Annotated in this window: 103 protein-coding genes, 1 tRNA gene and 1 pseudogene; 59 read left to right on the top strand and 46 right to left on the bottom strand. The window is 62.5% G+C overall.

Translation table 11 applies throughout. The features are described 5' to 3' along the window. Positions 1-190: 190 nt before the first annotated feature. From NKJ01_RS20530 to petA, 3 genes are all read right to left on the bottom strand, one after another. A complete protein-coding gene (locus NKJ01_RS20530; RefSeq protein WP_023760722.1) occupies positions 191-1,063 on the bottom strand; it encodes a cytochrome c1 in 873 nt (290 codons plus the stop codon). Between the two features lie 89 nt (positions 1,064-1,152). Then, positions 1,153-2,454: a cytochrome b gene (locus tag NKJ01_RS20525; protein WP_352603480.1), complete on the bottom strand. Its 1,302-nt coding sequence runs from the start codon at positions 2,452-2,454 to the stop codon at positions 1,153-1,155. Positions 2,455-2,470: 16 nt separating this feature from the next. Further along, the gene (petA, locus tag NKJ01_RS20520) at positions 2,471-3,031 is read right to left on the bottom strand and encodes a ubiquinol-cytochrome c reductase iron-sulfur subunit (RefSeq protein WP_013529984.1); all 561 of its coding nucleotides are present in this window, start codon (positions 3,029-3,031) and stop codon (positions 2,471-2,473) included. 314 nt (positions 3,032-3,345) lie between these two features. Between petA and NKJ01_RS20515 the strand changes: the two genes are divergently transcribed. Continuing rightward, positions 3,346-3,690, top strand: a complete 345-nt coding sequence (locus NKJ01_RS20515) for a cupin domain-containing protein (protein ID WP_352730492.1) — start codon at positions 3,346-3,348, stop codon at positions 3,688-3,690. 57 nt (positions 3,691-3,747) lie between these two features. On the opposite strand, the gene NKJ01_RS20510 is transcribed toward NKJ01_RS20515, so the two are convergent. From NKJ01_RS20510 to NKJ01_RS20490, 5 genes are read right to left on the bottom strand one after another with little or no spacing between them, the layout of a single operon-like run. Beyond that, positions 3,748-4,059 carry a DUF6665 family protein gene (locus NKJ01_RS20510; RefSeq protein ID WP_352730491.1) on the bottom strand — a complete coding sequence of 104 codons (312 nt, stop codon included), beginning with the start codon at positions 4,057-4,059 and terminating at the stop codon, positions 3,748-3,750. 1 nt (position 4,060) lies between these two features. Next, positions 4,061-4,546, bottom strand: coding sequence for a GNAT family N-acetyltransferase (locus NKJ01_RS20505; protein ID WP_352730489.1), 486 nt, complete (start codon positions 4,544-4,546; stop codon positions 4,061-4,063). Positions 4,547-4,550: 4 nt separating this feature from the next. After that, positions 4,551-6,434 carry an ABC transporter ATP-binding protein gene (locus tag NKJ01_RS20500; protein WP_352730487.1) on the bottom strand — a complete coding sequence of 628 codons (1,884 nt, stop codon included), beginning with the start codon at positions 6,432-6,434 and terminating at the stop codon, positions 4,551-4,553. Further along, positions 6,431-8,332, bottom strand: coding sequence for an ABC transporter ATP-binding protein (locus NKJ01_RS20495; RefSeq protein ID WP_352730485.1), 1,902 nt, complete (start codon positions 8,330-8,332; stop codon positions 6,431-6,433). The genes NKJ01_RS20500 and NKJ01_RS20495 overlap by 4 nt, the downstream gene beginning before the upstream one ends. Before the next feature lie 29 nt (positions 8,333-8,361). Then, positions 8,362-8,757, bottom strand: coding sequence for a hypothetical protein (locus NKJ01_RS20490; protein WP_352730483.1), 396 nt, complete (start codon positions 8,755-8,757; stop codon positions 8,362-8,364). 488 nt (positions 8,758-9,245) lie between these two features. On the opposite strand from NKJ01_RS20490, the gene NKJ01_RS20485 reads away from it, so the two are divergent. After that, positions 9,246-9,704: a tRNA (cytidine(34)-2'-O)-methyltransferase gene (locus tag NKJ01_RS20485; RefSeq protein ID WP_352730481.1), complete on the top strand. Its 459-nt coding sequence runs from the start codon at positions 9,246-9,248 to the stop codon at positions 9,702-9,704. Between the two features lie 131 nt (positions 9,705-9,835). Then, positions 9,836-10,309: a redox-sensitive transcriptional activator SoxR gene (gene soxR / locus NKJ01_RS20480; protein ID WP_352730479.1), complete on the top strand. Its 474-nt coding sequence runs from the start codon at positions 9,836-9,838 to the stop codon at positions 10,307-10,309. A 153-nt stretch (positions 10,310-10,462) separates the two neighbouring features. Here soxR and NKJ01_RS20475 read toward each other — a convergent pair whose 3' ends face one another. After that, positions 10,463-10,720: a hypothetical protein gene (locus NKJ01_RS20475; protein ID WP_023760711.1), complete on the bottom strand. Its 258-nt coding sequence runs from the start codon at positions 10,718-10,720 to the stop codon at positions 10,463-10,465. A gap of 168 nt (positions 10,721-10,888) precedes the next feature. Between NKJ01_RS20475 and hemF the strand changes: the two genes are divergently transcribed. From hemF to NKJ01_RS20450, 5 genes are all read left to right on the top strand, one after another. After that, on the top strand, positions 10,889-11,803 hold the full coding sequence (gene hemF, locus NKJ01_RS20470; RefSeq protein WP_352730477.1) for an oxygen-dependent coproporphyrinogen oxidase: 915 nt from the start codon (positions 10,889-10,891) through the stop codon (positions 11,801-11,803). A gap of 308 nt (positions 11,804-12,111) precedes the next feature. Next, positions 12,112-12,372: a DUF1344 domain-containing protein gene (locus NKJ01_RS20465; RefSeq protein ID WP_023760709.1), complete on the top strand. Its 261-nt coding sequence runs from the start codon at positions 12,112-12,114 to the stop codon at positions 12,370-12,372. Positions 12,373-12,602: 230 nt separating this feature from the next. Next, the gene (locus NKJ01_RS20460) at positions 12,603-12,788 is read left to right on the top strand and encodes a DUF1059 domain-containing protein (protein WP_352730475.1); all 186 of its coding nucleotides are present in this window, start codon (positions 12,603-12,605) and stop codon (positions 12,786-12,788) included. Between the two features lie 257 nt (positions 12,789-13,045). Next, a complete protein-coding gene (locus tag NKJ01_RS20455) occupies positions 13,046-13,624 on the top strand; it encodes a hypothetical protein (protein WP_352730473.1) in 579 nt (192 codons plus the stop codon). A 12-nt stretch (positions 13,625-13,636) separates the two neighbouring features. Then, positions 13,637-14,692: a S8 family serine peptidase gene (locus NKJ01_RS20450; protein WP_352730471.1), complete on the top strand. Its 1,056-nt coding sequence runs from the start codon at positions 13,637-13,639 to the stop codon at positions 14,690-14,692. Positions 14,693-14,747: 55 nt separating this feature from the next. Here NKJ01_RS20450 and NKJ01_RS20445 read toward each other — a convergent pair whose 3' ends face one another. From NKJ01_RS20445 to NKJ01_RS20435, 3 genes are read right to left on the bottom strand one after another with little or no spacing between them, the layout of a single operon-like run. After that, the gene (locus tag NKJ01_RS20445; protein WP_352730469.1) at positions 14,748-16,010 is read right to left on the bottom strand and encodes a CCA tRNA nucleotidyltransferase; all 1,263 of its coding nucleotides are present in this window, start codon (positions 16,008-16,010) and stop codon (positions 14,748-14,750) included. Beyond that, positions 16,007-16,639, bottom strand: coding sequence for a CoA pyrophosphatase (locus NKJ01_RS20440; RefSeq protein WP_352730467.1), 633 nt, complete (start codon positions 16,637-16,639; stop codon positions 16,007-16,009). The genes NKJ01_RS20445 and NKJ01_RS20440 overlap by 4 nt, the downstream gene beginning before the upstream one ends. Continuing rightward, on the bottom strand, positions 16,639-17,268 hold the full coding sequence (locus NKJ01_RS20435) for a DUF1285 domain-containing protein (RefSeq protein WP_352730504.1): 630 nt from the start codon (positions 17,266-17,268) through the stop codon (positions 16,639-16,641). Before NKJ01_RS20435 ends, NKJ01_RS20440 begins: the two co-directional genes overlap by 1 nt. A 141-nt stretch (positions 17,269-17,409) precedes the next feature. On the opposite strand from NKJ01_RS20435, the gene NKJ01_RS20430 reads away from it, so the two are divergent. Genes NKJ01_RS20430 through NKJ01_RS20415 form a run of 4 tightly spaced genes read left to right on the top strand, consistent with a single transcriptional unit; the run spans position 17,410 to position 24,283 of the window. After that, positions 17,410-18,414, top strand: coding sequence for an AAA family ATPase (locus tag NKJ01_RS20430; RefSeq protein ID WP_352730466.1), 1,005 nt, complete (start codon positions 17,410-17,412; stop codon positions 18,412-18,414). After that, a complete protein-coding gene (locus NKJ01_RS20425; RefSeq protein ID WP_352730464.1) occupies positions 18,414-19,328 on the top strand; it encodes a DUF58 domain-containing protein in 915 nt (304 codons plus the stop codon). Before NKJ01_RS20430 ends, NKJ01_RS20425 begins: the two co-directional genes overlap by 1 nt. Then, a complete protein-coding gene (locus NKJ01_RS20420; RefSeq protein ID WP_352730462.1) occupies positions 19,325-22,147 on the top strand; it encodes a DUF4159 domain-containing protein in 2,823 nt (940 codons plus the stop codon). Before NKJ01_RS20425 ends, NKJ01_RS20420 begins: the two co-directional genes overlap by 4 nt. A 57-nt stretch (positions 22,148-22,204) precedes the next feature. Beyond that, complete coding sequence (locus NKJ01_RS20415; protein ID WP_352730460.1) at positions 22,205-24,283, top strand: hypothetical protein; 2,079 nt, start codon at positions 22,205-22,207, stop codon at positions 24,281-24,283. Between the two features lie 41 nt (positions 24,284-24,324). Here NKJ01_RS20415 and clpS read toward each other — a convergent pair whose 3' ends face one another. The 4 genes from clpS to NKJ01_RS20395 all read right to left on the bottom strand — a co-directional run bounded on the left by clpS (position 24,325) and on the right by NKJ01_RS20395 (position 25,832). Next, entirely contained in the window at positions 24,325-24,630 is a 306-nt protein-coding gene (gene clpS / locus NKJ01_RS20410; RefSeq protein ID WP_023760698.1) for an ATP-dependent Clp protease adapter ClpS, read from the bottom strand. Between the two features lie 134 nt (positions 24,631-24,764). Then, positions 24,765-25,070, bottom strand: a complete 306-nt coding sequence (locus tag NKJ01_RS20405) for a hypothetical protein (protein ID WP_352730459.1) — start codon at positions 25,068-25,070, stop codon at positions 24,765-24,767. 145 nt (positions 25,071-25,215) lie between these two features. After that, a complete protein-coding gene (locus tag NKJ01_RS20400; protein ID WP_023760696.1) occupies positions 25,216-25,494 on the bottom strand; it encodes a hypothetical protein in 279 nt (92 codons plus the stop codon). A gap of 38 nt (positions 25,495-25,532) precedes the next feature. After that, the gene (locus NKJ01_RS20395; protein WP_023760695.1) at positions 25,533-25,832 is read right to left on the bottom strand and encodes a hypothetical protein; all 300 of its coding nucleotides are present in this window, start codon (positions 25,830-25,832) and stop codon (positions 25,533-25,535) included. 233 nt (positions 25,833-26,065) lie between these two features. On the opposite strand from NKJ01_RS20395, the gene NKJ01_RS20390 reads away from it, so the two are divergent. Next, positions 26,066-26,782 carry a response regulator gene (locus NKJ01_RS20390; protein ID WP_352730502.1) on the top strand — a complete coding sequence of 239 codons (717 nt, stop codon included), beginning with the start codon at positions 26,066-26,068 and terminating at the stop codon, positions 26,780-26,782. Further along, entirely contained in the window at positions 26,779-28,185 is a 1,407-nt protein-coding gene (locus tag NKJ01_RS20385; protein ID WP_352730457.1) for an ATP-binding protein, read from the top strand. The genes NKJ01_RS20390 and NKJ01_RS20385 overlap by 4 nt, the downstream gene beginning before the upstream one ends. 52 nt (positions 28,186-28,237) lie before the next feature. Here NKJ01_RS20385 and choV read toward each other — a convergent pair whose 3' ends face one another. From choV to NKJ01_RS20365, 4 genes are all read right to left on the bottom strand, one after another. Beyond that, positions 28,238-29,419: a choline ABC transporter ATP-binding protein gene (gene choV, locus NKJ01_RS20380; protein ID WP_352730455.1), complete on the bottom strand. Its 1,182-nt coding sequence runs from the start codon at positions 29,417-29,419 to the stop codon at positions 28,238-28,240. Then, entirely contained in the window at positions 29,416-30,270 is an 855-nt protein-coding gene (choW, locus tag NKJ01_RS20375; RefSeq protein WP_352730453.1) for a choline ABC transporter permease subunit, read from the bottom strand. Before choW ends, choV begins: the two co-directional genes overlap by 4 nt. Before the next feature lie 120 nt (positions 30,271-30,390). Beyond that, complete coding sequence (locus NKJ01_RS20370; RefSeq protein WP_352730451.1) at positions 30,391-31,326, bottom strand: choline ABC transporter substrate-binding protein; 936 nt, start codon at positions 31,324-31,326, stop codon at positions 30,391-30,393. Between the two features lie 37 nt (positions 31,327-31,363). After that, a complete protein-coding gene (locus tag NKJ01_RS20365; RefSeq protein WP_352730449.1) occupies positions 31,364-31,561 on the bottom strand; it encodes a hypothetical protein in 198 nt (65 codons plus the stop codon). A gap of 185 nt (positions 31,562-31,746) precedes the next feature. On the opposite strand from NKJ01_RS20365, the gene NKJ01_RS20360 reads away from it, so the two are divergent. The 8 genes from NKJ01_RS20360 (at position 31,747) to NKJ01_RS20325 (ending at position 42,129) form a co-directional block, all read left to right on the top strand. Beyond that, a complete protein-coding gene (locus NKJ01_RS20360) occupies positions 31,747-32,358 on the top strand; it encodes a thymidine kinase (protein ID WP_352603515.1) in 612 nt (203 codons plus the stop codon). Positions 32,359-32,484: 126 nt separating this feature from the next. Then, positions 32,485-32,874, top strand: coding sequence for a c-type cytochrome (locus NKJ01_RS20355; protein WP_352730447.1), 390 nt, complete (start codon positions 32,485-32,487; stop codon positions 32,872-32,874). Positions 32,875-33,187: 313 nt separating this feature from the next. Next, positions 33,188-34,276: a hypothetical protein gene (locus NKJ01_RS20350; protein ID WP_352730445.1), complete on the top strand. Its 1,089-nt coding sequence runs from the start codon at positions 33,188-33,190 to the stop codon at positions 34,274-34,276. Positions 34,277-34,307: 31 nt separating this feature from the next. Next, a complete protein-coding gene (locus NKJ01_RS20345; RefSeq protein WP_352603517.1) occupies positions 34,308-35,453 on the top strand; it encodes a hypothetical protein in 1,146 nt (381 codons plus the stop codon). 24 nt (positions 35,454-35,477) lie between these two features. Further along, a complete protein-coding gene (locus NKJ01_RS20340; RefSeq protein WP_352730443.1) occupies positions 35,478-37,388 on the top strand; it encodes an AAA family ATPase in 1,911 nt (636 codons plus the stop codon). Between the two features lie 219 nt (positions 37,389-37,607). After that, the gene (locus tag NKJ01_RS20335; protein WP_352730441.1) at positions 37,608-38,906 is read left to right on the top strand and encodes a DUF6638 family protein; all 1,299 of its coding nucleotides are present in this window, start codon (positions 37,608-37,610) and stop codon (positions 38,904-38,906) included. 105 nt (positions 38,907-39,011) lie between these two features. Then, the gene (locus NKJ01_RS20330) at positions 39,012-40,136 is read left to right on the top strand and encodes a DUF2333 family protein (protein WP_023760683.1); all 1,125 of its coding nucleotides are present in this window, start codon (positions 39,012-39,014) and stop codon (positions 40,134-40,136) included. Positions 40,137-40,449: 313 nt separating this feature from the next. Further along, positions 40,450-42,129, top strand: coding sequence for a formate--tetrahydrofolate ligase (locus tag NKJ01_RS20325; protein WP_023760682.1), 1,680 nt, complete (start codon positions 40,450-40,452; stop codon positions 42,127-42,129). 68 nt (positions 42,130-42,197) lie between these two features. Here NKJ01_RS20325 and NKJ01_RS20320 read toward each other — a convergent pair whose 3' ends face one another. Beyond that, complete coding sequence (locus NKJ01_RS20320) at positions 42,198-42,842, bottom strand: cysteine hydrolase family protein (RefSeq protein ID WP_352730439.1); 645 nt, start codon at positions 42,840-42,842, stop codon at positions 42,198-42,200. Positions 42,843-42,969: 127 nt separating this feature from the next. Between NKJ01_RS20320 and NKJ01_RS20315 the strand changes: the two genes are divergently transcribed. Continuing rightward, complete coding sequence (locus NKJ01_RS20315) at positions 42,970-43,962, top strand: GlxA family transcriptional regulator (RefSeq protein WP_352730437.1); 993 nt, start codon at positions 42,970-42,972, stop codon at positions 43,960-43,962. Positions 43,963-44,021: 59 nt separating this feature from the next. On the opposite strand, the gene NKJ01_RS20310 is transcribed toward NKJ01_RS20315, so the two are convergent. Both NKJ01_RS20310 and NKJ01_RS20305 read right to left on the bottom strand, forming a co-directional pair. Continuing rightward, positions 44,022-44,630: a cytochrome b/b6 domain-containing protein gene (locus NKJ01_RS20310; RefSeq protein WP_084025525.1), complete on the bottom strand. Its 609-nt coding sequence runs from the start codon at positions 44,628-44,630 to the stop codon at positions 44,022-44,024. Positions 44,631-44,635: 5 nt separating this feature from the next. Beyond that, complete coding sequence (locus NKJ01_RS20305) at positions 44,636-44,902, bottom strand: PepSY domain-containing protein (RefSeq protein ID WP_023760678.1); 267 nt, start codon at positions 44,900-44,902, stop codon at positions 44,636-44,638. A gap of 166 nt (positions 44,903-45,068) precedes the next feature. Between NKJ01_RS20305 and NKJ01_RS20300 the strand changes: the two genes are divergently transcribed. Then, the gene (locus NKJ01_RS20300; RefSeq protein ID WP_352730434.1) at positions 45,069-45,728 is read left to right on the top strand and encodes a response regulator; all 660 of its coding nucleotides are present in this window, start codon (positions 45,069-45,071) and stop codon (positions 45,726-45,728) included. Next, a complete protein-coding gene (locus NKJ01_RS20295; RefSeq protein ID WP_023760676.1) occupies positions 45,725-47,059 on the top strand; it encodes an ATP-binding protein in 1,335 nt (444 codons plus the stop codon). Before NKJ01_RS20300 ends, NKJ01_RS20295 begins: the two co-directional genes overlap by 4 nt. 2 nt (positions 47,060-47,061) lie before the next feature. Here NKJ01_RS20295 and NKJ01_RS20290 read toward each other — a convergent pair whose 3' ends face one another. Then, positions 47,062-47,619 (bottom strand): sugar O-acetyltransferase, encoded by a 558-nt coding sequence (locus NKJ01_RS20290; protein ID WP_352486792.1) that lies wholly within the window; start codon positions 47,617-47,619, stop codon positions 47,062-47,064. Positions 47,620-47,791: 172 nt separating this feature from the next. Between NKJ01_RS20290 and NKJ01_RS20285 the strand changes: the two genes are divergently transcribed. The 3 genes from NKJ01_RS20285 (at position 47,792) to NKJ01_RS20275 (ending at position 50,905) form a co-directional block, all read left to right on the top strand. Further along, the gene (locus tag NKJ01_RS20285) at positions 47,792-48,253 is read left to right on the top strand and encodes a DUF4126 domain-containing protein (RefSeq protein ID WP_352730432.1); all 462 of its coding nucleotides are present in this window, start codon (positions 47,792-47,794) and stop codon (positions 48,251-48,253) included. Further along, positions 48,250-49,626, top strand: a complete 1,377-nt coding sequence (locus tag NKJ01_RS20280) for an FAD-containing oxidoreductase (RefSeq protein WP_352730430.1) — start codon at positions 48,250-48,252, stop codon at positions 49,624-49,626. Before NKJ01_RS20285 ends, NKJ01_RS20280 begins: the two co-directional genes overlap by 4 nt. A 223-nt stretch (positions 49,627-49,849) precedes the next feature. Then, positions 49,850-50,905: a M14 family metallopeptidase gene (locus NKJ01_RS20275; protein ID WP_352730428.1), complete on the top strand. Its 1,056-nt coding sequence runs from the start codon at positions 49,850-49,852 to the stop codon at positions 50,903-50,905. Positions 50,906-51,146: 241 nt separating this feature from the next. Here the strand turns inward: NKJ01_RS20275 and NKJ01_RS20270 are convergent, their stop codons facing one another. Next, positions 51,147-51,917: an isocitrate lyase/PEP mutase family protein gene (locus NKJ01_RS20270; protein WP_352730426.1), complete on the bottom strand. Its 771-nt coding sequence runs from the start codon at positions 51,915-51,917 to the stop codon at positions 51,147-51,149. Between the two features lie 320 nt (positions 51,918-52,237). On the opposite strand from NKJ01_RS20270, the gene NKJ01_RS20265 reads away from it, so the two are divergent. Both NKJ01_RS20265 and NKJ01_RS20260 read left to right on the top strand, forming a co-directional pair. Continuing rightward, entirely contained in the window at positions 52,238-54,427 is a 2,190-nt protein-coding gene (locus NKJ01_RS20265) for an anthranilate synthase (RefSeq protein ID WP_352730424.1), read from the top strand. A gap of 5 nt (positions 54,428-54,432) precedes the next feature. Next, entirely contained in the window at positions 54,433-55,380 is a 948-nt protein-coding gene (locus NKJ01_RS20260; protein WP_352730422.1) for a cation diffusion facilitator family transporter, read from the top strand. A 6-nt stretch (positions 55,381-55,386) separates the two neighbouring features. On the opposite strand, the gene NKJ01_RS20255 is transcribed toward NKJ01_RS20260, so the two are convergent. The 3 genes from NKJ01_RS20255 to NKJ01_RS20245 form a co-directional block, all read right to left on the bottom strand. Then, positions 55,387-55,773 carry a type II toxin-antitoxin system VapC family toxin gene (locus NKJ01_RS20255; protein WP_352730420.1) on the bottom strand — a complete coding sequence of 129 codons (387 nt, stop codon included), beginning with the start codon at positions 55,771-55,773 and terminating at the stop codon, positions 55,387-55,389. Next, the gene (locus NKJ01_RS20250; RefSeq protein ID WP_023760667.1) at positions 55,770-56,015 is read right to left on the bottom strand and encodes an antitoxin; all 246 of its coding nucleotides are present in this window, start codon (positions 56,013-56,015) and stop codon (positions 55,770-55,772) included. The genes NKJ01_RS20255 and NKJ01_RS20250 overlap by 4 nt, the downstream gene beginning before the upstream one ends. Positions 56,016-56,081: 66 nt before the next feature. Continuing rightward, on the bottom strand, positions 56,082-57,185 hold the full coding sequence (locus tag NKJ01_RS20245) for a hypothetical protein (protein WP_352730418.1): 1,104 nt from the start codon (positions 57,183-57,185) through the stop codon (positions 56,082-56,084). Positions 57,186-57,287: 102 nt separating this feature from the next. Here NKJ01_RS20245 and NKJ01_RS20240 point away from each other — a divergent pair, with 102 nt between their 5' ends. From NKJ01_RS20240 to NKJ01_RS20225, 4 genes are all read left to right on the top strand, one after another. Continuing rightward, complete coding sequence (locus NKJ01_RS20240; RefSeq protein ID WP_352730416.1) at positions 57,288-57,728, top strand: DsrE family protein; 441 nt, start codon at positions 57,288-57,290, stop codon at positions 57,726-57,728. A 62-nt stretch (positions 57,729-57,790) separates the two neighbouring features. Beyond that, on the top strand, positions 57,791-58,570 hold the full coding sequence (locus NKJ01_RS20235; protein WP_352730414.1) for an SDR family NAD(P)-dependent oxidoreductase: 780 nt from the start codon (positions 57,791-57,793) through the stop codon (positions 58,568-58,570). Positions 58,571-58,633: 63 nt separating this feature from the next. Then, a complete protein-coding gene (locus tag NKJ01_RS20230; RefSeq protein WP_023760663.1) occupies positions 58,634-58,942 on the top strand; it encodes a putative quinol monooxygenase in 309 nt (102 codons plus the stop codon). Between the two features lie 183 nt (positions 58,943-59,125). Then, positions 59,126-61,231 (top strand): TonB-dependent siderophore receptor, encoded by a 2,106-nt coding sequence (locus NKJ01_RS20225; protein ID WP_352730412.1) that lies wholly within the window; start codon positions 59,126-59,128, stop codon positions 61,229-61,231. 7 nt (positions 61,232-61,238) lie between these two features. On the opposite strand, the gene NKJ01_RS20220 is transcribed toward NKJ01_RS20225, so the two are convergent. From NKJ01_RS20220 to NKJ01_RS20200, 5 genes are all read right to left on the bottom strand, one after another. Then, positions 61,239-62,222 (bottom strand): ABC transporter ATP-binding protein, encoded by a 984-nt coding sequence (locus NKJ01_RS20220; protein ID WP_352730410.1) that lies wholly within the window; start codon positions 62,220-62,222, stop codon positions 61,239-61,241. Next, on the bottom strand, positions 62,219-63,238 hold the full coding sequence (locus tag NKJ01_RS20215) for an ABC transporter ATP-binding protein (RefSeq protein ID WP_352730500.1): 1,020 nt from the start codon (positions 63,236-63,238) through the stop codon (positions 62,219-62,221). Before NKJ01_RS20215 ends, NKJ01_RS20220 begins: the two co-directional genes overlap by 4 nt. Positions 63,239-63,242: 4 nt before the next feature. Continuing rightward, positions 63,243-64,217 carry an ABC transporter permease gene (locus NKJ01_RS20210; RefSeq protein WP_352730408.1) on the bottom strand — a complete coding sequence of 325 codons (975 nt, stop codon included), beginning with the start codon at positions 64,215-64,217 and terminating at the stop codon, positions 63,243-63,245. Beyond that, positions 64,217-65,245, bottom strand: a complete 1,029-nt coding sequence (locus tag NKJ01_RS20205) for an ABC transporter permease (RefSeq protein WP_352730406.1) — start codon at positions 65,243-65,245, stop codon at positions 64,217-64,219. The genes NKJ01_RS20210 and NKJ01_RS20205 overlap by 1 nt, the downstream gene beginning before the upstream one ends. A gap of 100 nt (positions 65,246-65,345) precedes the next feature. Next, a complete protein-coding gene (locus NKJ01_RS20200; protein WP_352730404.1) occupies positions 65,346-67,019 on the bottom strand; it encodes an ABC transporter substrate-binding protein in 1,674 nt (557 codons plus the stop codon). 248 nt (positions 67,020-67,267) lie between these two features. On the opposite strand from NKJ01_RS20200, the gene NKJ01_RS20195 reads away from it, so the two are divergent. Beyond that, the gene (locus NKJ01_RS20195) at positions 67,268-68,074 is read left to right on the top strand and encodes a helix-turn-helix transcriptional regulator (RefSeq protein ID WP_023760656.1); all 807 of its coding nucleotides are present in this window, start codon (positions 67,268-67,270) and stop codon (positions 68,072-68,074) included. Positions 68,075-68,184: 110 nt separating this feature from the next. Beyond that, positions 68,185-69,084 (top strand): proline iminopeptidase-family hydrolase, encoded by a 900-nt coding sequence (locus NKJ01_RS20190; protein WP_352730498.1) that lies wholly within the window; start codon positions 68,185-68,187, stop codon positions 69,082-69,084. A 44-nt stretch (positions 69,085-69,128) separates the two neighbouring features. Here the strand turns inward: NKJ01_RS20190 and NKJ01_RS20185 are convergent, their stop codons facing one another. The 3 genes from NKJ01_RS20185 to NKJ01_RS20175 all read right to left on the bottom strand — a co-directional run bounded on the left by NKJ01_RS20185 (position 69,129) and on the right by NKJ01_RS20175 (position 72,396). Further along, positions 69,129-70,202, bottom strand: a complete 1,074-nt coding sequence (locus NKJ01_RS20185) for an SIP domain-containing protein (protein WP_352730402.1) — start codon at positions 70,200-70,202, stop codon at positions 69,129-69,131. Between the two features lie 246 nt (positions 70,203-70,448). Beyond that, positions 70,449-71,225 (bottom strand): esterase family protein, encoded by a 777-nt coding sequence (locus NKJ01_RS20180; protein WP_352730401.1) that lies wholly within the window; start codon positions 71,223-71,225, stop codon positions 70,449-70,451. Between the two features lie 4 nt (positions 71,226-71,229). Further along, complete coding sequence (locus tag NKJ01_RS20175) at positions 71,230-72,396, bottom strand: ATP-grasp domain-containing protein (RefSeq protein ID WP_352730399.1); 1,167 nt, start codon at positions 72,394-72,396, stop codon at positions 71,230-71,232. A gap of 659 nt (positions 72,397-73,055) precedes the next feature. On the opposite strand from NKJ01_RS20175, the gene leuA reads away from it, so the two are divergent. From leuA to NKJ01_RS20155, 4 genes are all read left to right on the top strand, one after another. Continuing rightward, a complete protein-coding gene (gene leuA, locus NKJ01_RS20170; RefSeq protein ID WP_502905890.1) occupies positions 73,056-74,810 on the top strand; it encodes a 2-isopropylmalate synthase in 1,755 nt (584 codons plus the stop codon). A 182-nt stretch (positions 74,811-74,992) separates the two neighbouring features. Next, entirely contained in the window at positions 74,993-76,741 is a 1,749-nt protein-coding gene (locus tag NKJ01_RS20165) for a tetratricopeptide repeat protein (RefSeq protein ID WP_352730397.1), read from the top strand. Positions 76,742-76,934: 193 nt separating this feature from the next. Continuing rightward, a complete protein-coding gene (locus NKJ01_RS20160) occupies positions 76,935-77,738 on the top strand; it encodes an alpha/beta fold hydrolase (RefSeq protein WP_352730395.1) in 804 nt (267 codons plus the stop codon). A gap of 113 nt (positions 77,739-77,851) precedes the next feature. Next, a complete protein-coding gene (locus NKJ01_RS20155; RefSeq protein ID WP_352730393.1) occupies positions 77,852-78,469 on the top strand; it encodes a hypothetical protein in 618 nt (205 codons plus the stop codon). On the opposite strand, the gene NKJ01_RS20150 is transcribed toward NKJ01_RS20155, so the two are convergent. Further along, complete coding sequence (locus NKJ01_RS20150; RefSeq protein WP_023760646.1) at positions 78,453-79,382, bottom strand: metallophosphoesterase family protein; 930 nt, start codon at positions 79,380-79,382, stop codon at positions 78,453-78,455. The two genes, NKJ01_RS20155 and NKJ01_RS20150, sit on opposite strands and share 17 nt — an antisense overlap. 53 nt (positions 79,383-79,435) lie before the next feature. On the opposite strand from NKJ01_RS20150, the gene NKJ01_RS20145 reads away from it, so the two are divergent. Continuing rightward, on the top strand, positions 79,436-79,933 hold the full coding sequence (locus tag NKJ01_RS20145; RefSeq protein ID WP_352730391.1) for an NUDIX domain-containing protein: 498 nt from the start codon (positions 79,436-79,438) through the stop codon (positions 79,931-79,933). Position 79,934: 1 nt separating this feature from the next. Here NKJ01_RS20145 and NKJ01_RS20140 read toward each other — a convergent pair whose 3' ends face one another. Further along, the gene (locus NKJ01_RS20140) at positions 79,935-80,924 is read right to left on the bottom strand and encodes a glutathione S-transferase family protein (RefSeq protein ID WP_352730389.1); all 990 of its coding nucleotides are present in this window, start codon (positions 80,922-80,924) and stop codon (positions 79,935-79,937) included. Between the two features lie 275 nt (positions 80,925-81,199). Between NKJ01_RS20140 and NKJ01_RS20135 the strand changes: the two genes are divergently transcribed. The 6 genes from NKJ01_RS20135 to NKJ01_RS20110 all read left to right on the top strand — a co-directional run bounded on the left by NKJ01_RS20135 (position 81,200) and on the right by NKJ01_RS20110 (position 86,021). Continuing rightward, positions 81,200-81,733 (top strand): GNAT family N-acetyltransferase, encoded by a 534-nt coding sequence (locus NKJ01_RS20135; protein WP_352603584.1) that lies wholly within the window; start codon positions 81,200-81,202, stop codon positions 81,731-81,733. Between the two features lie 62 nt (positions 81,734-81,795). Beyond that, the gene (locus tag NKJ01_RS20130; RefSeq protein WP_023760642.1) at positions 81,796-82,557 is read left to right on the top strand and encodes a 3-hydroxyacyl-CoA dehydrogenase; all 762 of its coding nucleotides are present in this window, start codon (positions 81,796-81,798) and stop codon (positions 82,555-82,557) included. A 6-nt stretch (positions 82,558-82,563) separates the two neighbouring features. After that, complete coding sequence (locus NKJ01_RS20125) at positions 82,564-83,739, top strand: CaiB/BaiF CoA transferase family protein (protein ID WP_352730387.1); 1,176 nt, start codon at positions 82,564-82,566, stop codon at positions 83,737-83,739. A gap of 35 nt (positions 83,740-83,774) precedes the next feature. Further along, complete coding sequence (locus tag NKJ01_RS20120; protein ID WP_352730383.1) at positions 83,775-84,563, top strand: HugZ family pyridoxamine 5'-phosphate oxidase; 789 nt, start codon at positions 83,775-83,777, stop codon at positions 84,561-84,563. Positions 84,564-84,708: 145 nt separating this feature from the next. Continuing rightward, complete coding sequence (locus NKJ01_RS20115; protein WP_023760638.1) at positions 84,709-85,053, top strand: ArsR/SmtB family transcription factor; 345 nt, start codon at positions 84,709-84,711, stop codon at positions 85,051-85,053. Positions 85,054-85,217: 164 nt separating this feature from the next. Beyond that, complete coding sequence (locus tag NKJ01_RS20110) at positions 85,218-86,021, top strand: TrmH family RNA methyltransferase (RefSeq protein ID WP_352730381.1); 804 nt, start codon at positions 85,218-85,220, stop codon at positions 86,019-86,021. Positions 86,022-86,023: 2 nt separating this feature from the next. Here NKJ01_RS20110 and NKJ01_RS20105 read toward each other — a convergent pair whose 3' ends face one another. After that, positions 86,024-87,154, bottom strand: coding sequence for a coiled-coil domain-containing protein (locus tag NKJ01_RS20105; RefSeq protein WP_352730380.1), 1,131 nt, complete (start codon positions 87,152-87,154; stop codon positions 86,024-86,026). A 247-nt stretch (positions 87,155-87,401) separates the two neighbouring features. Next, positions 87,402-87,938, bottom strand: a complete 537-nt coding sequence (locus tag NKJ01_RS20100; RefSeq protein ID WP_352603636.1) for a DUF1134 domain-containing protein — start codon at positions 87,936-87,938, stop codon at positions 87,402-87,404. Between the two features lie 412 nt (positions 87,939-88,350). Between NKJ01_RS20100 and chpT the strand changes: the two genes are divergently transcribed. Together chpT and NKJ01_RS20090 are read left to right on the top strand one after the other, a co-directional pair. Continuing rightward, positions 88,351-88,980, top strand: a complete 630-nt coding sequence (chpT, locus tag NKJ01_RS20095) for a histidine phosphotransferase ChpT (RefSeq protein ID WP_352603601.1) — start codon at positions 88,351-88,353, stop codon at positions 88,978-88,980. A gap of 238 nt (positions 88,981-89,218) precedes the next feature. Next, complete coding sequence (locus NKJ01_RS20090; RefSeq protein ID WP_023760633.1) at positions 89,219-89,623, top strand: response regulator; 405 nt, start codon at positions 89,219-89,221, stop codon at positions 89,621-89,623. A gap of 106 nt (positions 89,624-89,729) precedes the next feature. Here NKJ01_RS20090 and ctrA read toward each other — a convergent pair whose 3' ends face one another. Beyond that, complete coding sequence (gene ctrA / locus NKJ01_RS20085; RefSeq protein ID WP_006203583.1) at positions 89,730-90,425, bottom strand: response regulator transcription factor CtrA; 696 nt, start codon at positions 90,423-90,425, stop codon at positions 89,730-89,732. Positions 90,426-90,876: 451 nt separating this feature from the next. Here ctrA and NKJ01_RS20080 point away from each other — a divergent pair, with 451 nt between their 5' ends. Beyond that, positions 90,877-91,254 (top strand): flagellar export protein FliJ, encoded by a 378-nt coding sequence (locus NKJ01_RS20080; protein ID WP_023760632.1) that lies wholly within the window; start codon positions 90,877-90,879, stop codon positions 91,252-91,254. Between the two features lie 104 nt (positions 91,255-91,358). Here NKJ01_RS20080 and NKJ01_RS20075 read toward each other — a convergent pair whose 3' ends face one another. Further along, entirely contained in the window at positions 91,359-91,757 is a 399-nt protein-coding gene (locus tag NKJ01_RS20075; RefSeq protein ID WP_352730377.1) for a winged helix-turn-helix transcriptional regulator, read from the bottom strand. Positions 91,758-91,847: 90 nt separating this feature from the next. Between NKJ01_RS20075 and NKJ01_RS20070 the strand changes: the two genes are divergently transcribed. Then, a complete protein-coding gene (locus NKJ01_RS20070; protein ID WP_352730375.1) occupies positions 91,848-92,774 on the top strand; it encodes an NADP-dependent oxidoreductase in 927 nt (308 codons plus the stop codon). Positions 92,775-92,998: 224 nt separating this feature from the next. Continuing rightward, complete coding sequence (locus NKJ01_RS20065; protein WP_352730373.1) at positions 92,999-93,430, top strand: hypothetical protein; 432 nt, start codon at positions 92,999-93,001, stop codon at positions 93,428-93,430. A gap of 197 nt (positions 93,431-93,627) precedes the next feature. Here the strand turns inward: NKJ01_RS20065 and sciP are convergent, their stop codons facing one another. Further along, on the bottom strand, positions 93,628-93,903 hold the full coding sequence (sciP, locus tag NKJ01_RS20060; protein ID WP_013529904.1) for a CtrA inhibitor SciP: 276 nt from the start codon (positions 93,901-93,903) through the stop codon (positions 93,628-93,630). Positions 93,904-94,212: 309 nt separating this feature from the next. Here sciP and mnmA point away from each other — a divergent pair, with 309 nt between their 5' ends. Continuing rightward, on the top strand, positions 94,213-95,403 hold the full coding sequence (mnmA, locus tag NKJ01_RS20055; protein ID WP_023760628.1) for a tRNA 2-thiouridine(34) synthase MnmA: 1,191 nt from the start codon (positions 94,213-94,215) through the stop codon (positions 95,401-95,403). A gap of 81 nt (positions 95,404-95,484) precedes the next feature. On the opposite strand, the gene NKJ01_RS20050 is transcribed toward mnmA, so the two are convergent. Then, positions 95,485-96,444, bottom strand: a complete 960-nt coding sequence (locus tag NKJ01_RS20050; RefSeq protein WP_352730371.1) for a Gfo/Idh/MocA family protein — start codon at positions 96,442-96,444, stop codon at positions 95,485-95,487. A 239-nt stretch (positions 96,445-96,683) separates the two neighbouring features. On the opposite strand from NKJ01_RS20050, the gene NKJ01_RS20045 reads away from it, so the two are divergent. Further along, positions 96,684-96,760, top strand: a tRNA-Met gene (locus NKJ01_RS20045). 174 nt (positions 96,761-96,934) lie between these two features. Then, entirely contained in the window at positions 96,935-97,189 is a 255-nt protein-coding gene (locus tag NKJ01_RS20040; protein ID WP_352730369.1) for a GDCCVxC domain-containing (seleno)protein, read from the top strand. Here NKJ01_RS20040 and NKJ01_RS20035 read toward each other — a convergent pair. Together NKJ01_RS20035 and NKJ01_RS20030 are read right to left on the bottom strand one after the other, a co-directional pair. Continuing rightward, positions 97,166-98,442 (bottom strand): annotated as a pseudogene (locus NKJ01_RS20035) (MFS transporter). The gene NKJ01_RS20040 and the pseudogene NKJ01_RS20035 sit on opposite strands and share 24 nt — an antisense overlap. Positions 98,443-98,445: 3 nt before the next feature. Next, positions 98,446-99,186 carry an MBL fold metallo-hydrolase gene (locus NKJ01_RS20030; RefSeq protein WP_352730367.1) on the bottom strand — a complete coding sequence of 247 codons (741 nt, stop codon included), beginning with the start codon at positions 99,184-99,186 and terminating at the stop codon, positions 98,446-98,448. Between the two features lie 70 nt (positions 99,187-99,256). On the opposite strand from NKJ01_RS20030, the gene NKJ01_RS20025 reads away from it, so the two are divergent. The 4 genes from NKJ01_RS20025 to NKJ01_RS20010 form a co-directional block, all read left to right on the top strand. Beyond that, entirely contained in the window at positions 99,257-99,925 is a 669-nt protein-coding gene (locus tag NKJ01_RS20025) for an ArsR/SmtB family transcription factor (RefSeq protein WP_352730365.1), read from the top strand. A gap of 36 nt (positions 99,926-99,961) precedes the next feature. Next, the gene (locus tag NKJ01_RS20020) at positions 99,962-100,111 is read left to right on the top strand and encodes a hypothetical protein (protein WP_352730364.1); all 150 of its coding nucleotides are present in this window, start codon (positions 99,962-99,964) and stop codon (positions 100,109-100,111) included. Positions 100,112-100,250: 139 nt separating this feature from the next. Then, positions 100,251-100,892: a response regulator transcription factor gene (locus NKJ01_RS20015; protein WP_352730362.1), complete on the top strand. Its 642-nt coding sequence runs from the start codon at positions 100,251-100,253 to the stop codon at positions 100,890-100,892. Between the two features lie 568 nt (positions 100,893-101,460). Next, the coding region (locus NKJ01_RS20010) for a hypothetical protein (protein WP_352730360.1) at positions 101,461-103,071 on the top strand (1,611 nt) is incomplete at its 3' end.

Below are 103,071 nucleotides of genomic sequence, written 5' to 3'. Positions count from 1 at the left end.
TCATAGGGCTACTCCTAGTGCTTGCACTAGGACTTGCAGCCCTTCAGCCTACCTCAGCAAGGCGGCCGTCACCGGACGGGTACCCAACGGACCTGTGCGACAAGAACGCACCTGACCACCAGATCGCCAACCCCCGTTCAGCAAAAAGGGCGCCCCTCGGCGCCCTTTTGTGATCAATTGGCTGTGTCGCTTAATGCGCCACGCCTTCCCACACCTTGCGCTTGGTGAGATAGACCAGCGCACCGAACAGCAACAGGAACACCAGAACGCGGAAGCCGGTCTTCTTACGGTCTTCCATGTGCGGCTCGGCCGCCCACATCAGGAAGGCCGCAACGTCGCGGGAATACTGGTCGACGGTCTGTGGCGAGCCGTCGTCATAAGTCACCTGACCATCGGACAACGGCTTTGGCATTTTCAGCGACACGCTGGACATGAAGTACGGATTGTAGTGGGTGCCTTCCGGGATCACCATGCCGGCCGGCGGCGTCTGGTCGTAGCCGGTCAGCAGCGAATGGATATAGTCGGGACCGCCCGCGTCGTACTGCGTGAAGATGTCGAAGACGAATTGCGGAAAGCCGCGCTCGACGCCGCGTGCCTTGGCCAGCAGCGACATGTCGGGCGGTGCAGCACCGCCATTGGAGGCAGCGGCGGCCTCGTCATTGGCGAAGGGCGCCGGGAAATGATCGGACGGCTTGCCGGGACGGTCGAACATGTCGCCGGCATCGTTGGGGCCGTCATGAATCGTGTACTCCGCCGACAGCGTCTTGATCTGGGCATCGGAATAGCCGAGGTCCGACAGCGTGCGGAAGGCCACCAGGTTCATCGAATGGCAGGCCGAGCAGACTTCCTTGTAGACCTTGAGGCCGCGCTGCAGCTGCGCCTTGTCATAGGTGCCGAACGGGCCGGTGAAGCTCCAGCTCATTTCCTTCGGCTCGTTGATCGGGAAATGCGTCGGATTGGCCGCGTTGTGTGCCTCTTCGGCGGCGACCGCCCAAGTGCTTGCTGCCCCGGTGCCGGCGGCCACAAGGCCGATCAGCGCCATCGAGGTGAGAATCTTTTTCATGCCAAATCCCCTTAGATTCTCTACCCGTCTGTCTTCCTGCTTGAGCATGGCCTTGTCCGGAAACCGGTTCCCACTTTTCGGGATCATGCTCAGCCCTTGGTCTCTGGTGCGGCCGTGGCGCCAGCCGGATGTCCGCCACCGCCCTTGTTCTTCTCGAGAACTGCTTCGGTGATCGAGTTCGGCAGCCTTCGCGGCGTCTCGATCAGACCGAGCACAGGCAGGGCGACCAGGAAGAAGGCGAAGTAGACCAGCGTCGCCATCTGCGCCATGAACACATAGCTGCCTTCCGCCGGCTGCGAGCCCAACCAGCCCAGCAGGACGGCATCGGCCACGAACACCCAGAAGAACAGCTTGTACCAGGGCCGATAGACGGCCGACCGCACCTTCGAGGTGTCGAGCCACGGCACCAGGAACAACATGACGATCGCGCCGAACAGGCACAGAACGCCGCCGAGCTTGGAGTTGATCGGCCCGACATTGAAGGTGATGGCGCGCAGGATGGCGTAGAACGGCAGGAAGTACCATTCCGGCACGATATGGGCCGGGGTCTTCAGCGGGTTGGCGACCGTGTAGTTGTCGGGATGGCCGAGATAGTTCGGCAGGTAGAAGACGAAATAGGCGAAGAAGAACAAGAACACGAGCATGCCGAACGCGTCCTTGATGGTCGCATAAGGGGTGAACGCAACGGTGTCGGTCTTCGACTTGACCTCGATGCCGGTCGGGTTCGACTGGCCGACAACATGCAGCGCCCAGACGTGCAGCACGACGACGCCGGCAATCATGAACGGCAGCAGGTAATGCAGCGCAAAGAAGCGGTTCAGCGTCGGGTTATCGACGGCAAAGCCGCCGAGCAGCAGCTGCTGAATCCAGTCGCCGACCAGCGGAATGGCCGTGAAGAAGCCGGTGATGACCGTCGCGCCCCAGAAGCTCATCTGGCCCCAGGGCAGCACGTAGCCCATGAAGCCGGTCGCCATCATCAGGAGATAGATGATGCAGCCGAGGATCCACAGCAGCTCCCGCGGCGCCTTGTAGGAGCCGTAATAAAGGCCACGGAAGATGTGGATATAGACGGCGATGAAGAAGAACGACGCGCCGTTCGAATGCAAGTAGCGCAGCAGCCAGCCCGAATTCACGTCGCGCATGATCTTTTCGACCGAGCCGAAGGCAAGATTGCTATCGGCCGTGTAGTGCATGGCCAGCACGATGCCGGTCAGCATCTGTGCTACCAGCATGATCGCCAGGATGCCGCCGAAGGTCCACGCATAGTTGAGGTTGCGCGGCACCGGATAGGCGATGAAGCTGTCATAGACCAGCCGCGGCAGCGGCATGCGGGCGTCGAACCAGCGTCCGAGACCGGTTTTGGGCGTATAGGTCGAGTGTCCCTCGCTCATCGAAATATCCCCTGCCTCAACCGATAAGGATCTTGGTATCGGAAATGAACTTGAATACCGGCACCGCCATGTTCTCCGGGGCCGGGCCTTTGCGGATGCGTCCGGCGGTATCATATTGCGATCCGTGGCACGGGCAGAACCAGCCGCCGAAATCGCCTTCCTGGCCGAGCGGAATGCAGCCCAGATGCGTGCAGACCTGAACCATCACCATCCAGGCTTCCTTGCCGGGCGTGGTGCGGTTGGCATCGGTCGCCGGTGCGTCGGCCGGCAGATTGGCGTTGCGCGCGATCGGATCCTTGAGATCGGCCAGCTTGACCGCCTCGCCGTCCTTCATTTCCTGTTCGGTGCGGTTGCGCACCACGACGGGCTTGCCGCGCCACTTGACGATCAGCGACATGCCCGGCGTCAGCGAGGCGACGTCGACCTCAACCGAGGCGAGCGCCAGTGTCGAGGCATCGGGGCGCATCTGGTCGATGAACGGCCACGCGAATGCACCCGCGCCGACCACTGCGGCCATGCCGGTGGCGACGTAGAGAAAATCACGACGGTTGGGATCCTGGGTGTCGGTTGCGCTCACGGGTGCCTGATCCTTTCGCCTCTTCCGTGCCGGTGGCTGAGCCTTTTTCCCCGCTCAATTACGCCAACCCGACAGCGCATGGCGAACAGGCTTGCGAATTCCTCCGGCATTTGGACCTCGGTTTATGCGTGAAGCCCGTTTTTGTCCAGACGGATCAAGGCACAAGGGCAGATTGTCGCGGGGACAAAATCCGCCGCCGGGCAATGCGACGCCGGATAGCCGTCAAACATCGCTAAGCAGCAGGGAAACAACCGCAAATCCGATGCCCTTGTGCGCCTCGACACAAGGCGCCAGCCGGGTCTATCCTTACCATCATGGCACACGTGATAGACCGCGACACCTGGGCCGTTCGCTCCGACCGCTGGAAGGGCGAACTGCAATGCGGCGCCTACGGCTCCAACTCCTGCCTGATCTTCAACTACCTGCCCGATGTCGGCGGCGGTCCTCGGCTGCACACGCATCCCTACGCAGAGATATTCATCATCCGTCAGGGCACCGGACTGTTCACGGTCGGCGACAAGGAGATCGAAGCCTCCTCCGGCCAGATCCTGATGGTGCCGCCCAACACGCCGCACAAATTCACCAAGCTCGGCCCAGGCCCGCTGGAGACGACCGACATCCACGAGAACGGCACGTTCATCACCGAATGGCTTGAGTAGACCATGATCCCGAAAAGTGGGAACCGGTTTTCGGAAAGATCATGGTCAAAGACAGAGTTATTTGACGCCGAGCCTCGCAAGCACGGCCCTCGGGATGTTGTATTCGCGGATGACGGCGTCGTGCCTACGCAACCCGCACAGTTCGCGCTGGATGAAATAGCCGTGCACCGCCTCGGCGGCCTCCTTGAGCAGCCGGGGGCGCAGTTGCTCGTCGGCATTGTCGCGCAGCCTGGCCAGTGTTTCCTCGACCCGCTGGCCGGCGCGGCCGAGTGCGGCCGCCTTCTCCGCCAATATCTCATGGCCGAGCGCGTCGAAGGCGACCTCGGCAGCCGAGGCGCCGGCAAGATGAGATGGCGGACGCAAGGACATTTCAGCCTCCTTTCCCGAAAATCATGCGGGGGGTGACGAATTCTTCGCCTTCCACGCGCAGAAAGCCAAGCCGTTCATAGAAACCGAAGGCTTCGTGCGGCGCGCGTGTGTTCAGCACGGCGAAATGGCAACGCGCCCTGTCGATGACGGTCTCGACCAGCATCCGGCCGAGGCCGGTGCGACGGTGGCGCACACTGACGAACAGGTGCCGGACTCGGCCATAGTCCCTGCCCTCGAAATAAGGATCGATGTTAAGCCCGCACACACCGACGAGTTCCCGGCCATTCCAGGCGCCGTACAGCGCCTCGCCGCGCCTCAGGAACTTGTTGCGGCCGCTTGCCCAGCCATCTCCCAGGCGCACCAGCATCCAGTAACCTTCCAGCCGGCTTTCCTGCTTCAGCGTCTCGAAGGCCGGGGTGGTTGGCCGGAGCCGCTTGAGCACATAGCACACCCCGGGGCCGATCTCTGGGTCCGCAGATCCAACCATGGAGCTACTCCGCCGGGCGTGTCTCTTCGAGCACGCTGTCCTCGTGATAGAGAAAACCGCCGGACTGGCGTTTCCACAGCCGCGCATAGAGCCCATCGAACGCCACCAGCTGGTCATGCGTGCCTTGTTCGACGATGCGGCCACCGTCGAGCACAACCAACCGGTCGAGCGCGGCGATCGTCGACAGCCGGTGGGCGATAGCGATAACCGTCTTGTTCTCCATCAGCCGCGTGAGATTCTCCTGGATCGCCGCCTCGATGTCGGAATCGAGCGCCGAGGTTGCTTCATCGAGAATCAGGATCGGGGCGTCCTTGAGGAAGACGCGGGTGATCGCCACGCGTTGGCGCTGGCCGCCCGACAGTTTGACACCGCGCTCGCCGACAAAGGCCTCGTAGCCGACACGATCCCTATTGTCGCGCAGGCCCAGGATGAACTCGTGCGCCTCGGCCTTCTTTGCCGCCGCGATCACTTGCGTCTCGGTCGCGCCAGGCATGCCGAGCTTGATGTTGTCGCGCAGCGAACGGTGGAACAGGGTCGTGTCCTGGCTGACGACGCCGATATTGGCGCGCAGCGAATTCTGGGTGACATCGGAGACGTTCTGACCATCGATGGTGATTAGCCCGCGTTCCAGGTCATAGAGCCGCAGGATCAAATTGGCGAGAGTCGTCTTGCCGGCGCCCGACGGCCCGACCAGCCCGACCTTTTCGCCCGGCCGCACCGTAAGGTCGATGCCGTTAAGCACGCCGGATCCTTTGCCGTAATGGAACTCGACGTTCTTCACCTCGATGCGACCGCCGGCCACCACGAGTTCCTTCGCGTCGGGTGCATCGATCAGGCCGAGCGGCTGCGAGATCAATGCCTTGGAATTTTCCAGCACGCCGAGGTTTCGCAATATGCTGTTAAGCTGCATCATCAGCCGCCCGAGCAGCATGTTGAGCCGCAGCACCAGCGACAGCGTGAAAGCGACCGCGCCGACGGTGATCGAGCCTTCGACCCAGAGATAGACGGCAAAGCAGCCGATTGCCGTGATCATAGTGCCCGACAGCGTCGTCAGCGCCATTCGCACGCCGGTCAGCCGGCGGGTGAAGGGGCGCAGCGCGTCGAGATAGATGTCGAAGCCGTTTTTGATGTAGCGGTCGTCGCCGTCGGCCGAGAACAGTTTCAGCGTCTGCACGTTGGAATAGGAATCGACGATGCGGCCAGTGATCATCGAGCCGGCTTCGGCGGTTTCCTCCGCGTGCTTGCGGATCGCCGGCAGATAGAGCTTGGCCAGCCAGCCGAAGGCGGAAATCCAGATCACCACCAGCACCGCCAGCCTGAGATCGAGGCCAGCGACCAGCGCCAGCGTCGTCACCGTGTAGACGATCATGAACCAGACGACCTCGATGAAGCTTTCCATCAGGTCGCCGGTCGCCTGGCCCGCCTGCCAGACCTTGGTGGCAATGCGGCCGGCAAAATCGTTCTGGAAGAAGGCGTAGGACTGGCGCGACACATGCCTGTGCGCCTGCCAGCGCACCAGATTGTAGAAGCCGGGCGTGATCGTCTGTTCGTCGACCAGCGCCGACAGGCCAACGACGATGGTCCGGATGACCAGCACCACCGCGATCATGAACACCAGTTCAGGGCCGGCGGCATTCCACAAGGCATGCCAGCTGCGCTCGGCGGGAAGCTGGTCGAGAATATCGACCAGCCGCCCGACGAAGTAGAACAGGCCGGCCTCCACCAGCGGCGCGATGCCGCCAATGACCAGCATGGCGAAGAAGGCGAACTTCGCCTGGCCGACATAGTGCCAGAGAAAGCCGCCGACGCTGGTCGGTGGCCGAAGATTCGCTGGCTCCCTGAACGGATAGACCCAGTTCTCGAACCAGCGATAGACGGCAGTCATCATTCGGCAGCTTGGCCCTTTGCAAGTGCGTCATTTGCGGCGTCAGCTGGGGCGGCGTCGGCCGGACCGTCCTCGAGCAGGAACCCGCCCGACTGGCGCTGCCAGAGCTGCGCGTAGAGCCCGCCCTTGGCGACGAGTTCGTCGTGCGAACCTTCCTCGATGACGCGGCCCTTGTCCATCACCACCAGCCTGTCCATCGCCGCGATGGTCGACAGCCGGTGCGCGATGGCGATGACGGTCTTGCCTTGCATAAGCTTGTAGAGATTCTCCTGGATTGCCGCCTCGGCTTCGGAATCAAGCGCCGAGGTGGCCTCGTCAAGGATAAGTATGGGTGCGTCTTTCAACATAACGCGAGCAATTGCGATGCGTTGCCGCTGGCCGCCGGACAATTTGACACCGCGATCGCCGACATGGGCATCGAAGCCCTTGCGGTCGCTGGCGTCCGAAAGCCCTGATATGAAATCCAGCGCCTCGGCGCGCCGCGCTGCCTCGACAAGCATTTCTTCCGCGGCGTCGGGCCGGCCATAGAGGATGTTCTCGCGCACGGAACGATGCAGCAGCGAGGTGTCCTGCGTGACCATGCCGATCTGGGCGCGCAGCGAATCCTGCGTCACACCGGCGATCTCTTGGCCGTCGATCAGGATCTTTCCGCTCTCCAGGTCGTAGAAACGCAGCAGGAGATTGACCAGCGTCGACTTGCCGGCGCCCGAGCGGCCGACAATGCCGACCTTTTCTCCCGGCTTCACCGCCAGCGACAGATCCTCGATCACCCCTTTCCGCTTGCCATAATGGAAGCGGATATTCTCGAAGCGGATCTCGCCCTTGGAGACGGCGATGTCCTTGGCGCCCGGCCTGTCCTCGACCAGACGCGGCAACGAGATCGAGGCGATGCCGTCCTGCACCGTGCCGATATTCTCGAACAGGCCCGACATTTCCCACATGATCCATTGCGACATGCCCCACAGCCTGAGCACGAGTCCGATGACCACGGCGACAGCGCCGATCGTCACCGATTGCCCGAGCCACAGCCACAACGCCATCGCCGTGACCGAAAACAAGAGCAGCGAATTCATGATGTAGAGCAGGCCGAAAAGCACCGTCACCAGCCGCATCGACCGATAGACGGTCTGGAGGAAGCCGGCCATGCCTTCCCGCGCAAACGAAGCCTCGCGGCGTGCATGGCTGAACAGCTTGACCGTCTGGATGTTGGAGTAGCTGTCGACGACACGCCCGGTCATGGTCGAGCGCGCATTGGCCTGCTCCTCGCCGACCTTGCCCAGCTTCGGAATGAAATAGCGCAGCAACAGGATGTAGCCGACCAGCCAGACGCCCAGAGGCGACGCCAGCCGCCAGTCGGCCGAACCGACGATGAACAGCATGCCAAGAAAATAGACGATGACGTAGTTCAGGACGTCGATCAACTTGATGACGCATTCGCGCACGGCGAGCGCGGTCTGCATCAGCTTGGTCGCTATGCGGCCGGCGAACTCGTCCTGGTAGAAGCTCATCGACTGCTTGAGCAGGTAGCGATGCACCTGCCAGCGGATGCGCATGGGATAGTTGCCCATCAATGTCTGCTGGTTGAGAAGCGAATGCAGCCATACCGTGCCCGGCAACGCGAACAGCACGATAAAGGCCATGCCGGCGAGCTTCCAGGCTTCCGTCTGCAGGAAGGTTTCGCGATTCTGCCCCGACAGCCAGTCGACGATGCGGCCGAGGAAGCCGAACATCCACACTTCCGCGATCGCAATGGCCGTCACCAGCACCGCGTCGAGAAGGATGTAGGGCCAGGCACCGCGCGTATAATGCACGCAGAAGGCCACCAGCGTCCTGGGCGGCTCGACCGGTTCCGCCGCAGGGAACGGATCGAGCCGTCTTTCAAACCAGCTAAACAACAACATAGGTCATGCTCATGAACTCTGTTTTCCGCTTATGCGGCGCGCGAACGTACAAGGTCCGCAGAACGAATGGCGCCGCGGGCCGACGGTCCGGAATCATCCGGACCGTCCGCCTTGCTTCGCGCAATATAGGGGCTCGCGGGCTTTTCGCCGACAGGTGCGCCTGACGATCCTGACGGCGCACTGTTCAAGATCCGGACTTTCGCGCCAGGCCTGATCAGCCGGATGATCCGGCGCACCAGCGACGGCCGGCTGTGGTCGGGAACCGCGCGCGAGAAATCGACATCCGGCAACATGCCGCGATGCGGCCGGCGGCGGACTTCGGCGTGAACCGCCGACGAATAGGTCTCGCCGATGAGCAGCGCCCAGGTCGGCAGTCGGTGGATATGCAGGCTTCTTGAGCCCGGTATTCTGTAGGGATCGAACATCGGTCCATCCTCCGTGTGAAAATCGAGATAAAAAGGCGAAGCAACATCGTCCGCCGGCATTCGGCCGGAGGCACGCATTGCGTCAGTCCGGACACGATGAGCATCGGTCTGGACACGATAAGCATCGGTCTGGACACGACGGACAGCATCGGTCCGGACAGGTCCAAGTGGGGCGTTCAGCCCTTTTGACTTTTTGAAAAACATCGCAGGATTCCTTCGAGAGCCGAAAAATCGTTTCGGCGGGAATCGGTGCGATCAAGTCTTAGAGAGTCAGGAGAATTGTCGTACCGAAGCCGCCAGCAGGCAGGTAAGCCCACGAGAGGGGCGCTGAGTGTGCATGGTCATCATGAATTACCCCTCCATCGGTTCGGGTTGACAATGGAGCTGACATACCCGACTTCGCAGAAAATGGCCACCCGCAGGTCCAGCATTTTCCAAAACCGCGAGCCCTCTGTGGCCGATCTGCCACTTATTAGAAGGACGCGGAAATGAACGGTCGTCTCCGCATCGCGCTCTACCAGCCGGATATCGCCGGCAACACCGGGACAATCCTGCGTTTCGCCGCTTGCCTCGGGCTCGGCGTCGACATCATCGAACCGGCCGGTTTTCCGCTCTCCGACAAAGCGCTCAAGCGAGCCGGCATGGATTACCTCGAAATGGCTGCTCTGACCCGGCATGTCGACTGGCACGCCTTCGAGGGCTGGCGCAAAGCCAGCGAGCGCCGGCTGGTGCTGCTGTCGACCAAAGCCACGACCCCTTACACCAGCTTTGCCTTCGCCGATGGCGACATCCTTCTGTTCGGCCGCGAATCCGCAGGCGTTCCGGATCCTGTCCATCAGGTAGCGGATGCGCGGCTGACCATACCCATGCAGGGCGCGGCGCGCAGCATCAACGTCGCGCTTTCCGTCGCCATGGTGGCGGGCGAAGCCATCCGGCAACTCGGATAACAGCATTCCGTCTCCCGCCATCTTGACCCAGGAGCACATCGCCTCCTCCTTCGTTTGCAGATCCTTGGTTTCTTCGCTACAAGCTCAACTTAACTTGAGGTCAAGCGGAAAAATCGGGACGAAAAACAGAGATGGCACCGGTAACGGAATTGACTGTCGGCCAAGTGGCCATGCGCAGCGGTGTGGCGGTGTCGGCGCTGCATTTCTATGAGGCCCGTGGGCTGATCCGCAGCCACCGCACGTCAGGCAACCAGCGCCGCTACGGCCGCGACGTGCTGCGGCGCGTGGCGATCATCAAGGTGGCGCAGGAAGTCGGCATCTCGCTGGCCGAGATCGGCACGGCCCTGGCATCGCTGCCCGAGGGCCGCACGCCGACGCGCGATGACTGGAACCTGCTGTCGACCGCCTGGCGCGACGGGCTCGACCACAAGATCGCCCAGTTGAAGAAACTGCGCGACGGGCTGACCGACTGCATCGGCTGCGGCTGCATGTCGATCGACAAATGCCCGCTGAGGAACAAGGGCGACCGGCTGGCAAGGGAGGGGACGGGCGCGAGAAGGCTGGTTGCTCTTCCGTCTACCCGTTCACGGCGAGAAGGTGCCTGAACGAACTGAAGGCGGATGAGAGGCAGCGCCAGCATTCAGAGCTTCGCGCCACCCTCACCCGCTTGCCGGCGTTCGTCGTACGAAAAAAAAGCAGTTGGATTTCGCCGCTGTGCGGACCACTCCTCAAATCGCCGTAAACGGGGCGAGGAGAACCTAATCGGCCGCCGGCAACCGCCTTATGGTGAACTCGATCACGTCGCCCGGCCGCTCGAACCAGCTTTCGATCTCGGTCCAGTAGGCCTGCTTGGGAAAGCGATCGAACCATTCCTTGGCTTTTAGGCGCGCGTCGGAGCGCGGCAGGACGAAGGTCTCGCGCAGGAAACCGTCGCGCGGCATGCGTGCGCGTTCGGCCCGGCTTTGGTCCAGCCTTTTCTTCAGGCCATCCAGCGGCGGTCTTGCCGGGGTGCGCACGAAACGACTCCTTGCACCTGGCGCATGACTCCGAAATCGGAATCGAGTTTCGGAAAGGATCATGCGCAAAACCAAAGTGACTTGACCCTTGCCCTTAAGAGATTAGGGATCGCGCCGGCAAAAGACGAGTCATTTGTAGGACTCATCGCCCGCAACCGGAGACGGCACTTGGAACGACCTGAAATACCGGCTGGCCTGCCCGCCGACATCGAGCAGAAGAAGATGAAGGCGCGCCTGTGGTTCGAGGCATTGCGCGAACGCATCTGCGCCGGGCTTGAACAGATCGAACAGGATCTTGGCGGCCCACTGGCCTCGTGGTCGCCAGGCCGTTTCGAAAAGACGCCCTGGGAACGAGACGAGGGCCGCGGCGGTGGCGGCACCATGTCGATGATGTACGGCCGCGTCTTCGAGAAGGTCGGCGTTCATACCTCGACGGTTTATGGCGAGTTCTCGCCCGAATTCAGGAAGCTGATGCCCGGCGCCGAGGAAGATCCGCGCTTTTGGGCATCCGGCATTTCGCTGATTGCTCACCCGTGGAATCCCAACGTTCCCGCCGTGCACATGAACACGCGCATGGTGGTTACATCCAGCCAATGGTTCGGCGGCGGCGCCGATCTGACGCCGGTTCTCGACCGCCGCCGCACACAGGACGATCCCGATACCGTCGCCTTCCATCGCGCCATGCAGTTCGCTTGCGAGAAGAATGCCGGCGTTGCCGACTACCCGAAATTCAAGGCCTGGTGCGACGAGTACTTCTATCTTCCGCACCGCAACGAACCGCGCGGCACCGGCGGCATCTTCTTCGACTGGCTGCATTCGGGCGAGGACAGAGGCGGCTGGAATGCCGACTTCAACTTCGTCCAGGATGTCGGCCGCTCTTTTCTCGTCGTCTATGGTCACCTCGTGCGCGCCAACTTCAACGAGAACTGGACCGACGGTGATCGCGACGAGCAGCTCATCCGCCGCGGCCGTTACGTCGAATTCAACCTGCTTCACGATCGCGGCACCATCTTCGGCCTGAAGACCGGCGGCAATGTCGAAGCGATCCTCTCCAGCCTCCCACCTGAGGTCCGCTGGCCGTAACAAAATGGTGAGCGCGGCGTGAGCCGCATTGATGTCCCATTCGCTCGAAATGCGGCGTCGAATGTGGCATGAGGTGCGGCGAAAATTTATTTTTCGTCTAATAGGCTCTTGAAAAGGCTGGTCTATTTGTTGCGCCGGGTCGGGAAGCGCCGGCGGTTCGCCTGAGCGCAATTCCAGGAAAGCTTTAAACGATTTTCCGTTCGGAATTGCCTCAAAACAAGCGAGCCGCGACCCGACGCGACCGGACGGCCCAGACGATGCGGGACACATTCGTCAAAAGGATACCCGCCCTTCAGGAGTACTTCACAATGCGCAAGATCATTGTTTCGGCTGCCGCCGCTGCCCTTCTCGCTTCCGGTTCGGTGGCGTTCGCCGCCATCAAGCACACCACCGGCACGATCAAGACCTTTGACGCAACGGCCATGAGCCTTGTCCTCGATGACGGATCGTCCTTTACGCTTCCCAAGACCTTCAAGGATCCAGGCCTGCAGGTCGGTGAAAAGGTCCGCGTCTCATGGGAGATGAGCGGCAAGAAAAAAGTCGCCGAGGCTGTCAAGATCGCGAAGTGATGGCCTGCCAAAGCAGGGCAAGATGATGTCTGGTCCTGCTTCGGGCTAGCGCGAAAGGGCGGAGCAGAGCTGTTTCGCCCTTTTTGCCGTTGACGGCAACCGATACCACCCCATCTGTGTTATGCTTTCCACCCGCTCGCGGCTCCACGGATTCAACCCTGAAATCGGACCATGAGCCAGGAAAGCGCCGGAGCCTCGATCGGGCTCCACGGAGGAAAAGGAGAAATCGCATGAAGGAATTTCACTGCGGGTCGCTCGTACCCGGCTGTGACTGGCACACGCGTGCTGATGAGGAGGCCGAGGTCATGCGTCGTGTCGTCGAGCACATGCGCGAAACGCATGGCGAGACGGTCATCCGTGAGACGATGATCGAGGCGATCCGCTCGCGCATCGAAAAGGCCCGCGACGCGGCCTAGTCTTTGCCGCTCGGATTCATCCACAACACCAAACGAGCCGCGTTGGCGCCTCGAGATTGGTTGAAAAGCGCCATCGCGGACGTCCTGCCGGCAAGACCCGCAGGTCAAAGAATTATATTTTCCTCGGCTAAAATAAACCCTGCGGTAACCGACCCCGTGCCACTGTCGGGCAGATAATCCGGCTACAGTGGGGCTGCAAGAGAAGCCCGTCGCCACCAGGCACTGGTCCGGGATCGGTGGGGCGAGGTGTTTCGCGCATGCGCGAAAAGTCCGGCAATCGAGTGAGTCTTCGCACGACGGCGCTCCTGCTGTACGGGCTCCTTTCAGCGTATCCGGCGATAGCCCAGGAAGTGACCACATCGCTGGTCGACCTCCATCAAGGCTCGCCGCTCAGCGATCGCGCGCACGACCTTGGCGGCGGCGGTTATGAACTGCAGGACGGAAGCCGGATATCGTTCAACCAATGGTACCACGCAAGCTGGGTCGACATGCATGTCGAACTTTTGACCCAGATCACGGAAGATACCGGCATCCTCTGGGGATTTGGCACCGGAGAAGAAGGTGAGAAATATCGCATCGAGCCCAGCCTGAAGCTGGGCTTCCTCACGCAGATGCATCCGGGTCCGAACAGTACTCTTTCCTTGTCGCTCACCACCACCCTCGGCGGCAAGCTCACCGAAAAGCCATGCGAAGCGAACTACGGCGATTTCGGTACCTACAGCGTCAATTGCCGGCTCGCGGCCAGCGAGATGGCGCCAGAGGAAACTTTGAAATATCTGGTTAACGCTAAACCGGAGAGCCAGCACCTCTGGCTGAATTACCGTGTTACTTTCTGATCGCCGGGGAGGATGCAAATGAGAAAATCATCCCATCCCGAAATTCGCGTTCGCCCGTCCTGGTTCCTGTTTGAACGGAGTAAGAGCATGTCCGGTAGTTGCTTGAAATTCGTTTTCGTTGCGGCTCTCACCACCCTGTCGGCGCCGATGGCTTCGGCACAGGAGGCGGTCAATGCGGATGAGATGGCCGCGCTGTGTCACGGCGGCGGCCGGTCCACATGCGCGAGTGCAACGATACCGGCTGCGACCACACAAGCGGTGCAGGGGTGGATGAGCCCCGACGTCGGCGCGGCATGGGCCGCGGGGTACAAGGGCAAGGGCGTCACGATTACCATTGTCGACGATTTCTCCAGTACATCGCGCTTCTCGGGCAATTTCGGTGTCGGGGTTCAAACCCAGCGCCACGGTGAATGGACGCGCGAGGAAGCTGGCATGATCGCGCCCTTGGCGACCATCAGGTCGAAGGACTTTTCAACCAGCTCGGCCGTCAGCCTGACGCCTGGCCTGAACGTGCTCAATCTGAGCTATGGCATGTACGCCAAAGCGGGCTACAGCCCGAACCAGATCGGATGGAGCCCCGAGGAAGCCTCCATCATCTCCTATGCCACCAAAGGGTCGGCTGTTGTTTCGAAGGCGGCGGGCAACGATTCGGTTGCCGTGGGCGGAGAAACAGGCGGTCAGCAGGACTATCTCGATATCGCCCTGGTTGGCAAAGCCTCTGCGATCTTCGTCGGCGCCCTGTCGACGAACGGCACAACAACCAACAAGGCCCAGCTTGCCTGGTACTCCAACTATGCCGGCTCCGACCCGCTCGTGCAAAGCCACTTTCTTGTGGTTGGCGTCGATGGGAGCAAGACAGGCCTATATGGCACCTCCTTCGCAGCACCGATCATTTCAGGATATGCGGCGATACTAGGCAGCAAATTCACCAAGGCCACGCCGACCCAGATCACCAACGATCTGCTCAATACGGCTCGCACCGACACCCTGGTCAACTATAGTGCTTCCACGTACGGCAAGGGCGAAGCGAGCCTTTCACGCGCCCTGGCTCCCGTGGCAATCAGGTAGTTTCGCTCGTTCGACGACGTTTGACCGTCATGGAGCACGGGCTTCGAGCCAAGGCCTAGGTTTCCAGTGCCTTCGCGGCGCGATCAAGCAGTGCGCCGCGATCAGGCGCAAATCCCGTTTCGATCCATTCCGCCTCGAGGTTCTTGAGGATCTCGCCCAGCTTCGGTCCTGGCGTTGCACCGAGCGCCGTCAGATCGGCGCCTTTCAGCGGGAACACCGGTTTTTTCCATTTGAGCGCGAAAGCCAGCAAGCGCGAGAAGCCGCCGGCTTCAAGCAGCGCGTCATTGTCGTCGACAGCACGAACGCGGGCCGCAGCCAGCGACAGGCGCAAGCGGTCGACAAATCCCTGCCGATCGCCGCGATAGAGCCTTTTCGCCAGTTCGCCCTCGGTCGTCTTCGGCTCGACAGCGGTGGCAAGCGCCCAGTGGCGCAGGCGATCCGCTTCGGCAGTCGAAAATCTGAGCCGCTCGGCGAGCATCTTCATGCGTGCGGCATCCGGCGGCACGATCGCTTCCAGCCGCAGCAGCGGGTCGGGCGCCCAGCCCAGATCTTTCTCGGCCTTGGCCAGCCCATGGATCGCATCGATGCCCCATTTCTCGCTTTCCGGCAGCGCGGCGGTCAAGACGCCAGCCTGCCGCATCCAGAGCAGCGCCCGTGAGGGATCAGGCGCCGACAAAAGCTTCTTCAATTCGGACCAGATGCGCTCGGCCGAAAGCTGGGCCAGACCTTCCTTCAGCCGGGCACAGGCTTTCAGCCCATTGGCATCCGGCCGGCCATCGCCATACCAGGCGAAGAAGCGGAAGAAACGCAGGATGCGCAGATAGTCCTCACGGATGCGCGCTTCCGCATCGCCGATGAAGCGCAGCCGGCGTGCCTCGATGTCGGCAATGCCGCCCACCAGGTCGACAACCCGGCCATCGGCCTGCGCATAGAGCGCATTGATGGTGAAATCGCGCCGCTCGGCGTCAAGCTTCCAGTCGCGCCCGAACGACACTTTGGCCCGCCGCCCGTCAGTCTCGATGTCGGCTCGCAACGTGGTGACCTCATAGGGCTTGCCGCCGGCGACCACCGTGATCGTGCCATGCTCGAAGCCGGTCGGCACCGCCTTGAAACCTCCCGCCTCGGCGCGGCGGATGGTTTCCCCCGGCAAGCAGGTGGTGGCGATGTCGATGTCGGCGACCAGTTGGCCCATCAGCGTGTTGCGTACGGCGCCGCCCGCAACACGCGCCTCTTCACCGCCCTCGCTCAGTGCGGCCAACAGGCGCTGCAGATGCTTGTCGCCGAGCCAATCGGCCCTGCCCGCGATCGTGACGCTCACGCATAGAGCCTTTCATAGAGGGTGCGGATGATGCCGGCGGTGACGCCCCAGATGCGCCGCTCGCCATAGGGCATGTCGTAGAAGAACCATTCGAGATCGTTCCACATGCGGCTGTCGCGCTTGTGGTTGGCCGGGTCCATCAGGAAGCGCAGCGGGACTTCGAAGGCGGCATCGACTTCGTCCGCATTCAAGCTCAAGTGGAAACCCGGCTGCACGATGCCCAGCACCGGCGCGATGCGGTAGCCGCTGCCGGCGACATAGTCGGGCATGCGGCCGATGATCTCGATGCGATCGCGGTCAAGGCCGATCTCCTCGAAGGTCTCGCGCAGCGCCGCCGCCTCGGGGCTTGGATCGGTCTGATCGATGGTGCCGCCGGGAAAGGCCACCTGCCCCGAATGATTGCGCAGCTTTTCGGCCCGTTTTGTCAGTAGAACCGTCGCATCGCCTTCGTGGTCGACCACCGGGATCAGCACGGCGGCATTGCGCAGCGCCTTGCCGTGGTTGAGGCGTGGGTGACCTGGGTTGAAGCGATGATCGCCATAGTCATCGCTGGCATGCGCATCCGGCTGCGCGGCAAAGCGCGCGCGAAAATCCGCTGATGAAAAAGGCGCCGGAGACACCTGGTCCATCACGCGCTCAGCCGCTTCAACTGGTCCGCCGGCATGATCGGGAACACAGCCTTTTTCGAGCGCACCGCGAACATGGTCTTGCCGCCGATCTCGACCTCCTCGCCATGGCCGACCAGCTCATACATCACCGGCCGCGCCACCAAGGCCTCCAGCCGGCCCCGCACCAGCACATAGGGTTTCAAGCCGCCGGTCTCGCTCTCGTCGACGAAGCGCAACGGTCGCTCCGGCCCGGCCTCGACGACGTCGCCGACATTGGTGCGGAAGGTGATGACCTGCGCGTCGCCGTCGCCCGAAACATCCATTTCGACGGCGATGAACGGCGCATCGGCGACGCGGATGCCGACCTTTTCCACCGGTGTCACCAGATAGGTCCTGCCGTCGGCATCCTTACGCAGCACCGAGGAGAAAAGCTGAACCAGCGGTATGCGCCCGATCGGCGTGCCCAGATAAAACCAAGTGCCATCGGCCTTGATCTCCATGTCGAGATCGCCGCAGAAGTCGGGATTCCAGCGTTCGACCGGCGCCGCACCCTTGCCGGCGCGGGTGGCGCGCGAGATCAACGCCTCGAGACCGCGCGCCTCGGTGGCACTCGTAAGGCCCTGTTCGAGATCTTCGGAGTGTTCCGTCATGGTCACGAAATAGTCACTGTTGTTCCGCTTGTCAGCCTAAGTCTGTGATTTAAATTCTAATGCAGACGCTAGGCGAGGCCGAATCGCGGCAGTCATGGTATGCTGCAGGCAGGTATTTCCAATCACAAGGATCGATGCGGCATGAGCGTAATGGTCAAGGAAAGCCCGATCAGCGAAACGGACATGATCGCCGAGGCCGAGAAAGCGCTGGCCGACATCTCCAGGATCCGCGACGGGGTCGGCCGGGTCATCTTCGGCCAGGAGAGCGTCGTCGAGCGCACGCTGGTGGCGCTGCTCGCCGGCGGCCATGCGCTGCTGGTCGGCGTGCCGGGCCTCGCCAAGACCAAGCTGGTCGAAACACTGGGCATTGTGCTCGGCCTCAATTCGCGCCGCATCCAGTTCACCCCCGACCTGATGCCGTCCGATATCCTTGGCTCCGAGGTGATGGAGCAGGACGAGACCGGCAAGCGCTCCTTCCGCTTCATTTCCGGCCCGATCTTCGCCCAGCTGCTGATGGCCGACGAGATCAACCGCGCTTCGCCGCGCACCCAGTCTGCGCTGCTGCAGGCGATGCAGGAGTACCACGTCACCATTGCCGGCGCCCGCTACGACCTGCCGGCGCCCTTCCACGTGCTGGCGACGCAGAACCCGCTGGAGCAGGAAGGCACCTATCCGCTGCCCGAGGCCCAACTCGACCGCTTCCTGATGCAGGTCGACATCCTCTATCCCGAAATCGAGGCCGAGCGCCGCATTCTGCTGGAAACGACCGGCGTCGAGGACGCGAAAGCCCAGAACGTTCTGCAGCCGGCGCGGCTGAAGGAAATCCAGACACTCATCCGCCGCATGCCGGTACCCGAAAGCGTCGTCGAGGCGATTCTCACGCTAGTGCGCTCGGCGCGTCCGGGCCAGGGCAATGCCGAGACCGACAAGCACGTCGCCTGGGGCCCCGGCCCACGCGCCAGCCAGGCGCTGATGCTGTGCACCAGGGCGCGCGCGCTCTACGATGGACGGCTGGCGCCGTCGACTGACGATGTCCGCGCGCTCGCCGAGCCGGTGCTGCAGCATCGCATGGCGCTGACCTTCGCCGCTCGCGCCGAAGGCACCAGCGTGCGCGACGTTGTGGCGAAACTGGCCAAAGGTATCTGATGGCGCATATCGGCGAGGTCCAGGCTCCGGCAGCGACGCGCGACGCGCTCGCCCGTGGCCGGTTGCGGGCCTCTCTTGTGCCCGACCTGCTGGTCGAGGCGCGGCGCATCGTCAACACCGTGATCGCCGGCTGGCACGGCCGCCGCAAGCGCGGCATCGGCGAGAATTTCTGGCAGTTCCGGCCCTATGTCGAAGGCGATTCCTCGCGGATCGACTGGCGCCGCTCTGCGCGCGACGACCACACCTATGTGCGCGACCGCGAATGGGAAGCCGCCCACACGGTCTGGCTATGGGCAGACCCCTCGCCGTCGATGCTCTACAAGTCCACCGGCGCCAGCGTTTCCAAGCAATCGCGTGCGCTGGTGCTGGCGCTGGCCATGGCCGAGCTATTGTCGCGCAGCGGCGAGCGCATCGCCTGGCCCGGCCTCACCGATCCGTTCACCGCCCGCAACGGCGCCGAGCGCATCGCCGCCCAACTCATGCATGCCGGCGATTTGCCGGCAAAACCCGATCTTTCCGACATCCGCCGCTTCTGCGACATCGTCATTGTCAGCGATTTCCTCGATCCCGTCGAGGAGACGATGGCCTGGCTCGACGTTCTAGCCCGCCACGGCGTGCGCGCCCATCTGATCGAGGTTGCCGACCCGGCCGAGGAAACCTTCCCCTATGCCGGCCGCACCGAATTCACGGATCCCGAGACCGGCGACAAGCTGACCGCCGGGCGCGCCGAAATGCTGGGCGATGAGTATCGCCTGCTCTACACCGCCCGCCGCCACGAATTGGCTGTCTGGTGCAAGCGCCTCGGCTGGAGCTTTACCGTCAACCACACCGATCGGCTGGCTTCCGACGCGCTGGTGCGCCTGCACATGGCGATGACCGCCGATGGCGCCGCTGCCGGAAGGGTCAGCGCATGAGCTGGCTGCCGCTCTCCTTTGGCGCCCCCATGGTGCTGTGGGGTCTGCTGGCGCTGCCGGTGATCTGGTGGCTGTTGCGGCTGACACCGCCCAAGCCGCAGACCGAGATCTTCCCGCCGCTGAAGATCCTGGCGCGCGTCCTGAAGCGCGAGGAGACGCCGCAACAGAGCCCGTGGTGGCTGACGCTGCTGAGGCTGCTGATGGCGGCGCTCATCGTCGCCGCATTGGCCGACCCGGTCTTCAACCCGCGCGAGAAACTGCCGGCCGAGGGTGCAGCCCTGGCTCTGGTCATCGACAATGACTGGGCAAGCGCCGCCGACTGGGGCAAGCGCGTCGCCACCGCCGAGCGGCTGATCGCCGATGCTGGCTCGAACGGCGTGCCTGTCATCATCGCCTTCACCGCCGAAAAAGCCAATGCCGAGATCGGCCCGTTCGATGCCGCCGCCGCGCTCGACCGGCTGCGCGCCGCCAAGCCGCGGCCGATTCCGACCGACCGGCCCGCCGTCTATGCTCGAGTCGCCGGCGTGCTGGAAAGCTTGCCCGGCGCCAGTGTTGCCGTGCTTGCCGATGGACTTGCGGCAAAAGGCGACGAAGCCGCTTTCAACACGCTGTTGTCCAGGAATGCCGCCCGTGTTGTTTGGGCAACCGCCGACAGGCTGTCGCTGACCGGCCTGACCGCCGCCGACAATCAGGTTGACGGCTTTGCGCTTACCGCCATTCGCGCGCCGGGCGATCCTGCTCCGGCGCAGGTCACCGCCGGTGCCTTCGACGACAAGGGCCGGCGCATCGCCGATGCGACGCTGACCTTTTCACCTGGCGAAACCACCGCCACTGGCATTATGGCGGTGCCGTTCGAACTGCGCAACGACTTCGCCTCGGTCGCGCTCGACGGCGAGCGCCAGGCCGGCGCGGTGCGCGTCCTCGACGAAAGCTCCAAGCGGCGGCGCGTCGGGCTGTTGTCGCAGGCCGAGGCCGACCAGGCGCAGCCGCTTTTGTCGCCGCTCTATTACATCAGGCGCGCGCTGCAGCCCTTCGCCGATCTGGTCGAGCCCTCAAGTGCCGATCTCGCCGATGCCATCCCGCAGATCCTCGACCAGAAGCCGGCGATGATCGTCATGGCCGACATCGGCACCATTCCCGCGCAAGTCCGGCAGAGGTTGGTCGACTGGGTCGACAATGGCGGCACGCTGGTGCGTTTCGCCGGATCGCGGCTGGCCGCCGCCGGCAATGACGACGACCTGCTGCCGGTCCGTCTGCGCACCGGCGAACGTTCGCTCGGCGGCGCGCTGTCGTGGACGTCGCCGCAGCCGGTCACCGAATTCCCCAAGGCCGGCCCGTTCGCCGATCTTGCGCCGCCGACGGAGGTCACCGTCAGCAGGCAGGTGCTGGCAGAACCAACCCCCGACATCGTCGAGCGCACCTGGGCGGCTCTTGCCGACGGCACGCCGTTGGTCACCGGGCTGAAGAAGGGGAAGGGCACGCTGGCGCTGTTCCATGTCACGCCCGAGGCGACCTGGTCGAACCTGCCGATCTCGGGCAGCTTCGTCGAGATGCTGCGCCGCATCGTGCAACTGTCGCGCAACCAGGGCGCGGCGATCGCCAATGCCGAAGCCGCCGCCACCTCGCTGGCGCCCTATCGAATGATTGCAGCCGACGGCTCGCTGGTGCCGCCGACGCCTGACGCACGGCCGCTGGTGCCGGGCGCAGGCGCGTTGCCAGTGACGTTCGAGAACCCGCCCGGGCTCTATGGTTCCGAGACGGGTGTGTTTGCCCACAATCTGCTTCAAGCCGACAGCACGTTTGCGCCCCTGGCGCGGCCGCAGATCACGGTTCCCGTCACATCGATCCAGTATGCCTTCGACGAATCGCGCAACTTGAAGGGCCCGCTGGTCGCGGCCGCCCTGGTGCTGATGCTGCTCGACACGCTGGCGGTGTTCTGGATAGGCGGCCTGTTTACCCGCCGACCGCGCCGCTCCGGCGCCGTGGCAACCACTTCTGCAATCCTGATTGCGCTTGGTGTGCTGTTCGGCCATGCCGACCTCGCTCGCGCCGATGACGCCAAGGCGGGCGACGAGGTTGCAATAGAGGCGATTTCGAAGACCCGCATTGCCTATGTGCTGACCGGGGTGCCGGGCGACGATTCGATCAGCCGCGCCGGGCTCGAGGGCCTGACCCGCTTCCTGATCGAGAAGACGGCACTCGAACCGGGCGCGCCGACCGGCGTCGACATCTCCAAGGACGAGCTGTCGTTCTATCCGCTGATCTACTGGCCGATCGATCCGGCTGCACCGATGCCGAGCCAGGCCGCGATCGCCCGCATCGACGCCTATATGCAACAGGGCGGCACGGTACTGTTCGATACGCGCGACCAGTTCGCCAACGGCATCGGCGCCGATTCGACCAGCCCGGCGACGGAGCGGCTGCGCGACATCCTCGGCAATCTCAACGTGCCGCCGCTGGAGCCGGTGCCATCCGATCATGTGCTGACCAAATCCTTCTTCATCCTGCCCGAATTTCCCGGCCGCTTCAGTGGCAGCCCGCTCTGGGTCGAGGCTTCGCTCGACGCCAGCAATGCCGAGAACCGGCCGGTGCGCACGGGCGACGGCGTCTCCCCGATCATGATCACCGCCAATGACTTCGCGGGCGCCTGGGCGGTCGACGAGAATGGCGACCCGCTGCTGCCGACCGTACCGGCGGATCCGATGCAGCGCATCTACGCGCTACGCGCCGGCGTCAACATCATGATGTACATGCTGACCGGCAACTACAAATCCGATCAGGTCCACGTGCCGATACTGCTCGAACGGCTGGGGCAGTAAGATGATGTCTTTTATTGCACCTCCGCGGATCGACCCTCCCAAATGGGAGGGTAAGGAATGAACTGGTCGATCTCCTTCGAACCGCTGATCTCCTGGCCTTGGCTGACCTTGGCGCTGGTGCCGCTGGCGCTGCTTGCGCTGGTCGGCCTGTGGTTTCGCCAGCGCGGCTCGGTCTTTCGCTTCATCGCTCTGATGGCGCTCGCCGCCGCCCTGTTCAACCCGGTGTTCCTCAACGAGGAGCGCGAGCCCCTGAAAAGCATTGTCGCCCTCGTTGTCGACCGCAGCCAGAGCCAGGATATCGGCGACCGCACGAAACAGACCGACGAGGCGCTGGCCGGGCTGCAGGAGCGTCTTGGCCGCTTCAAGCAGTTCGACGTGCGCGTCGTCGAGGCCGGCAAGTCCGAGGCCGCCGAGGAGCGCACCGAGACACGGCTGTTCAGCGCGCTCGATGGCGCCTTCCGCGATGTGCCGCCGTCACGCATCGGCGGTGCCATCATGATCACCGATGGCGAGGTGCATGATGCGCCTCCGGGCGCCCCCGATTTCAACGCCCCGCTGCATGCGCTGATCACTGGCAACGACCACGAAAAGGATCGCCGCATCCGCTTCGAGAATGCGCCGCGCTTCGGCCTTGTCGGCAAGCCGCTCGACATGACCTACCGCGTCATCTCGACCGAAAACGAGACCGGTCCGGTTGACGTGCGGGTCTCTGTCAACGGCGAGCAGGTCGCGGTCGAGCATGCCACCGTCGGCCAGGCCATGCCGCTGCAGGTGACCATTCCCGCTGCCGGCCGCAACATCGTCGAACTCGCCATCGACCGCGAACCGGGCGAACTGACCGACACCAACAACCGCGCCATCGCGCTCATCGATGGCATCCGCGAGAACCTGCGTGTGCTGCTGGTCTCCGGCGAGCCGCATGCCGGCGAGCGCACCTGGCGCAATCTGTTGAAATCCGACGCCTCTGTCGACCTTGTGCATTTCACCATTCTGCGGCCACCGGAAAAGCAGGACGGCACGCCGATCAATGAATTGTCGCTGATCGCCTTCCCGACACGCGAGCTGTTCGTCGAGAAGATCAAGGATTTCGACCTCATCATCTTCGACCGCTACCAGCACCGCGACGTGCTGCCGATCCTCTATTACGACTACATCTCCGAATATGTCGAAAAGGGCGGCGCGCTGCTGATCGCGGCCGGCCCCGAATACGCCGGTGAAAGCTCCATCGCGCGCACGCCGCTGATGTCGGCCCTGCCGGCGATGCCGACGGGCGAGGTTGTCGACAAGGCCTTCTATCCCCGCCTCACCGATCTTGGTCAGCGCCATCCGGTGACGCGCGGCCTGGATGGCTCGGCCGCCGAGCCGCCACACTGGAGCCGCTGGTTCCGCACCATCGGCGTGCAGAACCCGGAAGGCGAGGTGGTGATGAAGGGCGCAGACAACCGGCCCCTGCTGTTGCTCGACCGCAAGGGCGAAGGCCGCGTCGGCATGCTTCTGTCCGACCAGGGCTGGCTGTGGGCGCGCGGCTTCGAAGGCGGCGGCCCGCATGTCCAGCTCTATCGGCGCATCGCGCACTGGCTGATGAAGGAGCCAGAACTCGAGGAGGAGCGGCTGACCGCCGACGGTCGCGGCATGGTGCTGGAAATCCGTCGCCAGACGATGGCCGACGATCCCGGCCCCGCCCAGATCATCACCCCTTCCGGCAAGACCTTGACCGTCAAGCTCGAGAAATCCGAGCCCGGCGTTTTCCTTGGCAGTGTCGAGACAAACGAGATCGGCCTTTATCAGGTTGCCAATGGCGACCTGACCGCGCTCGCCCATGTCGGACCGGTCAACGCACCGGAATTCGCAGATGTCATCTCCACCGAAAACCGGCTGAAGGCGCCGGCGGAAGCCACCGGCGGCAGCGTGCGCCGGCTGGCGTCGTCCTCGACCCTTGGCAGCGACGTGACGCTGCCCTCCATCGTGCCGGTGCGCTCGGCCGGCGCCGCGTCCGGCAGCGACTGGATCGGCCTGCGCACCACGGACGACAGCGTGCTCAAGGCCGTCTCGCGCGTGCCGCTTTTCGGTGGCTTCCTCGGCCTCGGCCTGTTGCTTCTGGCGATGGGTTCGATGTGGTACCGCGAGGGACGGTAGCGCCACCTCCCTTTGTGGGAGAAGGGGGAGAGCGAGCAGCCCTACTCCTCCGGCTCGGTCGTGAACATCAGCGGATAGCCCTTTGCCTTGCCGGCGTCGGTAGCCCGCATCGCCTTGGTCTCGGCGACATCCTTGGTGAAGACGGCGACGACGCAGACGCCGCGCCGATGCGCGGTGATCATCACCCGGTGCGCCTGGTCTTCGCTGAGCTTGAACTCCCCCTTCAGCACCGTCACGACGAATTCGCGCGGGGTGAAATCGTCATTGATGAGGATGACCTTGTAGAGCTTCGGCCGTTCGATCTGCGGCTTGACCTGCACGCGCGGTTTTGTGGTGATTTCAGGCATTGGAACCGACAATTTGCGTGAGCGACGTGACCGCCATTCTGGCACCGGGGAAAGCGGCGGTCCATTTTGATCGACGCGCCAGCCGGTGTCCGGCGGGCGCGGCACTCACTATGTGGGAAACTGTCGGTTGCCGTTCAACGGCCGGGCCGGAAGCGTTTTCCCCCGGCATCCGCCCGGCGTTCCAGGAAGGCTGCGATCGGCCAGGCAATGACGCAGATCAGGGTCGCGCCGCTCAGCACGATCAGCGACCAGGTCTGTGCCGGCGTGATGTAGTCCCAATTGGTGGAAATGACCGGCGCGAAAAGCGAAGGCTCGGTGCGCCCGCTCGCCGGATCCGGCACCGGGCTGGCAGTGAACAGGATAAGTACCCTGGAGATACCGGTGGCAACCAGGCCACCAAGCACCAACGAGCGCAGAATGGACGAAAGCCGCTTCTTCATGCGGATTGTCCTACACAACTGGCGTTGCAAACGGGTTAAGCGCGATCGAGATACGTGTTCAGTTTATCGACCATGCACTTGGCAAAAGACCGTCCCAGCCGATTTACGGCTGGAACGGCCTTGCTGGAACTGACCTCGAAGCTGATCAGGGCTTCTTCGGAGCAGCCTTCGGGGCCGCCTTCGAGGGCGCCTTCTTGACCGGGCACTTGTGCGTCTTGGTCACCTTGCAGACAGTCTTCTTGGCGACCTTTTTCGGAGCAGCCTTGGCGGCAGGAGCGGTGGTCGTCGCGGCAGCGGCCGGAGCGGTGGTCGTGGTGGCAGCAGCCGGCGCAGCGGTCGTGGTGGCGGCTGCGTTGCCGAGAACCGGCATCGAGAAGGCGAGAGCGACGGAGAGGCCGAGGGCGGACAGGAGGGACTTTTTCATGGCTTCGTTTCCTTTTTATGCGGGTCGAATTTCTGATGTCACTGAACCGGGTCGTTCGGTGTCACTCCAAGCAACTTCAAAGCGTTGGCAAGCATCCGGATGCCCTGTGCCTGTTTCTTGGCGGCGCAGTACCGGTTACCCTTTCTCTGAAGTGCCTTTGCCGCGGTGACCTGCGTTGCCGTGGCATGGGTTTCGAGGGCTTCATCAAATTGGTGGCTGAGATTGGCGCACCGTTCGCTCCGAGTGAGCGGCGCCTTTGCGTCCGATTGTCCGGCAGCGGCGGTGACCAGGCCAAGGCCCAGCAACGCACCCAACAAACTGATCGACAACCTTGGCATTGGTTTATCCGTAAACCCGGAGACTAGCGTCGCAGCCGATGACCTGACCGCCACGAGATCAGTTATGCCTTTGAAATTTTTCAGGAGTTTTTCTGAACTGTAGAATTTTGTTTCTGGATTGTGTCTGAGAAAGCCGGTGTGAACCCATCATCACCACTGGCCAACATATGGCCTGAATTCTATCGTGTGGGTGGCGACAGAACGGCTTGGCAATCAACAACGACAGGGCTCAAGTGAAATCCGACGCGCACATACTGATCGTCGACGACGACAAGGGCATTCGCGACCTGCTGCAGGAATTCTTCCAGAAGCGGGGCCTGCACACCTCGGTTGCCGCCGACGGTGTCGAGATGGAGGCCATCCTGCGCCGCGCGCAAGTCGATCTCATCGTCCTCGACGTGATGCTGCCCGGCAAGAGCGGGCTGGAGCTGTGCCGCGACCTGCGCGCCAAGTATTCGACGCCGATCATCATGCTGACCGCCGTCACCGAGACCACCGATCGCGTCGTCGGCCTGGAAATGGGCGCCGACGACTATGTGCCCAAACCGTTCGATCCGCGCGAGCTTTTGGCGCGCATCCGCGCCGTGCTGCGCCGCAATGGCGGCGCCGAGCCCAAGCGCGCCACCACCAGGCAGATCTACCGCTTCGCCGGCTGGACGATGGATTGCTCGCGGCGCCGGCTGATCGCGCCCGACGATGTCAGGGTCGAACTGACCATGGCCGAATTCAACCTGCTGCAGACCTTCGTCAAGAGCGCGCAGCGCGTGCTGACCCGTGACCAGCTCATCGAACTGTCCGGCGGCGATAGCGACTACTCCTTCGACCGCAGCATCGACATCCTGGTCAGCCGGTTGCGACGTAAGATGGAAGACGACCCGAAAACGCCCCAGTTCATCCTGACGGTGCGCAGCGGTGGCTACCAGTTTCTGCCGGAGACGACCTCCGAATGAAACGTTTCCTGCCGCAGACCTTGCCTGTCTGGGTGCTGCTGATCGTCATTGCCGGCCTGCTGATCAGTCAGGTCGCAACCCTCTATATCGTGTCGCGCGACCGCGCCGTCGCCAACGGCATCGTCGACCTCTACCGTCTCAACGACCGCGCCTTTTCCCTGGTGCAGCTGATGCATGACGCCACGCCGGAGCAACGCAAGGCGACGGCGACAGGCCTCTTCAATTCCACTTACGCGCTCACTATCTCGGACACGCCGGCGGTCACCTCGTCGATCGCAAGCGACGACGAACTGGCGGAACTCGAAGACATCCTTGTCGGCCGGCTGTCGAAGTTCGGCATCACCGATGCGCGCGTGCGGCGCGACCCGGCGACGCGCGAGGCCGACGACGCCGACGGCATGGCGCCGGGGCCCGATATCGGCCAGGTCGAACGCGACCTTCTGGTGCTGGCCGCCAACTTTGCCCAGAGCGAGAAGCTGACGGCGTCGCTGCGTTTCGCCGACGGCCAATGGCTGAACTTCACCGAGCCGATCACGCCTGTCGGCCCGATCCTGAGCTTCGACAGTCTGCCGCTCTATTCGCTGATCGCCGGACTGGTGGTGATCATGTCGATCTGGTCGTTGCGCCGGCTGACGGCGCCCTACCGGATGATGGAAACCGCCGTGAACCGGATCGGCAAGGATCTGAAGAGCCCGCCGATCGCTGAAGGGGGCAGCCGCGAAGTCCGTGCCGCCGCCAAGGCGATCAACGCCATGCAGGCCCGGCTGCGCGAATATGTCGAGGATCGCGAACATCTGGCGGCTGCACTTGCGCATGATCTACGCACGCCGATGACCAGAATGCGCCTGCGCCTGGAGCTATTGCGCAAATCGGCGGTTCGCGAGGCGCTGGCGCACGATCTCGCCGATGTCGAGAGCATTGCCAGCTCGGTGATCGACTTCGCCACCTTCGAGGTGACCGAGGAGAAGAACGAGCGCATCGACTTCTGGTCGCTCGTGGAGTCGATCGCCGACGCCTATCCGGACGTGTCGTTCGAAGATGATACCCGCTCACGCGGGCTCATCTGCATGGCCCGGCCGGTCGCGCTCAAGCGCTGCGTCACCAATCTGCTGCAGAACGCGGTCACCTACGGCAAGAAGGCGCATCTCAGCCTCGGCCGGTCGGACAACACGATCCTGCTCACCATCCGCGATGAGGGACCGGGCATACCTCAGGCGCAGATCGACGCCGTGTTCGGCTCCTTCGTGCGCCTCGAACAATCCCGCAACCGCCAGACCGGCGGTCTCGGGCTCGGCCTGACCATTGCCCGCAACATCGCGCGCGCCGCCGGCGGTGAGGTCAGCCTGTCCAACACCCCGGGCGGTGGCCTGCTGACGCAACTGCGCCTGCCGCTGGCGACATAGAACGAGGCGCGCTCAATCGCAGCGCCTTGTCGACTTTGGTATCCGACGAACTTTACCGCCGCAGCACCGCGCTCAACACGTCGCGAATGCCGATGGCGCCGACAAAGCGCGACTGGTCGTCGAACAGCGCCACGGGAGCGGTCTGCGAACGGTGCATGGCCAGCATGACGGTTTTCAGCGACGTGCCGGGATTGGCCCAGAACACCTGCGCTACTTCCTCGGGCTGGGTCTCGACATCGGCGCACGAAACCCACACCGCCGGCTTGCCGTCGCGTTCGGCCGCCGCCACCAGCCCGTGATCGTCGATCTTGAAGCGCGTCGTCTTGCGCCGATCGAGCCAGACCCAGCCATTGTCGCCGTGTTCCAGATCGCGGCGGTCGCGCATCACGTTCCAGGCGGTCAGCACCGACAGCGGGTTCACATTGGCGATGAAGTCGCGGACATAGTCGTTGGCGGGCCGCAGCACGATGTCTTCCGGCGCGCCGGTCTGCACGATGCGTCCGCCTTCCATGATGGTGATGTGGCTGCCGATCTTCAGCGCTTCCTCGAGGTCGTGGCTGACGAAGATGATGGTCTTCTTCAACTCGGCCTGCAATTGCAGCAACTCGTCCTGCAGCTTGGTGCGGATCAGCGGGTCGAGCGCCGAAAACGGCTCGTCCATCAGAAGGATCGGCGCCTCGGTGGCGAATGCACGGGCCAGGCCGACGCGCTGTTGCATGCCGCCCGAAAGCTCATGCGCGTATTTCTTCGACCACTGGTCGAGATTGACCAGCTTGAGCTGGCGTTGCACGCGTTCCTTGCGCTCTAGCTCAGGCACGCCAGCGAGTTCGAGGCCCAGGCCGACATTCTCCTCCACCGTGCGCCACGGCAGCAGGCCGAACTGCTGGAACACCATCGCCACCTGTTTCTGGCGCAGGCGCCGCAAGGTCGCCTCATCGCAAGTGACGACATCGACGGTCTTGTCGCCATCCTTGACCAGGACCTGGCCGCGCGACACCACGTTGAGTCGATTGACCGCCCGCAGCAATGTCGACTTGCCCGAACCGGACAGGCCCATCAGCACCGAGATCTCGCCCTCGTTCACGGTCAGGCTGGCGCCGGCGCAGCCAAGCACATTACCGGTCTTTTCGAGGATATCGGCTCGGCTGGCGCCGGCGTCGATCATCGCCAAAGATCCGGCCTGGTCGGCGCCGAAGACGATATCGACGTTCCTGAAATCAACGGCGACGGTCATTTCTTGCCTCCAACACCGATGCGCGTCATGCGGTCGAGCACGATGGCCAGCACGACGATGGCCAGGCCGGCTTCAAGGCCGAGGTCGATCTTGCGCGAGCCGAGCGCCCGGTTGATCTCGGTGCCGAGGCCGCCGGCACCGATGAGAGCCGCGAACACCACCATCGACAGCGACAGCATGATCGACTGGGTGAGACCGGCCATGATGGTCGGCAGGGCCGAGGGCAGTTCCACCTTCCAGAGCAACTGGCTCTTGGTGGCGCCGAATGCCTCGCCTGCCTCGATGATCGACTTCGGCACGGAGACGACGCCCAGATGCGTGAGACGAACCGATGTCGGGATGACGAAGATGATGGTGACGATGAGGCCGGGCGCGTTGCCAAGGCCGAACAGGGTCAGCACTGGGATCAGGTAGACGAAGGTCGGCAGCGTCTGCATCAGGTCGAGCACCGGCAGCATGATGCGGTAGACCTTCGGCTTGTGAGCCGCCCAGATACCGAGTGGCACACCGATGGCCATCGAGGCGGCGGCAGCGGCAACCACCAGCACCAGCGTCTCCACAGTCTGCTTCCAGAGGTTCTGGTTGAGGATGAACAGCAATCCGAGAAAGACGGCCACTGCCAGGCCTCTCGATCGCTGCAGATAATAGGCAAGCAGCGCAATCAGGGCGATGAGAAGGACGGGCGGTATATGCAGCAGCATATCGACCACGCCGTCGAGCAGGAAATTCAGGCCGCCCGAGAGGCCGCGGAAGAAAGTGTTGAAATTGTCGGTGAGGAAGGTGAAGAACGCTTTGCCCCATTCGCCGATGGGAATCTTGTAACCGACAAAGAATTTTGAAATCGGATCCATCTAGCCCCTCTTTGGCAGTCGCCGTCCTTGCCGGACAGTCATCTTGTCACAGGATATGAAAAAGGGCAGCCCTTTCTATATGGCTGCCCTCGCTCGGGTCATGTCGGATTCAAAATCGGCTCAGCTCCCGAGTGCGGTCTTTACCGCCGCGGCCGCGTCGCCGCCATCGAAGGTGGTCACGCCGGCGATCCACGGAGCGACCGCGTCCGGATGCTTCTTCAACCAGTCGGTCGCGGCCGTGTTGGCGTCGCCGCCTTTGAGGATCGCGTCCATCATCTCGCCTTCCATATCGAGGTTGAACTTCAGGTTGGCGATGAACTTGCCGGCATTCGGGCACTCGGTGGTATAGCCCTTGCGCACATTGGTATGCACGGTGGCGGCGCCGAAGCCGCTGTCGCCCATGCCATCGAGATAGGTGATCTTCATGGCGCCCATCACCGGATGCGGCGTCCAGCCGAGGAACGCGATCCACTCATTGCTCTTCATCGACTGCTCGGCCTGCGTCAGCATGCCGGCTTCCGAGGATTCGACCAGTTCGAAGCCTTCGAGATTGTCCTTCGGGTTCTTGATCATGTCGAGGATGATGCGGTTGCCATCATTGCCGGCCTCGATGCCGTAGATCTTGCCGTTGAACTTGTCCTTGAACTTGCCGAGGTCAGTCAGCGTCTTGACGCCGGCGTCCGCCACATAGGTCGGCACGACGATGCCATAGCCGGCGCCGCTGAGGTTTTCGCTGATGGTCTCGACGGAGCCGTCGGCGGTGTAGTCCTTGATGTCGTTGGTCATCGACGGCATCCAGTTACCTAGGAAGACGTCGAGGTCCTTGTTTTTCAGCGACGCATAGGTCACCGGAACCGATAGCTGGATCACCTGCGGCTCGTAGCCGAGTGCGGTCAGCAGTACGGAAGCGATGCCGGTCGTCGCCTGGATGTCGGTCCACCCGACATCGGAAAGACGCACCGCCTTGCAGCTCGCCGGATCACCGGCGAAGGCAGCGCTCGTGGACAAAAAAGCCGCCAGGCCGAGGCCGGCGACGAAAGAGTTTATACGCGACATAGGTAGTCTCCCATTGTGATTCTTTGGCGAAGCATAGCTACGGTTTCTCTGCCCGCCTTGTTTCGTCAGCCAAACACCATTCTGGTGCGGTTTCAAGCACTAAGGCAATCACGATCAACGGCGCAGACTGGCCAATCAGCGACACGGCTGACGCTTTTGTCTTGCCAGACAGTTTTTCAGGGGCCAGACAGTTTTTTTCAGGAGCGAGGCGGCTTTTTCGGGGAAAGGCTGCCATGGCCCCTCCCCGCACGACACCAAGTCGGCATAAGGTCTGTTTAGATTCAGGTCAGGCCGAGACGAAAATGGTGGGCTCCGAGAACCGGAGCGGAGCGTACTTTGGTACGTGAGCACCGGAAGCGCAGGAACCGCCATTTGCATGCCGGCATCACCTGAATATCAACAGACCGTAAAAAGGGCGGCATGGCTAAGCTCTACTTCCACTATGCAACGATGAACGCCGGCAAGACCACGATGCTGTTGCAGGCGTCGTACAATTATCGCGAGCGCGGCATGGGCACGATGCTGTTCGTCGCCGGCCACTACCGCAAGGGCGATACCGGCCTGATCTCGTCGCGCATCGGCCTGGAGACGGAAGCCGAGATGTTCCGCGACGGCGACGATCTGTTCGCCCGCGTCGCCGATCACCACGCGCATACATCGGTGCATTGCGTCTTTGTCGATGAGGCGCAGTTTCTCGAAGAGGAGCAGGTCTGGCAGCTCGCCCGCATCGCCGACCGGCTGAACATCCCGGTCATGTGTTACGGCTTGCGCACCGATTTCCAGGGCAATCTGTTCTCCGGTTCTCGCGCGCTGCTGGCCATCGCCGACGATTTGCGCGAAGTGCGCACCATCTGCCGCTGCGGCCGCAAGGCGACGATGGTGGTGCGCCTTGGACCTGACGGCAAGGTGGCGCGTCAGGGCGAGCAGGTGGCGATCGGCAAGGACGTTTATGTCTCGCTCTGCCGTCGCCACTGGGAGGAAGAGATGGGCCGCGCCGCACCCGACGACTTCATCGGCTTTATCAAGGGCTGATCGCCCGGCGACCTTGCCCAGGCCCCGATGCAACCCGATCGGCATCTTCCGCAATGCCGCCACGATGCAGCGTTTGTTAAGGCCTCGGTCCTATAAGGCCGCCAGCCAGAACTCTCCGGGTCAGCCATGTTTCGCGCCGCTTCGTCCGCCAGCATTCTTCTCCTTGCCACCGCGCTTGCCGCCCATGCCGGCGGTGACCCGGCCCTGGGCAAGAAGGTCTTCAACCGGTGCATCGCCTGCCATGAAGCTGCCACCGACCGCGACAAGGTCGGCCCGCATTTGATGGGCGTCGTCGGCCGCACCGCCGGTAGCGCCGAGAGTTTTCTTGGTCACTACTCCGAAGCGATGAAGGGTGCAGGCGCCGCCGGCCTGGTCTGGGATGAAGCCAATCTCGCCGAGTACCTCAAGGCCCCCAAGCTGAAAGTGCCCGGTAACAAGATGGCGTTTGCCGGCCTGGCCAACGACGACGACATCGCCAACGTCATCGCCTATCTGAAAGCCGATCCCAAGCCCTGACCCGCTGCACACACGTCTCTGTGACGCCGGCGTTCGCTTCGCATGTCGCCGCCGCTATTGCTGTATTGATTTGCCAACTACAAAGGCATCCCGTGCGCCGTCGTTTTGCGGCATAGAAGTTCAATGGCAGTTGAACTATGACTGACCGGCAGGCTAGTCACGCCATGACCTCGCTTCCATTGCCTTTCAAGACCGTGACCGAATATTTTGTTTTCGGGGCGGGTCTTGTCTTGCGTCTTTCAATCCCAGGATGCCCCACATATATTCGCCGCTGTTCGCGACCAGCGACGTGATGCCGAAGCGGGAGGCCCCAATGGCGACATTGCAGAATTTCGATGCCGAAATTGCCAAGACCAAGCAGGTCGTGCAGGACATGCGCAGCAAGATCGAGCAGTCCGGCACCGTGCTTGATACGCTCGCCACCGCCGACAAGAAGATCGGCGACGCGAATTTCGACATCGAGAACGCCCGCATCGAGGATGTGCTGAAGCAACAGAAGGTCATGGAAGGCAACATCGCCGACCTGATCATCGGGCTGGAGGACGCCACCAACGTCTTCGGCGCCGAGTTCGAGAACATGAAGAACTACACCGGCTGGGAAAAATTCATCGGCGTCTTTTCCAGCCAGAGCAAGCAGCGCATGCGTACCGACCGCGTCCGCAATATGTCGCTGGCCGGCAATCTGCAGGAACTGCTAGTCAAGTCCGACACCATCGTCGGCATCCTGAAGGCCCAGAAAGGGGTCCTCGACCAGCGCTACAAGACTTCCGAGACCAGCCTGTCGCAGGTCATCGAGCGGCGCAAGACCACCATGACCAACCTCGAAGCCGTGCAAAAGCGCATCGAGGAACTCAACCCGATGCTGCTCGACATCGAAAACAAGATCGCCGCCTCGACCAGCCAGAAGGAGCGCACGCAGCTCGAAGGCGAGCGCTCCAAGCTGGCGACGGAATACAACGAAAAGCAAGCCAAGGAACAGGAACTGCTGGCCGAGAGCCAGACGCTCGAGCGCTACACCTCGATGTTCCAGACCTTTGTCGATTCGCTCAACAACCAGATCGCCGCGCAGTCGACGCTGATCAACAAACTGACCATCGATACCGAGCAACGTATCGTCCTCTACAAGGCGCTCGAAGATTCGCTGAAGACCGCCGCCCAGCAGGACGTCGCCCACAAGATCAACACGCTGGGCAGCCAGGTCGACAACACCGCCGAGGAAACCATGGCCGGCATCGGTGCTGCTTCGCAAAAGCACATCGGCGATCTGCTTGAGATGCACGAGAAGAACATGGTCGCCACCGCCGATATTCAGCGCCGCAAGAAGCTGGCCGACGATGCCTTTGCCCGCCGCTTCGACGAGGTGTTGAAGAAGCACAATTCGGCAAATTACGTGCAGTCCTAGGAGTGGCAGAACGGCCCGCGAGCGTACAGGCATGACCCCCGAAAACGAAGCGGCGGCACGGTATTTCTCTGCCATCACGGCCGCGCTCAGCGGCCTTGAAGTGTTCATGCGCGACGATCGCTCGCCGCTCTACCGGCATGGCATCGTCGCCAAGATTGTCGCCGAATACATCGCCCGGCTCGACAAGTCTTTTTCCTGCTGGCGCAATCGGCTGGGCTTCATGGACACTTTCCGCATTTCGCGCGCCGAGAGCGGATTTCCGGTGTTCCAGAACCTGCTCGAACTGGAAAATGACCGCCGCCAGGCGGACGCACGGCTCGCCAACATTCCGCTGGCCGGCGAGTTGCGCGAGGAGATGGCCGACTTCATCCTGCGCCACAAGGAGTTCCCCGAGGCGTTGCAGAAGTCGATGGCCGAACGGCTTTACCTTGAGGACGTGAAGAGCGAAAACACGTTCGGCTCGTTCACACTGGCGCAAACGGCCAAGGTCTCGGTCAACCCGAAGACGGGGCGTCCCTACTATCTCGTCCACTGGGCGACGTTCGACGGCAGTGCCAACCTGCCGCTGGTCTACATGGTGACGGTCGAGGATTCTTCCGAAGACATGGTCCGACAGCTTGTCGACAGAAACGGCAAGCTGAACGAGACGATCGACATCCCGCTGCCGGTGGACGGCCTGCTCAATCCCGAGCTCGCCCATCGTTTCGACGATTTCACCGAGAAGAATTCGGCCTATACGCTGTCGCCGGCGACCATCGCGGTCAACCTCGACAAGGATTTCGAGCCGCTGCATCCCAAGCAGCTGCGCCGCGTCGTGCTCGGTCCATTCTATTCGGCTGGCATCACCGACAACAATTCAACGGTGACCGAAGTGCTCGCCAAGGTGCGCAAGCCGGAAAACGCCTGGCTGCTGACCTGGACCATCCAGGAGGTCTATTCCAAAGCCGAGAAGCCCGGTCGCAAGGGGCTGTTTTCAAGCGAGAAGACGACGCAGGAATTCTTCATCAACACCGACGACCTGGAAGCCGCGCGCCAGGGCGTGTCGAGCTACGAAAACCACGCGCTGATCCCGCACGAAGCCTATCAGGCGCTGTATGCCGTCGGCGAGGCGCAGAAGATTTTTGCCGGCTACAAGGTTCACATCCTGTCCAACGGGCAGGTCATCTCAGACGTCTGACCGTCACACCACGGAGCACCCTTCATGGATACCGGCCTGACCACCATCCCGGAAGCTGCTATCGAGAAGCACCGCGCCACCGCGCAGAGCTTCATCACCCGCATTGTCGTGCTGGAGGATCCGTCACGTGAGTCCGGCACGGCACTTGCCGGCACCAATCGCCGCTTCGTCTCGACCGTCTCGGTCGGCTCGGTGCGCCGCACACGCGAGGTCGAGCTGTCGAAGACCGTCGGCGCCGTCCATCCCGACGATCAGTTGCTGACCATCCCGCAGCACACGCTTCTGTTTCGCGCCCGGCGCGGCACGGCGATCGCGCTCGCAATATCGGACGTTTTTGCTGAAGGCTCGGACCTCGAAAGCCTGCAGGCCAAGAACACCCGCGCCCCGCTCGAGGGCGACGAGGCGTCCATCTTCAAGAAGCTTCTGTCGGCCTCGGCCTACGTCTCCGCCTTCAGCCTCGCCTCCTATCTGTTGCAGTTGATCGACAGCGACGGCGAGGCACCCAACGATATCCCCGAGCCGGATTTCCTGTTCGACACGCCGCAAGATGCGGTGAAGTCGATCCTGGCCGGCCTCGACAAGGCGATCTCAGGCTCGTCCGATGATGCCGATTTGATGACCAGGGCGCGGGCCTTTTCCCACGTCGCCATCGACGGGCTTTTGGCCCGCAAGGGTCGCTTCGACGGCATCGGCCCGTTCGAGAACGCCCATATCCGCATCGATGTCGATGACTTCACCCTCGATGGCTTTGACGTTGCACCGGGCAAGCGCTCCAAGCCACTGGTGATGACCTTCAAGAAGCCGGAGGAGGTCGTCGGCAATCACATCGCCAAATACCAGTCGGTCAAGCTCGCCAAGATGCTGATGGCCTACGACTTCGAGCGCGAGATGAACCCGTTCGTCGAACTCGGCGGCTTCCTGTTCACCTTCATCGGCGACGGCGCGCCCGGCACCGGCAAGACGACGCTGATCCAGATGATCGCCGGCCTCGTCAACGGCTACTGCCAGGTCGCCGGCTATCCGTTCTCCTATGAGAATTTCGGCGTCGACCAGATTTCGTCCTACCAGGGCAAGTCGGGCCAGAACTGCCGTCAGTTCATCAACAATGTCTTGAACCCGCGCGTCATCGGCTTCGGCACCATCGACGACATTGACCAGGTGGCAGCGCGCCGCTCCGACGACCGCGCCTCGGCCGGCCAGCAGGAGATCACCGGCGTCTTGATGGATGCCTTCGCGGGCGCCGCCACCGTGGTGCGCGGCAATTGCTCGTTCGGCATGTTTTCCAACTATCCCGAGAACGTCGACGATGCGTTGCGACAGCGCGCCGGCGCGCGCTGGCTGGTCGACGGGCCGCAGAGCCGCGACGACTACATCGACATCTTCGTGCTGCTTGCCGGCAAGAACCACAAGATACCGCTCGGCGACCACAAGCTCTACGCCGCGCAGGAGGTCCAGCGCGCCGTGACCGAAGCCTATGAGGAGCATGAGAAGCCGAGGGAAGACGGGCTGATGAAGGTCTACGAGCGCTACATGAAAGAGAACGGCGCGCCGAAATCGATGGCCGACATCGGCACCTATCTGCACCTGATCAAGGATGCCGAGCCGCGCTTCACCGGCCGCGCCATCAAGAACGTCACCGACGCCATCAAGATGCGCGCCATGGACATCGAGCTGCCCGACGACTGGTTCGAGAAGCCGGAAGTCTTCATGCACAAGGGCTACGACGAGAAGAAAGCGATGATCGAGGAACTGCGCGGGCCGTTCTCGATGGACATGGTCATGCAGGAGATCAACCGCTACGCCGACAGCGAGTTCCGCTATTCCGACAAGTCCGACGACTCAGCGGTGGAAAAACTGCTGCGCGACGCGCGGCTGCGCGAACGGGCTGCACGGGAGATGGAGGAGATGAAAAAGAAGGGGCTTTGGAATGCGTGAGCTGAGCCGTCCTTCCCTTCTCCCCTTGTGGGAGAAGGTGTCGCCAAAGGCGACGGATGAGGGGTGTTCCAGCTTGGCACCAACAGCGCTCCGGCCAACACCCCTCAACCGTCTCGGCGCTTCGCGCCGATCCACCTTCTCCCACAAGGGGAGAAGGAAGATCCGCGCCCCTCATCCGCTCTTCGGGCACCTTCTCCCCGTGAACGGGGAGAAGGGAAGATGACCAAGAAACCCGACCTTCTACGCGACAACGAGCTGATCTACGGCCGGCTGCTGACGGTCGACGAGTCGCACCTGATCCAGCGCTACAACAAGGCGCTCGCCGCATTCGGCTTGAAGCCCACCAAGCTGAAAAGCTTTCAGATTGACCGCACCGGCTTCTCGCCCGAAGTGGCCGAGGAATGCGGCGACTACGATTATCTCGATCCCAACGAGGTCAACCGCCGCTTCATCATCCTGACGCCGTCGCAGATCGACCTGCCGGTGGTGCATACGGCCTTCTCCAACACCTCGCAGCTGATGTTCGAGTTCATGTCCAAGAACCAGCGCGCCATCGACGCGCTGACCATCAAGGACGTGATCTACGGCGAGATCGAGGATTCCATTCCGAAGGTCAACGACATCGAGGATTTGCTGTCGATCAACCAGGTCGAGTTCAAGGTGCTGTCGGCCGAGGATGTGCTAGGCAAGGCCGCCGAGCTCGGCAAGCTCGTCGACCGGCTTAGGCAGGAGCCCGACGCCTGGCGCGACAACGCCATGCTGACCCGCATGGTGGAGCTTGCCAAGATCTGCGGTGACATCCGCGAAAACGCGCTGGTGCCAGACCAGGTGATCTTCCGCCACAGCGCCTATTGGACCAGCCATTTCGGCGGCCTCTACGTGTTCGTCGACCCTGATATGACGACCGTGATCAGCGATCCGGCGGCTCCCGGTTTCCGCCGTTCGCGACCGTGGCAAGTGAGCTATATCTCGATCAGCGACGCCGACAAGGTGTTCAAATTCCTCGCCACCACCGGGCGGATCGAGCTGCCGCGTGCCTCCTGGGTCGAGACATCGGGCTATCTCGAGCACCGGGCCGAGATGGTGGTGCGCGCGCTGATCCGCGACGCCGACCCGAACCGGAACCTGACCGACGTCGACAAGGTCTGGCTGCAGACCTGGATCCAGAGCCATGCCGACCTGATCACCGAAGACGGCAACTTTCCCTTTCTCAACGCCGCCAAGCGCGAGATCGCCCAGCTCGGCCACCTCAAGATCGAGGATGTCCCCCCGCAGCAGCGCTTCCTGGTGATCCGCGCCAAATCAGAACATCCCGACGCCTGGCTGACCAACCGGCTGATCTCGGATTTCGTGCCGTCGGATTTCGTCTCGCGCTACATCTTCAACAAGGACGGCTTCTACAGGGACTATGACGGCTTCAGCGACGCCTGGCGCTCGCATGTTGTAGACGTTCTCAAAACCACATATTTGAAGGACAAGGTGGCGTTTCGCACACGCCTCTATGGCCTGACCGACTAGAACGAAATGAACTGTCACGTCGTTCTAACTTACTGTTTTGGCGCATGATGTTATCCAAAAAGTCTGCAATTTTTTGGCATCATGCTTTGAGGGGATAATATTGCCATGCTCGATCCGATCGTGAACTTCTTCACCCGGATTTTCCAGTGGATCGGCCGCGGCATTGGGCTTGTGATCGGCGCGATCCTGTGGCCGTTCCTGTGGGCCGGGCGCTGGTATACGCAGCGTGGCTGGATCCTCAAGGCGGCGCTCGGCCTGGCTTTGCTGGTGCTGATCGGCCTCTACGCCAATTTCTTCTACGCCACCCAATGGTGGAACAATTTCAACCCGAACTACCCCGACACATACACTTTCGAGAAACGCAACGTCTCCGCCGGCGAACAGGTCTCGGCGGGCTCCGGCACCGACACGGCCAAGACCTGCGGCAACTCCGGTATCGCCCAGGTGGCGGCCGACCTGACCGATTTCAACGTCAACCAGAATGCCTGGATCTCGTCGATGATCCTCTACAAGCTCGGCCTGTTCGGGATCGACTGGGATAACACGCCGTGGATGGACAACAAGGCCTCGTTCCAGCGCGGCATCAACCAGGCGGTGCGGCGCACCGCAACCGAACTCGCCGACAATCTCGGCCGTGTGCGCACCACCTCGCAGATCGACAGCGATCTGCAGAATGCCCGCGGCAATCTGCAGTTCGACGAGGAGACCTGGTATTTCGGCCTGAACCCGTTCGGCCCCAAGACGCCGACACCAAGCTACTATCGCGACGCCGTCCGCATGCTGCGTTCCTTCAACGCTCGCCTTGCCACCTGCCAGGCGACGTTCGACGCCCGCGCCGACAATTTGAAACAATATATCGACCGTATCTCGTCCGACATCGGCTCGACCTCGGCGATCCTCAAGGAACGCGCTGAAAACCACAACAATGGCTGGTTCGATTTCCGCGCCGACGACCGTTTCTGGTTCGCCTATGGCCAACTCTATGGCTATTACGGGCTGATGAAGGGTGCCCAGGCCGACTTCGACGACGTCATCAAGGAAAAGCATCTGCAGAACCTGTGGGACACGATGGACTCGCAGTTCGTTTCGGCGCTGCGCATCCAGCCCTTTATCATCGCCAACGGCCGCGAGGACGGCTGGATCCTGCCAACGCACCTGACGACAATGGGCTTCTACGTGCTCAGGGTGCGCTCCAACATGGTCGAAATCAGCAACGTGCTGACTCAGTAGCGCTGTTCCGTTGGGCACCACGCGATGGCGAATTTGTGCCGTCGCCTCTGTCGCATTCCGTGCATTGTGCGGCTGTTTTGAGACGGCGGCGCGACGCGTCCTCTGGCTTGTATACGGCGCGGCAACGGAGCCAGGAAGAACCGATGACAGGTCGGCCGGTCCGCAGAGGAATTTTCTCTATAGGAAACATAGTTGCATGCAAGTTGACGCCGCGGCAGCGAGAGGGTTAGAACATGCCCGCGCCCGGTTCCAACCTGCTTGCGAGTGACATCAAACCCGTCCCCTCCACCGTCCAATCCAGAGGAAAGCCGTCATGGCCGAAGTGAAGTCCGACATCGAGATCGCGCGCGGCGCCAGGAAAAAGCAGATCCAGGAGATCGGCCAGAAGATCGGCATCCCGACCGAACATCTGCTGCCCTATGGCCACGACAAGGCCAAGATCTCCGCCGAGTTCATAAAGTCGGTGAAGGGCAACAAGGATGGCAAGCTGATCCTCGTCACCGCCATCAACCCGACGCCGGCCGGCGAAGGCAAGACGACGACCACGGTCGGCCTCGGCGACGGCCTGAACCGCATCGGCAGGAAGGCGATCGTCTGCATCCGCGAGGCCTCGCTCGGCCCGAACTTCGGCGTCAAGGGCGGCGCTGCCGGCGGCGGTTACGCGCAGGTCGTGCCGATGGAGGACATGAACCTCCACTTCACCGGTGACTTCCACGCCATCACCACGGCGCACAACTTGCTTTCGGCGCTCATCGACAACCACATCTACTGGGGCAATGAGCTCGGCATCGACACCCGCCGCGTCGTCTGGCGCCGCGTTATGGACATGAACGACCGTGCGCTGCGCGAGATGATCTGCTCGCTCGGCGGCGTCGCCAACGGTTTTCCGCGCGAGGGCGGCTTCGACATCACCGTCGCCTCGGAAGTCATGGCGATCCTTTGCCTGTCGACCGACCTGAAGGACCTTGAAAAGCGCCTTGGCGACATCATCGTCGCCTATCGCCGCGACAAGTCGGCGGTCTATGCGCGCGACCTCAAGGCCGACGGCGCCATGGCCGTTCTGCTGAAGGACGCCATGCAGCCGAACCTGGTGCAGACGCTGGAGAACAACCCGGCCTTCGTGCATGGCGGCCCGTTCGCCAACATCGCGCATGGCTGCAACTCGGTCGTCGCCACCACGACGGCGCTCAAGCTTGCCGACTACGTCGTCACCGAAGCCGGCTTCGGCGCCGATCTCGGCGCGGAAAAGTTCTTCGACATCAAGTGCCGCAAGGCTGGGCTGAAGCCGGCAGCAGCCGTCATTGTCGCCACCGTGCGCGCCATGAAGATGAATGGCGGCGTCAAGAAGGAAGACCTCGGCAAGGAAAATGTCGAAGCGGTGAAGAAGGGCTGCGCCAACCTTGGCCGCCACATCGAGAACATCAGGCAGTTCGGCGTGCCGGCGGTGGTCGCCATCAATCACTTCTATTCCGACACCGACGCCGAGATCCAGGCGATGAAGGACTATGTCGCCTCGATGGGTGAGGAAGCCATCCTGTGCAAGCACTGGGCCCACGGCTCGGCCGGCATCGAAGACCTCGCCAACAAGGTGGTGGCGCTGGCCGAATCCGGCGCTTCGCAGTTCGCGCCGCTCTATCCCGATGCCATGCCGCTGTTCGAGAAGATCAACACCATCGTCCAGCGCATCTATCGCGGCTCGGAGGCGATTGCCGACAAGTCGGTGCGCGACCAGCTGCACGCCTGGGAGCAGGCCGGCTATGGCCACCTGCCGGTATGCATGGCCAAGACCCAGTACTCGTTCTCGACCGACCCGAACCTGCGCGGTGCGCCGACCGGTCACACCGTGCCGGTGCGCGAGGTCAGGCTTTCGGCCGGTGCCGGCTTCGTCGTCATCATCTGCGGCGAGGTTATGACTATGCCCGGCCTGCCCAAGGCTCCGTCCTCGGAGAAGATCTTCCTCAACGAAATGGGCCAGATCGAAGGCCTGTTCTGAGACTTAAGTCTCGACATATCAAAAGGGCGCCGCAGCGATGCGGCGCCCTTTGCATTTTCCGCTGATGCTTATGCGGCGCTCCGCGACAGCGCCCGCTGGTTGGAGCCGACGATCGTGTCACGCTCCGGCAGCGCTCCTGTCTTCAGGCACTCGACCCATTCGGCGGTCTTGAGCACGGCGGCGAAGCGCGACTGCAGGATGATCGTGACCACGCGGTGGATCTCCTCAGCCGAGGCGTAGCCGGCGCTGTTGGCGTATGGCACCGAGCCGGTGGCGTCGGACAGGAACTCGACGGCGAAGCCCATATGGACGGCGTGGATGATGGTCGACAGGTCGCAATTATGCGTCATGTAGCCGACCACCGTGATCGTATCGATGGCGTTGGCATGCAGCCAGTCCTCGAGGTCGGTTCCGGTGAAGGCGGAGGGCAGGTTCTTTTCGACATAATGGTCGCGACTGCGCCTGGCGATTTCGGGATGCAGTTCGCCGCCATGGCTGCCCTTGGCGAAGATCGGCGATGTCTCGGGCGCCATCTGCTTGACGACCGCCACCTTGATGCCGGCGGCTGCGGCGGCATCCATGGCCCGGGCGACGTTGACCACGCTGTCGCGGAATGGCGGATGCTGGATGGCAAGATTGCCGCCGTCATAGTCGTTCTGGACATCGATGACGATCAGCGCCCGGCGTGGCGTGGTGTTGGCTGGGTCAGACATTGTGTTTTCCTTTCCGGCTTGAATGCGATCGTCCGAAAATAGGCAGGCTGCCAAGCCATCGAAAGTGTCCCGATTGACATCATTCGAAAGAATTGGGACAATATACACTCACTCGCTGGAGGCATCCATGACCGACCCGATCGTTGCCGTCCTCGCCTTCGACGGCATCAGCCCCTTCCATCTCTCCGTGCCGTGCCTGGTCTTCGGCGAGGACAGGACGGCACTTGGGCTACCGCGCTTCGACTTCCGCATCTGCGCGGTCAAGGCCGGCCCAATCCACACCGAGGCCGGCTTGACCGCCGCCGCCCCGCATGGGCTCGAAGGTTTTGACGCTGCCGACATTGTCATCATCCCAAGCTGGCATCGTCTCGGCGAGCCGCCGGCGCCGTTGCTGATGGAGGCGCTGCGCAAGGCACACCGGCGCGGCGCCTTGATTGTCGGACTGTGCCTGGGAACCTTTGCCATAGCCGCAGCCGGGCTATTGTCGGGCCGCCGTGCCGCCACGCACTGGGCCTATTGCGAACAGTTGCAAACACTCCACCCCGATGTCGCCGTCGACGCCACGGTGCTCTATGTCGACAATGGCGATGTCGTTACGTCGGCCGGCGCCGCCGCCGGCCTCGACTGCTGTCTCCACATCGTGCGTGGCCGCTATGGCGCGGAAGCGGCACTGCGGCTGGCCCGCCAGATTGTGCTTTCCCCGCATCGGCAGGGCGGGCAGGCGCAATTCATCGAGCATCCGGTGGCGAGGAGCGCTGATGCCGACCGTTTCGCCCAAGCCCTCGACGCGGTTCGTGCAACGCTCGGCGAGGCGCATAGTCTGGACAGCGTCGCCGAGGCCGCCGGCCTGACCCGGCGCACCTTCACCCGCCGCTTCCAGAAATCGATCGGCACCAGTTTCGGCGAATGGCTGACCGGCCAGCGGGTCGAACTGGCGCAGCGGCTGCTGGAAGCCACGGAGAAACCGATGGATATCGTGGCGTTCGAGGCCGGCTTCGGCAGCGCCACCTCGCTGCGCCAGCATTTCGCCGCTCGGCTCAGGACATCACCGGCGCAATACCGGCGCGAATTTTCCAGGCGGGCCGATCAGAGGGACGAACGTATGGCGCTGTCCTTCTGAGACAGAACGCCGAGGGCGCCGCATCGCGCGGCGCCCTCGGAATTTTGCCGGTTTCTAACTCAGGCAACGTCTTGCGGCGAAGGCGCACGCTTGCGGCCGGTGAGCATGGCGCGAACCAGATTCTCATGATGACGAACGCTGGCCAGCAGCACGCCGCCGACATGAAGTCCGACCAGCACGAGAATTCCATTGCCCAGGATCTTGTGCGTGTCCTCCACCCAGGCCACGCCCCACCAGGCGTCGGTGGTCTGCATCCAGCCGGTAAGCGCAATTCCCGCTACGCAAGCCAGAAGTGCCAGCACCATGGCGCCTCCAGCCGGATTATGGCCGAGATGACGCCTCTCGCGGCCCTTTGCCACGTCGGCGAGATACAGGCTGACGGTTTGCGGTCCGCGCACGAATTGACGAAAGCGCGTATACCCCGAACCCGCAAGCCCGGCGATCAGCCTTGAGGCAATCAGAACCCCAGCGCCATAGCCGGCCAGTTCATGCACCTTCATGATCTCTCCGGAGGAAAGCCAAGCCACCGCAACGCACAGGACCAAGGACCAGTGAAAGAGGCGGACATAGGGGCTCCACACCCTGATCAGGTTTTCTCGTGTCGACTCGACCGAGACTTCTCGTGTCGAATCGACCGAGGCTTCTCGTGTCGAAAAGGTGGCGTTCATGGCGGTCAGCCGTCGTCGGAATCGGCGCCGACCGACTCGAGCGTCTTGGGATTGAAGACGGCTTCCAGCTTCTTGCCCTTGGCGTCGAGCGCCTTGGCTTCATAGCAGCCGTTTTCCGTCTTGATGCTGCGAACCTTCCAGCCTTCGCTTTCAAGCTTCTTTTGCAGCGCCTCGCGCGGCTGCCACTGGTCGGTCGGCACATCACACTTGTCGGCGGCAAAGGCCGGCCCGGCAAGAGCCATCACCAGCGCGGTCAAGGTCAAGGTCTTCATCTTCTTTTCTCCATCGGCCAATTCCGATGTCACGGACCCTGACCGTGAAACCTGACAGCTGCCTGAACACGCCCGGCGTCGCCCAAAAAGCCGCAGTTGGCTTTCATTCAGCTTCCTGTCAGCCTCATCCCGCATAGACGGGCGGGTTGCTGAACACGGAGGCGAAGTGCGCGTTCTGCTGATCGAGGACGACCCTGTACTGGGCGAAGCGGTGCGCGATCACGTTGCCGCCGACGGCCACGCGGTGGATTGGAGCAGGTCGCTTGGTGAAGCCGGCGATCACCTTCGCGTCGTCTCCTATGAACTTGTTCTCCTCGATCTTCATCTGCCGGATGGCAAGGGACTCCAATTCCTGAAGCTGCTGCGCCGCGAAAGCAACGATACGCCAGTCATCATCCTGACCGCCCGCGACCAGCTCTCCGATCGTATAGAGGGGCTGAACTCCGGAGCGGACGACTATCTGGTCAAGCCGTTTGATCTTGGCGAATTGTCCGCGCGCCTCGCCGCCGTCTCGCGCCGCTATGCGGGAAACCCCAATCCCTTGATCCGTTTCGGGTCCGTCGAGATCGACCAGGCCGCCCGCAGCGTCGTCGTCGAAGGCACGGAGGCCATGCTGACATCGCGCGAATGGGCGGTGCTGGAGCAATTCTTGCGCCGGCCCGGCATGACTGTCGGCAAGAACCAGATCGAGGACGCGCTCTATGCCTTCGGCGCGGAGATCGAAAGCAATACTGTCGAAGTGTATGTCAGTCGTCTGCGCAAGAAGATCGGGCGCGACGCCGTCACGACGGTAAGAGGGCTTGGCTACCGCCTGGCATCCTCATGAGACTGCTCAGCAGCCTTGCCGGTCGCCTCGTCGCTTCGCTGATCCTGGTCACGGTCGCCTTCGGCCTGGTCGCCGCCGGCACGGGAAGCATCACGCTGCATCGTGAAATCAACGAAGCCATGGACAGCTCGATGCAGGAAGCGGCGCGCCGGCTGCTGCCGCTGGTGATCGACGATCTTTTCGGACGCGAGGCGTCGCAATCGCCCCGCAGGCTGGCGGAGGCCGTTTCGGACGATGACGGCGGGCGTCTCATTTTCCAGGTGCGCGACGCCACCGGTCACGTTCTCATTCATTCTTACAACGCTCCGGCCGAGCCGCTCACGGCCGAGCTTGTTCAGGGTTTCTCGGAGGCATCGGGATGGCGCATCTACACAGAGCCCACGGTCAGCGGCACGGTTCTCATCCAGGTCGCCGAGCTTGATGCACGACGCAACGAGGAAACCCTCGAAGCCGCCACCGGCTTCCTGATACCAATGGTCATCCTGATCCCCTTGAGCGCACTTTTCGCATGGCTGACCCTGGCGCGTTTCCTGAGGCCTATCGAAACACTGCGCGGCGAGATCAGCGCCCGTCATGGCGACAATCTCGCTCCGATCCGAACCGAGGACTTGCCCTCAGAACTCGCCGCTATCGCCAAGTCGGTCAACAGCCTGATGCGGCGCCTGCACATGGCGCTTGATGCAGAAAAGGAATTCACAGCAAACGCCGCGCATGAATTGCGCACGCCGATTGCCGGCGCGCTGGCACAGACGGAGCGGCTGATTGCTGAAGCTCCGGACGAGGCGGCAAGAAAACGCCCGCGTCAGATCAAGGTGGCGTTGGGCGAGCTTGCCAGCCTGTCTGAAAAGCTGATGCAGTTGGCGCGCGCTGACGCCGGAGTGGCCGTTGCCGGCAACCCCGCCGACCTCGCCGCGGTCGCTGCACTGGTGGTGGAAGACTTCGAACAGCGCAGCGAAAACAAGGGCCGCCTTCGCCTCGAAACGCCTGACAAAGGCAAGGCGATGGCCGCGATCGACACGGATGCACTGGCCATCGTCCTGCGCAACCTCATCGAGAATGCCTTGCGGCATGGCACCGAAGGCGGAGCGGTGGTCGTGCACATAGACGAGGACGCCCGACTCAGCGTGGTCAGCCAAGGCCCGGTGGTTTCCGCGCCTGCTGGCCTGATCAGGCGGTTCGAACGCGGCGCAACACGTGCCGAGGGATCGGGCCTCGGCCTGGCGATCGTCAACCGGATCCTGCAACAGATCGATGCGTCACTGGCGCTGAATTCACCCGCATCAGGCCGACAAGACGGATTTGAAGCGACGATCCGGTTTCCCAAGGCATAGCATCAGCTGCGCCTGACCGCCCGTGCCGGATTGCCGACCACGGTGGTATTGTCGGGCACGTCGCGCGTCACCACCGCACCGGCGCCGACGATGGCGCCCTCGCCGATGCTGACGCCGCCAAGAATGATGGCACCGCCACCGATCCAGGCATTGGCACCGATCTCGACCGGCCTGGCGATCTCCAGTCCCGCTTGCCGCCCACTGGCCTCTTTGTGATGCTCGGCGCAGTAGATTTGCACATGGGGGCCGAGTAGCGTTCCCCTGCCGATGCGTATGCTTGCCGTGTCGAGGATGGTGCAGCCGGCATTGAGAAAGACGCCGTCGCCGAGAAAGATGTTGAAGCCATAGGCGCAGTGGAACGGCGCCTCGATGCGGGCGCCCTCACCGGCCTTGCCGAGCAACGCCTTCAGGCTTGGCCCGAGATTGCCGCGCTGCCGCGGCGGCAGGCAATTGTGCTCGAACACCGCGTCGCGCGTTGTCGCCCGCAACGCCTCGAGTTCGTCGTCGAGGCACGTGTACCATTGGCCGGCCGCCATCTTTGCGCGCTCGCTTTCAGCCATGACGGTGTCTCCAGTTGACGTCTTTGCCAAAGCACAATTGCAATGGACGGGAAAGTGCCAATGCCTCTGCAACACCGGGCGCAAAAACCATTCCAATTTTCGAAGTCATGCGCTGGCCAAATGCCGGACCTATGCTAGCCTGCTCTTGCCGGAGAGATCGAGGGGATCAACAATGCTCTATATTCTCGCACTCCTGATCGGCGTCATTGCCGGTCTTCGCGCCATGACCGCGCCAGCCGCCGTCGCCTGGGGCGCCTGGCTCGGCTGGCTGCCGGTTGCCGGCACCTGGGCGAGCTTCATGAGCCATTGGGCGGCCGTCGGCATTTTCACCATCCTGGCCATCGTCGAGATGGTCACCGACCAATTGCCGTCGGCGCCAAGCCGCAAGGTACCGCAGCAATTCGGCGCCCGCATCATCATGGGTGCCTTCACCGGCGCGGTCATCGGCGCGACAGGCGGCGCCACCATCGGCGGCCTGATCGCCGGCGCCATCGGCGCGGTCATCGGCACGCTGGGCGGCGCCGAGGCGCGCGGCCGGCTCGCCGCCGCCTTCGGCAAGGATCCGCCCGCCGCGTTCATCGAGGATGCGGTGGCGATCATCGGCGGCCTCCTGATCGTGGCGGCGGTGGCATGACGGCCAAGACGTTCGACGCTATCGTCATCGGCGCCGGACAGGCCGGGCCGCCATTGGCGGGCCGGCTGACGGAAGCCGGCATGAGCGTGGCGCTGATCGAGCGCAAGCTGGTCGGCGGCACCTGCGTCAACACCGGCTGCATGCCGACCAAGACCATGGTTGCCAGTGCCTATGCCGCGCAGCTGGCGCGGCGCGCGGCCGACTATGGCGTCACGCTCGGCGGCCCCGTCGGCGTCGACTATGCCAGGATCAAGGCGCGCAAGGACAAGGTGACGATCGACGCCCGCACCAATCTGGAGAGTTGGATCGGCGGCATGAAGGGCTGCACGCTCTACCGTGGCCATGCGCGTTTCGAATCCTCCAACGCGGTGCGCGTCGGCGACGAGCTTCTGACCGCCGAAAAAATTTTCCTCAATACCGGCGGCCGGGCCGCGGTGCCCGACCTGCCCGGCATCCACGACATCGACTATTTGACCAATTCCTCGATGATGGATCTCGACGTGCTGCCGCGCCATCTCGTCGTCGTCGGCGGCAGCTATGTCTCGCTCGAATTCGCGCAGATGTTCCGCCGCTTCGGCAGCGAAGTCACCGTCATCGAGAAGAGCCTCCGCCTGACCGGCCGCGAAGACGAGGATGTCTCGGCCGTCATCCTGTCGATCCTCGAAAACGAAGACATTACAGTCCATGTCGGTGCCGACGACATCAGCTTCGCCAAGCAGGGCAAGGACATCGCGGTGAGCTTCTCGGCCGGCAAACCGCCGGCGGTCGGATCGCATGTGCTGCTGGCTCTGGGTAGGACGCCCAACACCGACGACCTCGGCCTCGATAGAGCAGGCGTCGAGGTCGACCGGCGCGGCTTCGTCATTGTCGACGACCAGCTGCGCACCAGCGTGCCCGGTATCTGGGCGATGGGCGATTGCAACGGCAAGGGCGCCTTCACCCACACCTCCTACAACGACTACGAGATCGTCGCCGCCAACCTGCTCGACAACGATCCGCGCAAGGTCAGCGACCGCATCGAAGCTTATGCGCTCTACATCGACCCGCCGCTCGGCCGCTGCGGCATGACCGAGGCCGCGGTGAAGAAATCCGGCCGTCGCGCACTGGTCGGCCAGCGGCCGATGACCCGCGTCGGCCGCGCTGTCGAAAAGGGCGAGACGCAAGGCTTCATGAAGATCCTGGTCGATGCAGACACCAGGGAAATCCTCGGCTGCTCGGTGCTCGGCCCCGGCGGCGACGAAGCGGTGCATTGCGTGCTTGACCTGATGTACGCCAAGGCGCCCGTCGACACGCTCGCGCGCGCCGTGCACATCCATCCCAATGTCTCGGAATTGCTGCCGACCATTGCCCAGGAGTTGAAGCCGCTGGTTTGAGAGCGCCTGCGGCAACCCATAAGGCCCTTCTTTTTCTGAATTGCTGGATGTGGCCGCACGCGTCTTCACCGCCTTCGGCCATGGCGCAACACTTGCCCTGCTGGCGGTCACCGTCGCTGAGGCTCCCGCAGAGTAACCTCTTGCGCCCATAGCGGGGGCGGCTGGACCAATCGACATCGGCACCCTCAAACGGGCATGTCTCATGCTCTTGATGGAGGACGTCATGCAGAAATCGATCGAGCGCATCGCCGGTGAAAGCGAGGGCGTTTCCTACGAATTCCCGCTGTTCCGCTTTGCGGGCGCGGACAAGGCTGCCCCTTCGGCCTATCTGCAGGCAGCTCTCCATGCCGGTGAATTACCGGGCGTCGTCGCCATCGACGCGCTGATGCCGACGCTCAACAAGGCGGAGGCCGAGGGTCGCATCAAGGGCAACCTCACCATCGTGCCCTGGGCCAACCCGATCGGCCGGGCGCAGTATCATTTCGGCGAGCATCAAGGCCGCTTCCATCTGGGCACGCGCACCAATTTCAACCGCGGCTTTCCGCTGCTCGCCGCGCCAGACATAGCCCTCTTGCACGACACCGCACTTGGCACGGCCGACCAGCGGCTGAAGACCCGGCTGGTGCAACTGTCGCTTGGCCATGACATCGTGCTCGACCTGCACTGCGACGACGAAGGCCTCGCCTATCTCTACGTCCACACCAGCCTGTGGCCGGCAATGGCCGATTGTGCGGCCGCCATGGGCGTCGATGCGGTCGTGCTGTGGAGCGAGGACACCGATGGCACCTTCGAAGGCGCCTCGATCATGCCCTACCAAAACGTTCCCGATGATGTGGCCAAGCTCGGCCGCCGCGTCGCCACCACGGTCGAATATCGCGGCATCCTCGATGTCGACGGCTCCTTGGCCGCCTCCGACGCCGAAGGGCTATACCGGCTGCTGGTGGCGCGCGGCGTGATCGCCGATGCCACGCTGCCCGCGCCTGGCTCGTTCAAAGGGGTCGTCGCGCCGCTGGAGAACATCGACATGATGCCGGCGCCCCGAGCCGGTGCCGTGCTCTATGACGTGAAGCCCGGCGACCGTGTCGCCAAAGGCGCGCGCCTCGCCACCATCGTCCATGCACCGGGCGAAGCCGATGGCCGCACGGAGGTCTTCGCACCGCAAGACGGCATCATCCTGACCCGCCGATCGCGGCGCATCATCCGCGCCGGCGAGGATCTGCTGAAGCTGGTCGGTGACAGGAAGAGCGCCGACGCCCGGTCAGGGACGCTAGAGGACTGAGAAAACTTCGTCATTCTAGGGCGAAGCAAGGAGCGAAGCGACGCGGCGCAGACCCTAGAAGCCATGCCGCGACTTCAAAGCGTCGCTACGTGCAGAATTCTGTTCCGCTGCGCCCTTCAACTGAGGTCGCGGCATGGATCCTCGGGTCTTCGCGACGTCGCTTCGCTCCTGCTCCGCCCGTGGATGACGAAGTTGCGAGGCTTCGGCCAATCCCAAACCCGTTGCATGCAGCATCACCCGCCTACCCCGAAATAGCCTGCCGCGCTTTCGCCTCCAGCCACTCGGCCATCTGCCGGTAAGGCACCGGTCCGTGGCTGATGCGGGCGACGCCGAGTTCGGCCAGCCGCTGGCGCGGCGGCACATGCGCCAGCGCGATGATGTTGACCGGCAACGCGATTGCCTTGCAGAGCGCCTCGATGAGGCCCTCATCGCCAAGACCCGGCGCGAAAAAGCCGCTCGCTCCGGCCTTTTCATAGGCCCGCGCCCGTTCGATCGCCTGATCGAGCAGCGCCTTGTCGTGCGCATCCGGCTTGGCCTTGAGGAAGATATCGGTTCGGGCGTTCAGGAAGGCCGGGATGCCGGAGGCCTTGACGGCAGCCGCCGCGGCTTCGATCCGCTTTGCCTGGACAGTGATGTCGTGCAGGCCGGTGCCGCCGACAATCTGGTCCTCGAAATTGAAACCGATGGCACCGGCCTGCAAGGCAAGCGTCACGGTTCGGGCGACGATGTCCGGGTCGACGCCATAACCGCCTTCAAGGTCCATGGTCACCGGCAAGTCGACCGACCCGACGATGCGCCTGATGTTGTCGAGTGCCAGCTCCAGCGGGATCTTCTCGCCATCGGCATATCCGAACGCGGCCGCCACCGGCCAGCTTCCGGTGGCGATCGCCTTGGCGCCTGCTTTCTCGACGATCTTGGCCGAGCCCGGATCCCATGCATTGTAGAGGATGATTGGGTTTCCCCTGACGTGGAGGGAATGGAACGTGCGCGCGCGCTCGATTTGCTCGGTCATCGGCGTTTCCCATGTTCTTGCTGTTGGATGAACAATCTAGGCCGCGCTGTCGGCTCTGGCGATGTGCCATGAGATGCAGAAGCTGCGGCCACCGGACAGGCTTTTCAAACCTGTTGCGTATCCTCCCTTTCGCAGCTATGGATTTCGCGATGAACATGCGTTCGACCAAGACCATTTGGTGGTGGGCCTGCTGACAGCGGCCTGTTCGAACACGTGCGCGTGAAAAGAGAGGGTGGCCGCAACGGAAAGTCCGGGCGGCCATTTGTTTTTTCCAAGCCATTCCCGGGTCCGTTGCCCCAAATAAGCTGATGGAGACGGCAATGACGATGAAGGTTCTGGATAACGGGGCGGAAAGTTTCGTGACCGCGGGTGGCGTGACCATCACCCGCGAGCGCCACGACCAGCCCTATGCGGGCGCGATCGACGCTTACGTCGACGGCCTGAATTCGCGCCGCGGCGCCGTGTTTTCCTCGAACTACGAATATCCCGGTCGCTACACGCGCTGGGACACCGCCATCATCGATCCGCCGCTGGTCATCTCGGCACGCGGCCGCGCCATGCGCATTGAGGCGCTGAACCGCCGTGGCGAAGCGCTGTTACCGGTCATCGGCAACGCGCTGGGTGGGCTCGCCGACGTCACCATCGCCGAGATATCGAAAAAGCTCATCCGCCTCGACGTCGCCAAGCCCGGTCGCGTCTTCACCGAGGAGGAGCGCAGCCGCGTTCCTTCGGTCTTCACCGTCCTGCGCGCCATCACTGCCTTGTTCAAGACCGAGGAAGACGCCAATCTCGGTCTCTACGGTGCCTTCGGCTACGACCTCGCCTTCCAGTTCGACCCGGTCGACTACAAGCTCGAGCGCAAGCAAAATCAACGCGCCCTGGTACTGTTCCTGCCCGATGAGATCCTGGTCGTCGACCATTATTCGGCTAAGGCCTGGACCGACCGCTACGACTATGCTGGCGACGGGTTTTCGACGGAAGGATTGCCGCGCGACGAAATCGCCGAGCCGTTCAAGAGCCCCGACCGCATTCCGCCGCGCGGCGACCATGAGCCCGGCGAATACGCCAATCTGGTGCGCAAGGCGATGGACAGTTTCAAGCGCGGCGACCTTTTCGAGGTCGTCCCCGGACAGATGTTCTACGAGCGCTGCGAGACGCAGCCATCCGAGATTTCGCGCAAGCTGAAGTCGATCAACCCCTCGCCCTATTCCTTCTTCATCAATCTGGGCGAAGGCGAATATCTGATCGGCGCCTCGCCCGAAATGTTCGTGCGCGTCAACGGCCGCCGTGTCGAGACCTGCCCGATCTCGGGCACCATCAAGCGCGGTGACGATGCCATCTCCGATTCCGAGCAGATCCTGAAACTGCTGAACTCCAAGAAGGACGAATCCGAACTGACCATGTGCTCGGACGTCGACCGCAACGACAAGTCGCGGGTCTGCGAGCCGGGTTCGGTGCGCGTTATCGGCCGCCGCCAGATCGAGATGTATTCGCGCCTGATCCACACCGTCGATCACATCGAAGGCCGGCTGCGCGAAGGCATGGATGCCTTCGACGCGTTTCTGTCGCATGCCTGGGCGGTCACCGTCACCGGCGCGCCGAAACTGTGGGCCATGCGCTTCATCGAACAGAACGAAAAGAGCCCGCGCGCCTGGTATGGCGGGGCGATCGGCATGGTCAATTTCAACGGCGACATGAACACCGGCCTCACGCTTCGCACCATCCGCATCAAGGACGGCATTGCCGAAGTGCGTGCCGGCGCCACATTACTCTTCGACAGCGTTCCCGAGGAAGAAGAGGCCGAAACCGAACTGAAGGCATCCGCCATGCTCTCCGCCATTCGCGACGCCAAGACAGGCAATTCCGCCAGCACCGAGCGCACCACCGCGCGCGTTGGCGACGGCGTCAACATCCTGCTTGTCGACCACGAGGACTCGTTCGTCCACACGCTGGCCAATTATTTCCGCCAGACCGGAGCCAATGTCTCGACCGTGCGCACGCCGGTGCCGGAGGAAGTGTTCGACCGGCTGAAGCCCGACCTTGTCGTGCTGTCGCCAGGACCGGGCACGCCGAAGGACTTCGATTGCGCCGCAACCATCAGACGAGCGCGCACCCGCGACCTGCCGATCTTCGGCGTCTGCCTTGGCCTGCAAGCCCTGGCCGAGGCCTATGGCGGCGAACTCAGGCAGTTGCACATACCGATGCACGGCAAGCCGTCGCGCATCCGCGTCTCCAAGCCCGGCATCATCTTCTCCGGCCTGCCCAAGGAAGTCACCGTCGGCCGCTATCACTCGATCTTTGCCGACCCGGTGCGGCTGCCCGACGATTTCATCGTCACGGCGGAAACCGAAGATGGCGTCATCATGGCCTTCGAACACCGCAAGGAACCGATCGCGGCGGTGCAGTTCCACCCGGAATCGATCATGACGCTCGGCCACAATGCCGGGATGCGCATCATCGAGAACATAGTCGCCCACCTGCCGCGCAAGGCCAAGGAAAAGGCCGCCTGACAATCATGGCCGAAACCGAGGACACAATGGCGATCGCGGCCAAGGCGGCCGCGAAGCGCAAGGTCGCCAACCTTGCCTTCTGGTCGATCATCATTGCGGCAATCGTGCTCGGCTTGAAGCTCGTCGCCTGGTACGTCACCGGCTCGGTCGCGCTCTATTCGGACGCGCTGGAATCGATCGTCAACGTCATTGCGTCGATCGCCGCTTTCTGGGCGATCCAGGTCAGCTACAGGCCGGCCGACCAGGACCATCCCTTCGGCCACCATAAGGCGGAGTATTTCTCGGCGGTGCTGGAAGGCGTGCTGATCGTTCTCGCCGCGCTTTTGATCCTCAACGAGGTCTGGCGCTCCTGGCAGACCCCGGCACCGCTCGAACAGCCCTGGGAAGGTCTTTCCGTCAACGGCGTCGCTACCGTTATGAATGCCTTCTGGGCGTGGACGCTGATCCGCGCCGGCAGGTCGGAGAAGTCACCGGCGCTGGTCGCCGACGGCAATCATATCATGACCGACGTGGTCACCTCGATCGGTGTCTTCGGCGGCCTGGTCGGTGCGGTCCTGACCGGCTGGCAGATCCTCGATCCAGCACTTGCCGTCCTCGTGGCGCTGAACATCCTGTGGCAGGGCTGGCACGTCATCGGCTCGTCGATGAACGGCCTGATGGACCGCGCCGTCGACACGCAGGAGCACATGCGCATCCGCGACGTCATCTCGGCCAATTGCAAGGGCGCGATCGAGGTCCACGACCTCAAGACCCGCATCGCCGGCCGCGCCACCTTCATCGAATTCCATCTGGTCGTCGATGCCGACATGTCGGTCGGCGCCAGCCATGTCATCTGCGACCGCATCGAGGACGCCCTGAAGGCCGAAATCCCCTCCGTGCGGGTCACCATCCACGTCGAGCCCGACGACGAGGCCAAGCTGCCCAAGGGCACGACGGCGGTGCCGTTTGCCTGAGGCGGTTCACCAGGTCTCGATTGAGAGATCTTTGATACGCTCGAATTCCCGGACATTGCGGGTCATCAGTGTGAGGTTTCGAGCGCGCGCCTGCCCGCCGATCAACGCATCGTAGGGACCGATCGGAGTTCCCAACGTCGCAAGCGTTGCCCGAATCTCGCCGGCATGTTTCGCGTCTTCCCGGTCAAATTCGAGGACGGGGAACTGCAGAGCTTCTATGCGTGCCAAATTTTCGGGCCTTCGCTGGCTCTTTTCAGCACCATAGTACAATTCGTGCACCACTATCGCCGAGAGGGCAAAGTCCTGCGGCGTGTGCTGTTTGAGTAATGTCAGCAGACCCTCATCGCCCTTGATGACCGCGATAATGGCATTGGTGTCGAGCAGGTAGATCACTTGAAGACGTCATCCAGGGCGGGTCGATCCTGGCCGTCCTGACGTTCCAGCGCTGCCTCGGCGAAATCATTATCAAGCGGTCCAATCACTTGGTCGAGCCACGCCCAATCCTGCGCAAGCGGTTCCAGGATGACGGTTTGCCCGTGACGGCGAATCGAAACCTCATCTGTTTCGAAACGGAACTCCTTGGGCAGACGCACAGCTTGTGACCGGCCCGACCAGAACACTTTTGCCTTGTCCATCATGCTATCCTCAAATGAGATATAGCAAAGATATATCCCTTCATGACGACGTAGACAAGTGCGAACTCAAGGCGCGCAGGCCGATTGCGGCATTGGCTGCAGCCGATAGACCTTGTCGTCGGATTTGGTCTTGCCGTCGGCGGCCTTCGAACACAGGTCGACGATCGCGAGTGCGCTGTTGGGGTTGGCCAGCATCATCGTGCCGTCGGCGCCTCGCTTGAGAAAAATCTCCTTCTGCGCGATATCGCAGGAGAAATTGCTCATCTTCGAGCTCGCCGCGCAGCGCCATTGGTCGGCCTCGCCCTGACAGGAATAGGTCTGCGTCACCTCAGCCGATTTTTGCCGCGTGGTAACCGAGACGGCAATGTCGGCGCCATCAGGCCAGTTGGCTGCATCGCTCCCTGAAGCAAACGACGCCAGTTCGACCGGCCCGCGGAAAACCCGGATCGACTGCGTCAGTTGATCGGGATGCGAGCCGAGATGCGCTGCATCGTAGTCGCGCCCATAGCAGAACGCCTGGTCCGGCTTCAGCCGCTCGCGCAGAGGCAGCCCAAGCGCGGGGTCGACTGGATCGATGCGCGCGAACTCCGCCTTGCAGGTCGCGGCCGGCATTGGGTCGAGGCGGAAATTGTCGTCCTCCGAACCCAGCGCCTGCCTGTCATATTCCGCTGCGCCCAACTCCTCTTCCGAATCGGCATCGAGATAGATGTCGGGCTGCAGATCCGAGAGGAGCAGCCGGCCCTTGTCGTCGACCTTCAGCGATGCAAGCGTCCGGTCGCACTCCATACCGCAATGGATGGCGCCTGCCTTGCCGTCCTCCGACGCATGATTGCACCAGCCGCCGGCCCATTCCGGCGCCTTGGCGCCGCGCACGGAGGTGGCGATGAAGGCATTGTAGGAAGTGTCGGAATTCACGGTCGGCTCTTCATTCGGCCGGCTGACCGGATCATGGCCGTAGTAGAAGAAGATCCGCGCCACCTTCTGCTTCGGGTGCGCCTTCAGATGCGCCGCATCATAGACGCGGCCGAAACAGGCATCAGCGTGGTTGGGACTGAGTTCGGTGAGCTTGAGCGCATCGTCCGCGGAGGCCGATCCTGCAAGCACGCCAAGCAGCGCCGCGCCAAACCCGGCGCCGGCGACTGTCTTCCATTCCCCTGCCCTGACCGCCATGTAATCTCTCCCCCGCATCGACAGGACGCAATGTCAATTTATGCTAGTATTGCGGCTGGAGTCACGCAATTCGCGGTGAGCCGCCAAGCGGGGGAGGATGCCATGCGCCGGCGCGATATGTTCCGCGCGATTCTTGCCGGAACCGGAACGGTTCTTGGTCTGCGGGCGGTGCAGGCCGCAGCGGTAACGGAGCCGGCCCGGCAAAAGGTCGCCTATCACTTGAGCGACGTCGACAAGGTCAACTTCGTGCTCGGCAACATCAAGAACCACTATGATGGCACCGGCGGCAATGTCGACATCGTGCTGGTCGTGCATGGCCCTGCCTTGGCGGTCTTCAAGTCGAAAGGCATATCGGCCGCGATTTCCGGGCGCTTCGCCGGCCTGGTGCAGCAGGGGCTGGAACCGCATGCCTGCGCCAACACCATGCAGGGCATGGATATTTCGCTCGCCGACCTGCTCGCCGGGTTCCATGCCGCCGACAAGGGCGGCGTCGTCAAACTCGCCGAACTGCAAGGCCAGGGTTACGCCTATCTGCGCCCGTGAGGCTTGAACACCGGGGTGGCAAGGGCCTACGAAGGGCAGGCAGACATCCCGGAGGAAGAACCGTGCCAGCCACCACACTCAGCATACCCGATCTCGCCGGCAAGGCGGTGCTGGTCACCGGTGCGTCGACCGGTATCGGCGCTGCGCTGGCGCTGGCTTATGCAGCGCAGAAATGCAAGGTGGCGCTGCACTACAATTCGAGCCGCGACGCCGCCGAAAGGCTCGGGTTGACGATCGCCGACAAGGGCGGCGAGGTGTTTCTCGTCCAGGGCGATTTTTCCGTTGCCGCCGATGTCGAACACGTCGTCGAGGAGAGCGCGCAGTATTTCGGCCGCCTCGACGGGCTGGTCAACAATGCCGGCGGCATGCTTGGCCGCGTGCCCTACGCAGAGCAGACCGAAGCGCATTACGACGCGGTGATGGACCTCAATGCGCGTTCGGTATTGACCGCCTCGCGCAGGGCGATCCCGTGGCTGAAGAAACAGGGCGGCTTCATCGTCAACACCTCGTCGATCGCCGCGCGCAATGGAGCGGGCGGCGGCGCCGGACTTTACGGCTCGGCCAAGGCATTCGTCTCCAATGTGACGCGCGGCATGGCCAAGGAGCTGATCGGCTTCGGCATCCGCGTCAACGCGGTGGCGTCCGGCACCATTCTGACGCCGTTCCACGAGCGCTATTCGACCGACGACCAGATGAAAGGCATGATCGCCACCATTCCGCAGGGGCGTGCCGGCACGGCTGAGGATTGCGTCGGCGCCTATCTGTTCCTCTCTTCCGATCTTTTGAGCGGCTACATCACCGGCCAGGTGATCGAGGTGAATGGCGGCCAGTTGATGCCTTGAGCGGCTATCGGCATACTGGCTATCTGCATGTTCTTGTCGACAACCTCAAACGGAGACAACGGAATGTACGGACTGATCGGCAAGATGCGGGCGGCGCGCGGCCAGCGTGACGCGGTCATCGACCTCCTGCGCGCCAGCACCGGCGCCCTGCCGGGTTGCCTCAACTACATCATCGCCCGCGACCCCGCGGATGCCGATGCTATCTGGGTCACCGAAGTGTGGATCGACGCCGAAAGTCACAAGGCATCGCTGCAGCTTCCGGAAGTCCAGGCGACGATCGCCAAGGCCCGGCCGTTCATCGCCGGCTTTGAATTCCAGGTCGAAACCCATCCTGTCGGCGGCTTCGGGCTGGCCGACGCCAAGACCGGCTGACCAGGACAGACGGCAAAGCCGCCGCCCCAGAAGCTCAAAACCAAATCGGTCGAATCCGTCAGCAGTGCCGCTCTGCAACAGCCCATGTCAGCTTGGGCCGCTGCGGGAAAAAATACTTGACTCCCATACTCATATTTGAGAACGCGGGGACGCAATCAAGCATGAGACGGTGGAGACGAGTTGATGCGAACAAGGCTGACGACATGGCGCCTGTGGATCTCATTGTTGGGCGGCGCGGCGATGCTCGGCCAGTCCGGCGCTGCACATGCGCAGGACAGCGAAACGTCCACCATGCTCGGCAACATCGAGGTCACCGCGCAGAGCAACGAAATCCTGAAGCAGGATGGCTATGTCGCCAAGAAGGATCGCATCGGCACCAAGACCGACACGCCGCTGGCCAGGATTCCGCAGGCCGTTTCAGTGGTGACGCAGGCGCAGATCGAGGACCAGAAGCCGCGTACGCTGAACGAAACGCTCGGCTACACTGCCAGCGCCAACCCCAACAGTTTCGGCTTCGACACCCGCTACGATGCGTTCTTCCTGCGCGGCTTCCAGGCCTTCTACAACGGCATGTTCCGCGACGGGCTGCGCCAGTACAATGGGCCTTCGGCCTGGTTCAGGACCGAGCCCTACGGGATCGAGGGCGTGACAATCCTGAAAGGCCCGGCATCGTCGCTCTATGGTGTCAGCGGCCCGGGCGGCATCGTCAATGTCGTCACCAAGCGCCCCAAGGATGAGCCGTTCCGCGAGATCGAACTGCTCGCAGGCGAGCACAACCGGTTTCAGGCGGGCCTTGACGCATCCGGACCCGTGAACGAGGACGGCACCGTCCTCTATCGCTTCACCAGCCTCGGCCGCAAAAGCGATACCGAATTGCCTAGCTATCCCGACGACAAAGTCTATCTGGCGCCGGCTGTCACCTTCAAACCGGACGAGGACACCAAGCTCACCATTCTTGGCGAATATTCGAAATCGGTCACCGGTGGCACGGCCGCCTTCTACAATTCAGGCTATGGCGTGCTGTCCAATGTCTATGAGGGCGATCCGGCCTGGAACGATTTCACCCAGAGCCAGGGCCGCATCGGCTACGAGTTCGAGCATCGTTTCAACGATGTGCTGACGGTGCGCCAGAACCTGCGCTACAACGCCGTCGACACCGACATCGAGTACAGCGGTCACTATCCGGACGGTGCCGACTTGAAGCGCTACTGGGGCCACTACACCGAGACCATGAAGAACTTCGTCGTCGACAATATGGCGCAGTTCGAGTTCGACACCGGCGCGGTCAGGCACACCGCCGTCGGCGGCATCGACTATGCCTGGTCGGACTACGACGCCGGCAGCGGTCTGTCCTATGTCTCGGTCGACGACATCAAGGCGATGCCGGTTCCCCACTCCGGCGGACAGGAGATGAACCAGCTCGGCGTCTATCTGCACGACCAGATGGAGTGGAACGATTTCATCCTGTTCACCAGCGGCCGCTACGACTGGGTCGACACAACCTCCACCGCCGCCGACTACAGCACGTCGAAGCAGAAGGACAGCGCCTTTTCCGGCCGTCTCGGCCTGTCCTACCAGACCGAATGGGGCATCACGCCCTACGTCAACTATTCGACCTCGTTCTCGCCCAATATCGGCTTCGTGTATGACGACGTCACCAGCCCTGTCGGCCGTGTCGCCCGGCCGACCATCGCGACGCAGAAGGAGATCGGCGTCAAATACGAGATCCCGAATTACAATGCGACCGTCAGCGCCGCGCTGTTCGACATCGACCAGAAGGACGGCGTCGTCTTCGACGCCTCGACAGGCATCAACAAGCAGCGCCAGCTCGACCTGAATTCGCGCGGTGTCGAACTGGAAGCCAATGCCTCGCTCGACAACGGCTTCAGCTTCATCGCTTCCTATACCTATCTGCGCGTCAGGATCGAGCGTGGCGCCGAAGGAACCGATGGCAAGGAGCTATCAGCGACGCCGAACCACATCCTGTCGCTGTGGGGCCACTACCAGTTCGAGAACGGCACGCTGGAGGGGTTGGGGCTCGGCACTGGAGTGCGCGTCGCCGGCTCGAGCTATGGCGACGACACCAACACATTTAAGAACAGCGCACGCGCCTTCGTCGACGCCTCGCTCTCCTATGATTTCGGCTATCGCAATCCGAAGTTGGAAGGCGTCAAGCTGCAGGTCAACGCCAAGAACCTGTTCGACAGCCAGAAGACCATCTGCTCGGCGGGCTATTGCTACCGCGACGAGGGCCGCTCACTGTTCGCCGGCCTGCGCTACCGCTTCTGACGAGAGCCTAGCCCGCCCTCGGATGGTGGCAGGCGACGAAGTGGTTCTTGTCGACGAGCGAAAGTACCGGACGCTCGTGGCGGCAGACCGAAGTCGCCGCCACGCAACGCGTGTGGAAACGGCAGCCCGACGGCGGGTCGAGCGGGCTCGGCAGATCGCCCTTGAGCATGATCCGCTGGCCTGGCCGGTTGTCGACGTCGGGTACCGGCACTGCCGAGCGAAGCGCTATCGTGTAGTGATGCCGTGGCGCTGAAAAGACAGCGTCGACAGGCCCCGTTTCGACGATCGAACCCATATACATCACCGCCACCCGCGACGAGAACTGCCTGACCACCGAGAGATCGTGGGCGATGAACACATAGGTCAGGTTGAACTCGTCGCGCAGGTCGCAAAGCAGGTTGATGATCTGCGCCTGGATCGACACGTCCAGAGCCGACACCGGTTCGTCGGCAACGATCAGGCGCGGCCGCAGCGCCAGCGCGCGGGCGATGCCTATCCGCTGGCGCTGTCCGCCGGAGAATTCATGCGGAAAGCGCTGGGCATGCTCGGGAAGCAGTTCGACGCGGACCAGCAATTCCTCGACGCGATCCGCCATTTCCGATCGCGCCAGTCTTTCATGCACGCGGAACGGGTCCGCCAGCAGGTCGCCGACGCGGCGGCGCGGGTTGAGCGAAGCGGCGGGATCCTGAAACACCATCTGCATCTGGCGGCGTATCGGCCGAAGCTGCCGTTGCGAGGCTTTGGTGATATCGCGGCCTTCGAATTCCAGTGACCCGGACGTGATTTCCGTGAGCCGGACGAGGCAGCGCCCCAGCGTCGATTTTCCGCAGCCCGACTCGCCGACGATGCCAAGCGTCTCGCCCGGGAAGATGTCGAGCGAGATCTGCTCCACCGCATGGACGATCCGCCGTTGAAAGGGCGAGCGCCCGACTGGATAGTGTTTCGACAGATCGCTGGTCCGCACCAGCGGTTTCGGCCTGGTTTCGCTCATGCCGGCACGGCTCTGCCAGCCAGCGTCGGCCGCAGATCCTGGCGGCCGTCCCGCGGAAGAAAGCATGCCGACCGGTGCCCGCCCGCTCCACCAAGCGCAGGCTGGGCGGCACAGGCTTCATGGCGGAATGTGCACCGCGGCCCGAAAGCGCAGCCCTGCGGCATCTGGCTCAGTTTCGGCGGGCTGCCGGGAATGGCCGTCAGCCGCGCGGGACGCGGACCTTGCATCGGCGGGATCGAGCCGAAAAGCCCCCACGCGTAGGGGTGAAGCGGCTGGCGGAAGAGCTGCCCCTTGCTGCCCTCCTCGACAACCCGCCCGGCATACATCACCAGCACGCGGTCGGCGACTTCGGCGACCACGCCGAGATCATGGGTGACCAGGATGACGGCGGATCCGAACTCGTTGCGCAATCGACCGATCAGCTCCAGGATTTGCGCCTGCACCGTCACGTCGAGCGCCGTCGTTGGCTCATCGGCGATCAGCAGTGCCGGATTGCACGACAGCGCCATGGCGATAACGGCGCGCTGGCGCATGCCGCCGGACAGCTGGTGGGGATAGCGGTCGACCGCGTTGTCGGGGCTCGGCAATCCAACCGCGTCGAGCAAGTCCACCGCCCGCTTGCGCGCAGCAGCGCGCGACACCCGCTCATGCGCGCGGATCTGCTCGATGATCTGGTCGCCGATCGTATGTACTGGCGTCAGCGCCGTCATCGGATCCTGGAAGATCATCCCGATCTGCCGGCCGCGAATGGCATCGAGGGCTCGGCGCTTTAGACCCAGCAACTCCTGGCCGAGAAAACGCACCGACCCGGTGACGGCGGCGTTGGGACTGCTGATCAAGCCCAGAATGGCGAGCAAGGTCTGGCTCTTGCCCGAACCGCTTTCACCGACGACGCCGAGGATCTCGCGCTGCGCGAGCGAGAACGAGACGCCGCTGACGGCAGGCACCACACCGCCCTCGGTGCGGAACGAGACGCACAGATTCTCAACGACCAGCAGCGGCCTGTCGGGGGGCATCTTGTCAATGGGCATCTCTAACCCTCGGATCGATGAAGACAAAGGCAACGTCGACGATGAAATTCGCCATCACGACGAAGAACGAGGCGTAGATGACCGTCGCCAGGATCATCGGCAGATCGAGCGTCTGCAAGGCGCCGTAGGTGAGCTTGCCGACCCCTTGCAGGCCGAACACCACCTCCGTCAGCAAGGCGCCGCCGCCGACCAAGGCGCCAAAATCCAGCCCGAACATGGTGACGAAGGCGACGAGCGAGGTTCTTAGGCCGTGATGCAGCAGCACCCGCCGCTCGCCGATGCCCTTGGCGCGCGCGGTGCGGATGAAATCCTCCTGCATGGTCTCGATGATCGAGGCCCGCAGCACGCGGCCGTAAAGTCCGATATAGAGCGTGGCGAGCGTGAACCAGGGAATGACAAGTGCCTTGAACCAGCCCCAGGGATCCTCGGTGAAAGGGATATAGCCGAGCGGCGGCACCCATGAGAACAGCCAGCTGTCATGCCAGCGGCTCTGCGTGACCAGATTGGCGACTTCGCCGAGCCAGAAGACCGGTATCGACACGCCGATCAGGCTGAGGATCATCAGCGTCCGGTCGAGCCACGTACCGCGCGTCGCGCCGGCGACAACGCCGACGATCAGCCCGCCGAGAACCCAGAAGACGGCAGCGCCAAGCACCAGCGACAGAGTGATCGGGATCGCCTCGAGCACCGTCGGAACGACCTTCTGGCCGCGATTGACGAAGGAGGTGAGGTCGCGGCTGATGAAGAGCCGCTTCATCATCAGCGCGTATTGCACAGGCAGCGGCCGGTCGAGGCCGAAATCGTGCCGCACCTGGGCCAGCGTTTCCTGTGATGCGTTGCGCCCGGCGATGCGCGCCGACGGGTCGGCGCCCGGGGTGGCGAAAAAGATCAAGAAGGCGACGACGCTGATGCCGAACATCACCAGCACCATCTGGCCGAGCCTGGAAATGAGCGCCGTCAGCATCAGACGACCCTGATCGACGACTTCGGGTCGAGCGCGTCGCGCACGCCGTCGCCCAATATGTTCAGTGCCAGCACCGTGATGACGATCGCCAACCCCGGCGCCAGGGCGACGATCGGGCGTGAATAGAGAAGCCCCTGCCCGTCCTGGATGATGGTACCCCAGCTCGCATCGGGCGGCTGCACGCCGATGGACAGGAAGGACAGCGAGGATTCGGTCATCATGTTCAGCGCCAGGATGAGCGGCACGAAGACGATGACCCGGGTGATCACATTGGGGAGGATATCGTAGAGCAGGATACGCCACGGCGACGCGCCAATGCCGATCGCGGCCGTGACGAACTCGGCCTGCATCAACGACAGGACATGACCGCGGATGGGCCTGGCGACGTAAGGCACGTAGACGATGCCGATGATGAAGATCGGCAGCCAGAGACTGCCGGAGCGGATTTCGATCGGGCCGATGGTGATGCTTTGGGTGATCAGGACGATCGACAGCGAAATCGCCAGCAGGAAGACGGGAAACGCCCACAGCACATCGAGAATGCGCGATAGCAAGATGTCGACCAGACCGCCGAAAAAGCCGGAGACGACGCCGAGCAATGTCGCCAGGCCAAGGCATATCAACGCGGCGGCGCCGGCGATCAGCAACGAATTGCGACCGCCGTAAAGCAGGCGTGCGGCAACGTCGCGGCCCTGATTGTCGGCGCCCAGCATATAGGGCCCGAAATCCCAGGTCGGGCCAAGCGGCGTGAACCCCAGGCCAAGGCCTTCGGTCGAAGGCTCCAGCACCTGCCTGGTCTGGCCGTCTATGACGATCTCGCCATTGAGGTTGGTGGCGAAAGGATCGGTCTGCGCCACATAGCGGGCATAGAGAGGGGCTGCCAGCGAAGCGGCAGCGATCAGCACCAGGACGCCGAACGCCATGATGGCAGCCCGGTCGGCCCTGAGCTTGCGCCACGCCGTCCGCCATGGCCCCTCGGCGCCCCGGCGGATCCGAACCAGCACTTGCCCGCCAATCGAATTGTCCATGATGGGTATGAATTTCAGATCGGCGGGAAAAGCAACCGCGGCGGAGGATTGCGCATCGTTCCGCCGCGGATCGAATTGGGCCTGTTCACTCAACCCCTGATCACTCGACCCACGACTGGCTCATGATCCAGTAGAATTGCGGACTGAAGACGAAATTCTTCAGCCGCGGCGAGATCAGGTCGACACGCTTCGGCGTGAACAGCACGGCCACGGGCGCGGCATCGGTGACTGCCTTGTCGACGGCGGTCCACAGTTGCGCACCCTTGGCAGGATCGGCGATCGTAGCGGTCTGAGCCTCGCCCATCTTCTTGTCGATCGACTTGTCGCAGAAGCCGGAAATGTTGACCGAAGCGTCCGAGCCGGGTGTGAACGAGGCGCAGCTGAACAGCACCTGCAGGAAGTCCGAAGGCGCGGGATAGTCCTGGAACCACTGCGAGATGGAAATCTGCACCTTGTTGTTGGTGTTCTGGATGTAGGTGAACTGGATGTTCTGCGAGATCGGCTTGATCGAGGTCTTGTAGCCCAGCCCGTTCAGCACATCCTGCATGTACACGCCTATCGACTTCGACACTTCGGTGTCCTCGGTGATGATCGTCACCTCCTGTCCGGCTGTTCCGGAGGCAGCTACCAACGCTTTGGCTTTCTCCAGGTCAGGCGCCGACCACTTTTCGGCGGGATTGGCCGTGAACGGGCAATAAGGAGCGTAGGACGGGAAATCCGGCGGCAGGATCTGGCAGGAAGGCTGCGCCAGATTGCTGCCGCCGAACAGCTTGACGATGGCCGCCCGGTCGATGGCGTAGTTGACCGCCTGCCGCACGCGGATGTCGTTGAACGGCGCGAGATTGGTGTTCATCGGCGCATACCACATCGCCGTCAGAGGATGCACGGACACCTGCTTGGCGTATTTCGTGCCCAGTTCCGCCAACCGGTCCGCCGGCGGCGGATCGAACATCCAATCAGCCTGGCCGTTTTCCACGGCGGTGACCGCCGCCTCGTCGGTGAGACCGAAGCCATAGTCTATCTCGTCCGGATAGCCGGCAGGCTGCGCCTCCTTGCTCCATTCCTTGAAATGCGGATTGCGCACCATCTTGAGCAGGCTGTTGGGATCGTAGCTGGCGATCATGTAGGGCCCGGTGCCCGGAATGGGCGCTGTCCCCGAATCCTTGAGAGGCGCCTCGGCGGGCAGGATCGCAGCGTGCGGGATCGAGATCTTCTGCAGGAAGTCCGGATCGGGCGCCACCAGATTGAAGGTGACGGTGCTTGCCGCCTCATCGGCGACGACGCCGCCCTCGAGCGTGCAGGTCGCCGGCGTCTTGAGGCATATGTCGGCGCCGACTATGCCATTGTAGAGCGTGCCCGTCGTCGGGCCGCTGATCTTGAACATGCGCTGGAACGATGCCACGACATCGGCTGTCGTCAGGTCCGATCCATCGGCGAACTTGATGCCCTTGCGCAGCTTGAAGACATATTTCTTGCCGCCGTCTTCCGGCTTGGGCAAGCTCTCGGCCAGGTCCGCCACCACCTCGAAACCGGTCTTGTCGCCGGTCTTGCGGAAGGTTACCAGCCCATCATAGAGGACATAGTTGATCTGGAAATATTGCAGCGTGTAGTTGATGTGCGGATCGATCGTGCCGGCAGCGGCGTTGGCGAGAAGCTTCAGCGTCCCGCCAGCCTTGCCTTCTTGCGCGGCCGCGCCTGTCACGGGCGCCATCAGCATCAGGCCAGCCAGGCCGACACCGGCGATCATTGCGCTAAAAACATTCCGGGACCGCATCGTCTTGCTCCTCTGGGGAAGTGGGTGATTGCAAACCACGATGTGCGCCAGGTGGCACACGCCGGACCGCGATCCATTGTACACAGCGTATGGCGCACGAAACCCGTCGGGATAGCTGTGAATTAAGATAGTTTTGGCCGTCCAGATGCGTCGCGAGCAACAAGCCGTGATCGTGCTGTGCTCATTTGTTGAGCATTTTTCGAACATGCCCGTTTGACAAACATTGGCTGGCGGGTAAGCTTTTGCTCATGCAAGGCGTATCCGGCGATTTCGAGAGCGAATTTCACACAGGCATGGGAATCGACGCCGCTATGGCGGCGGCGATGCGCGTGCTTGCGCCCGCCGGTTTCACTTCGCTGATCTACGACTATACGCCGGTCCCGGTCAGCCACGACGGCGAGTTGATCACGCCTTCGCTCATGGCCCTCGCCAACGTGCCGCCCGACATGCAGGACCTGTGGTGCAAGGGCGGCTACTATCAACTCGATCCGGTGCAGGAGGCTGCACTCGCGGTATCGCGACCATTTCTGTGGTCGCACAAAGGGTCGCAGAGCCCGGTCATGCGACGCATCCTGCAGCGCAAGCATGACCCGGTGATAGGCTATCTCTTGGACACCAAGATGACATGCGGCGTGACGGTACCGATCCGCTTCGACGGCGGCGATCTCGCCACCTTCACCGCCATCCGCCTTGATCCGGAGCCGAATTTCGAAGCCGAGGCACAAGGGATGCTGCCCGGCATAGGCGACCTCGGTCACCTGTTCCACGATTGCGTCTATGCCGGGTTCGATCAGCGCACCAGGACAAGCCAGTATTTCCACCTGACATCACGGGAACGCCAGTGTCTGAGCCTCGCGGCTTGCGGATTGACGGCCAAGCAGATCGCCAATGAAATCTGCCGCAGCGTGCCGACCGCGACGCTGCATCTCAACGCCGCCAGCCGCAAACTCGGCGCCCGCAACCGCTTCCACGCCATCGCCCTGGCGGCACACTACCGGTTGCTCGGGCCGATCAGCCAGGGCCAGGACCTGTCCCGCCGGCAGCATCAAAACTAACGTTATTGCTAGCTGGTCGCTTGCCGGTCCGCCTCTATACCCTTTGCCACGAACACCGTCGGAGACCGCTGATGAGCGGCCGCCGCCGAGCCAGCCAGGCAGAGGACACGATGGACGAGCTTGCAATATCGGAAGGGTTCAGCGCCTACGGGCCATACAGGACCTGGTACCGCGTGACGGGAGACCTGGCGTCGGGCAGGCTGCCGCTGGTCGTTGCCCATGGTGGTCCCGGTTGCACCCACGACTATGTCGACAGCTTCAAGGACATTGCCGGCTTCGGCCGCGCGGTGGTCCACTACGACCAGATCGGCAATGGACGATCCACCCATCTGCCGCACAAGGGCGGCGACTTCTGGACGGTCGAATTCTTCCTTGGCGAACTGGATGCGCTGCTCGCCCATCTCGGCATCCAGCAGCGTTACGCCCTGCTCGGGCAATCCTGGGGCGGCATGCTCGGCGCCGAGCATGCGGTGCGCCGGCCTGCGGGCCTCAAGGCACTGGTGCTCGCCAACTCGCTCGCCTCGATGAAGCTGTGGGTCGAAGGCGCCGGGCAACTGCGCGCGGAGCTGCCGGCAACGGTGCGACAGGCGCTCGATAGCCACGAAGCGGACGGGACGACGGACCATCCCGACTACCTCGCGGCAACCCGGGCATTCTACGACCGGCACGTCTGCCGCGTCGTGCCCTGGCCGGCGGAGGTGGCGCGCACCTTTGCCGCCATCGATGCCGATCCCACCGTCTACCACACGATGAACGGCCCCAATGAATTCCACGTTGTCGGCACCATGCGCGACTGGACTGTTATCGATCGCCTGCCGCTGATCGAAGCGCCGACACTGGCCTTTCGCGGCCATTTCGATGAAGCCACGCCAGCCTGTGTCCAGCCCTTCCTCGACCATATTCCCACGGTCGAAGGCCATGTCTTCCCACTCTCGAGCCACATGCCGCATGTCGAGGAAAGGCAGGATTGCATGGCTGTCACCGAAGCGTTTCTGGCCCGCCATGACTAACCGCCGTTTTCGCGCGGTAGCGAACGTTGACAGGAGATCGACGGTTACTCGTCGTCGCCCACGCTATGCGCCTCCCGGCGCCAGTAGGCCGTGACCAGGTGCTGGTCGCGCGACAGACTCCATTGCTTGCGCACGATCTTGCGGATCTCCCGGAAATCGCCGAATTCGCATCCGGCCCAGACATAAAGGCCGTCGGCAAGCGCCATGTGGCTGCGTTCCCGCAAGGCGGCCGGCAGCAGGCCGGCGGTGCCGGCCTCGCGGCCATGCCGGTAAAGCCAGGTGATATCGATGTTGTCGCCTTGCGCCAGCGCGATCCGGTCATCCGGGCCATCGACTTCGACCAGTGCTTCGGCGCGGGTTGACGGCGGCAGATGCTCGAGGATCCTGCCGATGGCGGGCAGCGCGGTGTCATCGCCGAGCAGAAGCAGGGTCTGAGCTACCGGGGCATCGCCGCCGCCGGGTCCGATCATGCCGATGACGTCCCCCGCCTGTGCGTTTTGCGCAAAAGTGGCGGCGGGCGTGTCCTGGCCAGGGTGCAGCACGAAATCGACATCGAGCCAGCCGCTTGCGGCATCCACCGCCCGGATCGTGTAGACCCGTACGGTCAGGGCATCGTCGCCCGAGGGCCAGACAAGCAGCCCGTCGGCACCCATCGTGGGCCAGACCGGCCGCCGCCCATGCGGCGGCAGCAGCAGCCGCATGTGCAGGCCGTCATGGGTAAACCGGGCGAGATCCTTGCCGGCGAAGCGCAGGCGCTGCATATGCGCCGAGATCCGCGTCGACGCCAACACCGTGATCTCACGGAAGAAGACCGGCGTGCCGGCGTCAACGCCGTCGCCTTGCCAGCGCAGTCCGCTGGCCGTGCCAAGATGTTCGGCGACATGGCCGGCAACCGTCATCTTCATGTAGGACAGGCAGGTTTCGTCCATCGCCGCAACACGGATCAGCATGCCGTCATCCTCGAGCGTGGCGATCAGCGAGCCATAATGCAGGCGAAGCTCCCAACGATCGGCCGCACCGGTGTCGATCTCGAATTCGACGTGCTCGGCGCGCAGCCGCTCCATTGCCGATCTGCTTGCTTCATCGCTGATGCGGGTTTGTGCACTCAGTTGGTCCATCGCCCAAGTCCTTCGAAACGGTTCGGGACAAGACGCCGGCGGCGCCTCGCCGCCACCGCCATGCCACAGCCATTCCAGTGTTTCCACCGAAACATGACTATTTGCATCCTATTTTTCTGGAGCGCCTAGGAGCCGCTTGCCGCCGCTGCAAGCTGGCCAAAGCATCCGGAACCGGCCACGCCAGGTCGGATGTGCTCATTCGTCTGCGCAACGAGGTGGGTCCAGAGTCAGGCCGATCAACGCACCTCAATCCAGCCTGTGCATCAGGTCCTCATCCAGCCAGCGGCCGAAGAAATAGACCAGTTGCTTGTGCCACCACGGCCAGTCGTGGCTGACATCGCCGCCCCAATAATCGACCCAGGCGGGAATGGACTTGTCACGCAGGACCTGTTCCAGCTTGCGCGTCTCGACCAGCATCCGCTCTTCCCAGGCGCCCTGCCCGCAGCAGAAGATCAGCCGCAGCGCCTTCAGGCGGGCAAGCAGCTTGGGATCGACGATGCCGGGCAGATAGTCGAGCGGCGAGTTGTAGAAGATGTCGCCTTCAAGCACGTTGCCGAAAAAGTCGCGGGCCGAATAGACGCCCGACAGCGCGATAACCCCGCTGGCAAGCTCGGGAAAGCGGAAGACGAAGTTCGACGAGTGGTAGCCGCCCATCGAGCAGCCCGAGAACAGCGGCTTCAGCTTGCGCCCGCCATTGGCTTGCTCGGCTGCCGACAGGAATTCCGGCAGCGCCTCCTCGCGCACATAGCGGAAATAGGCCTCGTGGCGGGCGATGCGGTGCGCGGCGTCGGCATGCTTGTCGAAGAAGGATTCCGAATCGACCCCATCGACCGTGAACAGTTGGATACGGCCCGTGTCGATGAATTCGGCAAGTGCGCCCACCCCGCCGGAATCCTCGAACTGGTAGAAGCGCCCCTGCGAGGTCGGGAACACCACCACCGGCCGGCCGGCGTGGCCGTAGCGCTTGTATTCCATGTCGCGGCCGAGCTTGTCCGAGAAACGCTTGTGATAGGAGATGTCCATCGCCTCACACCTTTTCCGCGTGGATGTAGGCGACCGCCTTGCGCAGCGCCGCTTCGTCCTTCGAGCGCATCTGGTAGGCGTAATTTCCCATGGCGCGGCTGAAAACCTCTTCGATGGCCTGATGGTGGACGATCTTGTCGCCATGGGCGGCTAACACGGCCTCATGGCTGTGCAAATAGTGGAGGCGTCGCTTGCGGCTGGCGTAGGCGGTGAAATACTTGCCCTCATAGGGCCCGCCGGCGGCATCCCTGACCACCATCTCGGCCCATGCCGCATAGACGTCGATGTCGAAGGTGTAGTTGATGGCATCGGTCATCCAGGCGCCGGGCGGGCGCATGTTGACCTCCAGCGCGATGACCCGGTCGTCCTTGGTCTCGAACAACTCGATGTGAAAGAAGCGCTCGCGCACGTCGAACGCTTTCAGGATCTTGCGGCCGGCCTCCTCGACTGCCGGGCTGATCCTGGGAAAGCAAACGTAGCTCATGTGGCGATCCTTGTTGACCACCTCCATGACGCTCTGGTCGTAACGATGGCTCGCCGCCAGCACCACTTCGCCGTCGCGATTGACCAGCCCGTCGAAGGTCACCACCAGCCCCTCGATGAACTGCTCCATGACGAATGTCACGTCCTCGGGCTTGTCCCTGAAGAACTGGTCGAGCTCCCTGGCGTTGGAGATCTTGAAGGTGTTCGAGGCGCCCGAACCGCTGTCAGGCTTGACCACCACCGGATAGCCGACGCGGCGGATGAAGGTCATGGCCCCAGCGCGGTCGGAGCATTTGCGCTGCGCTATCGTGTCGACACCGCTCTTGCGGAAGAAGGCACGCATGCGGCTCTTGCGCTTCAGATTCTTCACGAAATCGAGCTTGGTGCCATAGATGTTGAAGTCGGTGCGGATGTTGGCTTCCAGCTCCAGCCAGTGCTCGTTGAGCGATTCGAAACGGTCGATGCGGCCCCATTTGTGGATGAAATGGCCCATCGCCCGGAACACCGGATCGTAGTCTTCCATGTCGGCGACACGGTAATATTCCGAAAGCGCCGCCTTCAGCTTGGCGTCGAGTGCCTCATAGGGTGCGTCGCCGATGCCCAGCACCCTTGCTCCAGCCTTCTTCAAACGGTCGCAGAAATCCGCGCCATTGGCGGGAAAATGCGGCGAGAAGAACACGAAATTCATGGATGACCCCTCCCAGCGACAGGACATCGCAACCCCGTCGACGCCCAAGTCTGGCGCATTTGCCGCGCCTGGGGAAGAGCACGTGCGTTAGAGATTCCCCCCGCCATGCCAGGGCAACGAACTCGGGTTAACGGGTTCCTTCGGCGCCTTCGCCGGCGCGTAGGCTGACGGAAACGAAAAACCCGCCTGCGCGGCGGGTCACTGGCGCAAATCAGCACCATACGCAAATATGTACCATAGCTGAGGTCACGAAATCAAGAAAAAATTCCTATCCTGCTACCGGCACAAAAGCTGCCGACACCGCCGAACTGGCTGTCGTCAGGTCTTTTGTCAACTTGAGTTCGGAGCCTACCCCCATGCGGTCCCACTTGCCTCCCACAAGCTGCTCCTATATGAGATCAGCCATGAACACGCGCGCCATCAACGCTTCCCGTCCGACCGGTTTTTCCGGCGAGGCCGTGCGCGCGCTGGCTTCGACCCTGCTTCTTCTTGGCCTTATCGGCGATCGCCGGGTTCGCTGAAGGAGCGCCCGGCGGTCGAACCGCCGCGCAAGCGCATGCTCCTTGGCAATCACATCAAGCGAACGAAATTCTGGTAAAGGCGCCGCTCGCCATCAATCCACCTGAGGGTGGATCCATGAGCCGCCGGGAGAAATGACGATGAACGCACGAGAAGAGGTCCGCTCCGACGCAGCGGTAGCTGGCAAGGGTGTGGAAAGCAGCATCCAGAACAGGGGCATGCCTGACGCGGCCAGCAAATACCAGCCCTATCCGACCGTCGGCCTCACCGACCGCACCTGGCCCTCGAAGGTCATCGACAAGGCGCCGATCTGGTGTTCGGTCGACCTGCGCGACGGCAACCAGGCGCTGATCGATCCAATGGGCCACGAGCGCAAGGCGCGCATGTTCGGCCTGCTGCTCGACATGGGCTTCAAGGAGATCGAGATCGGCTTCCCGTCGGCCTCGCAGACCGATTTCGACTTCGCCCGCTGGTGCATCGAGCAAGGCAACGTACCCGCCGACGTCTCGCTGCAGGTGCTGGTGCAGTGCCGGCCCGAACTGATCACCCGCACCTTCGAGGCGCTCAACGGTGCCACCAACCCGATCGTCCATTTCTACAATTCGACCAGCGAATTGCAGCGCCGCGTCGTCTTCGAAAAGGACGTTGGCGGCATCAAGCGCATCGCCACCGATGCGGCCAAGATGATCACCGATATGGCGGCCAAAGCCGGCGGCGGCTTTCGCTTCGAATATTCGCCGGAGAGTTTTACCGGCACCGAACTCGAAGTGGCGCTGGAGATCTGTAACGCCGTTACCGAGATCGTCAGGCCGACGCCGGACAACAAGCTGATCGTCAACCTGCCGTCGACGGTCGAGATGTCGACACCCAACATCTATGCCGACCGCATCGAATGGATGTGCCGCAACCTCGACAACCGGGAGAACCTGCTGGTCTCGCTGCATCCGCACAATGACCGCGGCACCGGCATCGCCACCACCGAACTCGGCCTGATGGCCGGCGCCGACCGCGTCGAGGGCACGCTGTTCGGCAATGGCGAGCGCACCGGCAATGTCGACATCGTCACGCTGGCGCTCAACATGTACACGCAAGGCGTCGATCCCGGGATCGACTGTTCCGACATCAACCGGATGAAGGATGTCTACGAATATTCGAACCAGTTGAAGATCCCCGAGCGCCATCCCTATGTCGGCGAACTCGTCTATACCGCCTTTTCCGGCTCGCACCAGGATGCCATCAACAAAGGCATGAAGGCGCTGAAGAAGGCCAACACGAGCCTGTGGGAAGTGCCCTATCTGCCGATCGATCCGGCTGATGTCGGACGCAGCTATGAAGCCATCATCCGCATCAACTCGCAGTCCGGCAAGGGCGGCATCGCCTATGTGCTGCAGGCCGATTACGGCCTCAACCTGCCGCGCAATCTGCAGATCGAATTCAGCCAGGAAATCCAGGCGATCACCGATGCCGAGGGCAAGGAAGTGCCGGTAAGGCGCATCTACGAGCGCTTTCTCGAGACCTATGTCGATCAACCCGGCGCGCGGTTGAAATTCCTCGATCACCACACCTATCCCAGCACCGAAATCAAGGGCCGGCGCGTTGTCGAGGCTGTCATCCTCGACAATGGCAAGGAAGTGACGATATCGGGCACCGGCACCGGTCCGATCGACGGCTTCGTCGATGCGCTGTCGCGCCATCTCGGCGTCGAGATGTCGGTGCTCGACTATTCCGAGCACTCGCTGCAGCGCGGTTCGAACGCGTCGGCCATTTCCTATGTCGAGATGGAATATCCTGACGGTAAGCTGTTCGGCGCTGGCATCAACACCAACATCGTCGCCGCCTCGCTGGAAGCGGTGACGTCCGCCGCCAACCGGATCATTGGCAAGAAAGCCGGCTGACGCACGACCAGAGCAGATCGGGACCGCCGCAAGCTGGTGATCGGTTCCGATCTTTCGGGACATTAACCACCGAACAATTATCCGGTGGGGTACGTGATCACATAATGGTTGTATACTTGTGTGGCGGTGCGGGACCTATATGATCGCGCCTCAACCTGTGCCGACTTCGAGAGGATCGACACTTGCAGCATGCCACGCCTGCCGCCCCCGCAGTGCGCGAGACACTTGAGCGACTGCTTGCCAGCCAAACGTTCGGACGATCCGAACGTGCGCGCAAGCTGCTTCGTTATCTTGTCGAACGTGAACAAGCCGGAGAAGCCGACAGGCTCAAAGGCTTCTCCATCGCCATGGATGTTTTCGGCAAGGATGGCGATTTCGATCCGTCCACCGATGCCGTCGTGCGGGTGCAGGCAGGCAGACTGCGCGAGCTTCTGCAGCACTATTTTGCCAATGAGGGCGTTGCCGAGCCTGTCCGCATCGCCATTCCGCGCGGCGGCTATGTTCCTGCCTATGAATTGAACGCCATAAGGCTGCCGGATCTGAAGCAGGACGGCGCTGCATCCGCCGATCGGCCCGACGACGCCAGTGTGCCGGATGCGGCATTGCTGGCTTCCGAGACGCCATCACCCACGCCCTTGGTGGTACGCCATCTCCGCTTCTTCTGGATGGCGATGGTCCTGGTCATCGCCATGCTGGGCATACTGATCCTTCGTCAGGGCAGCAGTGGCTTGCTGGCAGGCGGCGACATGTCGGCAACGATCGAGACCGCCGGCACAACCGGAAGCATCGCGTCATCGGCAATGGCTGACGCCCTGCCGCAAGTCTATATCGGCCTCAAGGCTGAAGGCGCGTACGCCAACCGTGTCGCCGCATCGCTGCGTGCGGGCCTGAGCGGCTTCGATACGATCGACTTCATCGGGCGCGATGCCATCGCCGATCAGGACGACGATGCCACAAGCTTCATATTCGATATCCTGCCCGGTGCCGGCACCGGCGACATCACAATCGAACTGCAAAGCGTGGCGTCCGGACGAGTGCTTCTTTCGCGCAATCTGACCCCTGCCGACAGCGCTCCTGCGGCGATCGAAGACCGTATCGCCGACATGCTGAGTTCAGCGCTTCCCGCCTCGGGCACGATCTACAACTATATCGAGCAGACCAGTACGCCAAATGGCCTGACGCAATGTCTGCTGCTCAACGGCAAATATTATCTCGACCAGAACGCCAGGACGCATGAGACGGCCTATCGCTGCCTCGAGAAGCTGGCCAATGGCGGCACGAAATCGTCCCTCGTCTATTCGGAACTGGCCTCCCTTCATCTCGAGGCGGTCTCCGATCACTATGCCTATCCGCCCAATGCGACGATCGAGAAGGCGGTGGAGTTTGCCCATCGCGGCGTGCAGATGGGACCGACCAGCCCCTATGCGCATCGCTCCTACGGCTATGTCAGTTCGCGCCTCGGCAATACGGACGAAGCGATCCGCTGGATGCGCAAGGCCTATGAACTCAATCCCTATGATCTCGGCATGGCCGCCGCTTACGGCTATGGACTGATCTTCGCCGGCCGATACGCGGAAGGAACGCCGATCCTTGACCATGCGGCAGAGACTTTCAGCGGGCACTCGACATGGTGGGACTACGGGGTGTTCGTTGGTGAGTTCATGCTCGGCGACATGAACAAAGCCATCGCAGCCAGCATGGCATTGAGAACGACGGCAACGAAATCGCACTATCTGGCGGCGCGGCTGATCGGCGCCAAGGCCGCCGGACAGGACCATCTGGTGAGCACTCTGCTGAATCAACTGACCACCGAGTTCCCAAAATTTGCCGCCGATCCGCGCGCGACCTTCGTCGAGCGGAAATATCCGGCTGACCTGACCGACCGGCTGGTCCAGGCGCTGCGCGCTGCCGGGCTTGGCAACCCAAGCTGACACCAATCGCAGGCCGGGCGCGCCACGTCCTAATAGTGGATTTCCTGTGCTCCAATCGCCGCTGCGGGTTGGTCGCCGAAGTCTGTCCGCGACCGTACAAATCGCGAAAATTTTACTGGCTTCGTGTTGACTAGGAGCAATCCAGTCACAATTGGTGTTCCGCATCCTGATAACAGCAAAAAAATCAGCATTCATGACCGCATCGCTTTTTGTCGCCGAACAGGGTGCTGGCTCGAAGGCCATTGTCCTGCTGCATGGTTTCGGCGGTTGCCACGATGTCTGGCGCGAGGTGATTTCCTCCCTGATGCCTGCCACCCGCACGCTGGCCTATGATCTGCCGGGACATGGGCTGTCGCTCGATTTTCCGTCGGCCGGTCCGGCCAAGATGGCGGCAAGGGCCGTGCTCGCCGATCTCTCGCAGCGTCGCCTGAGGCGCTTTCATCTCGTGGGCCATTCGATGGGCGGTGCGGTGGCAGCGCTGATGGCGCAGGCCGAGCCCGAAAAAGTCGCCTCGCTGACGCTTCTGGCGCCGGGCGGCATTGGCCCGGAGATCAACGGACCATTGTTGCGTCGCTATGCCGGTGCAGCGGATCGGTCCGAGATCCGGGCCTGCCTCGTCGCCATGTCGGGACCATCAGCCCGGCCGCTCGATCACATCGTGGACACCCTCTGGGAAATGCGTAGGCGAGCCGGCCAGTTGGAAAAACTCATCGAGATCGCAGCCGCCATGACCAAGGACGATCGCCAAGGCGTTATCCCGCATGATCGCCTCGGCGGGCTGAAGATGCCGGTGATGGTAGCTTGGGGAACGGACGACGCGGTGCTGCCCTTTGCCCAGGCGGATGATCTGCCGGCGCATTTTCATGTGCACCATGTGCTGGAGGCCGGCCATATGCTTGCCGAGGAAGCCCCCGACCTCGTCGCCGAGATTATTCGCCGCAACACCAACCGCCGCGCCGCGCCGCGTCGCCAGAAATTCGCCGCAGCGGCCAGCTGATCTTTTTCGCGCACGATAGGCTTCGTCCGCGCCTCTATCCTCTCCATCTCGCAGTGCATTTTGCCGGCGGCTGTGTTAACCCCGTGTTAACCAAACCCGCGAGGCAAACGCCGATGAAGGAAGCAGGCGAGAAGACCAACGATCAGTCGAAGAAGCTATCCGATGCCATCCGCGATGTGAAAAATGCCTTCGCCGACCGCGATGACGTCGTCGTCGATATGCGCGAGGCGCATCGCATGCGCCTTGATCTGCTTGCCGCCGAGCTGGCGCCGGTTTTTGCCGATGTTCCGGCCGACATGGACAATTTCGACTTTGTCGTCTCGTCCGGCCTGCAGCCGCGCCTGTGGATCGACGCCGTCAGCCATGTTGCTATGGGACGCGACCGCCGCACCTATCGCTTCCTTAAGGACACCCGTATCGGCCGGATGGTGCTTGCCGAATCGACCGAGATGAAGACGGCTGCCGATGCCGTGACGCGCTATGTCGCCGAGCGCATCGTCGAGCGTCAGAGGATGATGGAAGGTGGGGTCGAGCCGGCTGTCGCCGGCATGAAACGGGCCGATGTAGCGGAAGCCGAACCGCCGCTGCGCGCAGCGACGAGCGGCAACGGCTGGTCGACCTTTCTGTCCGGGCTTGGCCTGATCGCCGCCGGTGCCCTGGTCGGCCTGGTGGTATCGGTCGTCTTGTTGTGGGACCGTCTCGTCACCATGATTGTCAGCTTGCGGCCATAACGGCTCCGGGCTCCGCGCCAAGCTCAAGCGTCTGCAGATCGGATGGCGGTATGGACGGCCCGGTCAGGCCGCGGCGCGTCAGCCGGATCCGCCAATTGCCCTTTTCGCCGTCGATGTCGAACAGATTGTACTGCGCCGCTGGGGGCTTGCCGCCCGGTGCCTGGCCTGCGGCAGCAACGCCGACCGCCGGAATCCTGACGCCTCGACCGCCGATGAAGAACAGCGACGGCAGATGCGAATGGCCGTGCAGGACAAGTTCGGCGCCATGGCGCCGAATGATCTTGTGAAAGCGGGCGATGCCGAACAGCCGCTTGTGCTGCGGGACCGCGCCGCGCACCGGCGGATGGTGGATCATGATGGCGCGAAACAGCCCCTGTCGGCCCGTGGCATCAAGCAGCTTGCGGAGCCGCTCCGCCTGGCCTTCCATGAAGAAGCCGTTGGCCATGAAGGGTGCCGTGGCGCGCGCCGTCGAGACGCCGATCAGCGCGACGTCGCCGCGCACCCGCAGATAGGGAAATGCGTTGCGGTCGACAGGCGTGTTGATGCCGTCGCCACTCATCCAGGCCGCCCAGGATCGGCAGACCTTGTCGAAGGCGCCCGGCACATAGGCGTCGTGGTTACCTGGAACGACCGAAACGTCATGCGGCGGCCCCAGCGTCTCCAGCCAATGCCTGGCCATCTCGATTTCGCCGTCGAGCGCCAGATTGACCAGGTCGCCAGTGACGGCGAGGTGGTCGGGCGTGTTCGCCTTGATGTCGGCGACGATCGTGTCGATGACGGCATCATGCATGTGGCGGCGGCGGTTGCGCTGCCAGTTGACATAGCCAAGCACGCGCTTGGACGCGAGATCGCGATAGGATACATCGGGGAGCGGCCCCAGATGGACATCGGAAATATGCGCGAGCCTGAACATTTCTCCTTCATATGCGAGGCGCGCCCCGCTTTCCACCTGCGGTTTGGCTGGTGATGAGGAGTGATCCCGAAAAGGCCTTTCGCCAGACTGGCTGGGCGGGTCTGAGGGCCAGGCTGTTCCATCTCTATTTCGTGCTGCGGCGCCCTATGACGCTTGGGGTGCGCGGCCTGATCCACGACACCGCGTCCAATTCCGTCTTCCTCATTCGCCACACCTATGTTCCGGGCTGGCAGCTTCCCGGCGGCGGTGTCGAAGTGGGCGAGACGCTTGCCGAGGCGCTTGCACGTGAACTGGCCGAGGAGGGCAACATCGCGCTGACCGCCCCGCCGGTGTTCAAATCCATGCATTTCAACCGCCACGCCAGCCGGCGCGACCATGTCGGCTTCTACGTCATCGAACGCTTCAGCCAGACGGCACCCAAACTTCCGGACCACGAGATCGCCGACGCCGGCTTCTTCCCGCTCGATCGCCTGCCGCAAGGAACGACACCTGCAACGCTGCGCCGGATCGCCGAGGTTTTTGGCGGCGAGCAGCCCTCGCCCCACTGGTAGATCAGGCCGCCGCCTTGTTGAACCGCGCCCGGTCATGCCGTGCGGCATAATCCAGTTTCGGCCCGACCGGCACGATCCGCGTCGGATTGATCGTTTCGTGGCTGCCGTAATAGTGCGCCTTGATGTGGTGCAGGTTCACGGTCTCGGCGACGCCAGGGACCTGGTAAAGATCGCGCAGATAGTTCGACAGGTTTGGGTAGTCGGCTATGCGACGCAGATTGCACTTGAAATGGCCGACATAGACCGGGTCGAAGCGCACCAGCGTGGTGAAGAGCCGCCAATCAGCTTCCGTGAGACGATCGCCGACGAGATAGCGTTGCTTCGACAGCCGGCCTTCCAGCGCATCGAGCGCAGAGAACAGCTCTCCGAATGCTTCCTCATAAGCGGCCTGCGTGGTGGCGAAGCCGGCGCGATAGACCCCGTTGTTGACTGCGGGATAGACCAGTGCATTGACCTTGTCGATTTCGCCGCGCAGCGCGTGCGGATAGAAATCGAGGCCGGCATCACCCCATTCGTCGAAGGCTGAATTCAGCATCCGGATGATTTCGGAAGATTCGTTGGAGACGATGGTCTGCTCCCTCTTGTCCCACAACACCGGCACCGTCACCCGGCCTGAATAGACGGGATCGGCCTTGGTATAGATCTGGTGCAGGAAGTCGAAGCCGTAAAGCGTGTCGCCAGTGGCGCCGTCCTGTGCCAGGAACGTCCATCCATTGGCGCCCATGAAATGATGCACCACCGACACTGATATTACGTCTTGCAGCTTCTTCAATGCGCGAAAAATCAACGTCCGGTGCGCCCACGGACAGGCAAGCGAGACATAGAGATGATAGCGGCCGGGCTCGGCCTTGAAGCCGCGCGTTCGGCCTGCGGCCGGCGCCCCGTCAACAGTGATCCAGTCGCGCCATTGCGATTGCGTCCGCACGAACCTGCCGCCGTTGTCCGTCGTATACCGACGATCCTGCCACTTGCCTTCGACCAGCAATCCCATGCAAATCTCCTTGTCTCTCGCCATTGCATGTAGGCACAGGGTTGCCCCGTCTAAGATGTCAGGTGCTGAACAGACCGTCACTTGGCCGAAACTGCGGACAGAAACGGCCGATTGCAGCGGCGGGAAATTGGTGCTAGCGGACAATCCGCATGTTCGACTTTGCTTTAATCCGGTTTGACCGACGACGAAAGGGCGCCCGCGCTTGATGAAGCGCTGACTGGCGCATGCTGCCGTTTGCAGCAAACCTTTCCTCATTCTACCGGATCGCAAAGACCATGAGCCTTGCCGACGTGAAATACCTGCCGGAAACCCCGGCGCACAACCCCCAGATCGAAGCCATCAACGACGAAGCCTTCGGGCCCGGCCGCTTTGTGCTGGCCGCCTACAAGATCCGCGAAGCCGGAGGGCACGAACGCTCGTTGTCCTTTGTCGCCGTCGACGGCGACATTGTCGTCGCCTCGGTGCGCATGACCCGCATCGCCGCCGGCGCCGGTCGCGCGCTGATGCTCGGGCCGCTTGCTGTGCGGCCGGCCTTCAAGAATCTCGGCATCGGCCGCCGGCTGGTGGCGATCGCGCTGGAGGCCGCCGCGAAGACCGGTGCGCCCGCGGTCATGCTGGTCGGGGACGAACCGTATTACGGTCCACTCGGCTTCAAACGGATCCCGCGAGGCCAGATTTCGATGCCGCGCCCTGTCGATCTTGACCGCTTGCTGTCGCACGAGATCGTGCCGGGCGCGGTCGCCAGGCTCTCGGGCGAGGTCTGCCACGCCGATCAGGCCAGGATTGCCGCGCTCGCGGCGATGGCTTGACCTTCCCCATCGATCTGGCGCCTGATCCGTCCCACTGTTCCTGAGATAAAAAGGATGACGCCATGAACCCGAACGGCCAGATCGCGATCGTTACCGGTGGCGGCTCCGGCCTTGGCGAGGCAACGGCGCGCGCGCTGGCTGCCAAGGGCGCCCGTGTCGCCATCTTCGACGTCGGTATCGACCGCGCTGCCAAGGTCGCGGCCGAGATCGACGGCATTGCCGTGCAGTGCGATGTCAGCAGCGCCGACAGTGGGACCGCCGCATTCGTCGACGTCGCCGAAAGGCTTGGCGAGCCGCGGATCCTGGTCAATTGCGCCGGCATCGCCATTGGCGTGAAGACGATCGGCAAGGATGGTCCCCATCCCCTCGATCAGTACCGCAAGGTGATCGAGGTCAATCTGATCGGCACGTTCAACATGATCCGCCTCGTCGCCGAGCGCGCGTCAAAGCTCGAGTCGCTGCAAGGCGGCGAGCGCGGCGTCATCGTCAACACTGCCTCTGTCGCTGCCTATGATGGCCAGATCGGCCAAGCGGCCTATGCGGCCTCCAAGGGCGGCGTCGTCGGCATGACGCTGCCGGTGGCGCGCGATCTTGCCCGTTCCGGCATCCGCGTCTGCACCATCGCGCCCGGCATCTTCAAGACGCCGATGATGGCCGGCATGCCGCAAGAGGTGCAGGATTCGCTGGGCGCCGCCGTGCCCTTTCCGTCGCGCCTGGGCGAACCATCCGAATATGCCGCTCTCGCCCTGCACATCATCGAAAATCAGATGCTGAACGGCGAGACCATCCGTCTCGACGGCGCCATCCGCATGGCGCCGAAATAGACGGACATGAGCACCGGCCCGTCCGCTGCCGGCAAGACCGGCCCGCTTGTCGGGCTGAAGGTGATCGAAATGGCCGGGCTGGGCCCCGTGCCGCTGGCCGGCCTGATGCTGTCGGAGATGGGCGCCGAAGTGCTGCGCATCGAACGGGCGGGGATCAGCCAACCGCCCCTGTCGCTCCCGGATGAGTACAACATCGATCGCCATGGCCGCGCCATACTGCGTCTCGACCTGAAGCGCCGGGATGGCGCCGATCTGATGCTACGTCTGGCCGAAAAGGCGGACGTGGTGCTCGAAGGATTTCGCCCCGGTGTCATGGAACGGCTTGGCCTCGGCCCGGAAGCGATGCTGGCGCGCAACCCGGGGCTGATTTACGGCCGCATGACCGGCTTCGGCCAGGACGGCCCGCTCGCCGGCCGCGCCGGCCACGACATCACCTATCTCGCCTATTGCGGCGTGCTGCACGCGATCGGCCACGCCGACAGCCGCCCCGTCCCGCCGCTCAACCTGGTCGCCGACTATGGCGGTGGTGCCATGATGCTGGTTTCCGGTCTGCTGGCTTCCCTGTTCCAACGCTCGCGCACGGACCGGGGCGAGGTCGTCGACGCCGCGATGGTCGAAGGCGCCTCGATGCTGGCGGCGCCCTTGCACGCTTTCACCGCGGCCGGGTTGTGGAGCGAAAAGCGCGGCGCGAACCTGCTCGATTCCGGCGCCCCCTTCTACGACACCTATGAGACATCAGACGGACGCCATATCGCTGTCGGTTGCCTCGAGCCGCAATTCTTCGCCGAATTCGCCAGACTGCTGCCTCTCGACGACCACCTTGTGTCCGGTCAGTACGACAAGACACTGTGGCCGCCGATGCGCGCGGCCATCGCCGATCGGGTCCGGCAGAAATCGCGCGACGACTGGGACCTGCTGTTTGCCCAAACCGACGCCTGCGTTGCGCCTGTCCTGTCGCTGCATGAGGCCAAGGAGCACCCACACAATCGGGCGCGCAATGCCTTCGTGACCGCGGGTGCATTTGAGCGCCCTGCCCCAGCGCCGCGTTTTTCCGGCTCACAGCCGACACCGGCGACCAAGCCTGCCGACAGCGATCTCGCCCCGTCGACGGTGCTGGCACGTTTCGGGTTTTCGAAAAACGAGATCGACGAGCTTGTCAAATCCGGTTTGTTCGACAGATAATTGGAGAAAGAGAATCCACTTATTGCGGTGATGCCATGGACGAGCCGAAGAAGGACGTGATCCGTGAGACGGACGCCGAAGCGATCCGGTTGGCGAAGACGCTTCTGCGCAACGCCCGCTTTGGCGCGCTGGCGGTGATCGAACCGCAAACCGGCTCGCCGCTGGCCAGCCGGGTCGGTGTGGCCACCGACATCGATGGCGCGCCGCTGATCCTGGTGTCGATGCTCTCGGCGCACACCGGCGCCATGCTTGCCGATCCGCGCTGCTCCCTTTTGCTTGGCGAACCCGGCAAGGGCGACCCGCTGGCGCACCCGCGCCTGACACTGGTCTGCAAGGCGGCACGGCTCGAGCACGGATCAAGCCAACACGCCCGCGCTGAGCGCCGTTATCTCAACCGCAATCCCAAGGCGAAACTTTATGCCGGTCTTGGCGACTTTTCGATCTTTCGCCTCGAGCCGCAACGCGCCAGCTTCAACGGAGGTTTCGGCAAGGCCTATCATCTCGATCAGTCGGATCTGCTCACCAGCGGGCCGATCGTCGAGGAACTGGCGGCGAGCGAGCAATCCGCCATCGATCACATGAACGCCGACCATCTTGACGCGATCGCCGTATATGCCCGGCATTTCGCGACAGCATCCGGCAGCGGCTGGACCGTTACCGGTTTCGATGCCGATGGTATGGATCTGATGTTGGGCGACCACGTTTGCCGGGTCTTCTTCCCACAACCATTGGCCGCAGCGCGCGAACTACGACACGTTCTGGTCGAAATGGCCAAGGTTGGCCGGGCCTCGGCCGATACCGGGACTGGCCTTAATTTTGCTTGATTAAAAGCAACACTTGAGATTTAACTGAAATGCTCTACCTTTTGTTGGCGGCGCTGAATCGCCAGCGCCGGTTCACAAGTGAGTTTATGGAATCAGACGCCATTGCCCCCATGGCGTCGGGATGAACAAGAAGCATGGGGCATCAATGGTCTCGACAAAGCTAATCGTCAACGCGGAATCCGCGGCCGAATTTCTCATGCTGATGGGCAATGAGAAGCGGCTGTTGATCATGAGCTATCTTGCCGACGGTGAAATGTCGGTCGGCGCCATCGCCGAGAAGGTGATGCTCAGTCAATCGGCACTATCCCAGCATCTGGCCAAGTTGCGCGCGCTCGACCTCGTCGACACCCGCCGTGACCGCCAGATGATTTACTATTCCTGCAAATCCGACGCCGTGCGCGAACTGCTTGTCATGCTGGACGGCATTTTCGGCAGCGGCAAGGATGACTTGTCCCAGATGGCGCACCGTTTGCGCCGGGCCGGAACCTGACCGTGCTGTAGCCGCTGACCTCGCCGGCGATTTCAGAGCAACCTGCGCCCACCCGGGCGCATGGAGCTGGCTGACCGTCCCGAATTGTCGCATCGTGCTTTCCACACCAAAGGCTAGCGCAGGGAACACGGTCCGGATTTCCGGCCGATGGCTGCGAGGAACGCATGGATCCCATTCGCATCGACGACCCGCAAGATCCGCGCGTCGCCGCCTATCTCGACATCCGTGAGCGCGATCTCGCTGGCCGGCAGGGCCGCTTCGTCGCCGAAGGCAAGGTGGTGCTGGACCTGCTGCTCTCGGCCGGACGTTTTGGCGCCGAATCGGTCCTGGTTCTGGAGAACCGGCTGGCCGGCCTCGGCGACATCCTGCGCAAGGCGCCGGCCGACCTTCCGGTCTATGTCGCCACCGGCACGGTGATGGACGCAATCGCCGGATTTCACATGCATCGGGGCATCCTGGCCATAGGCCGCAAGGGTACGCCCCAGTCTGCCGAGGGCCTGATGGATGCCCTGCCGGCCGCGGCGCTTGTCGTCGTGCTCGTCGGCATCGCCAATCATGACAATATGGGTTCGATCTTCCGCAATGCCGCCGCCTTTGGGGCCGACGCCATACTGCTGGATGCGACATGCTGCGATCCGCTCTACCGCAAGGCGATCCGCGTTTCGGTCGGCGCCGCGCTCAAGATCCCTTTCGCATCGTTCACCGACGCCGCCGGCTTCACGGCAATGCTCGCCCGGCGGAACTTCGAACAATTCGCACTGACGCCGCGCGGACAGACCGACATCCGCGATGCGCAACGGAGCGAACGCCTGGCGCTCTATCTTGGCACTGAGGGCGAAGGCTTGCCGGAAAGCCTGCTCGCGCGCTTGCACACCGTGCGGATCACCATGTCGGAAGGTTTCGACAGCCTGAATGTCGCAGCCGCATCAGCCATCGCTCTGCATCATTTTTCGGCAAAAGAGACCTGATTTCAACTTGTCGCGTCAGCCTTCTGCAGCGCCCGCACGCGGTCGGCAAGACTGCGGTTGCCGGAGCGTGCATCCGAAGGGGCCGCCAAGGCCTTGGCGATCGGCGAACCAGGCCCCTCGAGCTTGGCCGTCAGGTGGACGACCTCCGCCGCGAGTTCGTTCATCTGCTCGCGCAGGGCGGAGCTGCCGTCCGCGGGATTGGACGCGGCCAGCGCCGTGAGATCCGCCTTCAGACGCTTGTTCTCGAGCGCCAGCGCCGTCAGCCTCGCCTCCAGGCGCTCCCGGTCGCTGTCAAGCTTGGCGATTGCTTTGTCGAGGTCGTCGCTCTTGGCGGTTTCGCCGGCCTTGCCGACCAGCCGCAAGCCCGGTTCGCTGTCTTCGGCTTTCGATTTTTCGCGCATGCGCGCCAGTTCCTTTTCGCGGCGGTCAAGCTGGTCCTCGCGGTCGGCAAGTGTCGCCAGCAGCCGTTCGACCTTCTTGTCGAGCTCAGCGGTCCTTTTCTTCTCGGCTTTCAGCGCTTCGCGTGCTGCCTTGCTTTCGGCCGCGATCTCCTGGCCGCGCCTGTCCGCCTCCTTGCGCTGACCGCGCAGCAGCGCAATGTCGCTGGCGAGTTTCTGCATTTCGGATTCGCGCGCGACGAGCTCGATCTGCCGGCTGCTGGAGGAAAAACTGGCGTCGTCATACATCTGCTCCAGTTTTTCCAGCTCGAGCGCGCGTTTTTCCAGCTTGCGTTCGGTTTCCTTGAGTCGCTCCGAAAGCTGCTGCAACTCGCTCTCGCGTTGATGCAACGCCTCGTTCTTGGCGCCGAGTTCAGTCAGCGCCTGGTTCTTGTCCATGCGCTCGACCGCCAGCCCCTTCAGGGCCTCGCGACCGCGATTGATCTCCACGAGTTGTTCAGCTGCCTTCTCGCGCAACGTCTTGGCGATGATTTCGAGGCGGCGTGTCGACATGGCGTACTCGGCGCGGATGCGATCCTTGTCCGCCTGGATTTCGGTTTGCGTCAGAGGGATCGAGGCTTCGATACGCTTGCGCGTCAGGGTGACGGCGCGACGCCATATAGCCGGAGCCACCATAAGCGCCAGAAAGCCGGCGCAGAGAAAGCCGAGGACGAAGAACAGGACCGACTGGACCAAGTGACTACCCGTTGTGGACGGCAACCATCAAACCAATGCATGTCGCCCAAACGTGGGAACCGGTTTTGGGAACCGACATGCAACAAGATAAAACAAAAGCGCCTCGAGCGCCTTTGACTGTGCCACGTTGACATGGCGGAAATCCAGCGTTGCGGCAAGGGTTTGCCGCAACGCTACCGGTTTTACGCATGTCGCCCAAAGCGGCCCCGGTTTTGGGAGAACGACATCCATAGGCCAAAGAATAGGCTCAGAAAGGATTCCAGGTAGCGCGCTCGGTAAGCTTCAGATAGCCGAGATTGATGCCGAGCCGGGCGCCGACGCCGGTACGGATCGGCACCAGCAGCACATTGTTGTTCTTCAGCACGTTGAAGCCGACGCCTGCCACCACATAGGCCGAACCGGCGACACCGCCATAGCGGTTGTAGAGACTGCCCACATCGTCGAGATTGTAGACCAACATCATCACCCGCGACCCTTCGCCGCCGAAATCCCAGCCGAGCGACGGGCCTTGCCAGAATACTTTGTGATCGCCGGCATTCTTGGTGTAGAGCGTGCCTTCGCCATAGGTCAGGCCGCCGATCAGCGCGCCCGAGCCCTCTTCGCCCAGCAGATAGCCATTGGGCAGGCCGTAGGAAGCAAAGATCTTCTCGATGACCGTGGCGAGCCCGCCCGATGTCGCGCCGAAAAACTTGTGACCGGAATCGACAATCTCCTGAGCGGTATATTCCTGGGCCCGCAGGGCCGAAGTCGAGAAAACGAGAACGCCCATGAGCGCAATCGCCATTGAGATGACACGGACAAAAGTCCGGTCGCGGACGCGGAAAAAATTGCGGCCATAGAATCGGGAAAACATGCTTCCAATCTCCGTCAGGGAGCACTTTCGCCGACGCCTCGCACCCCGTACGGCTCTTTTAGCCGGCCGTTAGGGGTAACTGTTACGGGCAAACTATGCCGTAATCCTTTTTCAACCATTAAGCTCCCACATGAACATGGCGGTTCAAAGGCTGTTTGGGGTCGCTCAAGTGGGGTCGGCAGCCTGTGTGAACGCCATTTGCCATAGCCACAATTTGGATTTGTTGCTGCACGCACGGGCGCTGTGTATTCAGAAAGTCCGAGGAGAGAGCGTGATTCGTGCGGGCAGGCGACGATCGATCGCTCGGCCGTGAGTTACAAAAATTTTGCAGGGATTTTCGCCGATGTCCGATCTGTTCACCCTTTCCGCACCCGACCTGGCAGCGCTTTTGTGCAGCCGGGTCTGCCACGACATCATTTCGCCGGTCGGCGCGATCAACAACGGGCTCGAACTGCTCGACGAAGGCGGTGCCGACGAAGACGCGATGAAGTTGATCCGTCAGAGTGCCCGCAACGCTTCGGCCCGCCTGCAGTTCGCCCGCATCGCCTTCGGTGCCGCCGGCTCGGCCGGCATGCTGATCGATACCGGCGATGCCGAAGCGGTCGCTTTCGCCTTCCTCAAGAACGAAAAACCGGAACTGACCTGGAACGGAACCCGCGCGCTGCTGCCCAAGAACAAGGTTAAGCTCCTGCTCAACCTGATCCTCGTCGCCAACGCCGCCATTCCGCGCGGCGGCAAGCTCTCCGTGACCCTGGAGAATCTCGAGACCGAGCCGCGCTTCGCGCTTGCGTCGAGCGGCCCGATGTTGCGCGTGCCGCCGAAATTCCTCGAGCTGCATTCCGGTCATAAACCGGAGGAACCGATCGACGCCCATTCCGTGCAGCCCTACTACACGCTGCTTCTGGCGCGTGAAGCTGGCATGACGATATCGATCCATGCGACACCGGAAGAGATCGTGCTTTCGGCGGCCTGATTGCGTCGTCGAGAAACCGAAGTATTTTGCCAGAGAAAGCTGTAGTTTCGGGCTCGACGACATGAAATGCTTTTGGTTGCCAAGGGCGCAGTGAAGCATTCGCGAATAAAAGCCAGCAGCCGCCATCTTTGCAAAAAATTTTACCTAACGCCTTTTCGGCTTCTTTACCAGATTGGCCCATGCTGCGTCTGGATGCCCCGGATGCTACCGGACGGCCAGACGGCAGAGAGGACCGGATATGAAACGCTGCATGTTCGTCGACGATTCAAGCGTCATCAGGAAGGTTGCAAAGCGCATCCTGGGCGGCTCCGAAATGGTTATTATCGAGGCCGCCAGCGGACTTGACGCGCTGGAGATGTGCGCCGCCGATATGCCCGATATCATCGTCGTCGACGGCGCCTTGCCTGACATAGCGGCGGTTGATCTCATCCGTCGCGTGCGTGCCATGGAGAGCCCGATAAAGCCGCAGATCCTGGTTTCACTGGTCGAGCTCGATATCGCTTCGATCATGCGGGCCAAGCGCGCTGGAGCTCAGGGCTATCTTTTGAAGCCGTTCAACCGGTCGCAATTGCTCGAGCGTTTTCGCGCCTTGAGGATCGCGCCTGATTCGGTCGCAGTGAGCGTTTCCAGGAAAAGTGCGTGACGGGATTCAGCTTGTAATTGCGTAAATCAGACGCTTATCAGCCAATCACGCAAAAAACCCGGCAAAGCCGGGTTTTTTATTGAATAAGTTCGAAAGTATTCTTCGCTCAGGCGCTGACGCGGATGTCCTCGGGTTCGCGCAGCACATAGCCGCGGCCCCAGACCGTCTCGATGTAATTCTGGCCGCCGGATGCCGCATCGAGCTTTTTGCGCAGCTTGCAGATGAAGACGTCGATGATTTTCAGCTCAGGCTCGTCCATACCGCCATAAAGGTGGTTGAGGAACATTTCCTTGGTCAGCGTCGTACCCTTGCGCAGCGAGAGCAGCTCCAGCATCTGGTATTCCTTGCCGGTCAGGTGCACGCGCTGGCCGCCGACTTCGACGGTTTTGGCATCGAGATTGACCACCAGGTCGCCGGTGGTGATGACCGACTGGGCGTGCCCCTTGGAGCGCCGCACGATAGCATGAATGCGGGCGACCAGTTCGTCCTTATGGAACGGCTTGGTCATGTAGTCGTCGGCGCCAAAGCCGAGGCCGCGTACCTTGTCCTCGATACCGGCCATACCGGAGAGGATGAGGATAGGCGTCTTTACCTTGGAAAGACGAAGCGTTCTCAACACCTCGTAGCCCGACATGTCAGGCAGGTTGAGATCGAGAAGGATGATGTCGTAGTCGTAGAGCTTGCCTAGATCGACGCCCTCTTCACCGAGATCGGTCGTGTAGACGTTGAAACTTTCCGATTTCAGCATCAGCTCGATGCTTTGTGCGGTTGCACTGTCATCTTCTATCAGCAGAACACGCATTTCATTCCCCTTTTCTGCTGCCGGACCATTTCACGACCCGTCCGGACCCGGAGCAGTGGTTGCCTTGTGCCGAGGCTGCCATTAAATGGTTAACAAAACCTAATTTCCCGCCCATGACGGTACCAGATTTTTTAACCTCTTTCTACACCCTCTTGAATCCAATAACGAATCTCAGAACCAAATTCCTAATGCAACACATCAACAATCTGGACTAAGTGACTCCAGGGACTCATCGACGTCGCTTCGCATCGGCGGCCGGAATTTTTACCCGGCCTTAAGTCCTGACCCGTATGATTAACAATGCCCGTAAACGAATGGTTACCGCCGGCAAAAAACTTTAGGGTTTTGTTTCCCATAGTTCGGGGAAAGGCGGTGGACACGGGTGCGGCCTGGGCCCTTCCAGGTGGTTTGGACGATAGATGCGGGTGTGCGTTTCCGGGAGTACCGAATCATGAAGTCACGTGAAAACCTCGTTCGACTGAAACAGTTTCAGGTGAATGAGAAGCGGCGGCAGCTGCTGCAACTCGACATGATGATCGCAGAGTTCGAACGCATGGCCGTCGAGCTGGAGCTTCAGATCACCGCTGAAGAAAAGAAGGCCGGCATCACCGACATCAACCATTTCGCCTATCCGACCTTCGCCAAGGCGGCGCGTTTGCGCCGCGACAACCTCAGAAATTCGCAAAGTGACCTCGCTCAGCAGCGAAGCACTGCCGAATCATTACTCGGCGAAGCTGAAGCGGAGCTTTCCAAGGCGGAAATGCTCGAGTCGCGCGACACCAAGGTCCGCGAAGCCGAGATCGGCGGCCGCAGTGCCATGATCGGCTGAAACTGCCCTGCCGCTCTCTGCATTAGCGCTTGCCGCCTGGCGGGGCGCAGGATCTCGACTTCCAGGCCTTGGCGGGGAAACTTGCCAAGAGTACTGCAAGCCACCTAGGCGGCCCAGTCCCTTTCGCTTCCGGCAATTGCCTTTGCCCGCGCATCCTTGATGTCCGGAGCATGCTGCTCCGCCCATGACCGGATCTGGGTAAGCAGCCCCGCCAGATTCTGGCCGAGATCCGTCAGTTCATATTCGACGCGCGGCGGGATGACCGGGAATATCTCGCGCCGCACCAGTCCATCACGCTCGAGAACGCGCAACGTCTGCGTCAGCATCTTCGGCGTGATGCCTTCGAGCTTGCGCGCAAGCTCGCCGTTGCGCAGCCGGCCTTTGCGCAGCGCGCAAACCACCAGATAGACCCATTTGCTGGCGAGCATTTCCAGCACGGTGTGCGATGGGCACGTTCGCCGGAACGCATCATAGCCGAAACCGTGGTCGTCATCACTATCCATGGGGTTCGTATATATCATGAAGGTACATACTAGACAAGAAGCCATTACCATCCAAATGATAGTGACGCCAACCAAACAGGAGATATCCCAATGCGCGCCGCTATCCAGAATTCCGTCGGCGGACCCGACGTTCTCTTCGTCACCGACCAGCCCAATCCGACGCCAAAGGCAGGCGAAGTGCTGGTCCGGGTCAAGGCGGCCGGCATCAATCCGGTCGATGGTGCCGTTCGAGCCGGCTACTTCCCATTGCTCGGCGAGCCGCCCTTTATCCTGGGGTGGGATATCTCGGGAACTGTTGAAGCGCTGGGCGCCGGCGTTTCCGGCCTCCGGATCGGCGACGAGGTGTTCGGCATGCCGCGCTTTCCCAAACAGGCGGCGGCCTATGCCGAACTGGCCGCTGTGCCCGCCGATGAAATCGCGCTGAAGCCGAAGGGCGCCGACCATGACCAGGCAGGCGCCCTGCCGCTGGCAGGCCTCACCGCCTGGCAGGGCCTGGTCCGTCATGGCGGGCTGAAATCGGGCCAGCGCGTGCTGGTTCACGCCGCAGCCGGCGGCGTCGGTCACCTCGCGGTGCAGATCGCCAAGGCGCGCGGTGCTTACGTCATCGCCACCGCCAGCCCGCAAAAACTCGACTTCGTCCGCAAACTCGGCGCCGACGAGGTCATCGATTACACCAAGGGCGATTTCACCGACCATGTTCGCGACATCGATCTGGTGCTGGACCCAATGGGCGGCGACCACGCCGAACGCTCGCTGAAGGTGCTCAAGCGTGGCGGCGTGCTGGTGTCATTGCTCGATGTCAACGACGACACCAGAGCGCAGGCCGGCGTGCGCGATATCCGGGTTGAGCGTATGTCGGTCGTGCCCGACAAGGAGGGCCTGCTGGAATTGGCTCGCTTGATCGATGCGAACAAGCTCGCCGTCCATGTGGCGAAGAGCTTCCCGCTTGACCAGGCGGCAGCTGCTCACGCTCTCCTTGCGACCAAGCCGATCGGCAAGGTTGTGCTGTCGATCTGAGTTCCACGGGCTCGCTTCGAAAAAACAAGGGGCGCGCGTCGGCGCCCCTTGTGGCGAAACACCCGCGGCGCGATCGTTTCGCTCGACCGTGACGCGAGATCCGCGATGTTGAAGGAGCAGATACGCGCCCGCTCGGTCATACGGGAATAACCAATTCGAGCAGTACCTCTTATCGCTCCTTAAGGTTTTTAGTCCAAGTTACCGAAGTAGGTGCTGAGGAATACTTGGACTCCTGGATCTTGGGACAAACCGTGGAACATTCTGGCGGCGTCGAGGAAAAGCGCAGATGGGTTCGAAGGAACGTCAATTTCCTTGTTCGCCTCATCTTTCCGTCACATGGCTTGCGCGAGGTACAGAGCGCCAATTTCCGCATGCTGGACCTGTCCGAGGGTGGAGCGGCGCTGTATGTTGGCAGCTTTTCCGGCAGGCCGGATTACTTTTACCTGCAATTTGGCGATGATAAATCCGAACTCGTAAGCTGTTATCTGGTTCAAAGAACACAGCACGCGCTGAGTTGCCGATTCACCAGTCCCCTGCCAACCGCACAGATCGACGCTATCATCGCTCAGAAAGAGATGGACCTCACCATCGAAAGTCTCTTTTCGGAGACGAAAGAGGATTTGGTCGACAACTTTCTTGGCTCGTTTGTGACGTAATCTCGCCATGCCCGATCGCCGTGCGCGGCTTTCGCCTCGCACTTTCAAGAAGAAGGGCGCGATAAGAAGAAGCGCACGATCACGTCTCGCCCTCCGCAGGTCGGCGAGCACGTCCATGCAGCGAGAAATCGAGAACGGCGAAAAGAAGCGGTTGCGCCGCCCCTTAACTCACGATCACCGTTCCTGAAGCGAATTTGCTAATGTCGGTATTGCTGGATGCGCGTCGTGCGCAGCCCGGCAAGGCCATATTCGTCGATCGACGCCTGCCAGGACAGGAATTCCTCGGTGGTGAGCTTGTAGCGTTGGCATGCCTCGTCCAGGCTCAAGAGCCCGCCGCGCACTGCCGCAACCACTTCCGCCTTACGCCGGATAACCCAGCGACGTGTATTCGTCGGCGGCAGATCGGCAATCGTAAGAGGGCTGCCATCAGGCCCAATAACATATTTGACTCTCGGTCTAACCAGATCGGTCATCGTACTCTCTACAAAAAACTCAAAGACCCAATCCCCGCCACGTTACCGCCACAGCTTTAAAAATTGCCTAAGCAGACCCTAATGACTAGGTAAGGATCATGAACGCCGCGTTAGTCTTTTTGCCGGCATTTGAACCATCTGCCCGCAAACCCTGGTTTGCCGGGGAAGAAATCATGGTTCACCGGGGAAAAGCATCCCCTCGCGCGGATCGATCGCAGCCAGTGAATCGCCCCGCACGCTGGCGCGCCGGTAAAGCTTGACCTACATTCTCGACATTGGCATTGAGACGCCGCGTAGAACGAAAGCATCATGAACAGTCTCGATCTTCCCGGACGTCCCGAAACCAACCGCATCGTCGTCGCCATGTCGGGCGGTGTCGATTCATCGGTCGTCGCTGGCCTGCTGAAGCGCGAAGGCTATGATGTCGTCGGCGTCACCTTGCAGCTCTACGACCATGGCGCGGCGACGCATCGGGCCGGCTCGTGCTGTGCCGGACAGGACATCGACGATGCCCGCCGCGTCTCCGAGACGCTCGGCATCCCCCATTATGTGCTCGACTATGAAGAGCGCTTCCGCAAGGCGGTCATCGATCCCTTCGCTGAAAGCTATGTCGCCGGCGAGACGCCGATCCCTTGCGTTTCCTGTAACCAGACGGTGAAGTTCGCCGACCTCCTCGCCACCGCCAAGGAGCTTGGCGCCGATGCGCTGGCCACCGGCCACTACATCCGCTCCGGCGCCAACGGCGCCCACCGCGCGCTCTACCGGCCGGTCGACGCCGACCGTGACCAGAGCTATTTCCTGTTCGCCACCACGCAGGCGCAGATCGATTATCTGCGCTTTCCCCTCGGCGGCCTGTCCAAGCCGCAGGTTCGCGCCATTGCCGAGGAGATGGGGCTGACGGTTGCTGCCAAGCAGGACAGCCAAGACATCTGCTTCGTGCCGCAGGGCAAGTATTCCGACATCATCGCCAAGCTGAAGCCGACCGCCGCCAATCCAGGCGACATCGTCCACATCGACGGCCGCGTGCTCGGCCGCCATGAAGGCATCCTGCGCTATACGATCGGCCAGCGCCGCGGCATCGGCATTGCTTCCGGCGAGCCGCTCTATGTCGTCCATCTCGATGCCGACCGCGCCCGTGTCGTGGTCGGCCCGCGCGAGGCGCTGGAGACGCACAAGATCTATCTGCGCAACATGAACTGGCTTGGCGACGGACCGCTCACGGACGTCCCCGCCGGCGGCCTGGAGCTGTTTGCCAAGGTTCGCTCGACGCGACCGCCGCGCCCGGCCGTGCTGCATCATCGTGCCGGCGCCACATGGGTGGAACTGGTCGACGGCGAGTCCGGCATCGCGCCGGGCCAGGCCTGCGTGCTCTACTCCGATGACGGCAATGAGGCCCGCGTGTTCGGCGGCGGCTTCATCGAGCGTTCGGAGCGTGGCGCCGAGGCCGAAGCCATGCTGACCCGGCTTGCTGCCCAGCCAGCGCAGGTCCCCGCCGAATAGGGGCTCCGTCCTCTCGGAGACCGTTTCGGAAGCGCAGAAAACGCCACTCGATGGCCGCCGGAGTAGAATCTCCAAACGATCTCAGGATTTGGTGTGCGTGACGGTGCCCGCTGTCAGGATGCGCAGCACCCTGATCGCTTCCTCGCCGCTGGTGCGCGGCTCGGCACGGGTCTCGATGCACTGGATGAAATGCTCCAGCTCGCGCGTCAGCGGCATGCCCTGGCCAACCGCGACGTAGGACGGCTCATTGGTGGTGAACGCCCATTGGCCGCTATCCTGCCACACCGCGTGGCGGTAGACGGCAAGCTTGCGCTCCCATGGCTCGACATCGTCGAACACCGCCATCGCCTTGGTGCCGACCACGGTCAGCCGCCGCTCGCGATAGGGATTGAGCCGCGAGGTGAAGAGATGGCTGCGCAGTCCGTTGGGAAAGCGCATGTGCAGATGCGCGAAGTCGCTGAGATTGTCGAGCAGCGCGGCCCCCTCGCCGCGCACGTCGATCGGCTCGGTGCCGGTGATCGCCAGGATCATCGACAGATCGTGCGGCGCCAGGTCCCACAACGCGTCGTTCTCGGTGTGGAACTTGCCGAGGCCGAGCCGGTGCGAGTGGATGTAGCGGACTTCGCCGAGCTCGCCCTTGTCGATCAGCCCTTTCAGCGTCTCGAAGGCGGGATGGAACCGAAGGACATGGCCGACCATGAAGACGCGGCCATTGTCCTTGGCCGCCTGCACCGCACGTTCGGCATCCGGCACCGTCAGCGCGATCGGCTTTTCCACCAGCACGTCCTTGCCGCTCTCGACGGCGCGCACGGCAAGATCGGCATGGAATTGCGGCGGCAGTGCCATGACGATGGCGTCGATATCGTCACGGACGAGCAGCTGGTCCGGCTCGACCGCCAGGCAATCCTGCTCGCTGGCAAAGCCTTCGGCACGGGCCCGGTTGGCGTCGGAAACCGCGTGCAGCGCGCCGAGCGCCTTGAGGGTGCGGATGTGGTTGCTGCCCCAGTATCCGCAACCAAGGACTGCAATGCGCGGCTTCATCTGTTTCAAACTCTAAAAACTCGTGGCCGAGACATAGCGACGTGCCCCTGCGAACTCAACCCCGGCGGCGGCAACCAAATGTCTGCGCGGCAAAGCTTTTCGATAATGACGATAAGCCGGCAAGCCGGTTGTTTCGAAGCTTGACAGGCTCGCCCTCCCAACCTTATATCCGCGCGACCTTGGCGAACGCCCCGACATGCCTTTCGATTTGAGGCGGATTTCGGGCCTTTCGCCGCCCTGGCGGGGTAGCTCAGTTGGTTAGAGCACGGGAATCATAATCCTGGGGTCGGGGGTTCAAGTCCCTCTCCCGCTACCATCACAATCTTATAACTATCTGCATATTTTCTGGCACGAGTGTGAGCGAGTCCATGAGTTCGCCGCCGGTCGACCACCTGCTTGAAGGGAGTGTCTCGGTTTGGAAATTTGACCGCGCCGTTTTCGCATCCGGTCCCGATCTCCTATATGCTTAGCGCAATGCGCGGGAGTGGCAATGAAGCTTGAGAGCACCCTTACTTGCCCAGAATGCGGGCATCAGTCTGTGGAAACGATGCCGACCGACGCCTGCGTTCACTTTTACGAATGCAAGAACTGCGGCGTGCTCTTGAAGCCCCTGGCGGGTGATTGCTGCGTTTTCTGCTCATATGCCGATCTGCCATGCCCGCCGCGTCAGGAGAATGGCCGTGCCCATCGCCGCCGGCAAACGCCCGCTCCTCTTCAAAATTCAAACCGAGACGCCGGAAGATGACGGCTGACCGGAACCCCTGGCGGCCTCCTGCATCACGATGGCGACAATCGCGCCAGAGACAAACGTCAATGCGGCGATCGATGTGATCGCCCATGAGAGGCCGAAGCGATCGGCGATGAGGCCTGCGGAGAGCGCCCCGATCGCGTAGCCGAGATCGCGCCAGAACCGGTAGACGCTGAGCGAGCGGGCGCGCCAACTGGGATGCGAAGCGTCGGAAACGGCCGCGATCAGACTTGGATAGACCATTGCGGTTCCAAGGCCGAGCAGAAGGCTGCCGACAAGCCACCATTCGAACCGGTTCGTGGCCGCGGTGAGAAACAAGCCGCCGGCCTGGATCCACATTCCAGCGACGATCAGGCCCTTGCGACCCCAGCGATCGCTCAAGGGGCCGGTGACGATCTGCAGGATTCCCCATGTCGCGGGATAGACCGCCTTCAGGATGCCGATGCGCTCGATGCCAAGTCCGAAGGACACGAAGAACAACGGGAAAATACCCCAGCTCATGCCGTCGTTGAGGTTGTTGACGAGGCCGGCTTGCGAAGCCGCGAACAGATTGCGGTTCCGGAACGAGGTCAGCGCAAACACCTCCCGGAAGCTGATCGGCGCGGATTGCCGTGCGTGAGCGGATACCTCAAGCCTGAGATGGTCGCGTGTGTCGCGGATAGCAGCACCGACAACACTGTGCCGACGACGGCATAGCCGATCCCGAGATAGATCGGTACCGGGCGCAATCCGTATTGCGAGGCAAGATAGCCAGTCAAGAACGCGGTTACGCCGACGGCGAGGTAGCCGGCGAATTCATTGAGGCCGACGGCGAGGCCGCGCGACTTCGGACCGACGAGATCGACCTTCATGACCACCGTCATCGACCAGGCGAGTCCCTGATTGATGCCGAGCAGCGCATTGGCCGCAATCACCCATCCCCAGCTCGGGGCCCAGATGATCATGAACGGAACCGGCAAGCCGACGAGCCAGCCGAGGACGAGAACGCGCTTGCGCCCCCAACTGTCGGCGAGTTGGCCGGAGACGAGATTGGCAAGCGCTTTGACCACGCCGAAGCTGACGATGAAGGAGACGACCAGTGTCGTCGACGTGATGCCGAACACTTCCGACCCGATGAGCGGCACGACCGTTCGCTCGATCCCGACCATGCCGCCGACAAACGCATTCACCAGCATGAGGAGAGCAAATTGTCGCCAGTTTTCCCTAAGCCCAAGTCTGACCGTCGAGCCTGTTGACTGCGAAACGCTCATCGGTCAGGCGGCAGCGGCAGCCAAGCCGGCATTAGCGGCGCGGTTGCGCGCCGCTTGCGACGGCGGGGGCGGTATGTCTGCGATCATCGTGGCGACGAAAGCGTCCTCGTCCTCGATGCGGAACGCTTTGTTGAAGCGCCTCTCGAAGCCGATCGTCGATGTCGGCTTGCCACTGAGCGAGCGCCCGCAGACCGAGCCGGAGTAGGCGCCCGGCAGCACCTCGACGTGATCCGGCAGTTGCTTGAGGCGCCGTACGCTGGAAAACAGCGTCCGCGCGCCGGCCTCCGCGCTGGTTGCCAGTTCGGTTCGCCCGAGGTCGCCAACCATGAGCGTGTGGCCTGTCAGCACGAACCATGGCTCCGCCGCGCGCGTCCTGTCGGTGACCAGGAGCGAGATGTGCTCCGGCGTGTGCCCGGGCGTGTGCATCACGGTCATGGTCACATTGCCGAGCTCGAGCACCTCACCGTCCCTGGCACGCAAAAACGGGAACCCGGCTTCCGCGCCTTCGAAGAGCACGTATTGCGCACCCGAAGCGGCGGCGAGTGAGCGCCCGGCGGAAAGGTGGTCGGCATGAATGTGCGTGTCGACCACGTAGAGGATACGCATGCCGGTTGCCTCGGCAACTTCGAGATAAGCCGCGATGTTGCCGACCGGATCGACGACCGCGGCGGCGGATTTTCCACCGCAGCCGAACAGGTAAGATGCTGCAACGGGATCGGAATGGAGGAATTGACGGAGGATCATGACTTGCGCGCCCTACCTCGCCCGAGATATTATTCAATTATTCTGCAGAATGTTTCACTGAGAAGATCGCATGTCAAGCATCGGGCCAAAACAGGCGATTTTCGCCAGCCTTGCCGAAGTGGCTCAAGCTCTCGGGCATGCACACCGGCTGGAATTGCTTGAGCACCTCGCCCAGGGTGAACGCAGCGTCGAGGGGCTTGCGGCACGGGCGGGCCTCAACTTCGCCAACGCCTCGCGCCACCTTCAAATTCTTCGACGCGCGCGACTTGTCGAGGCGCAGCGGCACGGCAAGCATGTGCTTTATCGACTTGCCGGGGATGCCCAGGTGGTTGAATTGATGAAGGCCCTGGGGCGCGTGGGCGAACGAAACGTCGCCGAGGTCAACCGCGTGATGACGGACTACTTCCACGCTCGCGACGCACTGGAGCCTGTGTCGCGCGGAGACCTTGTCTCAAGGCTGCATGACGGCCTTGTCACGGTTCTCGACGTCCGCTCGGAGGACGAATTTGCGCTCGGACATCTTCCGGGGGCGCTCAACATCCCGCTCGCTGAACTCGAGCGCCGGCTGGCGGAGCTTCCCGCGAACCGGGAGGTCATCGCCTATTGCCGTGGTCCCTATTGCGTTCTGTCGTTCGAGGCCGTCGCGGCATTGCGGATGCGAGGGTATGTCGTTCACCGGCTCGAGGACGGCTATCCCGAATGGAAGGCTGCAGGCCTTCCAGTTGAGGCAGCAGTCTGAAGTGGTCCCGCGTCCAAAGATCTTTGGACGAACAACATGACGCCGCCAATTCCGCGATCACCGCTGCTTGAGCTGAAGGACTATTGGGCGGAGTCCGTGTTTCAGGTTGAAAACATGCTGCGTGAGGCGCGGCGGCAGAAAGGCCTGCGGCCTCTACCCGTGCCTGGCGCGCCCGCGCCGGCCTGAAAGACACGGTCATTATTATAGCAGTCACTATATTAGTGTTTACTTGACAATACGCATGAGCTCTGGTTTCGTGGTTTTAACGGGTGTTTAACCAAGTTCGTTGCGTTTTTTCGGTCGGTGTTGGTCGGGCGGTGTTGGTATGTCGACTTTGGTTATCGCCGACCCGCGGGGGGTGTATCTCGCCGGTCTGGAGTGGGTGTTGCAGAAGGCTGGACACGATGTTGTCGCCCAGTGCCGCCGCCCTGTCGACGTGGTTCCTCACGTGGAGCGCCATCGGCCAGACATCGTCATCGTCGGCTTGGATATGGCGGATCCGGAGACGACCGGTCTTTCGGCCCGGCTGAAGGCCTGCAACAGCGCTCTCGGCATCATCTTCATCGTCCAGCCGGCCGGCAGGATCGACATCAAGGACATACAGGCGCTCGACAGCGACGGTCTGGTGCTGGAGGGCATCAGCCACCGCTATCTAATCGAATGCGTGAGCGCGGTGGCGACAGGCAAGAAATGGATCGACAACAAGATCGTCCAGCAACTGCTGATGCCGGAAACGCAGCCCGAGCCGATGTCCAGGCTGACCGGACGGGAGACTGAAATCGCCGATCTCGTCTCGCGCGGGTTGCGCAACAAGGCCATCGCCCAGCGGCTGCACGTATCCGAAGGCACGGTGAAGATGCACCTGCACCACGTCTACGAGAAGCTGCGCCTCGGCGGCCGGGCGGAGCTGGCCTGGATGGCGCATGGCAAAGAGGCCGAGCGTCCAGGCCGAACCGGCCTGATCTGACCATCGCTTTCGACTGACATCGACATGAAGCCGCCAACAGGCCGGAAAGCCGCCTGACGGCAATGCCGTGGAACCGCCGGCCTGATCTATCGAAGGATATATATCGTTCGATCAGGTACGGCCATTAACCCCAATACTACCGAAGCGGGAATGGACGCGCCCTCTGCGTCGGCGGCACACTGAGGCATGGGGACGCAATCCATCACGCGACCGTATGCACTGGGGTAACCGATCGGGATCCGAGACGGATCTCAAATGAAAGAAGCCGACATGGTTAATTCTGAGCGGAGGCGTACAGGCAGTCATGCCTGTTGGGGAAGAGGGGCGGGGTTAGTATGCCCTCATCATTGATACTTGGCGCCCGCCGTTGGTGGGTAGCCGATGCGCGTAGGACGCATCCCCCGAGAAATGCCTGACGGGGCACGGAGCGGGGGCGCGGCGGCCCCTTCAACACCCTCTACCCCGAGTCAAACCACTCACTCCAGTTTCCATTAACGATGGCGCGTAGCGCTGGCCTGCCGGCGGATGCGCGCCCTTGCGCCTGCCGCACCTTTGAGAGGAACAGACAATGGCACTGACCATCAATGTTTTCGGAAGCACGAAAATCGACGAAACGACTGGCTTGCAGGATAATGACGTCTTGCTGGCCAACGTACCGTCGAATGTATCGACCGCGTTCACCAACGCGGGAGTCAACCTCGCGAGCGCAATTCAAATCGCAGGCGGCGGGGGCGATGATCTCAGCGTCACGTCTGACTCGGGTTTCACCGTCAATGGCCTCGGCTTCGTCGACGCGACCAACGGTGCGCTCGACGGGGATGCCAGCGGGCTTCTCACCCTCGAGGGCAGGCAGATCTTCCTCTACGCCGACCCCAATAACGACAACGTCGTCCTCGGCAGGGAGGGCACCGTCGGGGGGGTGGCAAATCCAACCGGCGACATAGTGTTTGCGGTCTATCTCGAAGAGACCACGACCAATTCATTGATCACCGGCGGCAAGTTCTGGACCGTGCTCTTCGAGCCGCTGAAGCACACGGACAACAACAACGATCACGATTTCACTGCCAATCTCGACGACCACCTCAAGGTCGCGGCGATCCAGTCAACGACCTTCTCCTTCGACAATGCGCCATCGGGCGCCAACGAGTTCTTGATGTTCGGCAACAACCCCGCGGGCGTCAGCACCAGCGGCATCGTGGTGACCGGGCGCGCCCCCGACCCGAACACCGAGGACAATGACCATTCAGGCGACACGGTCAGCAGCAGCCAAGCCGGACCCCACGCGACGATTGGCGTGAACGGCCAGCATCTCGCGCCGGGCAATGGCATGAATTTCACCTTCGTGAATAATCCGGCTGAAGATTTCACGGTAGCCCCAAACTCCGATCCGCACTTGCCCGAAGGTCTCAACGCAACGGAGGCCGACCACGAAGGCAATATCCAGTTCAGCGGCTATACCACAGGTGTCACCTCGGCCTCGTTCACGGTCGCTCAGGTCAATCCGACCGGTAACGCCGTCACAGTCAAGATTTCCGCCTTCAATGACCATGACGGCGTGGCCGAAACAGGTACAAATTTCGTCGAGGGATTTGGTGATGACGATGCGGTCAACATCACCCAGGTCAAGGTCAATGGCGTTATCGTCGCTGCTAACCTCACCGGCGATACCGCGGTCGTCTCGGGTGTCGTGAACGGGGATGTTGTCACCTACACCACCACCAGCGCCCACACTCGGGTGCTGATCGAAAACGTCCAACCCGTGAAGGGAGCGGGTTCGAACATCACCCTCGACATCGGCGGATTCACGATCTTGAGCAGCCAGGCCGCGAGCGAGTTTGCCGGCACGCAGATCCAGTTCGACGATGACGGGCCGACGATCACCGCTGTGGTGAGCACCGCCTCGGTGCGCCACGACGAGACCGCCGGGGTGCAGGGCGACACCGATGTCGACGGCGCGGCGATCGCCTTCGGCGCGACAACTGTCGCGAGCCTGTTCACCAACGTGCCGTCACCGGGCGAAGATCCGGATGTGCCGGGCACCGGCGCGATCGGCTTCGCCCGCAGCTCCGCTTCGTTGCTGACCGTGACCGGCAGCGCCGGGGCCGACGGGCCGGCGGCGCAGGAGCTCAGCTATGCGCTGAGCGTGGTCAACGGCACCGACTCTGGGGTGGAGACCACC

Source organism: Mesorhizobium sp. M0276, assembly GCF_040321755.1.
Taxonomy (GTDB): domain Bacteria; phylum Pseudomonadota; class Alphaproteobacteria; order Rhizobiales; family Rhizobiaceae; genus Mesorhizobium.
The sequence above is the reverse complement of the archived record's forward strand: the minus strand, read 5'-3'. Positions and strand labels throughout refer to the sequence as shown.

What these genes read in the sequence shown, in the direction of transcription:
- NKJ01_RS20400 (WP_023760696.1), bottom strand. Translation starts at nt 25,494, where the DNA reads ATGAAAAAGTCCCTCCTGTCCGCCCTCGGCCTCTCCGTCGCTCTCGCC.
- NKJ01_RS20250 (WP_023760667.1), bottom strand. Translation starts at nt 56,015, where the DNA reads ATGGACAAGGCAAAAGTGTTCTGGTCGGGCCGGTCACAAGCTGTGCGT.
- NKJ01_RS20030 (WP_352730367.1), bottom strand. Translation starts at nt 99,186, where the DNA reads ATGATCCTCCGTCAATTCCTCCATTCCGATCCCGTTGCAGCATCTTAC.
- NKJ01_RS20020 (WP_352730364.1), top strand. Translation starts at nt 99,962, where the DNA reads ATGACGCCGCCAATTCCGCGATCACCGCTGCTTGAGCTGAAGGACTAT.
- NKJ01_RS20530 (WP_023760722.1), bottom strand. Translation starts at nt 1,063, where the DNA reads ATGAAAAAGATTCTCACCTCGATGGCGCTGATCGGCCTTGTGGCCGCC.
- sciP (WP_013529904.1), bottom strand. Translation starts at nt 93,903, where the DNA reads ATGACCGATCTGGTTAGACCGAGAGTCAAATATGTTATTGGGCCTGAT.
- ctrA (WP_006203583.1), bottom strand. Translation starts at nt 90,425, where the DNA reads ATGCGTGTTCTGCTGATAGAAGATGACAGTGCAACCGCACAAAGCATC.
- NKJ01_RS20295 (WP_023760676.1), top strand. Translation starts at nt 45,725, where the DNA reads ATGAGACTGCTCAGCAGCCTTGCCGGTCGCCTCGTCGCTTCGCTGATC.
- NKJ01_RS20130 (WP_023760642.1), top strand. Translation starts at nt 81,796, where the DNA reads ATGAACCCGAACGGCCAGATCGCGATCGTTACCGGTGGCGGCTCCGGC.
- NKJ01_RS20215 (WP_352730500.1), bottom strand. Translation starts at nt 63,238, where the DNA reads ATGCCCCCCGACAGGCCGCTGCTGGTCGTTGAGAATCTGTGCGTCTCG.
- NKJ01_RS20345 (WP_352603517.1), top strand. Translation starts at nt 34,308, where the DNA reads ATGACCCCCGAAAACGAAGCGGCGGCACGGTATTTCTCTGCCATCACG.
- NKJ01_RS20315 (WP_352730437.1), top strand. Translation starts at nt 42,970, where the DNA reads ATGACCGACCCGATCGTTGCCGTCCTCGCCTTCGACGGCATCAGCCCC.
- NKJ01_RS20090 (WP_023760633.1), top strand. Translation starts at nt 89,219, where the DNA reads ATGAAACGCTGCATGTTCGTCGACGATTCAAGCGTCATCAGGAAGGTT.
- NKJ01_RS20070 (WP_352730375.1), top strand. Translation starts at nt 91,848, where the DNA reads ATGCGCGCCGCTATCCAGAATTCCGTCGGCGGACCCGACGTTCTCTTC.
- NKJ01_RS20320 (WP_352730439.1), bottom strand. Translation starts at nt 42,842, where the DNA reads ATGTCTGACCCAGCCAACACCACGCCACGCCGGGCGCTGATCGTCATC.
- NKJ01_RS20395 (WP_023760695.1), bottom strand. Translation starts at nt 25,832, where the DNA reads ATGCCAAGGTTGTCGATCAGTTTGTTGGGTGCGTTGCTGGGCCTTGGC.
- NKJ01_RS20455 (WP_352730473.1), top strand. Translation starts at nt 13,046, where the DNA reads ATGCGCGAAAAGTCCGGCAATCGAGTGAGTCTTCGCACGACGGCGCTC.
- NKJ01_RS20150 (WP_023760646.1), bottom strand. Translation starts at nt 79,382, where the DNA reads ATGTTCAGGCTCGCGCATATTTCCGATGTCCATCTGGGGCCGCTCCCC.
- NKJ01_RS20245 (WP_352730418.1), bottom strand. Translation starts at nt 57,185, where the DNA reads ATGGCGGTCAGGGCAGGGGAATGGAAGACAGTCGCCGGCGCCGGGTTT.
- NKJ01_RS20240 (WP_352730416.1), top strand. Translation starts at nt 57,288, where the DNA reads ATGCGCCGGCGCGATATGTTCCGCGCGATTCTTGCCGGAACCGGAACG.
- NKJ01_RS20225 (WP_352730412.1), top strand. Translation starts at nt 59,126, where the DNA reads ATGCGAACAAGGCTGACGACATGGCGCCTGTGGATCTCATTGTTGGGC.
- NKJ01_RS20145 (WP_352730391.1), top strand. Translation starts at nt 79,436, where the DNA reads ATGAGGAGTGATCCCGAAAAGGCCTTTCGCCAGACTGGCTGGGCGGGT.
- NKJ01_RS20290 (WP_352486792.1), bottom strand. Translation starts at nt 47,619, where the DNA reads ATGGCTGAAAGCGAGCGCGCAAAGATGGCGGCCGGCCAATGGTACACG.
- NKJ01_RS20425 (WP_352730464.1), top strand. Translation starts at nt 18,414, where the DNA reads ATGGCGCATATCGGCGAGGTCCAGGCTCCGGCAGCGACGCGCGACGCG.
- NKJ01_RS20050 (WP_352730371.1), bottom strand. Translation starts at nt 96,444, where the DNA reads ATGAAGCCGCGCATTGCAGTCCTTGGTTGCGGATACTGGGGCAGCAAC.
- NKJ01_RS20450 (WP_352730471.1), top strand. Translation starts at nt 13,637, where the DNA reads ATGCAAATGAGAAAATCATCCCATCCCGAAATTCGCGTTCGCCCGTCC.
- NKJ01_RS20505 (WP_352730489.1), bottom strand. Translation starts at nt 4,546, where the DNA reads ATGGTTGGATCTGCGGACCCAGAGATCGGCCCCGGGGTGTGCTATGTG.
- NKJ01_RS20360 (WP_352603515.1), top strand. Translation starts at nt 31,747, where the DNA reads ATGGCTAAGCTCTACTTCCACTATGCAACGATGAACGCCGGCAAGACC.
- NKJ01_RS20100 (WP_352603636.1), bottom strand. Translation starts at nt 87,938, where the DNA reads ATGGCGATTGCGCTCATGGGCGTTCTCGTTTTCTCGACTTCGGCCCTG.
- NKJ01_RS20220 (WP_352730410.1), bottom strand. Translation starts at nt 62,222, where the DNA reads ATGAGCGAAACCAGGCCGAAACCGCTGGTGCGGACCAGCGATCTGTCG.
- NKJ01_RS20350 (WP_352730445.1), top strand. Translation starts at nt 33,188, where the DNA reads ATGGCGACATTGCAGAATTTCGATGCCGAAATTGCCAAGACCAAGCAG.
- soxR (WP_352730479.1), top strand. Translation starts at nt 9,836, where the DNA reads ATGGCACCGGTAACGGAATTGACTGTCGGCCAAGTGGCCATGCGCAGC.
- NKJ01_RS20075 (WP_352730377.1), bottom strand. Translation starts at nt 91,757, where the DNA reads ATGGATAGTGATGACGACCACGGTTTCGGCTATGATGCGTTCCGGCGA.
- NKJ01_RS20285 (WP_352730432.1), top strand. Translation starts at nt 47,792, where the DNA reads ATGCTCTATATTCTCGCACTCCTGATCGGCGTCATTGCCGGTCTTCGC.
- NKJ01_RS20185 (WP_352730402.1), bottom strand. Translation starts at nt 70,202, where the DNA reads ATGGACCAACTGAGTGCACAAACCCGCATCAGCGATGAAGCAAGCAGA.
- NKJ01_RS20175 (WP_352730399.1), bottom strand. Translation starts at nt 72,396, where the DNA reads ATGAATTTCGTGTTCTTCTCGCCGCATTTTCCCGCCAATGGCGCGGAT.
- NKJ01_RS20495 (WP_352730485.1), bottom strand. Translation starts at nt 8,332, where the DNA reads ATGTTGTTGTTTAGCTGGTTTGAAAGACGGCTCGATCCGTTCCCTGCG.
- NKJ01_RS20120 (WP_352730383.1), top strand. Translation starts at nt 83,775, where the DNA reads ATGGACGAGCCGAAGAAGGACGTGATCCGTGAGACGGACGCCGAAGCG.
- NKJ01_RS20115 (WP_023760638.1), top strand. Translation starts at nt 84,709, where the DNA reads ATGGTCTCGACAAAGCTAATCGTCAACGCGGAATCCGCGGCCGAATTT.
- NKJ01_RS20140 (WP_352730389.1), bottom strand. Translation starts at nt 80,924, where the DNA reads ATGGGATTGCTGGTCGAAGGCAAGTGGCAGGATCGTCGGTATACGACG.
- NKJ01_RS20190 (WP_352730498.1), top strand. Translation starts at nt 68,185, where the DNA reads ATGGACGAGCTTGCAATATCGGAAGGGTTCAGCGCCTACGGGCCATAC.
- clpS (WP_023760698.1), bottom strand. Translation starts at nt 24,630, where the DNA reads ATGCCTGAAATCACCACAAAACCGCGCGTGCAGGTCAAGCCGCAGATC.
- NKJ01_RS20500 (WP_352730487.1), bottom strand. Translation starts at nt 6,434, where the DNA reads ATGATGACTGCCGTCTATCGCTGGTTCGAGAACTGGGTCTATCCGTTC.
- NKJ01_RS20415 (WP_352730460.1), top strand. Translation starts at nt 22,205, where the DNA reads ATGAACTGGTCGATCTCCTTCGAACCGCTGATCTCCTGGCCTTGGCTG.
- NKJ01_RS20440 (WP_352730467.1), bottom strand. Translation starts at nt 16,639, where the DNA reads ATGGACCAGGTGTCTCCGGCGCCTTTTTCATCAGCGGATTTTCGCGCG.
- NKJ01_RS20275 (WP_352730428.1), top strand. Translation starts at nt 49,850, where the DNA reads ATGCAGAAATCGATCGAGCGCATCGCCGGTGAAAGCGAGGGCGTTTCC.
- NKJ01_RS20205 (WP_352730406.1), bottom strand. Translation starts at nt 65,245, where the DNA reads ATGGACAATTCGATTGGCGGGCAAGTGCTGGTTCGGATCCGCCGGGGC.
- NKJ01_RS20210 (WP_352730408.1), bottom strand. Translation starts at nt 64,217, where the DNA reads ATGCTGACGGCGCTCATTTCCAGGCTCGGCCAGATGGTGCTGGTGATG.
- NKJ01_RS20365 (WP_352730449.1), bottom strand. Translation starts at nt 31,561, where the DNA reads ATGGCAGCCTTTCCCCGAAAAAGCCGCCTCGCTCCTGAAAAAAACTGT.
- NKJ01_RS20135 (WP_352603584.1), top strand. Translation starts at nt 81,200, where the DNA reads ATGAGCCTTGCCGACGTGAAATACCTGCCGGAAACCCCGGCGCACAAC.
- NKJ01_RS20015 (WP_352730362.1), top strand. Translation starts at nt 100,251, where the DNA reads ATGTCGACTTTGGTTATCGCCGACCCGCGGGGGGTGTATCTCGCCGGT.
- NKJ01_RS20515 (WP_352730492.1), top strand. Translation starts at nt 3,346, where the DNA reads ATGGCACACGTGATAGACCGCGACACCTGGGCCGTTCGCTCCGACCGC.
- NKJ01_RS20435 (WP_352730504.1), bottom strand. Translation starts at nt 17,268, where the DNA reads ATGACGGAACACTCCGAAGATCTCGAACAGGGCCTTACGAGTGCCACC.
- NKJ01_RS20230 (WP_023760663.1), top strand. Translation starts at nt 58,634, where the DNA reads ATGTACGGACTGATCGGCAAGATGCGGGCGGCGCGCGGCCAGCGTGAC.
- NKJ01_RS20160 (WP_352730395.1), top strand. Translation starts at nt 76,935, where the DNA reads ATGACCGCATCGCTTTTTGTCGCCGAACAGGGTGCTGGCTCGAAGGCC.
- NKJ01_RS20460 (WP_352730475.1), top strand. Translation starts at nt 12,603, where the DNA reads ATGAAGGAATTTCACTGCGGGTCGCTCGTACCCGGCTGTGACTGGCAC.
- NKJ01_RS20485 (WP_352730481.1), top strand. Translation starts at nt 9,246, where the DNA reads ATGAACGGTCGTCTCCGCATCGCGCTCTACCAGCCGGATATCGCCGGC.
- choW (WP_352730453.1), bottom strand. Translation starts at nt 30,270, where the DNA reads ATGGATCCGATTTCAAAATTCTTTGTCGGTTACAAGATTCCCATCGGC.
- NKJ01_RS20335 (WP_352730441.1), top strand. Translation starts at nt 37,608, where the DNA reads ATGACCAAGAAACCCGACCTTCTACGCGACAACGAGCTGATCTACGGC.
- NKJ01_RS20180 (WP_352730401.1), bottom strand. Translation starts at nt 71,225, where the DNA reads ATGGACATCTCCTATCACAAGCGTTTCTCGGACAAGCTCGGCCGCGAC.
- mnmA (WP_023760628.1), top strand. Translation starts at nt 94,213, where the DNA reads ATGAACAGTCTCGATCTTCCCGGACGTCCCGAAACCAACCGCATCGTC.
- NKJ01_RS20405 (WP_352730459.1), bottom strand. Translation starts at nt 25,070, where the DNA reads ATGAAGAAGCGGCTTTCGTCCATTCTGCGCTCGTTGGTGCTTGGTGGC.
- leuA (WP_502905890.1), top strand. Translation starts at nt 73,056, where the DNA reads ATGAACGCACGAGAAGAGGTCCGCTCCGACGCAGCGGTAGCTGGCAAG.
- chpT (WP_352603601.1), top strand. Translation starts at nt 88,351, where the DNA reads ATGTCCGATCTGTTCACCCTTTCCGCACCCGACCTGGCAGCGCTTTTG.
- NKJ01_RS20040 (WP_352730369.1), top strand. Translation starts at nt 96,935, where the DNA reads ATGAAGCTTGAGAGCACCCTTACTTGCCCAGAATGCGGGCATCAGTCT.
- NKJ01_RS20325 (WP_023760682.1), top strand. Translation starts at nt 40,450, where the DNA reads ATGGCCGAAGTGAAGTCCGACATCGAGATCGCGCGCGGCGCCAGGAAA.
- NKJ01_RS20265 (WP_352730424.1), top strand. Translation starts at nt 52,238, where the DNA reads ATGACGATGAAGGTTCTGGATAACGGGGCGGAAAGTTTCGTGACCGCG.
- NKJ01_RS20510 (WP_352730491.1), bottom strand. Translation starts at nt 4,059, where the DNA reads ATGTCCTTGCGTCCGCCATCTCATCTTGCCGGCGCCTCGGCTGCCGAG.
- NKJ01_RS20465 (WP_023760709.1), top strand. Translation starts at nt 12,112, where the DNA reads ATGCGCAAGATCATTGTTTCGGCTGCCGCCGCTGCCCTTCTCGCTTCC.
- NKJ01_RS20125 (WP_352730387.1), top strand. Translation starts at nt 82,564, where the DNA reads ATGAGCACCGGCCCGTCCGCTGCCGGCAAGACCGGCCCGCTTGTCGGG.
- choV (WP_352730455.1), bottom strand. Translation starts at nt 29,419, where the DNA reads ATGACCGTCGCCGTTGATTTCAGGAACGTCGATATCGTCTTCGGCGCC.
- NKJ01_RS20110 (WP_352730381.1), top strand. Translation starts at nt 85,218, where the DNA reads ATGGATCCCATTCGCATCGACGACCCGCAAGATCCGCGCGTCGCCGCC.
- NKJ01_RS20430 (WP_352730466.1), top strand. Translation starts at nt 17,410, where the DNA reads ATGAGCGTAATGGTCAAGGAAAGCCCGATCAGCGAAACGGACATGATC.
- NKJ01_RS20025 (WP_352730365.1), top strand. Translation starts at nt 99,257, where the DNA reads ATGTCAAGCATCGGGCCAAAACAGGCGATTTTCGCCAGCCTTGCCGAA.
- NKJ01_RS20420 (WP_352730462.1), top strand. Translation starts at nt 19,325, where the DNA reads ATGAGCTGGCTGCCGCTCTCCTTTGGCGCCCCCATGGTGCTGTGGGGT.
- NKJ01_RS20270 (WP_352730426.1), bottom strand. Translation starts at nt 51,917, where the DNA reads ATGACCGAGCAAATCGAGCGCGCGCGCACGTTCCATTCCCTCCACGTC.
- NKJ01_RS20330 (WP_023760683.1), top strand. Translation starts at nt 39,012, where the DNA reads ATGCTCGATCCGATCGTGAACTTCTTCACCCGGATTTTCCAGTGGATC.
- NKJ01_RS20195 (WP_023760656.1), top strand. Translation starts at nt 67,268, where the DNA reads ATGCAAGGCGTATCCGGCGATTTCGAGAGCGAATTTCACACAGGCATG.
- NKJ01_RS20370 (WP_352730451.1), bottom strand. Translation starts at nt 31,326, where the DNA reads ATGTCGCGTATAAACTCTTTCGTCGCCGGCCTCGGCCTGGCGGCTTTT.
- NKJ01_RS20280 (WP_352730430.1), top strand. Translation starts at nt 48,250, where the DNA reads ATGACGGCCAAGACGTTCGACGCTATCGTCATCGGCGCCGGACAGGCC.
- NKJ01_RS20525 (WP_352603480.1), bottom strand. Translation starts at nt 2,454, where the DNA reads ATGAGCGAGGGACACTCGACCTATACGCCCAAAACCGGTCTCGGACGC.
- NKJ01_RS20305 (WP_023760678.1), bottom strand. Translation starts at nt 44,902, where the DNA reads ATGAAGACCTTGACCTTGACCGCGCTGGTGATGGCTCTTGCCGGGCCG.
- NKJ01_RS20155 (WP_352730393.1), top strand. Translation starts at nt 77,852, where the DNA reads ATGAAGGAAGCAGGCGAGAAGACCAACGATCAGTCGAAGAAGCTATCC.
- NKJ01_RS20340 (WP_352730443.1), top strand. Translation starts at nt 35,478, where the DNA reads ATGGATACCGGCCTGACCACCATCCCGGAAGCTGCTATCGAGAAGCAC.
- NKJ01_RS20355 (WP_352730447.1), top strand. Translation starts at nt 32,485, where the DNA reads ATGTTTCGCGCCGCTTCGTCCGCCAGCATTCTTCTCCTTGCCACCGCG.
- NKJ01_RS20260 (WP_352730422.1), top strand. Translation starts at nt 54,433, where the DNA reads ATGGCCGAAACCGAGGACACAATGGCGATCGCGGCCAAGGCGGCCGCG.
- NKJ01_RS20200 (WP_352730404.1), bottom strand. Translation starts at nt 67,019, where the DNA reads ATGCGGTCCCGGAATGTTTTTAGCGCAATGATCGCCGGTGTCGGCCTG.
- NKJ01_RS20490 (WP_352730483.1), bottom strand. Translation starts at nt 8,757, where the DNA reads ATGTTCGATCCCTACAGAATACCGGGCTCAAGAAGCCTGCATATCCAC.
- NKJ01_RS20310 (WP_084025525.1), bottom strand. Translation starts at nt 44,630, where the DNA reads ATGAACGCCACCTTTTCGACACGAGAAGCCTCGGTCGATTCGACACGA.
- NKJ01_RS20385 (WP_352730457.1), top strand. Translation starts at nt 26,779, where the DNA reads ATGAAACGTTTCCTGCCGCAGACCTTGCCTGTCTGGGTGCTGCTGATC.
- NKJ01_RS20080 (WP_023760632.1), top strand. Translation starts at nt 90,877, where the DNA reads ATGAAGTCACGTGAAAACCTCGTTCGACTGAAACAGTTTCAGGTGAAT.